The sequence below is a fragment of the Roseovarius mucosus genome (assembly GCF_002080415.1).
GTDB classification, from domain to species: Bacteria; Pseudomonadota; Alphaproteobacteria; order Rhodobacterales; family Rhodobacteraceae; genus Roseovarius; species Roseovarius mucosus_A.
The window spans coordinates 3039654-3151870 of record NZ_CP020474.1 but is presented as its reverse complement, the minus strand read 5'-3'; the positions used below and the strand labels follow the sequence as shown (position 1 = coordinate 3151870).

106 protein-coding genes, 1 tRNA gene, 6 pseudogenes and 1 other annotated feature (2 of these 114 cut by a window edge) are annotated in these 112217 nt (G+C 57.6%); of the genes and pseudogenes, 53 read left to right on the top strand and 60 right to left on the bottom strand.

Going from position 1 to position 112217, the window contains the following annotated elements:
* A protein-coding gene (gene rpsG / locus ROSMUCSMR3_RS14885; RefSeq protein WP_008281864.1) for a 30S ribosomal protein S7 crosses the window boundary here: on the bottom strand, positions 1-103 show its beginning. It extends 368 nt beyond the left edge of the window; the window shows 103 of its 471 coding nt (coding positions 1-103); its start codon is at positions 101-103; its stop codon lies beyond the left edge, outside the window.
* A 12-nt stretch (positions 104-115) separates the two neighbouring features.
* Positions 116-487: a 30S ribosomal protein S12 gene (gene rpsL, locus ROSMUCSMR3_RS14880; RefSeq protein ID WP_008281863.1), complete on the bottom strand. Its 372-nt coding sequence runs from the start codon at positions 485-487 to the stop codon at positions 116-118.
* 329 nt (positions 488-816) lie between these two features.
* Here rpsL and ROSMUCSMR3_RS14875 point away from each other — a divergent pair, with 329 nt between their 5' ends.
* Both ROSMUCSMR3_RS14875 and ROSMUCSMR3_RS14870 read left to right on the top strand, forming a co-directional pair.
* Positions 817-1635 (top strand): putative rhamnosyl transferase, encoded by an 819-nt coding sequence (locus ROSMUCSMR3_RS14875; protein ID WP_237183460.1) that lies wholly within the window; start codon positions 817-819, stop codon positions 1633-1635.
* 15 nt (positions 1636-1650) lie between these two features.
* A complete protein-coding gene (locus tag ROSMUCSMR3_RS14870) occupies positions 1651-2469 on the top strand; it encodes a glycosyltransferase (protein WP_081507822.1) in 819 nt (272 codons plus the stop codon).
* On the opposite strand, the gene ROSMUCSMR3_RS14865 is transcribed toward ROSMUCSMR3_RS14870, so the two are convergent.
* From ROSMUCSMR3_RS14865 to ROSMUCSMR3_RS14850, 4 genes are all read right to left on the bottom strand, one after another.
* Complete coding sequence (locus tag ROSMUCSMR3_RS14865) at positions 2408-3328, bottom strand: DMT family transporter (RefSeq protein ID WP_081507821.1); 921 nt, start codon at positions 3326-3328, stop codon at positions 2408-2410. The two genes, ROSMUCSMR3_RS14870 and ROSMUCSMR3_RS14865, sit on opposite strands and share 62 nt — an antisense overlap.
* Positions 3329-3395: 67 nt before the next feature.
* Positions 3396-4175: a 3'(2'),5'-bisphosphate nucleotidase CysQ gene (locus ROSMUCSMR3_RS14860; RefSeq protein WP_081507820.1), complete on the bottom strand. Its 780-nt coding sequence runs from the start codon at positions 4173-4175 to the stop codon at positions 3396-3398.
* On the bottom strand, positions 4162-5514 hold the full coding sequence (locus ROSMUCSMR3_RS14855) for a TldD/PmbA family protein (RefSeq protein ID WP_420541222.1): 1353 nt from the start codon (positions 5512-5514) through the stop codon (positions 4162-4164). Before ROSMUCSMR3_RS14855 ends, ROSMUCSMR3_RS14860 begins: the two co-directional genes overlap by 14 nt.
* A gap of 111 nt (positions 5515-5625) precedes the next feature.
* The gene (locus ROSMUCSMR3_RS14850) at positions 5626-7146 is read right to left on the bottom strand and encodes a DUF2125 domain-containing protein (RefSeq protein WP_081507818.1); all 1521 of its coding nucleotides are present in this window, start codon (positions 7144-7146) and stop codon (positions 5626-5628) included.
* A gap of 130 nt (positions 7147-7276) precedes the next feature.
* Here ROSMUCSMR3_RS14850 and ROSMUCSMR3_RS14845 point away from each other — a divergent pair, with 130 nt between their 5' ends.
* Together ROSMUCSMR3_RS14845 and ROSMUCSMR3_RS14840 are read left to right on the top strand one after the other, a co-directional pair.
* Positions 7277-8026, top strand: a complete 750-nt coding sequence (locus ROSMUCSMR3_RS14845; protein ID WP_081507817.1) for an SDR family oxidoreductase — start codon at positions 7277-7279, stop codon at positions 8024-8026.
* Positions 8023-8655, top strand: a complete 633-nt coding sequence (locus ROSMUCSMR3_RS14840; protein WP_237183459.1) for an enoyl-CoA hydratase/isomerase family protein — start codon at positions 8023-8025, stop codon at positions 8653-8655. Before ROSMUCSMR3_RS14845 ends, ROSMUCSMR3_RS14840 begins: the two co-directional genes overlap by 4 nt.
* Here ROSMUCSMR3_RS14840 and ROSMUCSMR3_RS14835 read toward each other — a convergent pair whose 3' ends face one another.
* The 4 genes from ROSMUCSMR3_RS14835 to rbfA are packed head-to-tail and all read right to left on the bottom strand — an operon-like array spanning position 8656 to position 11310.
* Positions 8656-9231, bottom strand: coding sequence for a DUF1643 domain-containing protein (locus tag ROSMUCSMR3_RS14835; protein WP_081507816.1), 576 nt, complete (start codon positions 9229-9231; stop codon positions 8656-8658).
* Positions 9228-10133, bottom strand: coding sequence for a tRNA pseudouridine(55) synthase TruB (gene truB / locus ROSMUCSMR3_RS14830; RefSeq protein ID WP_081507815.1), 906 nt, complete (start codon positions 10131-10133; stop codon positions 9228-9230). Before truB ends, ROSMUCSMR3_RS14835 begins: the two co-directional genes overlap by 4 nt.
* A gap of 36 nt (positions 10134-10169) precedes the next feature.
* Complete coding sequence (locus ROSMUCSMR3_RS14825) at positions 10170-10928, bottom strand: phosphodiester glycosidase family protein (RefSeq protein WP_081507814.1); 759 nt, start codon at positions 10926-10928, stop codon at positions 10170-10172.
* Positions 10915-11310 carry a 30S ribosome-binding factor RbfA gene (rbfA, locus tag ROSMUCSMR3_RS14820; RefSeq protein ID WP_037298203.1) on the bottom strand — a complete coding sequence of 132 codons (396 nt, stop codon included), beginning with the start codon at positions 11308-11310 and terminating at the stop codon, positions 10915-10917. Before rbfA ends, ROSMUCSMR3_RS14825 begins: the two co-directional genes overlap by 14 nt.
* 162 nt (positions 11311-11472) lie before the next feature.
* Here rbfA and dapB point away from each other — a divergent pair, with 162 nt between their 5' ends.
* Both dapB and ROSMUCSMR3_RS14810 read left to right on the top strand, forming a co-directional pair.
* Positions 11473-12291: a 4-hydroxy-tetrahydrodipicolinate reductase gene (gene dapB / locus ROSMUCSMR3_RS14815; RefSeq protein ID WP_081507813.1), complete on the top strand. Its 819-nt coding sequence runs from the start codon at positions 11473-11475 to the stop codon at positions 12289-12291.
* Between the two features lie 58 nt (positions 12292-12349).
* On the top strand, positions 12350-12703 hold the full coding sequence (locus ROSMUCSMR3_RS14810) for a dihydrodipicolinate reductase (protein WP_081507812.1): 354 nt from the start codon (positions 12350-12352) through the stop codon (positions 12701-12703).
* Between the two features lie 18 nt (positions 12704-12721).
* On the opposite strand, the gene ROSMUCSMR3_RS14805 is transcribed toward ROSMUCSMR3_RS14810, so the two are convergent.
* On the bottom strand, positions 12722-12913 hold the full coding sequence (locus ROSMUCSMR3_RS14805; RefSeq protein WP_008281846.1) for a DUF1674 domain-containing protein: 192 nt from the start codon (positions 12911-12913) through the stop codon (positions 12722-12724).
* A 69-nt stretch (positions 12914-12982) separates the two neighbouring features.
* Between ROSMUCSMR3_RS14805 and ROSMUCSMR3_RS14800 the strand changes: the two genes are divergently transcribed.
* The 7 genes from ROSMUCSMR3_RS14800 to ROSMUCSMR3_RS14770 all read left to right on the top strand — a co-directional run bounded on the left by ROSMUCSMR3_RS14800 (position 12983) and on the right by ROSMUCSMR3_RS14770 (position 21482).
* On the top strand, positions 12983-14251 hold the full coding sequence (locus ROSMUCSMR3_RS14800; protein WP_081507811.1) for an RsmB/NOP family class I SAM-dependent RNA methyltransferase: 1269 nt from the start codon (positions 12983-12985) through the stop codon (positions 14249-14251).
* Between the two features lie 95 nt (positions 14252-14346).
* Complete coding sequence (locus ROSMUCSMR3_RS14795; protein WP_081507810.1) at positions 14347-16101, top strand: heparinase II/III family protein; 1755 nt, start codon at positions 14347-14349, stop codon at positions 16099-16101.
* Between the two features lie 24 nt (positions 16102-16125).
* A complete protein-coding gene (purH, locus tag ROSMUCSMR3_RS14790) occupies positions 16126-17715 on the top strand; it encodes a bifunctional phosphoribosylaminoimidazolecarboxamide formyltransferase/IMP cyclohydrolase (protein WP_081507809.1) in 1590 nt (529 codons plus the stop codon).
* Positions 17716-17722: 7 nt separating this feature from the next.
* Entirely contained in the window at positions 17723-18193 is a 471-nt protein-coding gene (gene lspA, locus ROSMUCSMR3_RS14785; protein WP_008281842.1) for a signal peptidase II, read from the top strand.
* A 51-nt stretch (positions 18194-18244) separates the two neighbouring features.
* Positions 18245-18757, top strand: a complete 513-nt coding sequence (locus ROSMUCSMR3_RS14780; protein WP_008281841.1) for a DUF3035 domain-containing protein — start codon at positions 18245-18247, stop codon at positions 18755-18757.
* A gap of 74 nt (positions 18758-18831) precedes the next feature.
* Positions 18832-20172: a M16 family metallopeptidase gene (locus ROSMUCSMR3_RS14775; protein ID WP_081507808.1), complete on the top strand. Its 1341-nt coding sequence runs from the start codon at positions 18832-18834 to the stop codon at positions 20170-20172.
* Positions 20169-21482, top strand: a complete 1314-nt coding sequence (locus ROSMUCSMR3_RS14770) for a M16 family metallopeptidase (protein ID WP_081507807.1) — start codon at positions 20169-20171, stop codon at positions 21480-21482. Before ROSMUCSMR3_RS14775 ends, ROSMUCSMR3_RS14770 begins: the two co-directional genes overlap by 4 nt.
* Positions 21483-21486: 4 nt before the next feature.
* On the opposite strand, the gene ROSMUCSMR3_RS14765 is transcribed toward ROSMUCSMR3_RS14770, so the two are convergent.
* Genes ROSMUCSMR3_RS14765 through ROSMUCSMR3_RS14750 form a run of 4 tightly spaced genes read right to left on the bottom strand, consistent with a single transcriptional unit; the run spans position 21487 to position 24849 of the window.
* Positions 21487-22473, bottom strand: a complete 987-nt coding sequence (locus ROSMUCSMR3_RS14765) for a tetraacyldisaccharide 4'-kinase (RefSeq protein ID WP_081507806.1) — start codon at positions 22471-22473, stop codon at positions 21487-21489.
* A complete protein-coding gene (locus ROSMUCSMR3_RS14760) occupies positions 22470-23690 on the bottom strand; it encodes a 3-deoxy-D-manno-octulosonic acid transferase (RefSeq protein ID WP_081507805.1) in 1221 nt (406 codons plus the stop codon). Before ROSMUCSMR3_RS14760 ends, ROSMUCSMR3_RS14765 begins: the two co-directional genes overlap by 4 nt.
* Positions 23687-24406, bottom strand: coding sequence for a 2-dehydro-3-deoxygalactonokinase (locus ROSMUCSMR3_RS14755; RefSeq protein ID WP_081507804.1), 720 nt, complete (start codon positions 24404-24406; stop codon positions 23687-23689). The genes ROSMUCSMR3_RS14760 and ROSMUCSMR3_RS14755 overlap by 4 nt, the downstream gene beginning before the upstream one ends.
* Complete coding sequence (locus tag ROSMUCSMR3_RS14750; RefSeq protein ID WP_008281835.1) at positions 24403-24849, bottom strand: TIGR01244 family sulfur transferase; 447 nt, start codon at positions 24847-24849, stop codon at positions 24403-24405. Before ROSMUCSMR3_RS14750 ends, ROSMUCSMR3_RS14755 begins: the two co-directional genes overlap by 4 nt.
* A gap of 258 nt (positions 24850-25107) precedes the next feature.
* On the opposite strand from ROSMUCSMR3_RS14750, the gene ROSMUCSMR3_RS14745 reads away from it, so the two are divergent.
* From ROSMUCSMR3_RS14745 to ROSMUCSMR3_RS14735, 3 genes are all read left to right on the top strand, one after another.
* On the top strand, positions 25108-25542 hold the full coding sequence (locus ROSMUCSMR3_RS14745; RefSeq protein ID WP_008281834.1) for a universal stress protein: 435 nt from the start codon (positions 25108-25110) through the stop codon (positions 25540-25542).
* Between the two features lie 27 nt (positions 25543-25569).
* Positions 25570-27108, top strand: a complete 1539-nt coding sequence (locus tag ROSMUCSMR3_RS14740) for an alanine/glycine:cation symporter family protein (protein WP_008281833.1) — start codon at positions 25570-25572, stop codon at positions 27106-27108.
* Between the two features lie 124 nt (positions 27109-27232).
* Complete coding sequence (locus tag ROSMUCSMR3_RS14735; protein ID WP_081507803.1) at positions 27233-27517, top strand: conserved coiled coil protein; 285 nt, start codon at positions 27233-27235, stop codon at positions 27515-27517.
* A gap of 83 nt (positions 27518-27600) precedes the next feature.
* Here the strand turns inward: ROSMUCSMR3_RS14735 and ROSMUCSMR3_RS14730 are convergent, their stop codons facing one another.
* The 3 genes from ROSMUCSMR3_RS14730 to ROSMUCSMR3_RS14720 all read right to left on the bottom strand — a co-directional run bounded on the left by ROSMUCSMR3_RS14730 (position 27601) and on the right by ROSMUCSMR3_RS14720 (position 30211).
* On the bottom strand, positions 27601-28950 hold the full coding sequence (locus ROSMUCSMR3_RS14730) for an aminotransferase class III-fold pyridoxal phosphate-dependent enzyme (RefSeq protein WP_081507802.1): 1350 nt from the start codon (positions 28948-28950) through the stop codon (positions 27601-27603).
* Between the two features lie 115 nt (positions 28951-29065).
* Positions 29066-29674: a DsbA family protein gene (locus ROSMUCSMR3_RS14725; protein WP_081507801.1), complete on the bottom strand. Its 609-nt coding sequence runs from the start codon at positions 29672-29674 to the stop codon at positions 29066-29068.
* A gap of 27 nt (positions 29675-29701) precedes the next feature.
* Positions 29702-30211, bottom strand: coding sequence for a DUF721 domain-containing protein (locus ROSMUCSMR3_RS14720; protein ID WP_081507800.1), 510 nt, complete (start codon positions 30209-30211; stop codon positions 29702-29704).
* A gap of 82 nt (positions 30212-30293) precedes the next feature.
* On the opposite strand from ROSMUCSMR3_RS14720, the gene mutY reads away from it, so the two are divergent.
* Together mutY and ROSMUCSMR3_RS14710 are read left to right on the top strand one after the other, a co-directional pair.
* Positions 30294-31355: an A/G-specific adenine glycosylase gene (mutY, locus tag ROSMUCSMR3_RS14715; RefSeq protein WP_081507799.1), complete on the top strand. Its 1062-nt coding sequence runs from the start codon at positions 30294-30296 to the stop codon at positions 31353-31355.
* Positions 31356-31385: 30 nt separating this feature from the next.
* Positions 31386-32525: an alkane 1-monooxygenase gene (locus ROSMUCSMR3_RS14710; RefSeq protein WP_081507798.1), complete on the top strand. Its 1140-nt coding sequence runs from the start codon at positions 31386-31388 to the stop codon at positions 32523-32525.
* Between the two features lie 175 nt (positions 32526-32700).
* Here ROSMUCSMR3_RS14710 and ROSMUCSMR3_RS14705 read toward each other — a convergent pair whose 3' ends face one another.
* The 7 genes from ROSMUCSMR3_RS14705 to ROSMUCSMR3_RS14675 all read right to left on the bottom strand — a co-directional run bounded on the left by ROSMUCSMR3_RS14705 (position 32701) and on the right by ROSMUCSMR3_RS14675 (position 39538).
* Positions 32701-33741: a fatty acid desaturase gene (locus ROSMUCSMR3_RS14705; protein WP_008281825.1), complete on the bottom strand. Its 1041-nt coding sequence runs from the start codon at positions 33739-33741 to the stop codon at positions 32701-32703.
* 184 nt (positions 33742-33925) lie between these two features.
* Positions 33926-34777 carry a cytochrome c1 gene (locus ROSMUCSMR3_RS14700; RefSeq protein ID WP_008281824.1) on the bottom strand — a complete coding sequence of 284 codons (852 nt, stop codon included), beginning with the start codon at positions 34775-34777 and terminating at the stop codon, positions 33926-33928.
* A 10-nt stretch (positions 34778-34787) separates the two neighbouring features.
* The gene (gene petB, locus ROSMUCSMR3_RS14695; RefSeq protein WP_008281823.1) at positions 34788-36110 is read right to left on the bottom strand and encodes a cytochrome b; all 1323 of its coding nucleotides are present in this window, start codon (positions 36108-36110) and stop codon (positions 34788-34790) included.
* 12 nt (positions 36111-36122) lie between these two features.
* Positions 36123-36683, bottom strand: a complete 561-nt coding sequence (gene petA, locus ROSMUCSMR3_RS14690) for a ubiquinol-cytochrome c reductase iron-sulfur subunit (protein ID WP_008281822.1) — start codon at positions 36681-36683, stop codon at positions 36123-36125.
* Positions 36684-36905: 222 nt separating this feature from the next.
* Complete coding sequence (locus tag ROSMUCSMR3_RS14685) at positions 36906-37508, bottom strand: glutathione S-transferase (protein ID WP_008281821.1); 603 nt, start codon at positions 37506-37508, stop codon at positions 36906-36908.
* Between the two features lie 61 nt (positions 37509-37569).
* Positions 37570-38190: an FMN-binding negative transcriptional regulator gene (locus ROSMUCSMR3_RS14680; protein ID WP_081507797.1), complete on the bottom strand. Its 621-nt coding sequence runs from the start codon at positions 38188-38190 to the stop codon at positions 37570-37572.
* Positions 38191-38194: 4 nt separating this feature from the next.
* Positions 38195-39538, bottom strand: coding sequence for an amidase (locus ROSMUCSMR3_RS14675; RefSeq protein ID WP_081507796.1), 1344 nt, complete (start codon positions 39536-39538; stop codon positions 38195-38197).
* Between the two features lie 48 nt (positions 39539-39586).
* Here ROSMUCSMR3_RS14675 and ROSMUCSMR3_RS14670 point away from each other — a divergent pair, with 48 nt between their 5' ends.
* Positions 39587-40840 (top strand): FAD-dependent monooxygenase, encoded by a 1254-nt coding sequence (locus ROSMUCSMR3_RS14670; protein WP_081507795.1) that lies wholly within the window; start codon positions 39587-39589, stop codon positions 40838-40840.
* A gap of 67 nt (positions 40841-40907) precedes the next feature.
* Here ROSMUCSMR3_RS14670 and rsmD read toward each other — a convergent pair whose 3' ends face one another.
* Together rsmD and ROSMUCSMR3_RS14660 are read right to left on the bottom strand one after the other, a co-directional pair.
* A complete protein-coding gene (gene rsmD, locus ROSMUCSMR3_RS14665) occupies positions 40908-41465 on the bottom strand; it encodes a 16S rRNA (guanine(966)-N(2))-methyltransferase RsmD (protein WP_081507794.1) in 558 nt (185 codons plus the stop codon).
* Entirely contained in the window at positions 41462-42664 is a 1203-nt protein-coding gene (locus tag ROSMUCSMR3_RS14660) for an NAD(P)/FAD-dependent oxidoreductase (RefSeq protein ID WP_081507793.1), read from the bottom strand. The genes rsmD and ROSMUCSMR3_RS14660 overlap by 4 nt, the downstream gene beginning before the upstream one ends.
* A gap of 90 nt (positions 42665-42754) precedes the next feature.
* On the opposite strand from ROSMUCSMR3_RS14660, the gene ROSMUCSMR3_RS14655 reads away from it, so the two are divergent.
* The gene (locus tag ROSMUCSMR3_RS14655) at positions 42755-43243 is read left to right on the top strand and encodes a peroxiredoxin (RefSeq protein WP_037298091.1); all 489 of its coding nucleotides are present in this window, start codon (positions 42755-42757) and stop codon (positions 43241-43243) included.
* Positions 43244-43323: 80 nt separating this feature from the next.
* On the opposite strand, the gene ROSMUCSMR3_RS14650 is transcribed toward ROSMUCSMR3_RS14655, so the two are convergent.
* The 4 genes from ROSMUCSMR3_RS14650 to trpS form a co-directional block, all read right to left on the bottom strand.
* Entirely contained in the window at positions 43324-46221 is a 2898-nt protein-coding gene (locus ROSMUCSMR3_RS14650; protein WP_237183458.1) for an error-prone DNA polymerase, read from the bottom strand.
* Between the two features lie 49 nt (positions 46222-46270).
* Positions 46271-46756, bottom strand: coding sequence for a hypothetical protein (locus ROSMUCSMR3_RS14645; protein WP_081507792.1), 486 nt, complete (start codon positions 46754-46756; stop codon positions 46271-46273).
* Positions 46753-47235, bottom strand: coding sequence for an RNA pyrophosphohydrolase (locus ROSMUCSMR3_RS14640; RefSeq protein WP_081507791.1), 483 nt, complete (start codon positions 47233-47235; stop codon positions 46753-46755). Before ROSMUCSMR3_RS14640 ends, ROSMUCSMR3_RS14645 begins: the two co-directional genes overlap by 4 nt.
* A gap of 71 nt (positions 47236-47306) precedes the next feature.
* Positions 47307-48335, bottom strand: a complete 1029-nt coding sequence (trpS, locus tag ROSMUCSMR3_RS14635) for a tryptophan--tRNA ligase (protein ID WP_008281811.1) — start codon at positions 48333-48335, stop codon at positions 47307-47309.
* A 74-nt stretch (positions 48336-48409) separates the two neighbouring features.
* Between trpS and ROSMUCSMR3_RS14630 the strand changes: the two genes are divergently transcribed.
* The gene (locus ROSMUCSMR3_RS14630; protein WP_081507790.1) at positions 48410-49096 is read left to right on the top strand and encodes a rhomboid family intramembrane serine protease; all 687 of its coding nucleotides are present in this window, start codon (positions 48410-48412) and stop codon (positions 49094-49096) included.
* Positions 49097-49318: 222 nt separating this feature from the next.
* Here ROSMUCSMR3_RS14630 and murJ read toward each other — a convergent pair whose 3' ends face one another.
* Positions 49319-50857, bottom strand: coding sequence for a murein biosynthesis integral membrane protein MurJ (murJ, locus tag ROSMUCSMR3_RS14625; RefSeq protein ID WP_081507789.1), 1539 nt, complete (start codon positions 50855-50857; stop codon positions 49319-49321).
* 196 nt (positions 50858-51053) lie between these two features.
* Here murJ and ROSMUCSMR3_RS14620 point away from each other — a divergent pair, with 196 nt between their 5' ends.
* On the top strand, positions 51054-52403 hold the full coding sequence (locus ROSMUCSMR3_RS14620; RefSeq protein WP_081507788.1) for a glutamine synthetase family protein: 1350 nt from the start codon (positions 51054-51056) through the stop codon (positions 52401-52403).
* Positions 52404-52412: 9 nt separating this feature from the next.
* Here the strand turns inward: ROSMUCSMR3_RS14620 and ROSMUCSMR3_RS14615 are convergent, their stop codons facing one another.
* The 4 genes from ROSMUCSMR3_RS14615 to ROSMUCSMR3_RS14600 all read right to left on the bottom strand — a co-directional run bounded on the left by ROSMUCSMR3_RS14615 (position 52413) and on the right by ROSMUCSMR3_RS14600 (position 58878).
* The gene (locus ROSMUCSMR3_RS14615; RefSeq protein WP_081507787.1) at positions 52413-54704 is read right to left on the bottom strand and encodes an arginine/lysine/ornithine decarboxylase; all 2292 of its coding nucleotides are present in this window, start codon (positions 54702-54704) and stop codon (positions 52413-52415) included.
* Positions 54705-54879: 175 nt separating this feature from the next.
* Positions 54880-56835, bottom strand: coding sequence for an ABC transporter permease (locus tag ROSMUCSMR3_RS14610; protein WP_081507786.1), 1956 nt, complete (start codon positions 56833-56835; stop codon positions 54880-54882).
* Positions 56832-57863: a quaternary amine ABC transporter ATP-binding protein gene (locus tag ROSMUCSMR3_RS14605; protein ID WP_081507785.1), complete on the bottom strand. Its 1032-nt coding sequence runs from the start codon at positions 57861-57863 to the stop codon at positions 56832-56834. Before ROSMUCSMR3_RS14605 ends, ROSMUCSMR3_RS14610 begins: the two co-directional genes overlap by 4 nt.
* A 73-nt stretch (positions 57864-57936) precedes the next feature.
* A complete protein-coding gene (locus ROSMUCSMR3_RS14600) occupies positions 57937-58878 on the bottom strand; it encodes an ABC transporter substrate-binding protein (RefSeq protein WP_008281804.1) in 942 nt (313 codons plus the stop codon).
* Positions 58879-59037: 159 nt separating this feature from the next.
* On the opposite strand from ROSMUCSMR3_RS14600, the gene ROSMUCSMR3_RS14595 reads away from it, so the two are divergent.
* The gene (locus ROSMUCSMR3_RS14595) at positions 59038-59739 is read left to right on the top strand and encodes a winged helix-turn-helix domain-containing protein (RefSeq protein WP_008281803.1); all 702 of its coding nucleotides are present in this window, start codon (positions 59038-59040) and stop codon (positions 59737-59739) included.
* Here the strand turns inward: ROSMUCSMR3_RS14595 and ROSMUCSMR3_RS14590 are convergent.
* A complete protein-coding gene (locus tag ROSMUCSMR3_RS14590) occupies positions 59712-62627 on the bottom strand; it encodes an ATP-binding protein (RefSeq protein ID WP_081507784.1) in 2916 nt (971 codons plus the stop codon). The genes ROSMUCSMR3_RS14595 and ROSMUCSMR3_RS14590 overlap by 28 nt on opposite strands.
* A 78-nt stretch (positions 62628-62705) precedes the next feature.
* Here ROSMUCSMR3_RS14590 and torT point away from each other — a divergent pair, with 78 nt between their 5' ends.
* Both torT and ROSMUCSMR3_RS14580 read left to right on the top strand, forming a co-directional pair.
* Positions 62706-63752 (top strand): TMAO reductase system periplasmic protein TorT, encoded by a 1047-nt coding sequence (torT, locus tag ROSMUCSMR3_RS14585; protein ID WP_237183457.1) that lies wholly within the window; start codon positions 62706-62708, stop codon positions 63750-63752.
* A 159-nt stretch (positions 63753-63911) separates the two neighbouring features.
* Entirely contained in the window at positions 63912-65945 is a 2034-nt protein-coding gene (locus ROSMUCSMR3_RS14580) for an FkbM family methyltransferase (protein ID WP_081507782.1), read from the top strand.
* Positions 65946-65959: 14 nt separating this feature from the next.
* Here the strand turns inward: ROSMUCSMR3_RS14580 and ROSMUCSMR3_RS14575 are convergent, their stop codons facing one another.
* Entirely contained in the window at positions 65960-67357 is a 1398-nt protein-coding gene (locus ROSMUCSMR3_RS14575) for a helix-turn-helix domain-containing protein (protein ID WP_081507781.1), read from the bottom strand.
* A 148-nt stretch (positions 67358-67505) separates the two neighbouring features.
* Here ROSMUCSMR3_RS14575 and ROSMUCSMR3_RS14570 point away from each other — a divergent pair, with 148 nt between their 5' ends.
* Positions 67506-68741 carry a urate hydroxylase PuuD gene (locus ROSMUCSMR3_RS14570; protein WP_081507780.1) on the top strand — a complete coding sequence of 412 codons (1236 nt, stop codon included), beginning with the start codon at positions 67506-67508 and terminating at the stop codon, positions 68739-68741.
* On the opposite strand, the gene ROSMUCSMR3_RS14565 is transcribed toward ROSMUCSMR3_RS14570, so the two are convergent.
* Positions 68704-68994, bottom strand: coding sequence for a type II toxin-antitoxin system Phd/YefM family antitoxin (locus tag ROSMUCSMR3_RS14565; RefSeq protein ID WP_081507779.1), 291 nt, complete (start codon positions 68992-68994; stop codon positions 68704-68706). The genes ROSMUCSMR3_RS14570 and ROSMUCSMR3_RS14565 overlap by 38 nt on opposite strands.
* A 160-nt stretch (positions 68995-69154) precedes the next feature.
* Between ROSMUCSMR3_RS14565 and ROSMUCSMR3_RS14560 the strand changes: the two genes are divergently transcribed.
* The 6 genes from ROSMUCSMR3_RS14560 to ROSMUCSMR3_RS14530 all read left to right on the top strand — a co-directional run bounded on the left by ROSMUCSMR3_RS14560 (position 69155) and on the right by ROSMUCSMR3_RS14530 (position 72463).
* Positions 69155-70039: a carbon-nitrogen hydrolase family protein gene (locus ROSMUCSMR3_RS14560; RefSeq protein ID WP_081507778.1), complete on the top strand. Its 885-nt coding sequence runs from the start codon at positions 69155-69157 to the stop codon at positions 70037-70039.
* Positions 70040-70122: 83 nt separating this feature from the next.
* Positions 70123-70341 (top strand): translation initiation factor IF-1, encoded by a 219-nt coding sequence (infA, locus tag ROSMUCSMR3_RS14555; RefSeq protein ID WP_005978431.1) that lies wholly within the window; start codon positions 70123-70125, stop codon positions 70339-70341.
* A 190-nt stretch (positions 70342-70531) separates the two neighbouring features.
* The gene (locus ROSMUCSMR3_RS14545; protein WP_081507777.1) at positions 70532-71110 is read left to right on the top strand and encodes a Maf family protein; all 579 of its coding nucleotides are present in this window, start codon (positions 70532-70534) and stop codon (positions 71108-71110) included.
* Positions 71107-72132: a ribonuclease E/G gene (locus ROSMUCSMR3_RS14540; RefSeq protein ID WP_081507776.1), complete on the top strand. Its 1026-nt coding sequence runs from the start codon at positions 71107-71109 to the stop codon at positions 72130-72132. The genes ROSMUCSMR3_RS14545 and ROSMUCSMR3_RS14540 overlap by 4 nt, the downstream gene beginning before the upstream one ends.
* Positions 72129-72311, top strand: coding sequence for a DNA gyrase inhibitor YacG (locus ROSMUCSMR3_RS14535; protein WP_008281789.1), 183 nt, complete (start codon positions 72129-72131; stop codon positions 72309-72311). Before ROSMUCSMR3_RS14540 ends, ROSMUCSMR3_RS14535 begins: the two co-directional genes overlap by 4 nt.
* Positions 72312-72388: 77 nt before the next feature.
* Positions 72389-72463 (top strand) — tRNA-Phe (locus ROSMUCSMR3_RS14530).
* 217 nt (positions 72464-72680) lie between these two features.
* Here the strand turns inward: ROSMUCSMR3_RS14530 and ROSMUCSMR3_RS14525 are convergent.
* Positions 72681-73171 (bottom strand): annotated as a pseudogene (locus ROSMUCSMR3_RS14525) (transposase); the annotation flags it as partial.
* A 102-nt stretch (positions 73172-73273) separates the two neighbouring features.
* Here ROSMUCSMR3_RS14525 and ROSMUCSMR3_RS14520 point away from each other — a divergent pair.
* Positions 73274-74378: pseudogene (locus ROSMUCSMR3_RS14520) on the top strand (IS3 family transposase).
* Between the two features lie 131 nt (positions 74379-74509).
* Here the strand turns inward: ROSMUCSMR3_RS14520 and ROSMUCSMR3_RS21255 are convergent.
* Genes ROSMUCSMR3_RS21255 through ROSMUCSMR3_RS14510 form a run of 3 tightly spaced genes read right to left on the bottom strand, consistent with a single transcriptional unit; the run spans position 74510 to position 78808 of the window.
* Positions 74510-75427: a hypothetical protein gene (locus tag ROSMUCSMR3_RS21255; RefSeq protein WP_217521278.1), complete on the bottom strand. Its 918-nt coding sequence runs from the start codon at positions 75425-75427 to the stop codon at positions 74510-74512.
* 37 nt (positions 75428-75464) lie between these two features.
* Entirely contained in the window at positions 75465-76745 is a 1281-nt protein-coding gene (locus ROSMUCSMR3_RS14515; RefSeq protein WP_081507775.1) for a GIY-YIG nuclease family protein, read from the bottom strand.
* Between the two features lie 17 nt (positions 76746-76762).
* A complete protein-coding gene (locus tag ROSMUCSMR3_RS14510; protein ID WP_081507774.1) occupies positions 76763-78808 on the bottom strand; it encodes a DEAD/DEAH box helicase in 2046 nt (681 codons plus the stop codon).
* An 86-nt stretch (positions 78809-78894) separates the two neighbouring features.
* Here ROSMUCSMR3_RS14510 and ROSMUCSMR3_RS21250 point away from each other — a divergent pair, with 86 nt between their 5' ends.
* Positions 78895-79260 (top strand): hypothetical protein, encoded by a 366-nt coding sequence (locus ROSMUCSMR3_RS21250; protein ID WP_157667334.1) that lies wholly within the window; start codon positions 78895-78897, stop codon positions 79258-79260.
* On the opposite strand, the gene ROSMUCSMR3_RS14500 is transcribed toward ROSMUCSMR3_RS21250, so the two are convergent.
* Complete coding sequence (locus tag ROSMUCSMR3_RS14500) at positions 79240-81930, bottom strand: class I SAM-dependent DNA methyltransferase (RefSeq protein WP_157667333.1); 2691 nt, start codon at positions 81928-81930, stop codon at positions 79240-79242. The two genes, ROSMUCSMR3_RS21250 and ROSMUCSMR3_RS14500, sit on opposite strands and share 21 nt — an antisense overlap.
* A 334-nt stretch (positions 81931-82264) precedes the next feature.
* Here ROSMUCSMR3_RS14500 and ROSMUCSMR3_RS14495 point away from each other — a divergent pair, with 334 nt between their 5' ends.
* Together ROSMUCSMR3_RS14495 and ROSMUCSMR3_RS14490 are read left to right on the top strand one after the other, a co-directional pair.
* The gene (locus ROSMUCSMR3_RS14495) at positions 82265-82630 is read left to right on the top strand and encodes an H-NS family nucleoid-associated regulatory protein (protein ID WP_081507771.1); all 366 of its coding nucleotides are present in this window, start codon (positions 82265-82267) and stop codon (positions 82628-82630) included.
* 234 nt (positions 82631-82864) lie between these two features.
* Entirely contained in the window at positions 82865-83473 is a 609-nt protein-coding gene (locus ROSMUCSMR3_RS14490) for a metallophosphoesterase (RefSeq protein WP_081507770.1), read from the top strand.
* A 49-nt stretch (positions 83474-83522) separates the two neighbouring features.
* Here ROSMUCSMR3_RS14490 and ROSMUCSMR3_RS14485 read toward each other — a convergent pair whose 3' ends face one another.
* Positions 83523-83900 (bottom strand): hypothetical protein, encoded by a 378-nt coding sequence (locus ROSMUCSMR3_RS14485; RefSeq protein WP_157667332.1) that lies wholly within the window; start codon positions 83898-83900, stop codon positions 83523-83525.
* Positions 83901-84341: 441 nt separating this feature from the next.
* Positions 84342-85084: pseudogene (locus ROSMUCSMR3_RS14480) on the bottom strand (IS5 family transposase).
* A 281-nt stretch (positions 85085-85365) separates the two neighbouring features.
* On the opposite strand from ROSMUCSMR3_RS14480, the gene ROSMUCSMR3_RS14475 reads away from it, so the two are divergent.
* The 5 genes from ROSMUCSMR3_RS14475 (at position 85366) to ROSMUCSMR3_RS21030 (ending at position 87504) form a co-directional block, all read left to right on the top strand.
* Positions 85366-85776 (top strand): hypothetical protein, encoded by a 411-nt coding sequence (locus ROSMUCSMR3_RS14475; RefSeq protein ID WP_157667331.1) that lies wholly within the window; start codon positions 85366-85368, stop codon positions 85774-85776.
* 4 nt (positions 85777-85780) lie between these two features.
* The gene (locus tag ROSMUCSMR3_RS21245) at positions 85781-86233 is read left to right on the top strand and encodes a hypothetical protein (protein ID WP_157667330.1); all 453 of its coding nucleotides are present in this window, start codon (positions 85781-85783) and stop codon (positions 86231-86233) included.
* Between the two features lie 102 nt (positions 86234-86335).
* The gene (gene tnpA / locus ROSMUCSMR3_RS14465; RefSeq protein WP_237183456.1) at positions 86336-86761 is read left to right on the top strand and encodes an IS66-like element accessory protein TnpA; all 426 of its coding nucleotides are present in this window, start codon (positions 86336-86338) and stop codon (positions 86759-86761) included.
* Complete coding sequence (tnpB, locus tag ROSMUCSMR3_RS14460; RefSeq protein ID WP_157667329.1) at positions 86758-87111, top strand: IS66 family insertion sequence element accessory protein TnpB; 354 nt, start codon at positions 86758-86760, stop codon at positions 87109-87111. Before tnpA ends, tnpB begins: the two co-directional genes overlap by 4 nt.
* 54 nt (positions 87112-87165) lie before the next feature.
* Positions 87166-87504 (top strand): hypothetical protein, encoded by a 339-nt coding sequence (locus tag ROSMUCSMR3_RS21030; RefSeq protein WP_087148882.1) that lies wholly within the window; start codon positions 87166-87168, stop codon positions 87502-87504.
* Positions 87505-87593: 89 nt separating this feature from the next.
* Here the strand turns inward: ROSMUCSMR3_RS21030 and ROSMUCSMR3_RS21240 are convergent, their stop codons facing one another.
* The gene (locus ROSMUCSMR3_RS21240; RefSeq protein ID WP_157667328.1) at positions 87594-87740 is read right to left on the bottom strand and encodes a hypothetical protein; all 147 of its coding nucleotides are present in this window, start codon (positions 87738-87740) and stop codon (positions 87594-87596) included.
* Between the two features lie 135 nt (positions 87741-87875).
* On the opposite strand from ROSMUCSMR3_RS21240, the gene ROSMUCSMR3_RS14450 reads away from it, so the two are divergent.
* From ROSMUCSMR3_RS14450 to ROSMUCSMR3_RS14445, 3 genes are all read left to right on the top strand, one after another.
* Positions 87876-88397, top strand: coding sequence for a hypothetical protein (locus ROSMUCSMR3_RS14450; RefSeq protein ID WP_157667327.1), 522 nt, complete (start codon positions 87876-87878; stop codon positions 88395-88397).
* 213 nt (positions 88398-88610) lie between these two features.
* Positions 88611-89000 (top strand): hypothetical protein, encoded by a 390-nt coding sequence (locus tag ROSMUCSMR3_RS21235; RefSeq protein WP_157667326.1) that lies wholly within the window; start codon positions 88611-88613, stop codon positions 88998-89000.
* Between the two features lie 154 nt (positions 89001-89154).
* Positions 89155-89478, top strand: a complete 324-nt coding sequence (locus tag ROSMUCSMR3_RS14445; protein ID WP_081507763.1) for a helix-turn-helix domain-containing protein — start codon at positions 89155-89157, stop codon at positions 89476-89478.
* A 6-nt stretch (positions 89479-89484) separates the two neighbouring features.
* Here the strand turns inward: ROSMUCSMR3_RS14445 and ROSMUCSMR3_RS21920 are convergent, their stop codons facing one another.
* Positions 89485-89559, bottom strand: a complete 75-nt coding sequence (locus ROSMUCSMR3_RS21920; protein WP_420541235.1) for a hypothetical protein — start codon at positions 89557-89559, stop codon at positions 89485-89487.
* A 139-nt stretch (positions 89560-89698) separates the two neighbouring features.
* Positions 89699-90927, bottom strand: a protein-coding gene (locus tag ROSMUCSMR3_RS14440) for an IS3 family transposase (protein WP_087148881.1) whose coding sequence is annotated in 2 segments (ribosomal slippage) — positions 89699-90639 and positions 90639-90927 — 1230 coding nt in all. Because the reading frame shifts where the segments join, the coding sequence is not laid out codon by codon here.
* Positions 90530-90646 (bottom strand) — a sequence feature (AL1L pseudoknot). (Overlaps the previous gene by 117 nt.)
* A 239-nt stretch (positions 90928-91166) precedes the next feature.
* On the opposite strand from ROSMUCSMR3_RS14440, the gene ROSMUCSMR3_RS14435 reads away from it, so the two are divergent.
* Both ROSMUCSMR3_RS14435 and ROSMUCSMR3_RS14430 read left to right on the top strand, forming a co-directional pair.
* Positions 91167-91427, top strand: coding sequence for a hypothetical protein (locus tag ROSMUCSMR3_RS14435; protein WP_081507762.1), 261 nt, complete (start codon positions 91167-91169; stop codon positions 91425-91427).
* 27 nt (positions 91428-91454) lie between these two features.
* A complete protein-coding gene (locus ROSMUCSMR3_RS14430) occupies positions 91455-92024 on the top strand; it encodes a hypothetical protein (protein WP_157667324.1) in 570 nt (189 codons plus the stop codon).
* Positions 92025-92057: 33 nt separating this feature from the next.
* Here the strand turns inward: ROSMUCSMR3_RS14430 and ROSMUCSMR3_RS21225 are convergent, their stop codons facing one another.
* Both ROSMUCSMR3_RS21225 and ROSMUCSMR3_RS21220 read right to left on the bottom strand, forming a co-directional pair.
* A complete protein-coding gene (locus tag ROSMUCSMR3_RS21225; protein WP_157667323.1) occupies positions 92058-92372 on the bottom strand; it encodes a hypothetical protein in 315 nt (104 codons plus the stop codon).
* A gap of 66 nt (positions 92373-92438) precedes the next feature.
* On the bottom strand, positions 92439-93176 hold the full coding sequence (locus ROSMUCSMR3_RS21220; RefSeq protein ID WP_157667322.1) for a hypothetical protein: 738 nt from the start codon (positions 93174-93176) through the stop codon (positions 92439-92441).
* Positions 93177-93836: 660 nt separating this feature from the next.
* On the opposite strand from ROSMUCSMR3_RS21220, the gene ROSMUCSMR3_RS21215 reads away from it, so the two are divergent.
* The 3 genes from ROSMUCSMR3_RS21215 to ROSMUCSMR3_RS14420 all read left to right on the top strand — a co-directional run bounded on the left by ROSMUCSMR3_RS21215 (position 93837) and on the right by ROSMUCSMR3_RS14420 (position 97247).
* On the top strand, positions 93837-94163 hold the full coding sequence (locus ROSMUCSMR3_RS21215) for a tyrosine-type recombinase/integrase (protein WP_157667321.1): 327 nt from the start codon (positions 93837-93839) through the stop codon (positions 94161-94163).
* Between the two features lie 224 nt (positions 94164-94387).
* A complete protein-coding gene (locus tag ROSMUCSMR3_RS21210; RefSeq protein ID WP_157667320.1) occupies positions 94388-94597 on the top strand; it encodes a hypothetical protein in 210 nt (69 codons plus the stop codon).
* A gap of 1087 nt (positions 94598-95684) precedes the next feature.
* Entirely contained in the window at positions 95685-97247 is a 1563-nt protein-coding gene (locus tag ROSMUCSMR3_RS14420) for a hypothetical protein (protein ID WP_081507759.1), read from the top strand.
* Positions 97248-97536: 289 nt separating this feature from the next.
* Here ROSMUCSMR3_RS14420 and ROSMUCSMR3_RS14415 read toward each other — a convergent pair whose 3' ends face one another.
* Entirely contained in the window at positions 97537-97992 is a 456-nt protein-coding gene (locus ROSMUCSMR3_RS14415; RefSeq protein ID WP_237183455.1) for a type II toxin-antitoxin system YhaV family toxin, read from the bottom strand.
* On the bottom strand, positions 97989-98309 hold the full coding sequence (locus ROSMUCSMR3_RS14410; RefSeq protein ID WP_081507758.1) for a type II toxin-antitoxin system PrlF family antitoxin: 321 nt from the start codon (positions 98307-98309) through the stop codon (positions 97989-97991). The genes ROSMUCSMR3_RS14415 and ROSMUCSMR3_RS14410 overlap by 4 nt, the downstream gene beginning before the upstream one ends.
* A gap of 256 nt (positions 98310-98565) precedes the next feature.
* On the opposite strand from ROSMUCSMR3_RS14410, the pseudogene ROSMUCSMR3_RS21200 reads away from it, so the two are divergent.
* A pseudogene (locus ROSMUCSMR3_RS21200) lies at positions 98566-98694 on the top strand (ATP-binding protein); the annotation flags it as partial.
* 117 nt (positions 98695-98811) lie between these two features.
* On the opposite strand, the gene ROSMUCSMR3_RS21195 reads toward ROSMUCSMR3_RS21200, so the two are convergent.
* From ROSMUCSMR3_RS21195 to parA, 5 genes are all read right to left on the bottom strand, one after another.
* On the bottom strand, positions 98812-98955 hold the full coding sequence (locus ROSMUCSMR3_RS21195; RefSeq protein ID WP_157667319.1) for a hypothetical protein: 144 nt from the start codon (positions 98953-98955) through the stop codon (positions 98812-98814).
* 249 nt (positions 98956-99204) lie between these two features.
* A complete protein-coding gene (locus ROSMUCSMR3_RS14405; RefSeq protein ID WP_081507757.1) occupies positions 99205-100056 on the bottom strand; it encodes a MobA/MobL family protein in 852 nt (283 codons plus the stop codon).
* 326 nt (positions 100057-100382) lie between these two features.
* Positions 100383-100928 (bottom strand): hypothetical protein, encoded by a 546-nt coding sequence (locus ROSMUCSMR3_RS21190; protein ID WP_157667318.1) that lies wholly within the window; start codon positions 100926-100928, stop codon positions 100383-100385.
* A 522-nt stretch (positions 100929-101450) separates the two neighbouring features.
* Complete coding sequence (locus ROSMUCSMR3_RS14400; RefSeq protein WP_081507756.1) at positions 101451-103034, bottom strand: hypothetical protein; 1584 nt, start codon at positions 103032-103034, stop codon at positions 101451-101453.
* Between the two features lie 687 nt (positions 103035-103721).
* Positions 103722-104366 carry a ParA family partition ATPase gene (gene parA / locus ROSMUCSMR3_RS14395; protein ID WP_081507755.1) on the bottom strand — a complete coding sequence of 215 codons (645 nt, stop codon included), beginning with the start codon at positions 104364-104366 and terminating at the stop codon, positions 103722-103724.
* A 350-nt stretch (positions 104367-104716) separates the two neighbouring features.
* Here parA and ROSMUCSMR3_RS14390 point away from each other — a divergent pair, with 350 nt between their 5' ends.
* The 3 genes and pseudogenes from ROSMUCSMR3_RS14390 to ROSMUCSMR3_RS21915 all read left to right on the top strand — a co-directional run.
* On the top strand, positions 104717-105325 hold the full coding sequence (locus tag ROSMUCSMR3_RS14390; protein ID WP_081507754.1) for a metallophosphoesterase: 609 nt from the start codon (positions 104717-104719) through the stop codon (positions 105323-105325).
* Positions 105326-105498: 173 nt separating this feature from the next.
* A pseudogene (locus ROSMUCSMR3_RS14385) lies at positions 105499-105675 on the top strand (transposase); the annotation flags it as partial.
* Positions 105676-105691: 16 nt separating this feature from the next.
* Positions 105692-105764, top strand: a pseudogene (locus tag ROSMUCSMR3_RS21915) (IS66 family transposase); the annotation flags it as partial.
* A 320-nt stretch (positions 105765-106084) separates the two neighbouring features.
* Here ROSMUCSMR3_RS21915 and ROSMUCSMR3_RS14375 read toward each other — a convergent pair.
* Positions 106085-111214 (bottom strand): beta strand repeat-containing protein, encoded by a 5130-nt coding sequence (locus tag ROSMUCSMR3_RS14375; RefSeq protein ID WP_157667317.1) that lies wholly within the window; start codon positions 111212-111214, stop codon positions 106085-106087.
* A 519-nt stretch (positions 111215-111733) separates the two neighbouring features.
* Positions 111734-112217, bottom strand: the 3' end of a protein-coding gene (locus ROSMUCSMR3_RS14370) for a beta strand repeat-containing protein (RefSeq protein ID WP_081507752.1). The gene runs 4466 nt beyond the window's last position; only the last 484 of its 4950 coding nucleotides appear in the window; its start codon lies off the right edge, out of view — the gene reads right to left on this strand; the stop codon is at positions 111734-111736.

Below are 112217 nucleotides of genomic sequence, written 5' to 3'. Positions count from 1 at the left end.
TACCGTCGATCATCAGGTTGTTCATGAACTTGGTCAGAACCCGATCACCATACTTGGCATCAGGCAGGACTTCGCGTTTTTCTGCGGCGTGACGACGAGACATCTGTGATTCCTCTTACTTCGGACGCTTCGCGCCATATTTCGAACGGCGCTGCTTACGATCCTTGACGCCTTGCGTATCGAGAACGCCGCGCAGGATGTGGTAACGCACACCGGGAAGGTCTTTTACACGGCCGCCACGGATCAGAACCACAGAGTGCTCCTGAAGGTTGTGGCTCTCGCCGGGAATATAGCTGATGACCTCAAAGCCATTGGTCAGGCGCACCTTGGCAACCTTACGCATGGCCGAGTTCGGCTTCTTCGGCGTCGTCGTATAGACGCGCGTACAGACGCCACGCTTTTGCGGGCAGCCCTGAAGATGCTGTGACTTGGTGGTTCTGACTTTCGGCTGCCGCGGCTTGCGGATCAGCTGTTGGATCGTTGGCATTCCGGTTATTTCCCCGTCTCTCAACACATGTGTCTGCACAAGGACCAGCCCCATGCGGTTAATCAAAAGCGAATCACGCGTCCGCAATACGCAAAGACCGCAATCGCACCCTATCAATCGGGTCCGACGCGGTGGGTTTCCAGAGGATCGGGGCGCATTCGCCCGGATCTTGACCACTACAGTTCTGATACAGGCGACGGGGCGACCCCCTCAGCCATGGATGGGGCGCGTATAGGGGGAGTCGCGGGGGTTGTCAACAGGTCCGGACTTGCGTTCACAGCAGGCCAATGCCACAGTCGATAGCGGCAGTCTAAAGCATGCAGGGCAGGATGGAAAATGCAAATTCGCAGGTGATCGGCCTGTGCCGGTTTTCCTATCCAGCCCTTGGCGGATTTCAGGTCGAACATACTGAAACCGTCGAGCGTGAGGCCTATCTTTACGCCCCCGAACGGATGCAGGAACGCTTTCGCCTGTTTGAGCAATTCACCCTGCCGCCCCTGCGCGCACAGAGCGATCCGGAATTCACCCTAATGGTGGTCATCGGCCCCAATATGCCGCGCCAGGACCACGCCCGCCTGATGGACAATCTCAGCGGCCTGCCACAGGCGCGCGTCATCGTCCGTGCCCCGGGGCGCCACCGCGACGTGATGCGAGAGGTCATCAACGAGGCCCTTATCGACAGCGATTTGCCATCGCTGCAATTCCGCATGGATGATGACGATGCGGTTTCTGTGCATTTTGTCGAACGGCTGCGCAAACTGGCCACCAACGCACGTGGGCTTTTGCGCAGCAATCGCCACGTCGCGATTGATTTCGTCAATGGATTTGTCGCAACGCCCACGCCGGATGGGATTCTGGCCTCGGCCACGTTTCAGCATATGTGGACACCGGCCCTTGCCCTTTCGGTGCGCCCCGGTGTGCGTCATACGATCATGAACTATTCCCACGCCCGCCTCTGGCAGAATGTGCCCACGCTTTCTTGGCCAGAGGAACCGATGTTCGTGCGCGGGCACAACGGGTATAACGATTCGCGCCAGAAAGAAGAGGTCAGAATGCCCAAACTGTCGCTGTTGGATGCCGAGGGCGAAGCACTCTTTCGCGCACAATTTCATATTGATGCGGACAACGTCCGCGCCAGCTTTCGCTAGAGGTCAGGACAGGGCATGCGCGTGATCGGAATCTGCCGGTTTTCCTATCCCGCCTTGGGCGGCTTCAAACGGATGCATGACACTGTCAAAGAGCGCGAGGCCTATCTCTATGCCCCCGCCCGGATGGAGCTGCGCTTTCGCCATTTCGAATGCCTCACCTTGCCCTCGATTGCCGCCCAACAGAACCCCGATTTCACCTTCCTGGTGATGATCGGGCAGAACATGCCGAAACCCTACCTGGACCGGCTGCATGACCTGACCGCCCCGGTGCCGCAGATCAAAATCATCCAGAGCGAGCCGATGAAACATCGCCTTGCCATGCAACTGGCAATCAAGGAAGAACTGGGCGAGGATACAGACCTTTCCATGCAATTCCGCCTGGATGATGACGACGCGGTCGGCCTTAGCTTTGTGCGCAGCCTGCGCTGGTTCGAGAAACACACCCGCACCATGCGCAAGAGCTGGCGGCATTTGGCCATTGACTATAACCGGGGCTATTCCGTCACCCTCTCAGACCGCGGGATCATCGCCGAAGAGCTTCAGGCGCCCTTTTGGGCCTGTGGCCTTGCGGTATTGTTTCGCCCCGGTGATCCGCTGACCGTTATGAACTTCGGCCATCACAAGCTGCATTTTGACATGCCCACGCTGATCCAGCCCGGCCCGCATATGTATTTGCGGGCCAAACATAGCGACAACGACTCGCATGCTAAATACCAGACCGGCCCGATGCATCCGATCGACGCACGCGAAGCGGCGTTCTTCAAGTCTCAGTTCAACGTGGACGAGGACCAAGTGAAAGCTGTCTTTTCAAATCCGCCTTGGCCCGTCGGCTGATCTGCGCCTCGCGGTAGAGGGTAAAAAGACCACTCGCCACCACGATTCCGGCCCCGACCAAGGTCAAGGTCTGCGGCCAGTCTCCAAAGGCCAGCCAACCGAGGATCAGCGCCCAGATCAGGCTGGTATAGCGGAACGGGGCCACAAAACTGATCTCGCCCACGCGCATCACCATGATCGAAAACAGATAGCCGCCAATGATCATCACGGCGGCACCGCAAATCAAAAGCGCGGCCCGACCATCCAACGCCACCCAGTCTCCGGTCAGGCTTCCCAGACCGAAAAAGGCCATGATGAAGAACGAATTGAACAGCGTCACCAGCATAGAGGGCACATCACGCGATAACCGCCGCGTTGCCAGATCGCGCAGCGTGACAAAGGCCACCGCCGCCAATCCATAAACCGAATAGATGTTGAACCCTTCGGTTCCCGGCCGCACGATCAGCATGACGCCGATGAACCCCGCCATGATCGCGGCCATCCGCCGCCAACCCACCGGCTCGCGGAAAAAGAGCGCGGCAGCCAGCGTCAGCGTCAGTGGCAGGGCCTGCATGATCGCGCTGATATTGGCCAGCGGCATGTGATAAAGCGCTGTGACAAAGAAATAGGCCGATCCGATCTCGCCCACCATGCGCCAGAACACCGGCCCCCAGTCCTCGCGCGGCAAATGCCGCTTGAGCGCGCCCATCTTCCAGGCAATCAACGCGACCAGGATCGTCGTCACCAATCCGCGCAGGAACATCACCTGAAACAGCGGCACCTGCCCGGCCAACGCCTTGATCATGGCGTCGTTCAGCGTAAACGCCGCCATAGAACCCATCATCAAGAGGGCGCCGGTCAGATTGTCGGAGCGGGGCATGATGTGCCTGTTTTTTGATCCTGTCGCCTGCGCATTAGACGTGGATCGCCGCTGGGTGCAAGGGGCATCACCCCGCCAATGCGGCGTGCAAAGCTCCGTGCAGCACCGGGTTCGCGGCCAAAACACCATCCACCATCGGCACCGGATTGTTGAACCGCAGCGGTGCGGCGCGGCGGTCAGAGGTCATCGCGCCTGCCTCGCGCAAAATCAGATCGCCCGCCGCGATATCCCATTCCCAGGACGGGCGCAGCGTCATCATCGCATCATAGCGCCCCTCCGCCACAAGGCTGAGGCGATAGGCCAAAGACGGGCGAAAGGCGCGCGCCACCTCGGGCACGTGGCCATCACGCCAATGCTCGGGCGCATAATTCGGCTTGGAGGCCAAGATAGACGCCCCCACCAGATCGGCCCGACCCGTGGCCCGGATCGGCAGACCATTCAACGTGGCCCCCTCACCCGCAGCCGCGGCATAGAGTTTGTCGCGCATCGGCAGATAGATCGCGGCGGCCACCACCACACCGCCCTGCGCCACAGCGAGCGAATGCGCCCAATTGTGATTGCCTTCGATGAAACTGCGTGTGCCGTCGATGGGATCGACAATGAACACCCGATCCGCCGCCAATCGTGCGGTTGTATCCTCGCTCTCTTCCGACAACCAACCATAGCCCGGCCGTGCGCTGCGCAATTGCTCCGCCAGCATCGCATTGACTGCGAGATCCGCCGCCGTCACCGGGCCTGCCCCCCCGGCCTTGTCCTGCACCTCTAATGGCCCACCGACATAGGCGGTCGCAATCCGGCCCGCCTCACGCGCAGCCTCGATCAAGAGTGCGAGGTCATTCCCCGGCAAGCGTCAGGCCCTCGATCAACAGCGATGGCACAACCCGCCCCAAATGCGTGCGCGCGTCATTGGCCGGAATCAGGCGGCGCAACATCTCTGGCAGACTGCCCGCGATCGTGCATTCATTGACCGAATAGGCAATCTCGCCATTCTCCACCCAAAACCCCGCCGCCCCCCGCGAATAATCGCCGGTGTTGGGATTGATCGTCGAGCCGATCATCGACGTGACCAACAGGCCCGTTCCCATCTCGCGGATCAGATCATCGCGGCTCTGCGCGCCCTGCGTGAGCGCGATATTCCACGTCCCCGGCGAGGGCGCAGAGGATGTGCCGCGCGTGGCATTGGCGGTGCTCTGCATCCCCAGCTTGCGCGCATTGGCCAGATCAAGCGTCCAGCCCATCAGCATGCCGTCCTGCACAATCGCCCGCTTGGCGGTCGGCAACCCCTCGGCATCAAAGGGGCGCGACCCGCTCACGCGCGTACGGTGCGGGTCTTCCATCACCGAAAGCGCCTTGGGCAGCACCTGCTCGCCCAACCGCCCCCGCAGCCAAGACGACCCCCGCGCCACCGACGCGCCATTCGCCGCAGCCAAGAGATGCCCGATCAACGTGCCAGAAACACGCTCGTCAAACAGCACCGGATAGGCCCCGGTGCGCGGACGGCGCGCGCCCAGACGCTCCACCGCGCGCAGACCGGCCCTTTGCCCGATCTCCGCCGCATCCCGTAAATCGCTGGCGAAAATTCGGCTATCGCCATCATAATCGCGCTCCATACCGGTGCCTGTCCCCGCTATCGCCACGCAAGACAGGCCGGTATCGCTGCGGGCATAGCCACCCGAAAACCCGTTGCTTGCCGCAATATGCACCGCGCGGTGGCTGTAACCTGCCGTCGCGGATTGCACCTGCGTCACACCATCAACCGCCAAGGCCGCCGCCTCTGCCTCCTGTGCCATCCGTGCCAAGGCATCGGGCGCAGGCTCGGGTGCCGGATCACACAGCTCCAGCGCCGCCACATCCCAATCTTTCGCCAGCTGCCCCGCATCGGCCAGCCCGGCATAGGGATCAACCGGGGCTTCCCGTGCCATCGCCACCGCCCGTTCGGCCAAGGCCGCAATCGTCATGGCCCCGGTATCCGAGGCTGAAACCGTCGCCTGCCGGCCCCCGATCAAGACCCGCAAACCGATGTCCACGCCCTCGGCCCGCTCTGCCTGCTCCAGCGTGCCACCGCGCATGTCGATTGTGATCGACTGCCCGCGCAGGGCTATCGCATCCGCAGACTCTGCCCCCGCCTTCAGCGCCGCATCAATCAGCGCGTGGGTCAATTCATCGAGCGCTTTCGCCATGGACATCTCCTTGTTGCCGCCCTGAGGTAGACCGCCGCCCCCCCACGCGCAAGCCCGCGCCCAAGCAAAAGGGCCACGCGCCTGCGCCCGTGGCCCCTCTGTGCGATAATTTTCGCGTTATTTCAGACGCTGACCGTTGGCCAGAACCTGCCCGTCCTCGGTCACTTCGATGCGCGAGGTCAGCTCATCCTCGCCCGCCCCCGTGCGCGCAAACATGCCGGCCATCATCCGCACCATCATCGCCTGATCCTCGGCCACAAAACCCATGCCGATCAGCGTATCCAGCAGACCATTGCCCCCGACCAGACGCAGATCAATCGCGCCTTCCGGTGCGGGCACCCCGTCAAAGCTGGTCAAGTCCGACTGATCAAAGGTAAACGCCCCTGCCCCGGTCAGCTTGGCACCCGCAAGCTCCACCGTCAGGTCATTCAGAACAAGGCTTTCAACCTCGCCTGGCACCTCGTCGCTTTCCTCAAGCTTGGTCATCTGTTCCGGGTCCAGCAGATCGAAAAAGAGCCGGCCCTTACCCGACAGGTCGACATTGATCGTCGCGGGATCGCGCGGCAGCTGCGCAGCCGGATCGAACATCGCCCAAAGCGAGTCGGCCATGGTAAACCCGCCGAATTCCAGCCCCAAGGCGAAATCTTGCGTTTCGTCGCTCTTGGACACAGGCATCAATAGGTTGAACCCCATCCGCGCCATTTCGGCCGTCACCGGAAATGGCATCGCGCTGCCCTCCAAGGCCATGCGCACGTCGCGCCCCTCGCCGCCATAGAGCAAGCCGTCCGGCCCCATACCCACGCGCAGCTGACCGCCTTGCGAACTTTGCGTTCCCTCGACAACCCCGTCCTCACTGGTCAGCGTGTAGGCCGTGTTCCCCTCTTCATAGTCGATTAGGCTGTCCACCCGAAACCCGGCGCGCAAGGCCGCCGCCATGTCGGTGGTGTCAACGCCATCGACCATATCGCCATCCCCGGTCATGCTCAGCCGCGCCATCGTGCCTTGAATTTCGGCGCGCCCACCTTCCTCGGTGTCGGTGAAATCAATCTCATAGACCACCGGACCAGCCGTCAGCTCTTGTGTGACGGCGCGCATGCCACCATCAAGCGCGCTCTGATGCTGACCTTCCATATCGGTCATGCGAATTTCGGCCAAACCAATTTCAACTGTGTTCTCGCTCGTGACAATATCGTTCAGCGTCATCGCCACCTCTTGCGCCGCATAGTCATAGGTCATGGCGCTTGGGTCCCCCGTCACGACCATTTCCATGCCTTTTTGCGCAACCTGCATCGTGATCGCCACCTGCTCGCCGGTCTCGTCCTTGAGGTCCATCGCAATCGGCATGACCTCGGGCAGGATCACGGCCACCGATCCGTCGCCTTGCTCGACCAGTTGCATCTCTCCCATGCGCAGCTCGACCGTGCCGCCCTCTTCGGGGACGGCCAACCGCATCGCCAGATCGCGGATCGTCAGCGTGTCGCCCGCCTGCGCGGTCTGGGCCGTCACGGTATAGCCATTGCTTTCCAGATAGCTCTGCCAATCCTGCCAGACCTCGGCGGCGGTTAGATCAGCAAATCCAGCTGTCGCCGACAGGCAAAGAACAGAGGTAGAAGCGGCAAGCGTGCGCATATAGGACATCGAGAGCACCTTTTTGAAAATCGGAGTTACCGACAACTTCGGTTGTCCCGGCAACATGGTCAAGGGATGATCTGACTGGAACTTGGCCCACCCCGGCGTTAGGACGGGGGCACTGATGAAGGGGAATACTATGGATATGCAAGGCAAATGCGTTCTCATCACCGGCGCCAGCAAAGGGATCGGTGCCGCCGCTGCGCGGGTTTTTGCCGCTGCGGGCGCGCAGGTGGCACTGGTCGCGCGCAACGCCGAGGCGATTGCCGAACTGGCCGGCGAAATTGGCCCTTCGGCCATCGCCATCCCCTGCGATGTCAGCCGCTACTGGGAAATGGAGGCCGCCGTCGCCGCCTGCCACACGGCCTTTGGTCAGTTGGATGTGCTCATCAACAATGCAGGCGTGATCGAGCCGATCACCAGCCTGTCAGAGGCCGATCCAGAAGCATGGGCGCGCGCCATCGACATCAACCTCAAGGGCGTGTTCAACGGCATGCGCGCGGCCCTGCCCGGCATGATCACGCGCGGCTCGGGCAGCATCCTGACCGTCAGCTCAGGGGCAGCCCATAGCCCACTCGAGGGATGGAGCGCCTATTGCACCTCCAAGGCCGGGGCCGCGATGCTCACCCGCTGCGCGGATCTTGAGGCCGCATCCGCCGGTGTGCGCATCATGGGTCTCTCGCCCGGCACCGTCGCCACCGACATGCAGCGCGAGATCAAGGCCAGCGGCGTGAATCCCGTCAGTCAATTGGACTGGTCCATACATATCCCCGCCGACTGGCCCGCCCGTGCCCTTTTGTGGATGTGCAGCCCTGATGCCGCTGAGTTTGCAGGACAAGAGATTTCCTTGCGTGACGAGGCCATCCGCCGCCGGGTCGGGCTGATATGACCGCGGCCCCTCTGGTCACGCTCGAACGCGACGGCGGGCTTTGGATTGCCACCCTCAACCGCCCGGACAAGGCCAATGCCCTGACCGAAGCGATGCTGACCGATTTGGCCGAAATCGCCGAAGCCGCGCAAGCGGCCCGCGTATTCATCCTGACCGGCGCAGGCCGGGTGTTTTCCGCCGGGGCCGATCTTGAGGCCGTGCATAGCGGCCTTGCCACCAGCCCGGTTTGGGAACGCCTCTCAGGCGCTATCGCGGCCCTGCCCGGCCTCAGCATCGCCGCACTCAACGGTACGGTCGCAGGCGGGGCCATGGGCATGGCGCTCGCCTGTGACATCCGCATCGCCGCCGAAGGCGCGGGCGCATTCTATCCGGTGATGAAGCTTGGATTTCTGCCGCAACCCAGCGACCCGGCCCGCCTTGCCGCCCTGATCGGTCCGGCACGCGCCCGGATGATCCTTTTGGCCGGGGCGCGGCTCAGCACGGAAGAGGCGCTCGGCTGGGGCTTTTTCGACCGCGTGGTCCCGCGCGACGGCGTATTGGCAGCCGCGCAGGAATTGGCCGCACCAGCCCTCTCCGCCTCAGCCGCCCATGCAACCACCCTCAAGGCGATGTGTCGCGTGATGGTCTGATCACCCGACCACAGGCATAGGAAATGGCCTGAGCCGTGTATCCTTGCGCAGGTAAAGCGGATGTTTGGCCGATCCGTCCTTGTTCAACCCAAGACACATCAGCGGCTTGCCCGTCGCGGCAATCTCGCACACGGCCTGCCGCACAACCCCTTGATACCGCGCGTGAAGTTTCCCAAACGCCAGCACAACCACTTCGCATTGCTCCGCCATTGCCACCAGTGCCGGGATATTCGCGGCGCTGCACGCCTCATTGGGATCACGTGGCAGGTCTTTGGGCGAGGTCGCCCGCCAATCCAGCATGTTGCCCTTGAAATAAAACGAGTATCCCCAATCCTTGGCGAACATCACTTCTCGATGACAGGTCGGATCAGAGACCTCGGCGCTTGCGACTGACGGGTTCATCCCCACGAATAGCACCCGTCGCGGGGCCACCCCGTCAGCCGTCCAATCGCGGCTCAAAACCTGCCGATACCGCCCGCAGGCCGAGTATTCCGCCCCGCCGACCACCCCGTCAGGCAGGCGCAAGCGCACCTTGCCGCCCGGATCATGCAGATGATCGGGGGCAGCCCCACTCATTGATTAAACACCCGGCTAGGATGCAGTTCCCCCGCCTTGTAGCGCCCGACAGCCACAGCCTTGCCGTCAATCGCGGCCCAGCATTCGTCGCCATATTCAATGCCCTGCGCGATCACCATGCCGGGGTTGCCATTGCGCAGGCGCGCTGCGCCCTCGGGCGTGGCCGTAACCATGGGCACATCCGCGAGCCCCTCTTCAAGCGGGCGTACATGCGCCTCCAACTCCGGAGTGTGCGCAAGCTTGTCGATGTCCTCGATGCTCAACCCATTTTCGGCCTCGAACGGGCCCGACCAAACGCGCCGCAACCACGCCACATGGCCGAAACAACCCAGCTTCTCGCCCAGATCCCGTGCGACCGAGCGCACATAACCGCCCTTTCCACAGGTCATTTCCAACACCGCATGATCCGCATCAGGCCGGTCCACGAGCAGCAATTCCTCAACCCACAGAGGCCGCGCTGCCACTTCGAACTCTTCGCCCTCACGTGCCAGCTTATAGGCGCGTTGCCCGTCAATCTTGACGGCGGAATATTTCGGCGGCACCTGCATCACATCCCCGACAAAGCTACCAAGCAGCGCCTTGATGTCCTCATCCGTGGGACGGCGGTCGCTCTCGGCGATCACCTCGCCCTCGGTGTCATCGGTGTTGGTCGCCTGCCCCAATCGCACGCAAAACGTATAGGCCTTGAGCGCGTCGGTGATATAGGGCACCGTCTTGGTCGCCTCGCCAAGCGCTACGGCCAGAACCCCCGTCGCCTCAGGGTCGAGCGTGCCGGCGTGGCCCGCCTTTTGCGCCTGCAACGCCCATTTCACCTTGTTGACCACGGCGGTCGAGGTCATGCCAGCGGGCTTGTCCACCACCAGCCACCCCGAAATCTCGCGCCCTTTGCGTTTGCGTGCCATGCCCGGCCCTTTGCCTGTTGCCTAAGCCAGCAGCGCCTAATCCACCGCAGCATCCGCGTCAATCACCGCGCCCACCATCGGCCCCAGAGGAAAGCCGATGTCAGAGCGCCCCAACCCCGGCGCGAACAAACGCGATACCTTGCCATCGAAATAAAGCGCTTGGCGCACTCTCAGGTGATCGCGAAAAAATCGCCCGAATGTGTGAAAATTCACCGCCCGGTCAGAGATCACGAACCAGGCCCGCCGCCCGTCTTCCGACGTGCCTACCCCGTTGCGGATATAGCGGCTGTCGCTTTCCACCAGAAACCGCGGATGCAGCGCGCCATCAATCACCAGCATCGGACCCGATTGGCTGGCATCACGACAGTGCGGACGCTCGCGCGCAAACCGCAGGGTCTCGATCACATCGGCGCGGCCCTCACGGATGCAAAACACCCCATTGGGCAACAGCCCGAAATTGCCGGGGCCATCGCGGGTGACAAGGCCGCGCATCTCTTGGCCCGCCTCCACATACAGCCCCACCGGGCTGCGATCTGCATGATACATCCCTGCATTCATCGCAAAGACCAGCGTTTTGCCCTCGGCCTTCAGCTTGCCTTCAATTGCCCCAAAGCTGCCCAGCGGCGTGCCGGTCTCGGCGCTGTTTAGAAAAAGCCGAAGGTCATCGCGCACCATGTCCACTGCGCAAACGGTATAGCTTTCGCCCTCGAACCGTTCGGCACGGCACTCTGCGGCCTGCCCCGCGCCAGAGCCGAACACCGCCACAAGCAAAAGACCGAGCCTAGCCTTCCACATCCCGACGCACCGTATCTTGATCAAAGAGGCGTCGCGTCTCATCCATCTGGTCAAAGGTCTCGTCCAGGCGAAACCGCAGATCGGGCGCGTATTTCAGCCCCACCTTCTTGCCGATCATGCGCCGCAACTCGTTCTTGTTGCGCGCAAGGAGCGCGATCAGATCGTCTTGCCCCTCGCCCCCCAACGGCATCACATAGGCCGTCGCGATCTTCAGATCCGACGAGGTGCGCACCTCGCCCACCGTCACCGAAATACGGTTGAGGTCGGGATCGTGGATGTCGCCGCGCATCAGCACCTCGGAAAGCGTCCTGCGGATCAACTCGCCCACGCGAAGCTGCCGTTGCGAAGGGCCGGGCCCATCATGAAACTTGTTCTTTGCCATGCCCCGCATCTAATCGCTTGGACCAGCATTTCCAAGCATAGAAATCCGCCCAGCTTCTTCTTGGCTGAAATACTCCTGCCCAGACCGTGCCGTCACCCGCGCCCTTGCCGCTTCAAGCCCGGCGCGCTATGCAGGCCCGCAATCACCACCAAGGAGCCACCAATGACCGACCTGCCGGGCATCGTGATCACAGGGGCCTCGGGCCGTATGGGCCAGATGCTGATCCGCACGCTGGCTGAGAGCCCCCGCGCGCAGCTGATCGGCGCGTTGGAGCGACCCGGACACGATTGGATCGGGCAGGATGTGGGCCGCGCCATGGGCGGGGCCGAGATCGGTGTCACAGTGACCGATGACCCGCTCGAGGCAATCGCGCGCGCCCATGCGGTGATCGACTTTACCGCGCCTGCCGCCACGCTGGAATTCGCCATTCTGGCAGCTCAGGCGCGGGTCGTGCACGTGATCGGCACAACCGGGTTTGAGGCAGAGCACTTGACGAAGCTGGACGCCGCCGCGCGCCATGCGGTCATCATTCGCGCGGGCAACATGAGCCTTGGTGTCAACCTGCTTACCCAACTGACCAAGCGCGTGGCAGCGGCCTTGGACGAGGATTTCGATATCGAGATCGTCGAGGCGCATCACAATCAAAAGGTCGATGCACCCTCGGGCACGGCGCTCATGCTGGGCGAAGCGGCGGCAGAGGGGCGCGGGGTGGCGCTCGAGCGGGCCAGCGACCGCGCCCGCGACGGCATCACCGGCAAACGCACGCGCGGGCATATCGGATTTTCCGCCATTCGCGGCGGCGACATCGTGGGCGAGCATGACGTGATCTTTGCAGCGGCGGGCGAGCGGATCGTCCTGCGCCACATCGCCACCGATCGCGCGATATTTGCGCGTGGCGCGCTCAAGGCCGCACTCTGGGGGCTGGGGCGCAAACCGGGCAACTATGACATGATCGACGTTCTGGGCCTCGGCGATAACTGATCCGATCCCGGCACTCCTGCGTAGCCACCTTAGAAACCAACTTGTCTATGGTGTCCCGATGCGCGTTGTCCTTGCTGTTCTTTTGATCCTCGGCCTTGCCGCCCCTGCCATGGCAGAGGGCTTTGCCCCGGTGACAAAACGCGACCGCTTCGTTTCTCTGATCGAGGGCCGTGATCTAACGCGGTTCGGCATCACCTTGAACGTGACCTCAGATGGCCAGATCAAAGGCCGTGCCTTTGGTCGCGATGTGACCGGCGCATGGCGCTGGAACGGAGATTACTTCTGCCGTGATCTTTATTGGGGCAGCATGGATCTTGGCCCCAACTGTCAGGCCGTGCGGGTGCAGGGAAACACGCTGCGCTTCATCTCGGATCAGGGCGCTGGACAGTTTGCCGATCTCAGCCTGAGATAACGCCGCGCGCCAGCCCCCTCAAAAGTCGATGGCAAGGCCCTTCTTCTCCCAATCGCCGTAGCGCACGGGTTCCAAACCTTCACGCCGGCCGCCCAATTCGCGCGGCAGGTCCAGTGCTTCGGCCGCTTTGCGCCGCGCCTCGGCTTCGGCAAGCGCGCGCTGTGCTGCGGGGGGCAAATCACGGGACGGCGTCTGTGTATCATCGGTCATCGACGGGCTTTCCTTGGCAAGACCCCACTGATATATCGCACAGCCAACCCTTCGCCAAGGACATGGCCCATGAAAAAGCCCAAGCTCACCGCCCGCTCCGCCGCGGCGCATCTGCTCGACCGCGTGTTGGGCGAGGGGCGGCTTATGTCCGATCTCATCGCGGGCGGCGCGCTTGATCCACTTGCCCCCGCCGACCGCGCTCGCGCGCAACGGCTGGCCTCCGAAACATTGCGCGGGCTGGCGCGCGCCGACCGCCTCTTGTCGCGCCACCTGCGCAAGGGGCCGCCCCTGCCCGTGCAGAACGTGCTGCGTCTGGCAACCGTAGAGCTGGCACAGGGCGGCGAGTCGCATGGCGTGGTCAATGACGCTGTAGACATTATCGGCCAGAGCCCGCGTCATGCCAATCTCAAGGGGCTGGTCAACGCCGTGCTGCGCAAAGTGGCCGAAGAGGCCCCGCGCAGTTGGAACGACCTGCGCCAGCCCGGCCTGCCCGATTGGCTGCGTGGCCCATTGGTCGAGGCTTGGGGCAAGGGGGCCGTCACAGCGATGGAACGCGCACATTTCGCCGGGGCAGCGCTCGACATCACCGTGAAATCCGATCCGCAAGGCTGGGCAGACCGTCTGGGTGCCACGCTTTTGCCTACGGGTTCCCTGCGACGCAGCGATCCGGGGCAGGTCTCGGCCCTGCCCGGCTATGCCGAGGGCGCATGGTGGGTGCAGGACGCTGCCGCCGCTTTGCCGGTGCAGGTTCTGGCCCCGCAGCCCGGCGAAACAGTGCTGGATCTCTGCGCCGCACCGGGGGGCAAGACGCTGCAACTGGCCGCGGCAGGGGCCGAGGTGACAGCGCTGGACCTGTCAGAGCGCCGCATGGCACGTGTCGCCGAAAACCTTGCGCGCACCGGGCTTGAGGCCACCTGCCGTGTCGAGGATGCCCGCGCCCATCAGGGGGGACCCTATGACGCAATTCTGCTCGACGCGCCCTGTTCGGCGACAGGCACCATTCGGCGGCATCCCGACCTGCCCCATGCCAAGGACGGCTCAGACTTTGGCGCGCTCATCACCCTTCAGGCTGAGATGCTGGATCATGCGCTGACCCTCCTGAAACCCGGCGGGCGGCTTGTCTTTTGCACCTGTTCGCTTTTGCCAGACGAGGGCGAATGTCAGGTAGAGGAAGCGCTGGCGCGTCATCCCGGCCTCACAGTAGACCGCGCGGCCCTTGCGCAGCCGGGGATTGATCCCGCGTGGATCACCGAAGAAGGCGGGCTGCGTCTGCGGCCCGATTACTGGGCAGACTTGGGTGGAATGGATGGATTCTATATCGCCTGCCTCCGGTTTTAAGGCCAGAAAAGCCAACAAAGAAACGGTGACTTGATTCCCCCCCACCGCTATAGTGTGCTCATCAACGCCGCGAGAAGCGTCCAGAGGCACGGCATATGTCCACATCCGATCCCTTGCCAGAACGCTGGCCAGAGCGCTGGTCGCGCCTGCTGAACCGGCTGGCGGCACGCCGCGCCGCGCTCAGCCGCCCTGCCACCGCCTTTCTGTCGCAGCCGGAACCGCGCAGCATCGGCTATCTCGCGCGGGGCCGTCAGCTGTGCGCAGGAAATTTCGTCTTTGCGGGGCACCTCATAGAGGCCCCGGATACGCTCATCTGGAAACTTGACCCGCCCGACGCGGGTTTTGCCGCGCAACTGCACGGCTTTGGCTGGCTCGACGATCTGGCGGCGGCGGGCGATGCGGCGGCACGGGCGCGCGCGCAAGAATGGCTCTGGGCTTGGATCGACCTTTACGGCAACGGCACCGGACCGGGCTGGACCCCGGATCTGACTGGCCGCCGCCTGATTCGCTGGATCAGTCAGGCGCTTTTCGTGCTCAGCGGCCAGCCGTCACAGGCGTCTGGCCCCTTTTACCGCTCTTTGGCGCAGCAGACCGCCTTTCTTGCCCGCCGCTGGCAGGCCGCCCGCCCCGGTCTGCCTCGGTTCGAGGCGCTGACCGGGTTGATCTATGCCGGATTGTCGCTTGAGGGGATGCACCCGCATCTCGATCCGGCGCTGACGGCGCTGGCGCGAGAATGCGAGACGCAGATCGACGCGCAGGGCGGCGTGCCCACCCGCAACCCAGAAGAGCTGCTAGAGGTCTTTACCCTGCTCACATGGGCCGCCATGGCGCTCAGCGAATCCGGCAAGACCGCAGGCGAGGCGCATTGGCGCGCGATCGAGCGGATTGCCCCAACCCTGCGCAGCCTGCGCCATGCCGATGGCGGGCTGGCCCGATTTCACGGCGGCGGGCGCGGGCTGGAAGGGCGGCTTGACAGCGCGCTTGCCACCAGCGGGGTCAAGACCCGGCGCACGGACGGGTTCGCCATGGGCTTTGCGCGGCTTGGCGCGGGCCGCACCAGCGTGATCATCGACGCGGCCCCGCCACCCACCGGCGCGGCGTCCTCGGGGGCGCATGCCTCGACCCTTGCGTTGGAACTGACCTCGGGCCGACGCCCGCTGATCGTCAATTGCGGCTCAGGCCATAGTTTTGGGCCAGAATGGCGACGGGCAGGCCGGGCCACGCCCTCGCATTCGACGCTGGTGCTGGCCAATGGCTCCAGCGCGCGATTGAGCAATGACAAACGCCACCCCGACTGGCTGAGCGAAGCGCCGCGCCATGTGCCGGTCAACCTGACCAAGGCCCCCGACGGGCTGCGCTTTGAAGGGGCGCAGGACGGCTATCTGCGCGGTCATGGCCTTACCCATGTGCGCCAACTCGACCTTACCTTGGACGGGCGCGCGCTGGTGGGTGAGGATATGCTGCTCGCCATCGAAGAGACGGACAAACGCCGCTTTGACCGCGCCCTAGACGAGACCCGCATGAAGGGCATTGCCTATGATATCCGCTTTCATTTGCACCCGGATGTAGATGCCTCGGTCGATATGGGGGGGGCCGCCATCTCTCTGGCGCTGCGCAGCGGCGAAATTTGGGTGTTCCGCAGCGACGCGCGCGCCGCTTTGTCCTTGCAACCGAGTGTGTATCTTGAAAAAACGCGCCTCAAACCGCGTGCGACCAAACAGATCGTTTTATCCGGTCGCGCGATGGACTATGCGACCCATCTGAGATGGTCACTGGCCAAGGCGCAAGATACCCCGGTCGGCATCCGCGATGTCGAGGAGGAGGCGCTTGATCCCGTGGCCGATGAGTGAACCGACAAGGCAGGACCGCCCGATATGACCGATCACGCGCCCATCACCCGCGCCCTTCTTTCCGTTTCTGACAAGACCGGGCTTCTCGAGCTTGGCCAAGCGCTGGCCGCGCGCGGAGTCGAGCTCTTGTCCACCGGCGGCACCGCCAAGGCGCTGCGCGAGGCCGGTCTTGCGGTGCGTGACGTGGCCGAGGTTACGGGCTTTCCTGAAATGATGGACGGGCGCGTGAAAACCCTGCACCCGATGGTGCATGGCGGCCTTTTGGCGCTGCGCGACAATCCCGAGCATCAGGCGGCGATGCAGGCGCATGGCATTGGTGCGATCGACCTTTTGGTCGTCAACCTCTACCCGTTCGAGGAAACCGTCGCCCGCGGTGGCGACTATGAAGACTGCGTCGAGAATATCGACATCGGCGGCCCGGCGATGATCCGCGCCGCGTCCAAGAACCACGGCTTTGTCACCGTGGTCGTGGATGTGGCCGATTACGCGCCGCTTCTGGCAGAGCTGGACGCGCATAACGGCCAGACCACACGTGCCTTCCGTCAACGACTGGCGCAAATCGCCTATGCCCGCACCGCCGCCTATGACGCGGCGGTCAGCACATGGCTGGCCGGGGCCATCGAAGATGCCGCGCCGCGCCGCCGTGCCTTTGCTGGCACGCTGGCACAAACCCTGCGCTATGGCGAGAACCCGCATCAGGCAGCAGCCTTTTACACCGATGGCTCGGACCGGCCTGGCGTGGCCACCGCCCGGCAGGTGCAGGGCAAGGAACTGAGCTATAACAACATCAACGACACAGACGCGGCCTTTGAACTGGTGAGCGAATTCGCCCCGGCCGATGGCCCTGCCTGCGCCATTATCAAACACGCCAACCCCTGCGGCGTGGCGCGTGGCGCGACCCTGCTTGAGGCCTATAAACACGCCTTTGATTGCGATCGCACCTCGGCCTTTGGCGGCATCATCGCGCTCAATCAGCCGCTGGATGCCGTCACCGCAGAAGAGATTGCAGAAATTTTCACCGAGGTGGTGATTGCCCCCGGTGCCGACGCCGGTGCCATGAGTATTTTCGCCAAGAAGAAAAACCTGCGCCTCCTTTTGACAGACGGGCTGGCTGATCCCGCCACGGCGGGGCGGATGATCAAGCAGGTCTCCGGCGGCTATCTGGTACAGGACAAGGATACCGGCCATATCGCCGCAAGCGACCTCAAGGTCGTGACCAAACGCGCGCCCGAACCGCGCGAATTGGCGGATCTGCTCTTTGCGTGGAAAGTGGCGAAACACGTCAAATCCAACGCCATTGTCTACGTCAAGGATGGGGCCACCGTGGGCGTGGGCGCAGGCCAGATGAGCCGGGTCGATAGCTGCCGTATCGCTGCGCGCAAGGCGGTGGACATGGCCGAAACCCTTGGTCTGGCGGCCCCCCTGACCCAAGGCAGCGTCGTGGCCTCGGATGCGTTCTTTCCCTTTGCAGATGGCCTGATGACTGCCGCAGAGGCGGGTGCCACCGCGATCATTCAGCCCGGCGGCTCGATGCGCGACGACGAGGTGATTGCAGCGGCAGATGCGGCGGGGTTGGCGATGGTCTTCACCGGCATGCGCCATTTCCGGCACTGACGCGCCGATGCGGATTGTTTTCTGGACAGCATTCTGGATCTTCCTGCTGGATCAGGCCACGAAATATCTTGTGGTACATGCGATGGACCTGCGCAGTCTCGGGGCGATTGACCTGTGGCCGCCGTTTATCAACCTCCGCATGGCGTGGAACTACGGCATCAATTTCGGGATTCTCGCCGGTGATGATCCGGTCACACGCTGGGTGCTGATCGCGGTGGCGCTGGTCATCGCAGGCGCAGTGCTCTGGTGGGTGCATACCGAACCCTTGGGCCGCTGGCACCGCTTGGCGGCGGGGCTGCTGGTGGGCGGCGCTCTCGGTAATGTGATCGACCGGCTGATCTATGGCGCGGTGGCGGATTTCCTTAATATGTCTTGCTGCGGCTTTACCAATCCTTATGCGTTCAACGTGGCCGACATTGCGGTTTTCGTCGGGGCCTTTGGTATGGTTCTGCTGCCGTCTGGCAAAAAGCCCTCGTGACCTCGGGCTTTGAATGCGATAAGGCTCCCATGACCTTGCAGGAGAGTGGCGATGGCGATGCCGCGAAAAACAGTTCTGACCCTTCTTGTGGCCACTTTCGTGGCCGGGTGCGGCGGGCGCGACGACGTCACGCTCAGCAAGATTCGTCATACCGGAAACGGGCCTGACGAGTTTTCCATTATTCCCGGCAAGCCCTTGCAAACACCCGAGGATTTGGCCAGCCTGCCTGCCCCGAACCCCGGTGGTGCCAATCTGACGGATCAAAACCCGCTGGCCGATGGTTTGGCCGCCTTGGGGGGCAATTCGGCAGGTGGGGTCGCAGGCAATGGCGCGCTCGTCAATCACGCGAACCGCTACGGGGCCACCCCCGCCATCCGCCAGACCCTCGCCGCCGAGGACAAGGCCCTGCGTCAGGCGCATGGCCGCGTCGACGTGCTGCGCTTCCTGCCCGGCGACGATTATGTTCAGGCCTACCGCCGCGAATGGCTGGATGCCTACTCAGAGGAACAACGTCTGCGCAACCGCGGCGTTCTCACCCCGGCAAGCCCGCCCCCGCCAGAGTGAACACCCAACCGCTTGAAACGGCGCGGCCAAGGCGTATCTACTTGATCAAATGCGACTTAGACCGGAGACCGTAAATGCGACATTTCCTTGCCGGGCTGACGCTGGCCCTCTTACCGCTCGCGGCCCCAGTATCAGCCTCGACCACCGATCAGGTGACGCATTTCACGCTCGACAACGGGCTTGATGTGGTGGTGATCGAGGATCACCGCGCGCCAGTTGTCACGCAAATGCTGTGGTATCGCGCCGGGTCTGCCGACGAAACGCCGGGCGTCTCGGGCGTTGCACATTTTCTTGAACATTTGCTCTTCAAGGGCACCAAGACCATGGAACCAGGCGAATTTTCCGCCACCGTGGCGCGCAATGGCGGCTCGGACAATGCCTTTACCAGCTATGATTACACCGCCTATTTCCAGCGTATCGCCGCCGACCGGCTTGAGCTGGTCATGCGGATGGAATCGGACCGTATGACCAATCTGCAGCTCGACGAGGCCGATATCCTGACCGAGCGCGATGTGATCATCGAAGAACGCAATCAACGGGTCGAAAACAGCCCCGGCGCGCTGTTCCGTGAGCAAAAGAACGCGACGCAATATCTCAATCACCGTTACGGTGTGCCGATCATCGGCTGGCGGCACGAGATGGAGGCCCTCGATCTTGACGCGGCGCTAGAGTTCTATCGAACATTCTACGCCCCCAATAACGCCATCCTGATCATCGCGGGTGATGTCACGCCTGACGCGGTGCGCGCTCTGGCCGACACCTATTACGGCCCCATCCCTGCCAACCCTGCCCTGCCCGAGCGCGCCCGCCCGCAAGAGCCGCCGCAACTTGCCGAGCGGCGGATCACGTTGCGCGACGCGCGCGTGTCGCAACCCTATGTGACCCGCTCCTATCTCGCCCCCGAGCGTGACAGCGGCGCACAGGAAAAGGCCGCAGCGCTGACCCTGCTGGCCGATATTCTGGGTGGCGGTCAAACATCCCTTCTGGCCGAGAAACTGCAATTCCAGAACCAGACAGCGGTGCAGGTTGGCGCGTCTTATTCGGGCCTGTCGCTGGATGACACCACCTTTGACCTCTTTGTCGTGCCCGCCCCCGGTGTCACACTGGAACAGGCCGAGGCGGCGATGGACGAGGCGCTTCTGACATTCCTGGAAACAGGCGTGGATGCCGAACAGCTTGAGCGTATCAAGACGCAATTCCGCGCCTCGGAAACCTATGCCCGTGACGATGCCGGCGGCTTGGCCAATCGCTATGGTCAGGCGCTGACACAGGGGCTGACCGTGGCCGATGTGCAAGCGTGGCCCGCGATCCTTCAGGCCACAACCGAAGAAGACATCTTGCAGGCCGCACGCGACGTGCTGGATCGCACGCAATCTGTCACAGGCTGGCTTATGGCACCGGAGGTCACGCAATGATCCGTTTCGTTCTGAGTTTCGTTCTTTTGCTGGCTGCGCTGCCCGCGCGCGCTGAAATCGAGGTCAGGGAAATCACAACGCCCGGCGGGCTTGAGGCTTGGCTGGTCGAGGATCACTCGATCCCCTTCGTGGCGCTTGAATTGCGCTTTCGCGGCGGCGGCTCTCTTGATCCGGAGGGCAAGCGCGGCGTGACCAATCTTATGGTCGGCCTGCTTGAGGAAGGCGCCGCCGAGATGGACGCGCAGGGCTTTGCGCGCGCCTCTGAATCCCTCGCCGCAGATTTCCGCTATTCCGTCAATGACGACCGCGTCAGCGTCTCAGCCCGGTTTCTGACCGAAAACCGCGATCAAGCGGTCGATCTCCTGCGCTCAAGCCTCGTAGAGCCGCGCTTTGATCCCGACGCCATCGAGCGTGTGCGCGCCCAGATCCTGTCGATCATCAACGCGTCGCAAACCGATCCGCGCGATATCGTCGGACAAGCGTTTGACAGCCTCGTGTTCGGCGATCATCCCTATGGCTCATCGCTTGACGGCACCATCGAGAGTGTCACGGCCCTTACCCGCGACGATATTTTGGCCGCACATCAGGGCGCTCTGGCCCGTGACAGGCTTTATGTCTCTGCCGTGGGCGACATCACCGAGGCAGAGCTTGCCGCCCTTCTCGATAGCCTGCTTGGCGACCTGCCCGAAAGCGGCGCACCGCTGCCGGGCAATGTCGCGCCTAATCTGCCGGGCGGTGTGAAGGTCACTGATTTTGCGACACCGCAATCCATTGTGGCCTTTGCCCAACCTGGCATCGACCGCGACGATCCCGATTTCTTTGCCGCCTATATCCTCAACCACATCCTTGGCGGTGGCGGCTTTGAAAGTCGGTTGATGAGCGAGGTTCGTGAAAAGCGCGGCCTGACCTATGGCGTCTATTCCTATCTCGCGGACAAGGACGCGGCCCAACTCTGGATGGGGTCTGTCGCCTCTGCCAACGACCGCGTCGCCGAGGCGATCACTGTCATTCGTGACGAATGGGACCGTATCCACACAGAGGGTGTCACACCTGAAGAGCTGGAAAACGCCAAAACCTATCTGACCGGCGCCTACCCTTTGCAGTTCGAGGGGAATGGACCCATCGCCGACATCGCCGTCGGCATGCAGATGGAGGGGTTGCCGACCGATTACATCGTAACGCGCAATGACAAGGTGAATGCCGTCGCGCTCGACGATATCAACCGTGTCGCGCGCGAATTGCTCGATCCGGAAACGCTGACCTTTGTCGTGGTGGGTCAGCCTGTTGGATTGGACAGCACCCTCAACTGACGGATCATTTGTCCTGACGTAGCCCCGCCTGCGTCAGGGCCGCATCCAACGGCGCAAGGTCTGGCACCTGCAAGCGCATCGGCAGGCTGATCACCTTGCGCCGGAACGCCAGTGGTAACCGCACGGCATCCTCTTCTGTCGTCACCAGCTGGGCGCGGCGCAAAGACGCCTCTCGCTCCAACCGCGCCAATAGGCCCGGACCATAGGCTTCCTTGGTGGCCAACGCCTCAAAGCGCACAGGCTCTGCCCCAAGCCCCCGCAACATGGCAAAGAAAAGCGCCGGATCTTCGCCCCCCGCAAAGGCCAAGACCCGCGCGCCCGCCCAATCCATGCCCGTTTCCAGCGGTTGCAATTCGCCCGCCATCACCGGCGATGAAATCCGCGCGCCCCATAGCGCTGCAAACCGCGCCTGCGCGGCATGCGACCCCACCTTCAGCATCAGGTGAACCCGCGCCAACCCAGCCTCCAACGGCTCGGCAAGTGGCCCAGCCGGACGACACCGCCCATTGCCAAAGCCGCGCACGGCATCGACCACCCCAATGGACAGGTCCTTGATCAACGCGGGATCGCGCAGCCCGCCCATCATCACGAAACAATCGGCAGACCCCTCCGCCAAGGCCGCCCGCGCGCCCTCAGCCCAGTCGGGCGCAACCCAAGTCGGCGCAAAATCGGCCGCAAGCAGCGCAGCGCCCCCAACCTCCTCCGCACAATGGCGGCGCGGATCAATCCGAACCGGCCCCGCCGCCCCGCGCGCAAGGATCACGGGCGCAAACCCAAGCCTCTGCACCTGCCCGATCACCGCCAGCACCGCAGGCAAATTGCCCACGCTCCCCGCCGCCAACATATCGACCGAGATCACCGGCACCGGCGCACGCCAGCCAACCTGATCTGCCCCCGCGCGCCGCGCACGCCAGAGCGCCCAAGGGGTCAAAAGCCGCGCGCGCAAACCGGGCCGATCCGGTGGCGTGAACCAATAGGCGGGCAGGCTCATCGCGCGGCGTCCAGCCTGTCCAGCCGATCCAGCAGCATATCTTGAATACGGTCAGTCACAGCCGCCCCACGCGAGGCCACATCCCACGCCGCATGCGCCATCACCGCCGCCTGATCCGGCGCAATCAACCGCTGCACCGCCGCTGTCAGCGTCGGGCTGTCGCGCACAATCCGCGCCGCCCCCGCCTCGGCATAGCGCGAATAGCGATTGAGATAGCGGCCCACATTGGGGCCATAAAGGATTGCCGAGCCATGCGCGGCGGGCTCATTGGGATCGCGCCCATGTTGTCCAGACACCAGCGACGAGCCCATGAACGTCACCGGGGCCAGACGATACCACAGCCCCATCTCGCCCCGCGTATCGGCCAGAATCACCTGCGTTGTCTCGCTTGGGATCTCGCCCTCGGACCAGACCGCCACCCGCCAACCCTGCGCCTCCAGCGTGGCGCGCATCTCGGCGCAGTCCTGCAAATCGTCCGGCACAAGGATCAGCACGCTGCGATGCGCCAGACGGCTGACTTCACGGTGGGTTTCCAGCACGGTTGCCAATTCATCGCGGTGGATGCGCGAGGCCAACCAGATCGGGCGACTGCGCAAAAGGCCCGCCATCTCTTCGCGCTCGGCGGCATTAAACGGCAGCGTCATCGCCCCTTCTTGGAACGCGCCCGTGACGGTCACGATCCGTTCGGGTGCCCCAAAGCGGCGCACCAGCCGTGCCGCCGCTTCGGTCCGCGTCAGGATTTCCGTAAATAGCCCCAGCACCGCGCGCGGCATGTCGGGAAACCAACGCCAGCTTGCCCGGTCCAGATTTTCCTCGTCGGCATCAACCAGATAAAGCGGGGTCGCCATCCGCGAGGCACAGATCAGCAGCGCAGGCCGCAAATCGCCGCCCGTCCACACACAGATATCAGGCCGCCAATGGGCCAAAAATGCCTCAGCGGCGGGCAGGTTATCCTCGGGCACTGTCTGCCAGATGACCGATGCCGCCATGTCGGTCCGGGCCGGGGTCGTGCTTGATGTGGTCAACAAAAGATGCAAGCCGCGCCGCTGCGCCGCCAACCGCTCCGCAAGATGCACCAGCGTGTCCGCGCGCGCCGCATCGACCGCATGCGCCCAAATCAAGGGCCCGGGCGGGCGCACCTGATCCGGCACAGGGCCCGCGCGCCCGGCGCGGCGCGCATAGGCCAAATAGGCCGATAGGCTAAGCGACCGGCTCACGCCAGCACCCCGGCAAGCGCCGCCAAGGCCGATGCAATCAGACTTTCAGGCGCGACATGCTCGACCGGCGCCCCATGCTCTCGCAGCGCTCCGGCAAGGCCCTCTGCTTGTGATCCATCCGCAATCAGCACCACGCTTTGCCCTAGCCAATAGGGCCGCGCCGCAGCCAATTCCGCCGCCAACAGATGCCCGGTGATCGCGGCCGAATCCCCGCGCACCTCCGCCCCCCGCAGATGCGCCGCCAATCGTTCCGGACGGCTGAGCGTATCAGCCATGGCCTCAGCAGAGGGCAGCACCGCACCGCCCAAAAGACGCACCAGCCGGGGCGTCACAAAGCTCTGGCAACTCACCGCCTCGCCCGCGCTCAGATGCACCCAATGGCTCAGGTCGCGCCCGACCACCCAAGCCACCCCATCCCATTGCGCCCGCGCCTGCAAAAGACCGATCAGCAAAAGGCGCACCCAAGCGTCGATCACATCGGGCGGGGTGTCCTGAACCAGCGGGGCCAGACCCCGCCCACCTTGGGGCAATACCTGCGTGGGCAAGTGATCCCCCTGCCCCTCACCGATGCGAAACACCCGCTGCGGCATCGACAGGAGCTGCGCCCGCGCAGCTGCTTCATCCGGGGCTGCGGCCTGCTCGACGATCCGCGCGCCCTGCATCACAAAGGCGCGCGCGCACGCTCCGTCATGGCCGATGGCGGCCCAATCGGTCATTGTCGGCGTTCAAGCTGCGCCACAAGACCGGACATGTCATAGCCCGCCTTCGCGGTCGCGCGCAGGATCTCGTCCGCACCCAAGTCTTCGAACCGCGTGATGCTCCACAGCATCGTGCAGCGCGTGCCAGAGCGGCAATAGGCAAGGATCGGCTTGGGCATTTCCTCTAGCGCCACGCGAAACTCGTCCAGCGCAGCCTGCGTCATCTGCCCAGAATGGATGGGCACCCACCGCACCGCCAGCCCCGCCGCTTCTGCCGCCGCCGCAACGGCATCAAACGCAGGCTGCCCATAATCCTCGCCATCCGGTCGGTTGCACAGGATCGAGCGATATCCGGCATCGACGAGAGCGGCCACATCCGCCACCTCGATCTGCGGGGACACAGTGAAATCTTGGGTAATCAGGCGCAAGTCCATGAGGCTCTCCAGCAGGGTTTGGCCCATCTATGCGCAAATCCCCCGCCGGATTCAATGGGACAGACGTCACCGTGACAGAGCGGCGCGCGGCGATACGCCACGCACGCAACTCTGCATCAAAGCCGAAGATTCTTGCAGGACATCCCGAATTTTGCCGAAATTTACAGCGTTCGGCCTGCAAAACCGGGAAATCCGGGAAAACCGCAGACGTAACCTCTGGTAGAGTAACCTACCGGGCGCCGTCAGGATGCCCGGACAAGCAACAACAACGAGGGAGATCCTGTCATGTCTGGAAAGTTCGTCGTCGGCTACGACGGCAGCGTGTCATCGCGACGCGCCTTGGAATTCGCGGTAGACCGCGCACGCGCTCAGGGCGGCACCATCGTTCTGGCGCATGTGCTTGAATGGTCGCCCTATTCCTTCCTGACCGCAAGCGAATTGGAAGAGCGCCACAAACGCCGCCGCGAAGAAATGGAACGCGCCGAAAAGGCGATCACTTCCACCGTCGTGGCCGAATTGCAGGACAGCGGGATGCCGGTTGAGACCATGATCCGCTACGGCAATACCGCCGATCTGCTCTGCCGTATCGCCAAAGAGGTGAACGCCGTTCAAATCGTGATCGGGCGTGATGGCCAGTCGGCGATTGGCGCGCGGGTGTTCGGATCAGTCGCCGGTGCGCTCGTTCAGACAGCGCCGGTGCCCTGCACCATTGTTCCATAAAATATAGAAACAACAGGGATGATAAAAATGAAACGATACGCATTTCCTGCGGCGGCTGCGGTCGGGGCGGCATTGCTTGCCATGCCCGCCCATGCACAATCCGTTGATGAAAAGGTCAATCAGATCTTCGCAAGTTCAACCGGCTGGTTCGTCAATCTGATCTTTTCCAACTTTCCGGGCACCTCCTTTCCGTGGATCGTGGCTTGGTTGGTGATTGGTGCCACCGTGTTCACGCTCTATTTCGGCTTTATCCAGTTTCGCGCGATCGGCCATTCCATTGCATTGGTCAAAGGCGACTACTCCGACCCCAACGATGCCGGTGAGGTCAGCCATTTTCAGGCGCTCGCGACGGCCCTCTCGGGCACTGTCGGCCTTGGCAATATCGCAGGCGTCGCCGTTGCGGTCAGCATCGGTGGCCCCGGTGCCACCTTCTGGATGATCCTTGCGGGCCTCATGGGCATGGCGTCTAAGTTTACCGAATGCACCTTGGGCGTGAAATACCGCAACGAATACCCCGACGGGCGCGTTTCCGGCGGCCCGATGTATTACCTGACCAAGGGCTTTGCCGAACGCGGCGTGCCGGGTGGCAAAATCCTCGCCGTGCTCTTCTCGATCTTTTGTATCCTTGGCGCGCTTGGCGGCGGCAATATGTTTCAGGCCAATCAGGCGCATCAGCAGATTGCGGGCATCGTCGGCGCATATCCGGGCTGGATCACCGGCGTGATTTTTGCCGGTGTGGTCTTTGCGGTGATCGTGGGCGGCCTGAAATCCATCGCGCGGGTCACCGAAAAGGTCGTGCCGTTCATGGGTATCCTCTATGTCGGCACAGCGCTTATCATCATCGTGATGAACGCGGATCAGATCGGCTGGGCGTTTGGCCAGATTTTCGAAGGGGCCTTTACCGGGCTTGGCGTCGCGGGCGGCATGGTCGGCGCGCTCATTCAGGGCTTCAAACGCGCCGCCTTCTCGAACGAGGCTGGTGTTGGTTCGGCGGCCATCGCCCATTCGGCGGTGCGCACCAAGGAACCAATCACCGAAGGGTTCGTATCGCTGCTTGAGCCTTTCATCGACACCGTGGTGATCTGCACCATGACCGCTCTTGTGATCATCATCACCGGGCAGCTTGTTGCAGGACCGGATGGCAATTACCTGCTCAACGAAGCGGGCACCGCGATCCAAACCGTCGGCGGCACTTCGGGCGTGGGCCTCACCTCGGCGGCCTTTGGCAGTGCGATCAGTTGGTTTCCTTATGTTCTGGCAATCGCCGTCGTGCTCTTTGCCTTTTCCACCATGATCAGCTGGTCCTATTACGGCCTCAAGGCCTGGACCTATCTCTTTGGCGAAGGCGAGACCAAGGAACTGGTGTTCAAGGTGATCTTCTGCATCTTCGTGGTGATCGGTGCCGCCGCCAATCTTGGCCCGGTGATCGACTTCTCGGATGCGGCGATCTTTGCCATGGCAGTGGTCAATATCATCGGGCTCTACATCCTGATGCCCATCGTCAAACGCGAGTTGGACAGCTACCTCAGCCGGCTCAAATCAGGCGAAATCAAGAAGTTCGAGTAACTTTTCACCCGATTTGACAATCATGGGGGCCAGCGGACATCCGCTGGCCCCTTTGGATTCATAGAGATCATGCATAGGTAGACGTCAGAACGACACGACGATTTTCCCTCAAGGAGGACCCGTTATGGACAAAGAAACATACCAGAACAAGCTGCAAGCCCAACTCGATCAATGGAAAGCCGAAATCGACAAGCTGCAAGCCCAGTCGCGCGAGGCGTCTGCCGACATGCAGATCAAATATCAGGAGCAGATCAAAGAGCTGCGCGAGAAACGCGCCGACATGGCAGCCCAGTATGACAAGATTGAGGCCGCCAGCATCGAAGCGTGGAAAGATTTCAAGACCGGCGCAGACGAGGCTTGGGACAACATGTCCAAAGCCATGAAATCAGCATGGGGTCGGTTTGGCTAACTGTCTGCCCAGCCTTTTCAACTGCCGCCACGCAAGCGCCATAACAGGCGCTTGCGTGCTTTTTCAGAGGTAGAATGGCCTGCTCAGGCTGCCGCAAACCCGGCATCAAGCGCCGACAGGATCACGTTCACCTCAGCCTCGGAAATCACCAGAGGCGGCGACATCAGGATATTATGCGCCCCCAGACGCACCATCGCCCCCGCCTCATACGTCGCCTGATGCACCCGCTTCATGGTCGCGGCATCCATGGGCGTCTTTTTCGCGCGGTCGCTGACCAGCTCGATTCCCATCATCAAGCCATGACCGCCACGCACATCACCGATGATGTCGTATTTTTCGGCCAGCTTCTTGACCCCTTCATAAAGCTGCGTGCCGCGCACAGCGGCATTGCTCTTGGTATCCAGCCGCAGCGTTTCTGACAGGCAGGCCACCACCGCCGCCGCCCCCACGGGATGCGCCGAATAGGTGTAGCCGGTCCAGATGCTGCCCTCTGGCCCCGCCTTTTCAAACACCTCGGCGACCTTGTCGCCCAGAACCACGCCGCCCACAGGGAAATAGCCGCTGGTGATGCCCTTGGCGATGGTCATCATGTCGGGCTTGACGCCCCAATGCCGGGCTCCGGTCCAATCCCCCGTGCGCCCAAATCCGGTGATCACCTCGTCCGAGATCATCAGAATGCCGTAGCGGTCGCAGATATCGCGCATATGCTTCATAAAGGACGCATCCGGCACGATCACACCGCCAGCCCCTTGAATAGGCTCCATGATAAAGGCGGCAATCGTGCTGGGGTCCTGAAACTCGATCTCATCCACCATGGTGGCAGCAATCTTTTCCGCCAGTTTGGCCCCATCCATCTCATCGAACGGGTTGCGATAGGTATAGGGGCTGGGCAGATGAAAACAGCCCGGCAACAGCGGCTCATAGGTGATCCGGAACCGGTTGTTGCCATTGACCGACGCACCACCCCAATGGGTGCCGTGATAGCCCTTTTTCAGGCTCAGGAACTTGGTGCGCGTCGGCTCGCCCCGCAGGCGATGATATTGCCGCGCCATGCGCAGCGCCGTGTCCACGCTGTCCGACCCGCCCGAGGTGAAAAAGACGCGCGTCATCCCATCCTCGGCAAAGAACTCCTGCACCGCATAAGAGGCTTCGATGGCCGCAGGGTTGGTGCTGCCGGCAAAGGCAGAATAATAAGGCAATTGCCAAAGCTGATCGGAAATCGCCTGCTTCACCACATCGTTGGAATAGCCAAGGTTGACGCACCACAGGCCCCCCACCGCATCCACCGGATCATGCCCGTCGATATCGGTGATCCGCACACCTGCGGCACTTTTGATGATTTTCGGCGCATTGGCCTGCTGCTCACCGGGATGCCCCATCGGGTGCCACAGATGGCGCGCGTTCATCTCACGCAGGAAATTGTCGTCTTTCATGGGGTGCTCCGGCAGGTAGAGGGAATTTGATCAAATTCTGCCACTGCCGTGCGAAACTGTCCAGAGGGATAAACGGGCCGGGATACGCAATCCCGACCCAACCCCGCTTGGTGGATCACTCCGACAGCTTTTCCTCGATGATCGCCTTGAGATCGTCATAGGCCATGTTGGCATATTTCTGCTCGTTGATCACCAGCGTCGGCGTCGACTCGACGCCATGGGCCTCGGCGTTCTCTTGATACCACGCGACCAGCGCCTTGGCCTTTTCGGTGTCATTGAGACAGGCCTCAACCGCATCCGGCTCCAGCCCCGCAACCTTGCCGATCCGCCGCAGGTTGTCGGCAATCGCGGCAGGCTCGCCTTGGGTCCATTCCCCCTGCTGCTCATAAATCATGTCCGAGATGCCAAAGAATTTCTCGGGCCCGCCACAGCGCGCCACCATCGACGCCCATAGGCCGAACCGGTCAAAATAGACATCGCGATAGATGAAATGCACCTTGTCCGTGTCGATATACTCAGCCTTCAACTGCTTGAGCGGCCCCTTGTGAAAATTGGCACAATGCGGACAGGTAAAGGACGCGTATTCGATGATCGTCACCTTGGCATCCTCTGGCCCCATCGTCATTTCGACGATTTGCGATGTATCCGGGGCCGCCTCTTGCGCCACGGCGGGTCCGGTAAGCATGGCAAGGGCCAGCGCCCCGGTTGCGATCAAGTGTTTCATATCATTATCCTTGGTCTGATGGGTCAGTCAGTGTTGTGACTTTGTTAACACGTTGCGCGCCAGCCTTTCCAGCGCCGCCCGCAATCCATCGTCGGTCACAGGTGCGGCAAGGCTCGTGGCGGTTTGCAGCGTCTCGGGTGCCACGACGGGCGGGGCCGCCACTTTGGGCCGATGGGTGAACTCCACCTGCCCCTCTGCAAAGCCCACGGGCGCGGTCTGAGTGATGCGGATACGCGCGATGGCATTGTAGCCATAGACGGCATTGACCCGCTCGCGCAGCTTTTCCTTCTGCATCTCCAGCATCGGGGCCTGCGCGCCGGTCGTGAGCAACGTGAGCGTCGCCCCCATACCCTGCCGCGCATAGGACACTTCGACGGGCCGCGCGATGGCGGCGATGTCGTCGCCCACCACTTCGGCCCAATGCGTCAATAGCCGCGATTGCGCAAATCCACGGCTCTCGGAGGCGCGGCGTATGCTGGTCTGCAACAACGCCGAGGTGCGTTTGAACCCGTATGTCGCGGCCTTGCGGCTGGTCATGGTTGGCGCTCTCCTCACTGGCGCTAATCTATGGCATGTGACAGGGGATACCAGAGCCGATTGCGCGGCAAGGGGGTAAACTATGCGTTATTTCGCCGAGGCCGAAAGCCTGCTTGCGTGGTATGATACCCATGCCCGCGACCTGCCTTGGCGGATCAGCCCCGCAGCCCGCGCGGCTGGTGCCCATCCCGATCCCTACCGTATCTGGCTGAGCGAGGTGATGCTCCAACAGACCACCGTCGCGGCGGTCAAATCCTATTTCCTGCGCTTCACCACGCTTTGGCCCACCGTCGCCGATCTTGCCGCGGCCGAGGATGCGCAGGTCATGGGGGAATGGGCCGGACTGGGCTATTACGCCCGCGCCAGAAACCTTCTGAAATGCGCGCGCGTTGTGGTGCGCGATCATGGCGGGCGGTTTCCCGACACGCTTGACGGCCTGCGCGCCCTGCCCGGCATCGGGCCTTATACCGCCGCCGCCATTGCAGCGATTGCCCACGATCAACCGCATGTCGTGGTAGACGGCAATGTCGAACGGGTGATGGCCCGGCTCTATGATATCCATACCCCCCTCCCCACCGCCAAGCGCGCGTTGACCGAGGCGGCAGCGCGCCTTACCCCCCGCTTGCGGCCCGGCGATTATGCTCAGGCGGTGATGGATCTTGGCGCCACCATTTGCACGCCCAAATCCCCCGCCTGCGGTCTTTGCCCGTGGCGTGCGCCCTGTGCGGCCCGCGCCGCAGGCACCGCCCAACATCTCCCCCGCAAACTGCCCAAAACGCCCAAGCCGGTGCGCCATGGTCACGCCTATGTCGCCCGTCGCGCCGATGGCGCATGGCTCTTGGAACGCCGCCCCGATAGCGGCCTCTTGGGCGGCATGCTGGGCTGGCCCGGCAGCGACTGGGGCGAATCTCCGCTCCACACACCGCCCATCGCCGCCGACTGGCAACAGCTAGAGGCCGAAGCGCGCCACACTTTCACTCATTTCCACCTCCGCCTCACCGTCCACGTGGCCTTTGTGCCCGATGGCGTGCCCCCCGAACGTGGCATGTTCCTATCTGACGCAGCGTTTCGCCCCACAGAGCTGCCAACCCTCATGCGAAAGGTCTTTGACCTCGCGCGGGCTGCGCTAAACTATACCCCATAACGCAAGCGCGAAACTTCTCAGGACCGTTCCATGATACCCGCCGACAAGGTTGCCCAACTGCACCGCGCCCTGCCCTTCTGGATGTCGCTTATCTTGCTCCCTGTGGCCGTCTTGGGCGCATTGCAAGGCGGCTGGACCGTGCTTTTGTTGCCTCTGACCACATGGTATTTTTTCTCGATCCTCGACGCCTTTCTCGGGCTCTATACCGAGAATGCCGATCTTGAGACGCGCGACGATCAACTGACCTGGTATCGCGCGATCACCCTGATCTGGGCACCGTTCCAATTTGGCCTGCTCTATTGGTTGATCTGGTATGTCACAGGCCCGGGCGACGCGCATCTCAGCCCGCTGGAAACCATCCTTCTGTTCTTCGGGGTGGGGGTGATCACCGGTACTGTGGGCATCAACTATAGCCATGAACTCATGCACCAGAAAAACCGGAGCGAGCGATTTCTTGGCGATGTTCTGCTCGCCATGGTGCTTTATTCGCATTTCCGGTCAGAGCATCTTTTGGTGCACCACCGCTACGTCGGCACCCCCCGCGATCCCGTCACAGCCCGCTATAACGAGGGGTTTCACCGCTTTTTCCCGCGCGTGCTGCGGCAAAGCTGGCAGTCAGCCTTCAAGGCCGAGGCCGAGATGCTCGCCCGCCGCAACTTGCCTTGGCACGACCTCAAGAACCCGTTTTTCAAATACTGGGCACTCCAAGGCTTCATGGCCCTGCTTGCCGTTCTGATCGGCGGCTGGATTGGGCTTGGCCTGTTTTTCTGGCAAGCCTTTGTCGCGATTTGGCAGCTAGAGCTTGTAAACTACATCGAACATTACGGCCTCACCCGCAAACATCTCGGTGGCGGCAAATACGAGCATGTTCAACCGCGCCATAGCTGGAACGCGGCACACAAGGCGTCAAATTGGCTGTTGATCAACCTGCAACGCCATTCCGATCATCACTACAAACCCGATCGCCGCTTTCCGCTCTTGCAGAACTATACCGAGGCGGACGCGCCGCAATTGCCCTATGGCTATCCGGTGATGACCATGGCCGCCATGGTTCCGCCCATTTGGCGGCGGGTGATGAACCCCCGCGTGCGCCGCTGGCGCGAGATGTATTACCCCGAGATCACCAATTGGCGACCCTATAATCGCGCCAGCACCCCGATGCCGCGCTAGACGTACATCGGCCGGGGCCAAAGGCCGCGCGCGGCGTATCGACACTGAAGTAAGCGGTATCCAAAGGGTCAAACTGATGGAGTTTGACAAGGATCGTGCAGCCCTCTGAGAAAGAACTGCATGGATGCGCTTGGCGGCCCCTCCTGCACGTCAGAGAGGCAACGCACCGGTCAGGTCAAGCGCGCTCGATCACCGCCTGTGCCTCGGCAAAAGACAACAACCGGCGTCCCTGTTCATCCCAAAGGTGGAGCCGCGCATTGGCGAGGCTCTCGCGGATGGTCATCCGGTTGATTTCCGCCAATTGCGCGTGATCGCGCAACGCCTCAGGCAGCCGATAAAACGGGATACGGCTGTTGACGTGATGCACGTGGTGAATCCCAATATTGGCGCTCAGCCATTGCAGCCAGCCGGGCAACACGTAATGCGAACTGCCCTCAAGGGCGGCATCATGCAATTGCCAGTTTTCCTCGGCCTCCCAATGGGTGGTCTCGAATTGATGCTGCACGTAGAACAGCCACACCCCCGCCGTCGCCGCCAGAACGGTCGAGGGCAAAAAGATCAAGAGGATCGGCATCAGCCCACCGAACCAGCCCACCAAACCCAGCACCAGCAACAAAGCGGCATTGGTGGCCATTGCGCTAACCCAATAGCGCGCTTTGCCCATGAAACCGAGCGGCAGACGGTTTTCCAGCAAAAAGATATACCCCGGCCCCAGCCCGAACAGAACCAGCGGGTTGCGGTAAACCCGGTATTTCAGGCGCTGAAACGGCGTCAGCGCAGCATATTCCGCAACCGTCAGCGTGTCGATATCGCCAATCCCCCGCCGCCCCAGATTGCCCGAGGAACTGTGGTGGATCGAATGCGAATGCCGCCACACGTCATAGGGCGTAAGCGTCACAACCCCAAGCACCCGGCCAAGCCAGTCATTCATCGACCGGCTCTTGAAAAAGGCCCCGTGGCCGCAATCATGCTGGATCGCAAAGAGGCGCAAGAGGAACGGCGCGGCACAAAGCGCCAGCACGACACTCAGCACATAACTCAGCGACAAAGCCCACCAAGCCAGCCCCCAAAGTGCGAGGAACGGACCAACGGTCACGGCCAGTTCGAATGCAGCACGGGGCGAACTCGGCTCGCGGTATTTCGCAAGGAGTTGCGCCCATTCCCTGCCAGCACGTGTTTCGGGTGGCAGCGGGGCGGGGTGGGGTTGATCGAGCATGTGCCTGTTTTTTTTGGTACCGATTGCCAAACTCATAGAGGATTGACCAGCGTTTGCAAACGTTGCGTCACCCTACCCCCTGCGCTATTTGACCACGTTTGAGAAATTTATGACCCTACGTCACGCAAAAGCCCCGCAAGACGACCTTGCGGGGCTTTGCAGTTCATAAAATGGGTCGACTCACTCAGCTTGTCTTCTTGCCCTTGATCGGCGCCCAGATCCGCTTGTTGGTCAGATAGAGCAATACCGACAGGATCGTCAGAAAGATCACCCCGGTCAGGCCCGCATGCTTGCGCGCCATCATCTTGGGTTCTGCGGTCCACATCAGGAAGGCCGCAACATCCTCGGCCTGCTGTTCCAGCGTGGCAACGGTGCCGTCGTCATATTCGACATCGTCACCCCAGAGCGGCTGGCCCATGGCGATCCAGCTACCGGGCACCGTGTGATGGCCATCCTCATCCTTGCACTCGTCCGGATAGCCACCGGCGGTGAAGGCCGCGTTATACGTGCCGGTGAAATCCTCCGGCGCGCATTCCGGCGCTTCGTGATACCCGACCATCAGCGAGTAGATGTATTCCGCCCCGCCCATACCGTTGAAAAGCTGGCTCAGACCGGTGCCGTAGGGGCCATGAAACCCCGCACGCTTTTTGGCCATAAGGCTCAGGTCCGGCGCACTGGCAGAGGTGACAGCCGGAAAATGGTCGGTCGGGGTGGCGGGCCGGAAATCGTCAAGCTCCGGGTCGAACACCTCGAACTGCTCGGAATAGGCAAAAACCTGATCCTGAGGCAGCTGCGGCCCCCCCTCGTCCCCCAAGGTCCGAAGCGGCACATATTGCAGGCCGTGGCACGCCGCGCAGACCTGCGTATAGACCTTCAGACCGCGCTGAAGCTGGTTCTGGTCAAACTTGCCGAACGGACCTTCAAAGGAAAAGGCGACGTCCTCGATATGCCCCTCGCCCCCGGCGGCCAATGCGCCGCCAGTCGAGAGGGACAGGGCCACAAGGGCCGCAATGCCTGTTGTCTTGAACATTGTCATCCGTCCTTTCTTATTCGGCGGGCGTGTGGGCCTTGCCATAATGCGCATCGAAGTCTTCCTCGATGGTGGCAGGCTGGGCCTCGGGTTTCTCGATCACGCCCAAGAGCGGCAGGATCACCAGGAAATAGGCGAACCAATAGGCCGACGCGATCAACGAGATGGTCGAATAGGGCGGCTCGGCGGGCATTGCGCCAACCCAGGTCAACACGACAAAGTCGATCACCAAAAGCCAGAACCACCACTTGAACATCGGACGATAGCGGCCCGACCGCACCGAAGAGGTATCAAGCCACGGGGCCAAAGCCATGACCGCGATCGCACCGAACATCGCCAACACACCAAAGAACTTGGCGTCGATGATGCCACCGGTGATCCAGCTGGCGAACATCACCACCCAGACATCGCCGGTAAAGGCGCGCAGGATCGCGTAGAACGGCAGGAAGTACCATTCCGGCACGATATGCGCAGGCGTGACCAGAGGGTTCGCTTCGATGTAGTTGTCGGGGTGGCCAAGGTAGTTGGGCATAAAGCCGACAACCGCAAAGAACACCACCATGATCACGGCAAGCGCGAACAGGTCCTTGATCACGAAATAGGGCCAGAACGGCACAGTATCGCGAGCGGCCTCATCCTTGGACGTGCGGCGCACATCAACCCCGGTTGGGTTGTTGTTGCCGGTGGTGTGGAACGCCCAGATATGCAGCGCAACCAGTGCGGCAATAACGAACGGCAGCAGATAATGCAGCGAGAAGAAGCGGTTCAGCGTGGCATTGTCCACCGCCGGCCCACCCAAAAGCCAGGTTTGGATCGAGTCGCCGATGAACGGGATCGCACCAAAGAGACCGGTGATCACCGTGGCCCCCCAGAACGACATCTGGCCCCAAGGCAGCACGTAACCCATGAACGCCGTACCCATCATCATCAGATAGATGAGCATGCCGATGATCCATGTCACCTCACGCGGGGCCTTGTAGGACCCATAGTAGAGGCCGCGGAAAATATGCAGATAAACCGCAACAAAGAACAGCGACGCGCCGTTCATGTGCAGATAGCGGATGAAGTGGCCGCCATTCACGTTGCGCATGATATGCTCAACGCTGGCAAAGGCCAGATCGACATGCGGCGTGTAATGCATCACCAGAATGATGCCGGTAACGATTTGCAGCACCAGACAGAAGGTCAGAACGATCCCCCAAATCCACATCCAGTTCAGGTTCTTGGGCGTGGGGATCATGATGGTGTCATAGAGCAAGCCGACGATGGGCAGGCGCGAATGCAGCCATTTCTCGCCGCTCGTCTTGGGCTCGTAGTGATCGTGCGGAATTCCGGACATTTGCGCGTTTCCTTATCCCAGTTGGATCGTGGTTTCGTCGAGGAATGTGGCGACGGGAATCCACAGGTTCTCAGGCGCCGGACCTTTGCGGATACGGCCAGCCGTGTCGTAATGCGACCCGTGGCAAGGGCAGAACCAGCCGCCAAAATCGCCCGATCCGTCGCCAATCGGCACGCAACCCAGATGGGTGCACACGCCGATCATCACGAGCCATTCGCCCGCCTCATCCAGCGTGCGGTTCTGGTCCGACGCATCAAGCGCGAGGTCATTACGGTTCTGTGCATTCTGGTCCGGCAGTTCCGCCAGCTCAACGGCACGGGCAGCTTCAATCTCTTTTTCCGTGCGGCGACGGATGAAAACCGGCTTGCCCAAGAATTTGACGCTGATCTGCGTGCCGGGCTCAACGCCCGAAACATCGACGCGGATCGAGGACAGCGCCTGCACATCCGCCGAAGGGTTCATCTGGTTGATGAGCGGCCAGATGGCCGCACCTGCGGTCACGGCACCGACGCCTGCGGTCGCATAATAGAGGAAATCCCTCCGGGTGCCTTCGTGATCTTCTGCGTGGGACACGAGAATTACTCCCTATATATCAGAGCCGCAATCGGCCTCATACGATGTTAGGCCACGGGATTCCCATGGCCAGTCTGTGCGGCTATTTAGCGGGGCTTTGGGGGGCCGTCCAGCCTGCATTACCCCAAGATTTGGTCAGAGCGCGCATCTGTCGCGCTTGACCGGCTTCTATCGCGAAATCAGACAGCGCAATGGCCCCCCTCTCTCGCCTGTTGGCGGGGCTTATGCGGGGGCTGTTCGCATCATGCTGTCGCGCGCGGCCATCTTGGCATACCACGCCTCCAGCGCCGGATGCCCAACCCGCCAGCCGCGCGCATCATGGCGGAAATCAAGATATCCCAGCGCACAGCCCAGCGCGATATGGCTCATATCGAGCGGCCCCGCGAGATGGCTCATCCAGCGGCCCTCAACGGCCTCCAGCGCCCGTGCAACCTTGGCCCATTGCCCCTCGACCCAAGGGGCATAGCGGATCTCTTCGGGCCGGAACCGCGCCTCATAGGTCATCGCCAGCGCCGCCTCCATGATCCCTTCGGCAATCGCCTCCAGCGTCAGCACCTCCCAGAGCCGCGCCTCGGGATAAAACCGCCCATCAGCGCGCGCATCCAGATAGCGGGTGATCACCCGGCTGTCATGGATCGCCGGGCCGTCCAGCCGCACCAGCGCCGGTATCTTGCCCAGCGGATTGGCCGCCGCCGCCTGCGGATCGGTCTCAAGCGGTGTGGTGGTCACATCGACCACCTCAACCTGATCGTCCAACCCGGATTCCAGCAAGAGCACGCGGACCTTGCGCACAAAGGGGGACAATGGCGAGGAAATCAGTTTCATGGCGCGCTCCTTTAGATGTTCGCCGCGACCCTAGGCGCAGCCCCCAACGCTGTAAAGCCGCTCAGGCAGGCGGCGCGCGCATCCACTCCGCCAACAAGTCACTCTCTTGCCCCTGCCCCGCCGGCCCCAGATGATCGGCGGCGCGCAGGCGCACATCCTCGGGCTTGTTCTGCCCCAATTTCCACGTGCCTGCGATCTCGTCCACGCGCATTGCACAGGGCACGATCTGCCGCATCATCCGCTCCAGCACCTCGGGTGTCATCTTCTCGGCCCGCCATTCCGGCTTGGGCGCAAGCCGCGCCTCGAACTCCGCCGATTGCCGATCCAAAAGGTCGCGCATCCCCTCCTGCGGCTGCAACGTGACCTCGCCCACCAGATGCACAGCCACGTAATTCCACGTGGGCACCTGATCCTCGACCCCATACCAATCGGGCGAGACATAGGATTGCGGCCCCTCTATCGCCAACCGCGCGCGCAACGGCCCACTCAAAAGCCGCGCAATAGGGTTTGACCGCACCAGATGAAATTCGGCCCGCGTGCCATCGGCATTCAAAAGAAACGGAATATGGCTCATCAGCGGCCCCTCGGGGCTGCAAACGGCCAGAATGCCAAAGCCCCGCGCGCGGGCAAATTCCAGATTGCGCTCGTTCGGTGTCTGACGAAAAGCAGGATTGGGATGCATGGCCTTAGTCCTCGCGCCGGGGGCAGAGAATATCCTCAACGGCCTGCGCCACCCGCAACAGCCGCTCTTCGCCATAGGGCTGACCGCAGAGCATCAGCCCACAGCTGGGCACCCCTGTGGGCAGCGTCACGGCACACAGCCCCAAAAGATTGCCCACCCGCGTATTGCGCAGGGTCAGCAGATTTTCGGTCACGTAATAGTCAGGGTCCGTCAAAAGCCGCGCCTGATCCGGCGGAAGGTTGGGGGCCGAGGGCATGAGCACCGCATCATAGCCCGCAACCCGCGCGGTCCACGCCGCGCGCAGCGCCTCTAACTTGCGCCAGCCCGCCACATAATCCGCCGCACTTATATCTTTGCCACTGCGGAACCGCTCCAGAATCGGCGCAAACATCTTGTCCGGGGCCGCCTCGATCACCTCGCGCCACAAACCATAGGCCTCGCCCGTGAACAGCACCGGCGACAGCGGTAGCGCCTCGGCCACCTCTGGGGCTTCGATCTCGTCGATCACCGCGCCCGCATCGCGCAGCATTTCCAGCGCCAGCGCATGCGCACGCGCAGGCTCGGGGCGAATATCCTCCATCACGCCCGTGCGCAGCGCCGCAAACCGCAACCCCAAGAGCGAAGCCCCACGCAAATCGGCCGCTTTGCGCCCTTCCAGCGCCGCCAACATCAGTGCGCAATCCTCGACCGAGCGCGCCAGCGGTCCAACCGTGTCGAACCGCAGGCAGAGCGGCACCACCCCTTGCAAAGACACCCGCCCCGACGTGGTCTTGAGCCCGACCAGATCGTTCCACGCCGCAGGGATGCGCACCGACCCGCCAGTGTCCGACCCGATCCCGCACGGGGCCAGATCAAACGCCACGCTCGCCGCCGCCCCCGAGGATGATCCGCCGGGCACAGCGTCGGAATTGTTCACGCAAGGCGGCGTTGCCGTCACCGGGTTCAGCCCCAGTCCGGAAAACGCCAATTCGCTCATATGTGTCTTGCCAAGGCACACCAGCCCCGCCGCCGTGCCATTGCGCAACACCTCGGCATCTCGTTCCGGCACCCGGCCCTTCAACAGCGCCGATCCCGCCTCGGTCGCGACACCCGCGCTGTCAAAGAGGTCCTTCCAACTGACCGGCACCCCGTCCAGCAGGCCCAGACGTTGCCCCGCCTTGGCCCGTGCCGATGCCGCCGCCGCCTCCGCCCGCGCGCGGCTCTCTGTCACAGCGCTGTAGATGCGATCGCGCAGCGGATGGGCGGTGATCGCCGCCAGATAGGTCTCGCACAGCGCCTCGGGGTCAATCTCTCCGCGCGCAATGCCGCGCCCCAGATCGCCCGCCGTCATCCTGAGCCAGTTCTGCATCGCGTTCCCCTATCCGTTCAAAAACCATTGCTAGCGGCAGAGCGGCGCATGGACAATCCCGCGCGCACGCACATATTGGGCGGCATGACACATGACAGCGATCTTCTCATCGTCGGCGGTGGCCTGAATGGCCCCGCTCTTGCGCTTGCCGCAGCACAGGCCGGGCTTTCCAGCACCGTGATCGACGCCCTGCCCGAACCGACCCGCAAAAACGCGGCCTTTGACGGTCGGTCCTATGCTTTGGCGCTCGCCTCCGTGCGGCTCTTGCAAAACCTCGGGATATGGAACCGTGTGGCCGAGCATGCCCAACCGATGTTGGAAATCAAGGTCTCGGACGGGCGCGCGGGCGAAGGGCCATCGCCCTTCTTTCTGCATTTCGACCATGCCGAGATCGAAGAAGGCCCCATGGGCCATATGCTTGAAGACCGCTTTTTGCGCCGCGCCCTGATCGAGGCCATGGCAGAGCAACCGCTGATCACCCAAGTTTCCAACGACACGGTGACAGCCCAAGAAAGCGCCGCCACCGGGGTTACCGTCACGCTGGCCTCGGGCAAAACCCTGACCGGGCGGCTTTTGATCGGGGCCGATGGGCGTAGCTCAGGCACCGCCGCGCGCGCAGGTATCCGGCGCACCGGCTGGGGCTATGGTCAAACAGCACTTGTCGCCGCCATCGAACACGAATTACCGCATCACGGCATCGCGCATCAATTCTTCATGCCCCCCGGCCCGCTTGCCATCCTGCCGCTGCCGGGCAATGTCAGCTCGATTGTCTGGTCTGAAACAGACGCCACCGCCGCCCGGTTTGCCGCCCTGCCCGATGCAGATTTCATGGAGGTGCTGCGGCCCCGCTTCGGCGATTTTCTGGGCGCGATCAAGCTGCGCGGCGCGCGCTATACCTACCCGCTCAGCCTGACGGTGGCCAACAGCTTTGTCGCCGACCGGCTCGCTCTGATCGGCGACGCCGCCCACGGCATGCACCCGATTGCCGGTCAGGGGCTGAACGCAGGCCTGCGTGATGTGGCAGCCTTGGCGCAGGTAATGACCGAAGCCAACCGCCGGGGCGAGGATATCGCGGCACCCGATGTGCTTGCCCGGTATCAACAATGGCGGCGGTTTGATACAGCGACACTGGCCTTGGCCACCGACCTCACCAATCGGCTCTTCTCCAATGACAACCCGATCCTGCGCACCGCCCGCGACCTTGGCATGGGCGCGATCAGCCATATGCCACGCCTGCGCCGGGGCTTCATCCGCGAGGCCGCAGGGCTGACAGGGGATTTGCCCGAGTTGATGAAAGGGTAAGAGGGGCTGCAGATTTTGGCACTGAGGCGCGCGGGGCACATGGGGCAAAAACCGGCATAAACCTACCTTACCCGCGCTCCAGAAACCGGATCATCGTATCGCCATAGCGCCGCTCTTCGATCATCCGCATCCCTTCAGGCGGGGTGATTGCAGCACTTTCCTCCCAGACAATCAGCGCCCCGTCAGAAATCCATCCCCCCTCCAGCGCCGCTGCCAGCGCCTCCTCGCCCAGCCCCTTGCCATAGGGCGGATCGAGAAAGACCAGATCATGCGGCACCATGGGATTATTCCCCGGCTTGCGCGCATCCAGAGGGAATACGCGCGTCTCCTCCTCGGCCCGGCAGAGTGCAATGTTTTGCCGCAAGAGCGACTGCGCCTTGCGCCCGCTTTCGATGAAACTCACGGCCTCCGCCCCGCGCGACAGCGCCTCAAGCCCAAGCGCCCCGGTGCCCGCAAAAAGATCAAGCACCCGCGCGCCCGTCACGGGATCGCCATAGCCCCCGGCCAAGACGTTGAACAGCGCCTCGCGCACCCGGTCTGACGTGGGCCGCAAATGCGCCGCCACATCGCCCTTGCCGACACTGGCCAAAGCCCGCCCGCGATGCGCCCCGCCGATGATCCTCACCCCAGCAACACCTTGAGATCGGCCGCCGCATCCGCGACCACCGCCGGATCAGCAGTCTTGCCCGCATCAATCAACCGCTTGCCCACCATATAGGCGCGTGGATCGTTCATCGCGTCCACCGCCAGCAACTGATCCCCCCGGAAATACCAGAACGACACCGAAGCCGCCCCATCGCGCGTCACGATCCGGTCATAGCCGGTGCTCAGCCCCGCAATCTGCAACTTCACATCATATTGATCCGACCAGAACCACGGCTTGGGCACATAGGCCACAGCGGCCCCCAGGATATTGCCCGCCACACAATCGGCCATGTCGATGGCATTGGGCACGCTCTCGAGCCGCAAACGCCCCTCGCCATGGGGAAAAGACGCGCAATCGCCAACGGCCCAGATTGTGGGATCAGACGTGCGCCCTTGGGCATCTACCGCGATGCCATTGTCAATCGCCAGCCCCGCCGCCTCGGCCAGCGCGGTATCGGGCACGATCCCCACGCCGACAATCACCATATCCACGGCCACCTCGGTCCCATCGGTCAGGCGCGCACCGTTTACCTGCCCGTCACCCAGCAAACGCTCCAATCCCACACCCTCGCGGATATCCACCCCGTGCCGCCCATGCAGCGCGCGGAAATAATCCGAAGTCTCTTTGGCCGCCACCCGTTGCAAGATACGCGGGGCCATCTCGACCAATACCACCTGCATCCCGCGCGAGGCCGCGACCGCCGCCGCCTCAAGCCCGATATAGCCGCCGCCCACAATGAGCACGCGCGCACCCGGCACGAAACCCGGTGCCATCGCATCCACATCCGCCAGCGTGCGCACCACATGCACGCCCCCCAATTCCCCCCCAATCGCCGCAGGCAGGTGGCGGGGGCGCGATCCCGTGGCCAGCACCAGATGCGCATAGCCCAGCCGCTCGGTGCCGATGACAACCTCTTGCGCCGCGCGGTCAATCGCCGTGACGCGCGCATTCAAGCGCAGATCAATACCCGCTTCGGCATAATAGCTTTCGGGCCGCAGATAGAGCCGCTCCAGCGCCATATCGCCCAGCAGGTATTTCTTGGACAGGGGCGGGCGCTGATAGGGCGGCACCGGCTCTTCGCCAATCAGCGTGATGGGGCCATCATAGCCCTCACTGCGCAGCTTTGCCACCAGCGAGGCCCCCGCCTGCCCCGCTCCGATCACCACGACACCCGTCATCTTGCTTTCCCCTTCTTTGGCATGGTCACTTGCCTATCACCGGCCTATACCTACATCCATCCCGAAACCCTCGACAGACAAGGAACGACCATGACCCTTTCTTCCGGCGACAAACTGCCCGATGCAACCCTTCTGAAACTGGGCGAAAAGGGCCCCGAAGCGGTCGATCTCAAGAGCCTGACCGCGGGCCGCAAGGTGGTGATCTTTGCTGTGCCCGGTGCCTATACGCCCACCTGTTCCGCGGCGCATGTCCCCAGCTTCATCCGCACCAAGGCGCAGTTCGACGCGGCAGGCGTGGATGAAATCATCTGCGTCTCGGTCAATGATCCCTTCGTGATGAAGGCCTGGGGCGAGGCCACCGGCGCCACAGAGGCCGGTATCACCATGCTCGCCGATGCCGAAAGCGCCTTCACCAAGGCCATCGGCCTTGATTTCGACGCGCCGCCCGCTGGCCTCTTGGCGCGCTCCAAGCGCTATGCAATGGCGGTCGAGGATGGCACCGTCACGGTGCTGCATGTCGAGGAAAGCCCCGGCACCTGCGAAGTGACCGCCGGCGAATCGCTGCTCGCGGCGATGTAAAGCGGGCCAAGGGTGCGAGGGGCCAGCCCCTCGCGCTCCCCGGAGTATTTGGGCCATAAAGAAACAGCCACGCCCAAACCCTACAGTCCCGGTGGCGTCAGGATGTGACGCAAGAGCGCCAGCGGATGCGCCCGCAGGCTGAGGCGCAGGGCGGTATAATCCTCGACCACCTCCTCGCCCAGCGTCATGGCGGGCAGATGCGCCGCAGGCTCGACAATCCCCTCTCCATCAATATCGCGCGCGAATAATGGCAAGGGCCGCTCTGCCCCAATCGCCCGCGCCTGCCAGAGTGCGTCGCGCCGCGAAAGCCCAAGCGCGGCAAAGACATCCGCCTCGGCCAGACGTGTCAGCGCCGCCGGGGCCACCCCCGCCCGCCGCCAGACATCCTCGGGGCCGACATAGCCATTGCCCCGCGCCGCCGCGATCCAGTCTGCCTCGTCCTGCGCCACGCCCTTGATCTGGCGAAACCCCAGACGCAGCGCCAACCGTCCCCGGCTGTCCGGCTCGATGGTATTGTCCCAATACGAGGCGTTGATACAGACCGGGCGCAGCGTCACGCCATGTTCGCGCACATCCCGCACGATCTGGGCGGGCGCATAAAACCCCATCGGCTGCGAATTCAGCAGCGCACAGGCAAAGATCGCCGGGTGATGGCATTTGAGCCAGGCGCTCGCATAGACCAGATGCGCGAAACTGGCGGCATGGCTTTCGGGAAACCCATAGCTGCCAAAGCCCTCGATCTGGGAAAAACAACGTTCGGCGAAATCGCTGTCATAGCCATTGGCCTGCATGCCACGCAGAAACCGCGCGCGAAATTCACTGACATTGCCGTGCTTCTTGAAAGTGGCGAGCGACCGGCGCAAACGGTCCGCCTCTTCGGGGGTGAACCCCGCGCCGATGATGGCGATCTGCATCGCCTGTTCCTGAAACAGCGGCACGCCCAGCGTCTTGCCCAGCACCCGGCCCAGATCATCCGAGGGAAAGCTGACCGCCTCTTCGCCATTGCGACGGCGGATGAACGGATGCACCATATCACCCTGAATGGGGCCGGGCCGGATGATCGCCACCTGAATCACCAGATCGTAAAAGGTGCGCGGGCGCATGCGCGGCAGGAAATTCATCTGCGCCCGGCTTTCGACCTGAAAGACCCCCAGACTGTCGGCGCGGCTCAGCATCTCGTAGACTTGGGCGTCCTCGGGCGGCAGGGTTGCAAGACTATAGGCCTGCCCGCGATGCTGCCCCAAAAGGTCAAAGGCCTTGCGGATACAGGTCAGCATCCCCAGCGCCAGCACATCGACCTTGAGAATACCCAGCGCGTCGATGTCATCCTTGTCCCAGCAAATGACCGTGCGCCCCTCCATGCTGGCATTCTCGATGGGCACCAATTCATCCAGCCGCCCCTCGGTGATGACAAAGCCGCCGACATGCTGGCTCAGGTGCCGGGGAAAGCCGATGATCTCGCGGATCAGCGCCAGCGTTCGCGCCAGACGCGGATCGCGCGGATCAAGCCCGATCTCGGCCAGGCGCGCCGGCTCCAGCGCGCCCTCACCGCCATGCCCCCAGATCTGCGAGGTCATCGCGCCCAGCAAATCCTCTGACAGGCCCATGGCGCGGCCCACCTCGCGGATGGCGCGTTTGGTGCGGTAATGGATCACCGTGGCGCAAAGGCCCGCGCGATGCCGCCCGTAACGCTCATAGATCCACTGGATCACCTCCTCGCGGCGCTCATGCTCGAAATCCACGTCGATATCGGGCGGCTCGTCGCGCGCCTCAGAGACAAAGCGCTCGAACACCATCGTGCCGATCTCGGGGCTGACAGAGGTCACGCCAAGGCAATAGCAGACCACCGAATTGGCCGCCGATCCGCGCCCCTGGCACAGGATGCCGCGTGAGCGGGCAAAAGCAACCACGTCATGCACGGTCAGGAAATAAGGCTCGTAGCGCAGCTTGGCGATCAGGGCCAATTCATGCTCCATCATGCCACGCACCCGCGCGGGTGCACCGCCCGGATAGCGCCACTCAAGCCCCGCCTCCGCCAACCGCCGCAGCCGCTGCGCGGGGGTCTCATTCTCGGCAACCTCGCTGGGATATTCATAGCGCAATTCATCCAGCGAAAAATCCAGCCGCGCCGCCAGTGCCGCGGCGCGGCTGACCGCCCCCTCATGCCCCGCAAAAAGGCGGCGCATCTCCTCCTCTGAACGCAGGCGCTGTTCGGCATTGCGCAGCGCATGACGGCCCAGCCGGTCCACCGTCACCCCCAGGCGGATCGCGCTCAGCACATCGGCCAGACGGCGGCGATAGCCGCGATGCAGGATCGGTGCCGCCGCCGCCACCGTCGGCAGGCCCAGCCGCGCCGCCAGCCCCGCCAACCGCTCGAACCGCGCCGGATCGCGCCCGTCATAGCGCGGGCTGAGCAAGAGCGCGACAGAGCCCCCCCAGCGCGCCGCCAATTGCAGCAGCTGCGCCTGCCACGCGCGCCCCGGTGCCGGGTGCACCAACAGATGCAGCCCCGCCGCCCCCGCCAGCACATCCGCCAACCCCAGATCGCACGCGCCCTTTATCGCCCGCTGCCGCCCAAGGCTGATGAGGCGACAAAGGCTGGCCCAGCCGCCACGATCCACCGGCAGGGCGGTGATCTCGATCCCCTCGCGCAGCACCAGCCGCGCCGCAGGAATGAGGCGCGGGCAATTGGCCCAATCGGGCGGTGCTGCAGGCTGCGGCGCAGGTGGCCCGATGGGCCCCTGCCGTGCCTCCAGTGCCTGCCGCGCGGCGACCTCGCGCGCAATCTCGCGCGCTGCGGCATGGGCGCGCACGATGCCCGCAACCGAATTCACATCGGCAATCGCCACACCCGAAAGGCCCAGCGCCGCGGCATGGCGGATATACTCCTCAGGATGCGACGCCCCGGTGAGAAAGGTGAAATTCGACGTGGCAGAAAGCTCGGCAAAGGGCATGGCGGCACTGATTCCCAGACCCATGCAGTATGTTCACTTTTTGTTCCAATTTCCAGCCCTGCTATGGCCGCCCTCAGCGGCGCTCAGCTGTGCAAGCGCCCCCTTGCAGACAGCGCAGCGCCTTGTCCAGCATCGCGGGCGTCGGCTCTGCATGGCCCATGCCGCCGCAAGGGTCCACCGCCAGCACATAACCGCCGTCCCGCCGCTCCAGAAATCCCAGATACTGGGTTCCCGGCACCGCCGAGGCGCACCACGGGCCAAAACATTGCACATCAAGCGTGATGGCGCGATCAAACGCCTGATCGAACCCACCCTTTGTCAGCGCCTGCCCCGTCAACCGCGCCGGAATAAGCGTATGCGCGGGCTTTTGTTGCGGGATCATATCCGTGCTGGGCAGACGCGCCGGATCAAAGGACAGCCGCCCATGCACCACGATATAGGTCTCCGCCGCCTCTGCCGCGCGCCGATAGGTCTCGGCCACATCCTGTGGAAAGCAACTCAGCGCAACCGCCGGTCCCGCCAACACCAAGCCCAGCGCAAGAACCGCCGCCCGGATCACAGCAACGCCCCGAATTCGTCCAGCACACGGGAATAAACCGCGCGCTTGAAGGGCACGATATTGGCCTCCAGATCACTGGGCGGCAACCAGCGCCATTCGGAAAACTCCGGGTGATCGGTGGCGATATTCACATCTGTATCTTGGCCCAGAAACCGCATCAGCACCCATTTCTGTTCTTGCCCCCGATACCGCCCCTTCCAGATGCGCGGCACCATCTCCTGCGGCAAATCATAAGTCAGCCAGCCGGTTGTTTCCGCCTCAACGCGCACCTTGTCCGCTGTAACGCCGGTTTCTTCCCACAACTCGCGCAGGGCGGCTTCGGTCACGCTCTCGCCTTTGTCGATCCCGCCCTGCGGCATCTGCCAGGCGGGAACCTCATTGTCGATCCGCTGGCCCACAAACACCTGCCCCGCCGCATTGACCAGCATCACCCCCACGCACTGGCGATAGGGCAGTTTCGCAATCTCTTCGGGCGTCATCGTCGGGCCTCTCAGCTTGGGTCGCGGGCAGAGTGCGGCGTGCAGCCGTAGGCGTCAAGAGGCCAGCCCCCTCACACCTCGCGCGTGCCGACCATGCCCATGATCTCATAGGTCTGGCGCAGGATCGGCGCGGCAATCGTGCGCGCCCGCGCCGCACCATCCGCCAAAATCCGGTCAATCTCGGACAGATCCTGCATCAGCCGCGCCATTTCCGTGGAAATCGGCGCGATGCGGTCAACGGCCAGATCCGCCAGCATCGGCTTGAACTCGGAAAAGGGCTTGCCGCCCGCCTCGGCCATCACCTGATCCACCGTCATATCAGCCAGCGCTGCATAGATATTCACCAGATTGCGCGCCTCTGGCCGCCCCTCCAGCCCCGCCGCCTCAGAGGGCAGCGGCTCGGGGTCGGTCTTGGCCTTGCGGATTTTCTTGGCGATGGTGTCGGCGTCATCCGTCAGATTGATGCGGCTCATATCCGACGGATCAGATTTCGACATCTTGTTCGATCCGTCGCGCAGGGACATCACCCGCGTCGCCGCCCCTTCGATCACCGGCTCGGGGATCGGAAAGAACTCAACGCCGTAATCATGGTTGAACTTGATCGCAATGTCGCGCGTCAATTCCAGATGCTGCTTTTGATCCTCGCCCACCGGCACATGCGTGGCGTGATAGGTCAGGATATCGGCGGCCATCAGCGCCGGATAGGCAAACAGACCAAGCGAGGCGTTCTGCGCATTCTTGCCAGCCTTGTCCTTGAACTGCGTCATGCGCTGCATCCACCCCATGCGCGCCACACAGTTAAAGACCCACGCCATTTGCGTATGCTCGGCCACCTGAGACTGATTGAAGAGAATGGACTTGGCCGGATCAAGACCAGAGGCAATGAACCCCGCCGCCAATTCCCGCGTTGCACGGGCCAGATCAGCCGGGTTTTGCCAAACCGTGATCGCATGCAGGTCTACCATGCAATAGAGCGTCTGGATGCCCTTGTTCTGCGCCTCGGCAAACCGCTTCAATGCACCCAGGTAATTGCCCAGATGCAGGTTGCCCGAGGGCTGGATTCCCGAAAACACGCGGGGGGTAAAGGCCGCCTCGGTCATGACGCAACTCCGTGGTGGATTTCTCTGCCCGCCTCGCTTACCCATGCGCCACAGCCCCGTCAAGGAGAGGTGCCATGCCCGACCAAGGACCACCCGCCCCCGTCAACCCCCTGCCGCCCTTCCTGATCGCCCTCTTTTTGGTGATCATGGGGGTCGAAGCCGCCTTTACCTTGGGCGCGCGCGGGCTTGTGGGCGGCCCAGATGCCGTGGGCTGGCGCGCGGCGGCGATTCAGGATTACGGCTTCAATGGCGAAATCCTTGGCTGGATGCTGGAACACAATGCCTATCCGGCGGAACATCTGCGCCGCTTGCTCAGCTATGCCTTCATCCATGGCAGCTTTACCCACGCGCTTTTCGCGGGCGTGCTGCTTCTGGCGATGGGTAAATTCGTCTCGGACGTGTTCCGTCACTGGGCGGTTCTGGTTCTCTTCGCGGTCAGCACAGTGGTGGGGGCCGTGATCTTTGGCCTTGTGGCACCGGGGCGGCCCTGGCTCATCGGGGCCTTTCCCGGCGTTTACGGCCTGATCGGCGGCTTTACCTATATCATGTGGCTCAGGCTGGGGCAGATGGGCACCAATCAGGTCCGGGCCTTCACCCTCATCGGCGTGCTGATGGGGCTGCAACTGGTGTTTGGCCTGTTGTTCGGCGGCAATGCCACTTGGATCGCCGATGTCAGTGGCTTTGCCAGCGGATTTCTGGCGTCCTTCGTGCTCAGCCCCGGCGGCTGGTCCCGCCTGCGGGCCAAGCTGCGTCACGACTGAGGCGGCATTGCCCGCGCGGAATCAAGGCGCGAAGCGCTGCCGCGTGGATCGCTGGGCCGGGGACTAGCGAAACAACAGGCGTGGCTGCCACTTTATGCCTGCCAAGTCCGTATAATCTCTCAGCGAACCGCGCCTTCTCAAAATCGCTAGGCCGCGGGACGGCCCAGCGATCCGCGCGGCGGTGCCTACGGCACCTTGATTCCGCGCGTGAAGACGACCCCCTTACCGCCTTAACCTGCCCCGGATTTCCTGTATCCGAAACGCCCCCAGCCCTTGCCCAAAGAGCGCATAGGCCAGCGTGCCCACCGCGATCAGCACCAACAGCGCCAGCCACCGCCAGCCCCCCATGCCGAAAAGCGGCCCAAGCACCACGCCCGCACCCCAGAGCACCGCCCCCATCAGCACCGAGGCCAGACAGATTCGCCACAACCGACGCCGGAATTGCGCATCAAACCGCGCCACCTCGCCAAACTGCCGCGCCCCGGCGGCCAGTTGCACCACCATGATCCATGCCGCGATTGTCGTGGCAATCGCCGCCGCAATCCAGCCGATAAGCATCGCCAGCCCCACCGCCAAAACCCCATTCACCGCCATCGCCCAAACCGCATAGCGGAACGGGCTGCGCGTATCCTCGCGCGCGAAAAACAGCGGTTGCAGGATCTTTTGCAACACAAACGCCGGCAGGCCCAACCCGTAAATCGCCACCGCCAAGGCAGTCGCGGCACTGTCATCCGCGCCAAACGCCCCGCGCTCGAACAGCACCGACACCAGTTGAATGGGGATCACGATCAACGCCACGGCACAGGGAATGGTCAGCGCCAAGGCAATTTCGCCCGCCCGCGACAGCGCCATGCGCGCGCCCACATCATCCTGCGCCTTCAGCCGCCGCGAGAGATCAGGAAGCAGCACAATGCCCACCGCAATCCCCACAACCCCCAAGGGCAATTGATAGAGCCGGTCCGCAGAATAAAGCCAGCTCACCGCCTTTTCGGTGTTCGAGGCCACCAATTGCCCGACCACAAGGTTGATCTGCACCACCCCGCCCGCCAAAGCCGCCGGAATGGCAATCCGCACCAGTTGCGCCATCTCTGGCGTCCAGCGGGGCCGCACCAAGGGCAGGCTCAGCCCCGCCCGTCGCGTCGCATGCCACACCAGCGCCAATTGCGCGACCCCAGCCACCGGAATGGTCCAGACCAGCGCCTGCGCCACCGCCCCGCCCGTCAAGGCAGCAAAACTCATCGTGCCGATCAACAAGACATTCAGCAATACCGGCGCGGCGGCCGCCGCCGCAAAATGCCCCGCCGCATTGAGCATCCCCGAAAACAACGCCGCCAATGAGATGAAAAAGATATAGGGAAACACGATCCGCCCAAACTCGACCGTCAGGTCGAACCGCGCATCGCCCACGAATCCCTCTGCCGTGGCCCAGACCAGCGCGGGCATGAACACCATGCACAGCCCCGTCAGCCCCAAAAGCACAAGGCTAAGCCCCGAACAGGCCAGCGCCGCAAAGCCCAAAGGGTTATCGCCTGCCTCCAACCGCTTGGAAAACATCGGCACAAAGGCCGCGTTGAACGCGCCTTCGGCAAAGAACCGGCGAAACATATTGGGCAGGCGAAACGCTGCAACAAAGGCATCCATTACAGCGCCGGGGCCGATATAGCTCGCGATCAGCACATCGCGGACGAACCCCAAAAGCCTGCTCAGCAGGGTCCAACCGCCAACGGTGAGAATGCCAGAAAGCAGGCGGACAGGTTTCATGCGGGGCCTTTCGCCGGGATCAGAGACGAGGATTAGACCATCACCACGCCGGGGGGAAGGGGGCGCAAACGGCGCAAACCGCCCGCATTTTCCGGCGCACACGCATATTTCGCTACCCAGTCCCGCGACGACACGACAAGGTAAGGCCAGAGGACATCGGCGCACTCCCGTCCATGCCGACAGAAAGAGACGTGAAATGACCACGACCAATATCCGCCAATGGCTTCAGGAACGGCCCGAAATCGAATCCGTCTTTGCCTGCGTCTGCGATCTCAACGGCGCGATGCGCGGCAAACGCCTGCCGATTGAAAAGGCCAAGTCGATCATGGACGACGGGCTGCGCCTGCCGCTCTCGGTGCTCAGCGTGGATATCTGGGGCGAGGATATCGAGAATAACGAACTGGTGTTCGAAACCGGCGACTCAGACGGTATCTGCGAACATACCGGGCGGCCCATCGTCATGGTGAACTGGACAAGCCGCCCCTCGGCGCTGGTGATGTTCTGGATGCACACCGAGGATGGCAGCCCCTTTCCCGGCGACCCGCGCCATGCGCTCTCCAATATCGTGCAGCGCTACAAGGCACGCGGTCTGACCCCCGTGGTGGCCACCGAACTCGAATTCTACCTCTGCGACCCGCGCGAGGCGCAGCCGCGCCCGCCCTGCTCGCCCGTGACCGGCAAACGGCTCGATTCCGACGGCGCGCTCTCCCTCGATGAGCTGGAACATTTCGACGAATTCCTCAACGACGTCTACGACGCCTGCCACGAACAGGGCATCCCCGCCGATGCCGCCATCTCCGAAAACGGCGCGGGCCAGTTTGAAATCAACATGGTTCATGTCGCCGATCCCCTACAGGCCGCCGATGATGCCGTTCTCTTCAAACGCCTCGTGCGCGGCATCGCGCGCAAACATGGCATGGCCGCTACCTTCATGGCGAAACCCTATGGCGACCGCTCGGGCAGCGGCTTTCACGTGCATTTCAGCCTTGTCGATGAAAACGGCGTCAACCTGTTTGACAATGGCGGTAATACCGGCACACCGCTCCTTCTCAATGCCGTGGGCGGGCTGCTGGAAACGATGCATGAAAACACGCTCACCTTCGCGCCGCACCAAAATTCCTATCGCCGCCTTCTGCCCGGCACCCATGCGCCCACTGGCATCTCTTGGGGCTATGAAAACCGCACGGCGGCGATCCGCATCCCCGGCGGCAACCACAAGGCGCGGCGCATCGAGCACCGCGTCGCGGGCGCCGATGCCAACCCGTACCTCGTGCTGGGCAGCATTCTGGGCGGCGCGCTCATCGGCATCGAACAGGGAATAGCACCCTGCCCGCCCATCGACGGCGACGCCTATAGCCAGAAACTCGACCACCTGCCACTCGACTGGGCCACCGCCATTCAGGCCTTTCGCCGGGGGCGGCATGTGCAGGACATCTTTTCCAGACGCCTGCAAACCATGCTGGTGGAATGCAAGATGCAGGAACTCAAACGCTTCACGCGCTACGTGACCGATTTCGAGTATGACGCCTATCTCGAAAGCGTGTGACGCCCGGCCTCAGCCGGCCACGCAATCCGCGAAATAGCGCGTCACGCCATCCTCGCCCACTTCCTGCACCAACCCGTGAATATCGGTCTCGAAACCGGGGCATTCGCGACCAAACTCGCGGTTGAACCGCAGGTATTGCACGATGGTCTTGTTGAACACCTCGCCGGGGATCAAAAGCGGAATACCCGGCGGATAGGGCGTCACAAGGCTGGTCGTCACCCGGCCTTCCAGATCGTCAATCGCCACCCGCTCGGTGGTGCGCCGCGCGATATGGGCAAAGGCCTCGCTCGGCGTCATCGCCGGGGTCAGATCGCTCAGATACATTTCCGTCGACAGGATCGCCACATCGTATTTCGCATAGAGCGTATGCACATGCTGGCACAGATCCCGCAGCCCCATGCCTTCATAGCGCGGCTGCTTGGCGCAAAACTCCGGCATCGCCCGCCACATCGGCTGGTTCTTGTCGTAATCGTCCTTGAACTGTTGCAGCGCGGTCAAGAGCGTGTTCCACCGGCCCTTGGTGATGCCAATGGTGAACATGATGAAGAAACTGTAAAGCCCGGTCTTCTCGACCACCACACCATGCTCGGCCAGATATTTGGTGACAATCGAGGCCGGAATCCCCGTCTGCTCGAACCGCCCATCCAGATTGAGACCGGGCGTGATGATCGTGGCCTTGATCGGATCAAGCATGTTGAACCCCGGCGCCATCTCGCCGAAATCATGCCAAGACTCCTCCCCATCCGAGGCTTGTACGCCATGCGCATCGGTGCGTTTGAGCACCCAGTCACGCATCTCACCGATCCCCTCCTCGTCCAGAACATCCGGCCCCCAGACTTGGAACCACCAGTCGTCATCGCCGAACTCGGCATCGACCTTCTGCATCGCCCGCCGGAAATCGAGCGATTCCGCGATGCTCTCCTCGACCAGCGCTGTGCCTGCAGGCGGCTCCATCATCGCCGCTGCCACATCGCAACTCGCAATAATGCTGTATTGCGGGCTGGTGCTGGTATGCATCAGATACGCCTCATTAAAGAGGTGGCGATCCAGCTTGGTGGTCTGACTGTCCTGCACCAACACATGGCTGGCCTGACTGATCCCCGCCAGCAGCTTGTGGATCGACTGCGTCACATAAGTCACCGAATGCAGCGGCCGTTCCCGCGACCGGCCCATCGCGTGAAAACTGCTATAGAACGGGTGGAAACTGGCATGCGGCAACCACGCCTCATCGAAATGCAGGTTTTCCACATAGCCATCAAGCAGATCCTTGATCACCTCGGTATTGTAGAGCACCCCGTCATAGGTGGATTGCGTCAAGGTCAGGATGCGCGGCTTGACCGTATCGGGATCAACCCCCTTCAACAGCGGATTGGCGCGGATCTTGGCCTTGATCGCGTCAATCTCGAACTCGCCGCGCGGAATCGGCCCGATGATGCCAAAGTTATTGCGCGTGGGCCGCAGGAACACCGGAATCGCCCCAGTCATGATGATGCTATGCAGGATCGACTTGTGGCAATTGCGGTCCACCACCACCACGTCACCGGGGGCGACCGTGTGATGCCAGACCATCTTGTTGCTGGTGCTGGTGCCATTGGTCACGAAAAAACAATGGTCGGCGTTGAAAATCCGTGCCGCGTTGCGCTCTGACGCGCCAATCGCGCCGTCATGATCCAAGAGCTGCCCCAGCTCCTCGACCGAATTGCACACATTGGCGCGCAGCATGTTCTCGCCGTAAAACTGATGATACATCTGGCCAATCGGGCTTTTGAGAAAGGCCACCCCCCCCGAATGCCCCGGACAATGCCAAGAATACGACCCGTCCTCGGCATAATCCAGCAACGCCTTGAAAAACGGCGGCTGAATGCCCTCCAGATAGATTTTCGCCTCGCGGATGATATGGCGCGCCACGAATTCGGGCGTATCCTCGAACGCATGAATAAATCCGTGCAATTCGCGCAGGATGTCATTGGGCAAATGGCGACTCGTCTTGGTCTCGCCGTAAACATAGATCGGCACATCGGCATTCTTTCGCCGCACCTCCTGCACGAAATTGCGCAGATTGGTGATCACCGGATCAATATCGGGACCGGGGCTGAATTCCTCATCGTCAATCGACAGAACAAAGGCACTGGCGCGCGATTGCTGCTGCGCGAATTGCGACAAATCCCCATAGCTCGTGACGCCCAGAACCTCGAACCCCTCGTCCTCCATAGCCTTGGCCATGGCCCGAATACCAAGCCCGGAAGAGTTTTCGGACCGGAAATCTTCGTCGATGATGACAATGGGAAAGTGGAATTTCATCAACTTCTCCTTTCAGGAGACCAGCAGGGGGGCGATCACGCCAAACGTCGCGAGAGGACCCCCCCAAACTCTGAGGGAATCCTACTCCGCGCAGCTTGTTTCTGCTGTGCGCCCCAAGGTCAAGCCCCGCTGCGACCCGAAGGCCGCTTTGCGCGCGCTCATGCCGCCTGCCGGATCAAAGACCCATTGTGCGGCGCCGTCCCTCGGCCATCTTGTTGATCAGATGATCCGCCGCCAAGCCTATAAAGGCCACGGCAAACCCCAGCACAAGGCCTTTGCCCACATCGGTGGAACTCAGTGCGCGCTGCATTTCCTGCCCCAGATCCTGCGTGCCGATAAAGGCCGCGATGATCACCATGAAGAGCGAAAACATCAGCGATTGATTGATCCCCACCATGATCGTGGGCAGCGCCAAGGGCAGGCGCACATGCCACAGACTCTGGCCGCGCGTGGCCCCTGACATATCCGCCGCCTCGATCACCGCCTCAGGCACACCGCGCAGCCCCTCGATGGTATAGCGGATCAGCGGCACGGCAGCGAACAGCACCACCGCCCCCACCACCGCCACATCATTGACGCCAAAAAGCATGATCACCGGAATAAGATAGATGAAACTCGGAAAGGTCTGAAGACTGTCACACAGCAGCAAGACCCGCTTGGCCCGCGCCTCGTGCCGCGCGGCCCAAATGCCCAAAGGAAAGCCGAAACTCGTCGCCACCGCCACAGCCACCAGCACCGTGTAGACCGTGATCATCGCCCGGTCCCACCAGCCGGTGATCGCGATATAGCCGATAAAGCCAACGCAGATCAGCGCCGAACGCCAACCACCCACCGCCAGCCCTGCCGCCGCGACCAGGGCAAGCACCGCCGTATAGGGCAACCACAAAAGCGCATCGCGCACCGGGATCAGAACCCATGTGATCAGGAACCACCGCAACCATTGCGTCACCGGATCAAGCGTCACGATCACCCAAGACATCATCGCATCCAGCGGGTCCGCCACCGAAAGCGATTGCCCCCGCCCGACCTCGGCAAAGAACGGCACCACCGCCGACAGCGCAAACCCCGCCACCATCAATACGGCCCAAACGCTCATCACCCGGTGCCGTGCGGTCCAGCTCAGCCCCGGCTCATGATGCACCGGCTGCCGCTCGGCCCAGGCCTTGGAACACCGATCCAGCGCCACGGCCAACAGAACGATCGTGATGCCGATTTCAATCGAGCGCCCGATCTTGAGCGCCTGCAACAGTTGCAACAGCTTCTGCCCCAGCCCCGGCATGCCGATGAAACTGGCCAGAACCACCATCGCCAGACACTGCATGATCACCTGATTGACGCCCACCAAAATCTCGGTGCGTGCAGTCGGGATACGCACCCGCGTCATCAATTGCCAGCTTGTGCTGCCGCACATCTTGCCGCTCTCGATCACCTCGGGCGGCACCTTGCGCAGGCCCAGCAGGGTCATGCGGATCATCGGCGGCACCGAGAAAATGATCGTAACAATCGCCCCCGCCTTGGGACCCACCCCGATAAAGACCACAACCGGAATCATATAGGCGAAATGCGGCAGCGATTGCGCAATGTTGAGAACCGGATTCATCACCGCCTCTACCCAGCGCCAGCGCCACGTCGCCACCCCCATCATAAGCCCCAAGAGAACCGACACCGGGGCCGCAACCACGATCACCGACAGGGTTTCCATCGCCCATTGCCATTGCCCCATCAGCGCAATCCAGACAAACGTGCCCCCCGCCAAAAGCGCCAATCGCAAGCCGCCCAGCCAATAGCCCAGACATCCCGCACTCAGCGCCACCACGATCCATGGCAGCGGGCCGATACGCGGCCAGCGGTTCTTGCCATAGAGAATATTCGCCGTCACATCGAGCAGCCACTCGATCCCATCGGCAAAGGCACGGGTCACATGGATAAGGCCCAGATCATCGCGCAGCCATGTGAAAACCGCGTTGATCCAATCCGCCAGCGGCAGGATCATCCCCTCGACCGGGCGCATCAGCCCCTCGGGCAAATAGGGCCGCGCAAGAATTAGGCACAGCGCAAGGCCCAGAACCACCCAAGCCGGATTGAGGCGCGGTTTGGCGGTGGTCGCCAGCGGCAGGGCGCTCTCGCTCATGCCTGCCCTCCCAGCAGCACATCCAGCGCCTCCTTGCGGCTCAGCACGCCGGTAATCCGCCCCGCCTCATCCGCCACGGGCAAGCTCTCGCGCGGATCGTCGATCAACTGCCGCGCCAGCGCGCGGATCGTGCTCTTGCCCGCCACCGGCAGCCCCTCGGGCATCACGCCGTTGATGGGCCGCGCCAAGCCGGACGCATGCACCACCCGCGCTTTCTCAATCTCTTCGGTGAATTTGCGCACATAATCGGTGGCCGGATTCAGAACGATCTGATCGGGCGTGTCGCATTGCTCGACCGCGCCGTCCTTCATGATCGCAATCCGGTCCGCTAACCGCAGCGCCTCGTCGAAATCATGGGTGATAAAGACAATTGTCTTACCCAGCATCCCCTGCAAACGCAGGAATTCATCCTGCATTTCGCGCCGGATCAGCGGATCAAGCGCCGAGAACGGCTCGTCCAGAAACCAGATGTCGGGCTCGATGGCGAGAGAACGGGCAATCCCAACCCGCTGCTGCTGACCACCTGACAATTCGCGCGGAAAGTAATCCTCGCGCCCGCCAAGCCCCACCAGCTCGATCACCTCCAGCGCCCGCTTGCGCCGCGTGGCCCGATTCTGTCCGCGCATTTCCAGCGGAAAGGCCACATTCTCCAGCACCGTGCGATGCGGCAGCAGGCCAAAGCTCTGGAATACCATGCCCATCTTGTTGCGCCGCAATTCGATCAACTGCGTCTCGCTCAGCGCACCAATGTCCTGCCCCTCGACAGACACCGTGCCGCCGGTAATCTCGATCAACCGCGACAGGCACCGCACCAGCGTGGATTTGCCAGACCCCGAAAGGCCCATGATCACCAGCATCTCGCCCCGCGCAATATCAAGCGACACATCACGCACCGCCGAGATATAGCCCGCCTGCCGAATAACCTCGAACCCCGGATCGCCCTTAAGGCCGCCCAGATACGCCTCGGGCGCAGGGCCAAATAGTTTCCAGACATTGCGGCATGAAATCACGGGTTCAGAAACCGGCACGCGACACCCCCTTGTTTGTTATGGAAAACCCCACCCATGGCGCACCACGGGCGGGGCAGATTTTAAGATCGGATCAGTTGATCCAGACCTTCCAGACATCGCCATTCTCTTCCAGCCAATGCGTCGCAGCCTCTTCTGGCTCCATCTCGTCGATGTCCACCAGCTTGGCCATTTCCGCGATCTGCGGGTTGGTAAAGCTGATCTTGGTCAGCATTTCATAGGCGTCCGGCCATTTCTCTTTCATCCCATCCCAAGCGGCTTTTTTCATGTAGCCATTGGCGGGATTGCCGCAATCATAGGTCTTGTCAGGGTTCGGCCCAACCGCCGGGTCCTTGTCGCACCCTTCCACCCAAGTCGGGAACTCGACGAATTCGCCCGGCCAAACGGCTTCGGCAAAATTCGGCGTCCAGTTAAAGACCACGATGGGCTTTTTGGTCTTTTCAGCGGCCCCGATTTCCGCCCAGAGGGCTGCGGCAGAACCGGCATTGACCACTTTGAAATTCATGCCCAGCCCATCAACCCGCTCTTGGTCATGCTTGAGCCAGTCCACCGGCCCCCCAAGGAACCGCCCGGCGTCCCCGGTCTCCGGCGTCGCAAAAAGAGCAGCGCACTCATTCAGCGCCTGCCAGTCAGGCAGACCCGGACAGGCCTCTTTGGTCCACATCGGATACCACCAATCCTCGCGCGTTACCGCATTGTGATCGCCCGCATCATGCAACCCGCCCTTTTCCAGCGCGGCACGGAATGAGGCACCAAATGCCCCCTCCCAAACCTCCATCTCCAGCGCCACATCGCCCAGACGCACCGATTCATAGACCGACTGACTATCCGTCGATACATATTCCACATTGTTGCCCATGGATTCGAAAATCTGGCCAACCACATTGCTCATCACGATCTGGCTCGACCAGTTGTGAATGGGGATGACGATCGGATCTTCGGAATCCGCCAAGGCGCCAGTCGCCGCTAGGGCGAGCACGGCGGCCCCGCCGATCAGTCGTAAACGCTGTGTCATTCTTGAAACTCCCTGTGTTGATGTATCCCGCCCGTTTTCCGGGCTTTGGTAAGGGAAGCTTAGGGATCGGATATGAACACGTCAGAGGGGCGGCATGAACGAACTGGACTTAATTGTGAAAAAATATTAACAGGAGGAAACCTTGCAAAGGGCTCCAACGTGCCAAGAGCCGCCCATATCGTCATCATCGAGGATGAGCCCGTTACCCGCACCACGCTGGCGGAGTATCTGATGTCGCATGGCTATACCGTCACCGCCTTTGACAGCGCTGAACGGGCCGAAACAATGCTGGGCAGCGACCGCGCCGACCTTTTGCTTGTCGACATCACGCTCGATGGCAAGGACGGGCTGCAGATCACCCGCGAACAACGTGCGCGCTCGGATATCGGCATTATCCTCACCACCAGCCTCAGCGATGACGTGGACCGTATCGTTGGGCTGGAACTGGGGGCCGATGATTATGTTTGCAAACCGTTCAATCGCCGCGAATTGTTGGCCCGGATCAAGAACCTCTTGCGCCGAACCGAGGCCCAGCGCCGCCTCTCACGCCAAAACCTGCGCTTTCACGGCTTCAGCTTTGCCTTTGCCACCCGGCAACTGACCGGCCCGGATGGGCAACCCATCCGCCTCACCCGCGCCGAATACGAGGTGCTGGCCGAACTCTTGCGCCACCCCGGTGCCGTGCTCAGCCGCGACCGGCTGATGACCGTGATCACCCACCGCCAAGAGCATCCCGATACCCGCACCGTCGATGTCATCATCCGCCGCCTGCGCACCAAGCTGGAAGAAGACCCCGGCGCGCCGCGCCTCATCACCACCGCCCATGGCGAAGGTTATGTATTCACCGCCACCTTGGACTGATCCGCCAACCCATCTGCCGCGCGCAAAAGCGTGGCACGCGCCGCCGCAATCTCTGCAGGCACAGCGGCCATAGCGCCCCGCATCGCCCCCGCGTCACCCGCGCGCGCCGCCTCTTCCAAGGCCCGCAATCCAGCGCTCAGCCCCGGCAAGCTGAAATTGCCCGCCGCCCCCTTCATCCGGTGCGCCACTTTGGCCACGCCCGCCGCATCCTCTGCGTCCACCGCCGCCGCCAAGGCCCGCGCCTCTTCCCCGACCCCATCCAGATAGAGCCGGATCGCTGCAGCCGTCTGCTCTGGCCCCAGATCGGCCAGCATGGCACCCAGCCCGTCGCGCGCGCCGCCCATAGGCAAAGAGACCGAGCGCGGCGAGAGAAACACACCCCGGCGCTGCCCGCCCGTCACCTGCGCAATCGCGGCGGCCAGCCTCTCGGGCGAAACCGGCTTGGCCACGAAACAATCCATCCCCGCGTCCAGTTGCTGTGCCACCTCTTCCTCCTGCACATGGGCAGAGATGCCGATCACCGGCAGGTCTTGGCCCTCCGGCAACCCGCGCAACCGCCGCGTCGCGTCAGTGCCCGACAGGCCCGGCAGGTTCACATCCATCAAGACCAAGTCGAACCGCTCCCGCTTCAGCAGGTCCAGCGCGTCCTCACCACTGTCCACACAGACCGCCGTATGCCCCATCCGCTCCAGATAACTGCGCGCAACCATCTGGTTGACGCTGTGATCCTCGACAATCAGCGCATGCAGACTGCGCCCCGCCCGCTCAGGGGTCCACTCGGGCACGCTCTCAGCCAAAAGCGCCGGATCGGCCAATTCGAAATCTGCCATGAAGGTAAAAACCGATCCCACATGCGGCGTGCTTTCCACGCTCAGCGCGCCGCCCATCACCTCCGCGAATTTGCGACAGATCGCCAAGCCCAGCCCGGTGCCGCCATAGCGCCGCGCCGTCAAACCGTCTTCCTGCTCGAATGCCTCGAAAATACGCTGCCGCGCCTGCGCTGAAATCCCCTTGCCGGTATCGCTGACCTCCAGAATCAACGTCACCCGCCCGGCCCCCGCAGCCCGCACCCGCAGCCGCAAAACCACCTCCCCCTCTTCGGTGAACTTGACCGCGTTCGAGACAAGATTGAACAGGATCTGCCGCAGCTTGGCCATATCACCCATCACGGCAGCGGGCGCATCCTCAGGCAGATCAAGCCAGAGCACGATCCCCTTCTCCCGCGCGCCGGGGTCCAACAGGGTTACGATCACCTGCATCACTTCGGCCACTGAAAACACCACCCGCTCCAGATGCGCGCCGCTCAACTCGGTCTTGGAATAGCTCAGAATGTCGTTGAGGATCGTCAGCAGGCTCTCACCCGAGGCCCGCGCCGCGCGCAATTGCTCCAACTGCGCGTCTGGCAAGCCCTCAGCCGAAAGCGTGCGCAACATGCCCAGAACCCCGTTCATCGGCGTGCGGATCTCATGGCTCATCATCGCAAGGAATTCCGATTTCGCCCGATCCGCCGCCTCCGCCTTTTGCCGCGCCACGGCATGCGCCTCGACCTCACCGCGCAGGGCTTCGGTCTTTTCCGCCACCAACTCCTGCAAGGCATTGCGATGCCGCGCCAACTCCTCTTCGTTGCGCCGCCGCGCCTCCTCCAAGGTGCGGTTGGCGATGGCCTGACGCCGGAACACCTCGACCGCGCGCTCCATGCCCGCAATCTCATCATTGCCACGCGGGGCCACGCGCATATCAAGCTGCCCCGCCGCCAGTCGCGTCATCATATCCGACAGGTTGTCCAACCGCCGCGAGATATTGCCGCGCACGTAAAACCACAGCACGGCCAAGGACAGCAACAGCGCCAGCCCCGCCGCTCCGGCGCTGCGCAACCGCGTGGCCCGGATCACCTCAAGCGAGGCCGCACCGGCGCGCTGCGCCTCCGCCTGCACCCGGCTCGCCAGATCCGTCACCGCCACATGCAGCCCGTCCGCCGACACGCGCAGCGCCGCCTGCGCGCTCTCGATCCGGCCATCCAGTTCCAGAATGCCCTCGGTCAGCCCCAAAAGCCCCCCCGGCCCCGCCGGATCACTCAGCGACAGGATCGTACCCAACAAGGTTTGCGCCTGCGCCGCCCGCCCCGGATCGCGGATCGCCGCGACACGCCGCGCGACAATCTCTGTCCGCTCGCCCAACGTGGCCCGGATCGGCACCAAACCCGCGGCATCGCTCAGCCCGGCAATCCGGTTGAAGAGCAGCCCAATCTCCGCCGTGCGCGACCGCAACTCGAACATCAACCCCAACTCGAACAGATCAACCTCGATCAGCTTGTCCAGCGTCGCCAGATGCTGCGCACTGCCGGTGTCATCGTCATAGAGGTTGGAAATCACCGCCGCCGTGCTCATCTCGGCATTGGCCACCAAAGTATCAGCCATATTGAGCAACGCCGACGTCGCCCCAAGCGCACGGTCCAGCCCCTCGCGCCGCGCCTGCACCAGCGACAGACGTTGCTTGACCAAGCGGTCAAGCTCGGCAATCCCCGCCTCCATCGCCACAACGGCACGGGTCAACTCGCCCCCGCTGCCGCCACCATGCTCCGCCTGAAACCGGCTCAGATGATCCGAGAGCGCCGCCACCCGCGCGCCCAAATAGGCCGCCCGGTCGCGCCGCGCCGCCTCATCATCCACCGCCGCCAACTCCGGCGCCACCGTGATGATGGCCGAACTTTCCTCGGTAAACCGCCGCATATCCGACAGCACCGGGATCGAGCGGTCATAGAGCTGCTGTTGCGCCTGCGTGACATCGCGCAGCTCGAACCAGCCAAAGAAACCCGCCAGCGCGGGCAGGCCGGCAATCACGAGAAAGGCCGCCAACAGGCGCGCGCCCAATCCGGTTCTGCTCTTCATCCGGCTCTTCCCGCTCCGCTTTTGTTGCAGTCCTGCCGCGACAGTCTATAGTAATTTCCGCAGAGGAGTGAGTGTTTCATGCAAAGAATAATCGCCTGTATGCTCGCCCTCTTGGCACCTCTGCCCCTCGCCGCAGACCCATGGGCGCTGCAAACCCATACGGTGCCCTTCGACTATACCAGCCCCGCGCGTCCGCTCACCTATACGCCACTCGATCGTGCCGCATCCCCTTGGACGCTTTGCATCTCTTATCCGCATCTCAAGGACGCTTATTGGCTCTCGGTCAATTTCGGCATGGTCGAAGAGGCCCAGCGCCTTGGCGTGGGCTTTCGTCTGGTCGAGGCGGGCGGCTATCCCAATCTTGACCGTCAGATCGAACAGATCACCAATTGCGTGGCCCAAGGCGCGGATGCGCTGGTGGTCGGCACCGTGTCTTTCGAGGGGCTGACCCCCACCGTTCAGGCGCTCTCCGAACAGGTGCCGGTCATCGCCACGGTCAATGACATCGCCGATCCCGGCATCGCGGCCAAGGCGGCGGTCTCTTGGTATGACATGGGTGCCATCACCGGGCGCTTCATCGCCGAGCGCCACCCCAAGGGCAGCGCCCCGGTGCGGCTGGCGTGGTTTCCCGGTCCCCAAGGGGCCGGTTGGGTCAGCTTTGTCGAGGCGGGCTTTCGCGACGCCATCGCCGAGAGCGCGGCAGAGATCGTGCTCACCAAATACGGCGACACGGGCCGCGAGATCCAAGTGACGCTGGTCGAGGAAACGCTCGATAGCGGGGTTGCCATCGACTACATCGTCGGCAGCGCCCCCACCGCCGAAGTGGCCGTGTCGATCCTGCGCGCGCGCGGGCTCGAAGGGCAGATCAACATCGTCTCGGATTACATGAGCCACGCGGTGTTTCGCGGCATTCGTCGCGGCCGCATCCTCGCCGCGCCCACCGATTTCCCGATCATGCAGGGCAAACTCGCCATCGAAATGGCCGTGCGCGCCATCGAGGGCACGCTTGAGACCCGCCATGCCGGCCCCCGGATCATGCTCGTAACCCCCGATATGGTCGGCAATACCGACCTTGCCGAAACCCTCGCGCCCGCCAGCTTTATCCCCGTGTTCGAACTGGACTAGCGCACCGCTTGCGGTCATCATGGCACCAAGGCCGGATATAGGGGCCGCAGACGGGATCAAAGGGGCAATACGGGGCCGAAAACCCCGTCCAAAGACCACCTTCCTCCGCTGAGCCCCCGCCGTCCTCGTTAATGGGTATTCTTGGGCAAGAGGCAGAGCATGGCAAAAAGCGCAACGATCACAACTGCCCCGACGCCGGTCGCGGCGGCTCCGGTGCCGGTGCTCAATCTGCCGATGTCGCGCGGCAATCCCTACCAACCCCTGCTTTATGCCGCCCCCGACGCCGGTTTCCGCCCCGAACCCTTGGCCAAGACCGAAATCACCGATCTGCCCCGGTTGTTGGCAGAGGGGCATCGCCTCTTGCATCTGCATTGGGATGACCTGATCTTTGGTCGTTCCCGCGACAGCGCCGCCAATGCCAACGAGGCCGAGCGCGATCTGGCCGCCCTTGCAGCCTTCAAGGCTGGCGGCGGGCGTATCCTCTGGACGGTTCACAACCGAACCCCGCATCGCGACATGGACCCAGAGACCTTTCGTGCCGCCCGCGCCCGCGTCGTGACCCTCGCCGATCTGGTGCATGTCCACACGCCCGACGCGGCGCTGCATATGCAACGCGACTGGGGGGTTGATCCCGCGCGCCTGCGCATCCTGCCGCACCCAAGCTATCTTGGGCATTACGAACCTGCCGAAACCAGCCTCGGTCGCGATCTGCCCGATTGCGCCGCGCGCGCCTTTCTCTTCTTCGGGGCTTTTCGCGCCAACAAGGGGCTGGATACGCTGGTCGATACCGCCCGCACGCTCATCCGGCGCGACGTGCCTTTTCACCTGCATCTTTGTGGCCGCGCCGCGCGCAGCCATCAAAAGCTCTTTCGCGCGCTGCAAGACACCGATTGCGTCACCCTCACCGACGAGGCCGTGCCAGATGAGGATGTGGCTGGCATCTTTGCCCGCGCGCAGGTATTTGTCGCGCCCTTTGGCAACCTCTTTACCTCCGGCTCGGTGATGCTCGCGCAGGGCTTTGGCCTGCCTGTGATCGGCCCCGATACCGAGGCTCTGCGCGCCCATGTGGCCCCGGAAAACCACGATCTTCTCTATGATCCGGGCGCGCCACGCGGCCTCTTGCGGATGATGACACGGCTGGTGGAGATGCCCGATGACGAATTGCGCAGGCGTCGCGCCGCGGCCCTGGCCCTCGCCCAAGACCGCGCGCCCGCGCGCATCGCCGCCCAGATGATGCAGGTTCTCGCCGACCTGCGCGATGGCACCGGTGCCAGCCTGCAAGCGGTGCAGCCGACGCCCATCGCCGCCGCCCATCCCGCTACACCTGCCCCCTCTGCCCAGGCGCGCGCGCAGCAGCGCCTGGCCGATCTGACGCGCACTTTGGGCCTCACGGACCCTCTGCGCATCCTCGATATCGGGGCCAACCCGATGAACCATGACGCCCCCTACAAAGAGCTTCTGGCCGCAGGTCACGCCCATGTCACCGGGTTTGAACCCCAGCCCGAGGCGCTGGCCGCCCTCAACGCCCGCAAATCCCCGCAAGAGACCTATTTTCCCGACGTGGTCGGCGATGGGGCGGCGCATCGGCTCAACCTCTATCGTGGCTCCGGCCTCGCCTCCCTGCTCGAAATTCGCCAGCCCACACTCGACCATCTACTCGGCCTGCGCCGCGCCGCGCGCCCCACCGGCCATGTCGATCTGCCCAGCCGCAAACTCGACGAGATCGAGGGCATCGGCCGGGTTGATTTCCTCAAGATCGACGTGCAGGGGGCCGAAGCGATGATCTTCACGCACGCCCAAACCGCGCTCTCGCAAACGCTGGCCGTGCAAAGCGAGGTCAACTTTTTCCCCCTCTACGACAACCAGCCCTCCTTCGGCGAGATCGACCGCCTTCTTCAGGCGCATGGGCTGGTGCCGCATTCCTTCCTGCATATCGAGAAACGGCTCCTGCGCTCCCGCTGGTTGGGCCGGATCGAAGGTACCACGCCGCAACAGATGCTCGACGGCGATATCCTCTACCTGCGCGACCTCTCTCGCCCCGACACGCTCGACAGCACCGACTTGCGCAAAATCGCGCTGCTCTGTGATACCTGCTACGGCTTTACCGACATCACCCTGCGCTGCCTCGAGATTTTGGTTGAACGCGGCGAGATCAAGCCGCGCGTGGCCGAACGCTTCATCGACAGCCTCTGACCGCGCGGCCCGGGTTACCCAACCCGATAGGGCAACACGCCGCGCTCGTCCGGTGTCACCTGCAAGCGTCGCTCCAGCGGCGGCACCGATCGCTGATGGCACTCCGCCCGCTCGCAGATCCGGCAGGAAATGCCAATCGGCTCGAACGCCCGCGCGCGGCTCACATCCAGATCGTCGGCATACACCAACTCGCCCGCATGTTTCACCTCGCAGCCCAGCGCAATCGCAAACCGCCGCACCGGCGCGCCAAAGCTGCCACCGGGTTTCGAGACATCGCGCGCAAGACTGATATAGCGCACGCCATCCGGCGTCTCGGCCAATTGCCGCAGGAACCGCCCCGGCGTCTCGAACGCCCGATGCACGTTCCAGAGCGGACAGGCCCCGCCGAACCGCGCGAATTGCAACCGTGTCGCCGAATGCCGCTTGGTGATCGTGCCGGCCTGATCGACCCGCACAAAGAAAAACGGAATCCCCTTGGCCCCCGGCCGCTGCAAGGTCGAAAGACGATGACACACCTGTTCGATCGAGGCACCAAACCGATGCGCCAGAACCTCCAGATCGTGACGCACCTCCTGTGCGGCGGTCAGAAACCGGCCATAGGGCATCATCGCCGCCCCGGCAAAATAATTGGCCAATCCAATCTTGGCGATGGACCGTGCCGCGTCTGACTGGAACCGCGCGAAATCCAGCGTCGCCTCCAGCAATTGATCCTGCATCACCAATGCCAGTTGCAACAAAAGCTGAAACCGTCGGCTCTCGGGGGCGGCCCGCGACGAGAGCGTCAGCACCCCGGCGGCGCGGTCGTAATGCCGCAACTGTGCGGTATCCGCCTCGACCACCGAAATGCCCAACGCCGCCAACCGCGCGCAGGCCAGATCCGAAATCGCCTGCCCGCCGCCCGCTTCCGCAAAGCGCTCGGCGGCATGGTCCACGGCATCTATGTAATTGTCGCAATAATGAAAAAAGTCGCGCACCTCGTCCCAAGGGCTCGACTGGTTGCGCGCATCCTCGCGCCCCAAGGCCTCGTCGAGGCTCGCCAATCGCTCGTGGGTCTGGCGATAGGCGCTGTGCAACTCCAGAAACGCCCGCGCCAGCGCCGGGGCATTCGACGCCGTCAGCCGCAGATCGGCCAGGGGCGGCGGATCGTCGCCAAACACCGGATCGGCCAGCGCCTCGCGCATGTCGCTCACCATCCGCTCGGCATCGCCCGTGCTCAACTCTGTCACGTCGAAGCCGAATTCCTGCGCCAAGGCCAGAACCACCGTCGTGCTCACAGGGCGGTTGTTGTTCTCCATCTGGTTGAGATAGGGCAGCGACACCCCCAGCTTGCCCGCGAAATCCTTTTGCGTCAGGCCCAGCCGCTGCCGCGTCTCGCGCAGCTTGGCCCCGGCATAGAGTTTCTGGATCGCCATGGCGCGCACCCTTTGCAACTTCGCATAGGGGCCAGACTACATTTGCAAAGACACGCCGGCAATCCCCCGCCACGCGCAGCCCCATAGACAGCACCGTCACAACCGCTAATCTACCCCATACGCACACCGCTAAAAGGACTGCGCGCCGATGCCAGACCCCGCGATCCTTCTCGAATGGGCCGGATTTGCCGCCCGCTGGCTGCATGTCATCACCGCCATGGCCTGGATCGGCACGTCTTTTTACTTTATCGCGCTTGATCTCGGCCTGCGCCGCGCGCCCGATTTGCCCATGGGCGCGCAGGGCGAAGACTGGCAGGTGCATGGCGGCGGCTTCTACCACATCCGCAAATATCTCGTGGCGCCGCCGCAGATGCCGGATCACCTGACTTGGTTCAAATGGGAAAGCTACGCCACCTGGCTCTCGGGTGCGGCCCTGCTCATGCTGGTCTACTGGGCCTCTGCCGATCTCTACCTGCTCAGCGCCGAAAGCCCGCTCACCCAATCGCAGGGCATCGCTCTCTCGGCGGGCTCGCTGGCCCTTGGCTGGCTCATCTATGACCGGCTTTGCAAATCCGGGCTGGCCGCGCAGCCGACCCGCATGATGCTCGTGCTCTTCGCGCTTCTGACCGCGATGGGCTGGGCCTATACACAGGTGTTCACCGGTCGCGCGATGATGCTGCATTTGGGGGCCTTCACCGCCACCATCATGACCGCCAATGTCTTCCTCATCATCATGCCCAATCAGCGCATCGTGGTGGCCGATCTGCGCGCCGGGCGCACACCCGAGGCACGCTATGGCCAGATCGCCAAACTGCGCTCGACCCATAACAATTACCTCACCTTGCCTGTCATCTTCCTGATGCTGTCCAACCATTACCCGCTTGCCTTCGCCACGCCCTACAACTGGCTCATCGCCTCTCTTGTTTTCCTGATGGGCGTCACCATCCGGCATTTCTTCAATAGCCTGCACGCCGGGCGTGGCCGCCCTTGGTGGGCATGGGGCGTCACCGCGCTGATCTTCGCCGCCATTGTCTGGCTCTCAGCTTTGGGCGGCCCGAACACGGCAGACACCACCCCAGAGACCACGCGCCTCAGCCCTGCCCAGACCCGCCTGAGCGAGGCCCCCGGCTTTGACACGGTGCAAGAGATCGTGGCCCTGCGCTGCGCCATGTGTCATGCCACCGAACCACTCTGGCCCGGCATGATCCACGCCCCCAAAGGCGTGATCCTCGAAACACCCGCCGACCTCGCCCGTCAGGCCCGCGCCCTCTACCTCCAGGCCGGGCTCAGCCATGCCATGCCACCCGCCAACCTCACCGCGATGGCACCCTCGGAACGCGCCACGCTCATCGCTTGGTATCGGGCGGGCCGTACCGCGCCCTAGCTTCCAGCCGTGCCGAATCAAGCCCTGCCTTCAACAGGCCAATGTCCCGCAATCGCGCCTGTGCCCGAATCGCATGATGCTCCATCCGCGCCTGATCCGCCTGCTCCAGCGCCTGTAGATCGCTGACCGAGACAAGGCCCGCCACCGCCACCCCGTTGCGCAGCACCATCACCCGCTGACCACCCGCCGCCAGATGATCCACCACCCGGCGCAGACGGGTTCGCACCCGATGGATCGGCATCTCATCATACATCGCCCGCCTCTTGCCTTGCCTGACCTGACCAACTTGGCAGGCAGAGGTTAAGAAAACGTTGCCCGCAGCGCGCGACCCAAGCAAAACCAATCGAGACCTTACAAAATCACCTCCAAAACCTTACAAAGCTTACAAAATACCCCAGCCCGGAGCGCGCCCCATGAAAATCGCCACCGCCGCCTATCCGCTCGACCCGCTCACCTCTTGGGCCGACTACCATCGCAAGCTTACCGATTGGGTGGCCGAGGCGGCCGCACAGGGTGCCGAACTCGCGGTCTTTCCCGAATATGGCGCGATGGAATTGGCCATGCTCGCGGGCACCGAGGCCGCGGGCGATTTAGAGCGCTCACTGCATGCCGTTTCTGGCGTGATGCCAGAGGCTTACGATCTGCATGCCGAGCTTGCGACGCAGTATAATCTGCATATTCTGGGGGCTTCAGCCCCGGTCTTTGACCCAGATCTTGGCCCCCGCCCGGTTAACCGCGCCATGCTTTTTACCCCCACCGGGGCGCGCGCCGCGCAGGACAAACAGATCATGACCCGGTTCGAGCGCGAGGAATGGCACGTCGCCCCCGGCGGCCCCCTGCGCCTCTTTGACACAAGCCTCGGCAAAATCGGCATCCTGATCTGCTACGACAGCGAATTTCCCTTGCTGGGCAAGGCTTTGGCCGATGCCGACCTGATCCTTGTGCCCTCTTGCACCGAGGCTCTGACCGGCTATTCCCGCGTCCGGATCGGTGCCATGGCCCGCGCCCTCGAAATGCAATGCGTCACCGTCATGGCCTCGACCGTGGGCACGGCGGATTGGTCCCCGGCGGTCGATACCAATTGTGGTATGGGTGGCGTCTTTGGCCCCCCAGATACAGGGTTCCCACCCACCGGCGTCCTCGCCGAGGGCACGCTCAACCGCCCCGGCTGGACCTATGCCGAGGTCGATCTGGACCGTATCACCCATGTTCGCGCCGACGGCGTTGTGCTCAACCGCCGCCATTGGGAAGACCAACTGGGGCGCGACGTCACGGTCACATCTGAACCTCTACGGTGATTACACCCTTGAAAACCGCGCAAAACCGGCGCATTTACTAGCGCGTTCCGCAAAACGGCGGGGCGCCATATCAAGGAGAGACCATGGCCAAGGAAGACACGCTCGAATTTCCCGGTGTCGTCAAGGAACTCCTGCCCAACGCGACATTCAGGGTCGAGCTTGAAAACGGCCATGAGATCATCGCACATACGGCAGGCAAAATGCGCAAGAACCGCATCCGCGTTCTTGCGGGCGACAAAGTTCAGGTGGAAATGACCCCCTATGATCTGACCAAGGGTCGGATCAATTATCGCTTCAAGTAAACTTGGCCTGCAGCGCCGAGTATGGTCAGGCATATCGTGCGGCCTCCAAGGAGGCGGTCGCGTATCTGCATGAATTGACTGAGGAAATGAACGATCCGCAGGCAAAGGCAGTGCTTAACACCGCTGCGTTTTCCTTGGGCGCGACCTTGCGCGCACACGCCACCGCGCTGCAAGACAAGGCAGATCTGGAATGAGACTCATCCTCGGTTCTGGCAGCCCGCGCCGGCGCGATCTGTTGGCACAACTCGGGGTGGTGGCGGATAAAATCCAGCCCCCCGAGATTGACGAAACCCCGGCCAAGGCTGAATTGCCCCGCCCCTATTGCGCCCGCATGGCGCGGCAAAAGGCGTGGGCGGTTGTGGCCGAGGACGATGATATCGTGCTCTGCGCCGATACCACCGTGGCGCTTGGCCGCCGCATCCTTGGAAAACCGCAAGATATTGGTGAAGCAGCACAATTCCTGCTCGCTCTGTCCGGGCGGCGGCACCGGGTGATCACGGCCGTCGCTGTCCGGCGCGGATCGCGGATATGGGAGCGGGACGTTGTAACCACCGTGCAGATGAAACGCCTCTCGGATGAGGAGCTGAACGCCTACCTTGCCACAAATGATTGGCAGGGCAAGGCAGGCGGCTACGCCATACAAGGCCCCGCAGGCGCGCTAATCCCTTGGATTCAAGGATCTTTTACTGCCGTCGTCGGCCTGCCCCTGGCTGAAACCGCGGGCCTCTTGCGCGCCGCTGGCTACCCGCTCTGGAAGGACACCCAATGACCCTGCGGACCATCGCGCTCGACCACATAAACGACGCCGAGGCCGCAGCCCTGCTGGTGGGTGGGCGGCTTGAGGACTTGCTGATCGACTCGGATCAACCGCGCCCCGGCACCATCTATCGCGCCATCGCCGATCGCCCCGTCAAAGGGCAAGGCGGCATGTTCCTGCGCACGCCCGACGGTTCCGCTTTCCTTCGCCAGATCAAAGGCTTGACGCCCGGTCAGCCGCTACTCGTACAGGTCACTGGACACGCCGAACCGGGCAAGGCCCTGCCAGTCACGACTCGACTCTTGTTCAAGAGCCGCTACGCCATCGTCACCCCCGACGCGCCCGGTCTCAATGTATCGCGGTCCATCAAGGACGAGGCCCTGCGCGATTCCCTCTTGGAAATCGCCCATGCCGAAATGGGCGACAGCCCCATGGGCCTCATCCTGCGCTCCTCATGCGAAAGCGCCGAAGCCGCTGATATCACAGAGGATATTAACGCCATGCGCGATCTGGCCGAGGCGGTTCTCGCCGATGCCACCGGCCCCGAGCCAGAGACCCTGACCGAAGGCGACGGCCCCCATACCCTCGCCTGGCGTGACTGGGTAGAGCCTGCTGATGTGGTGACTGATCCGGGCTCTTTCGCGGAAAACGGCGTGCTTGATCAACTCGACGCCCTGCGCGAGGCCTTGGTCCCCCTGCCCGGCGGCGCATCCTTTTACATCGAGCCCACGCGCGCCCTTGTAGCTGTGGATGTCAACACCGGCGGCGACGCCAGTCTTGCAGCGGGGCTCAAAGCCAATATCGCCATGGCCCGCGACCTACCGCGCCAATTGCGCCTGCGCGGCCTTGGCGGGCAGATCACCCTCGATCTTGCCCCCATGCCCAAAAAGGACCGCAGAACGTTCGAAGCCTCCCTGCGCGCCGCGCTACGCCAGGACACGACCGAAACCACTCTCGCGGGTTGGACGCCCTTGGGGCACTTTGAATTGCAACGCAAACGCGACCGACAGCCGCTTACGGACCTGCTCAAATGAGCTGCCCGATTTGCCAGCGCAAGACCGATGCCCGCTACCGCCCCTTTTGCTCGCGCCGCTGCGCCGACGTGGATCTGGGCAAATGGTTCGCGGGTGATTACGCCGTGCCCTCCTCCGATCCGGCCGACATCGAAGAGGCCCTCGACGCGCTGGAACAAGAGCAGCAAAAACCCCATTGATTTTTGCTGATACCCTCTAGACACCCCGCCCGCGCTCGCCTAGAACGCATCCACCCGAAGGCGCAGCCTTCTCCCATGCCCGGGTAGCTCAGGGGTAGAGCAGTGGATTGAAAATCCTCGTGTCGGTGGTTCGATTCCGCCCCCGGGCACCATTATTAAGCATTTTATCCCGATCAAGTTATTGAAAATACTAAATATTTTGTGGAATTGAGGCGGGTTGTTAAGTAAGGTTGTATCACATTTTGTATCACATGTTTCGATTCGTATGTTTATGGTCAGCGGCAACAGGACATACTATGTCGGCCTGAATACCTGAAAGCGCATCTCGATGTTGTGGTCGGCAAGGTCGAAAGCGAGACCACCAAACTTCATGATCATCCCTTTGCGTTCCAGCATCACCCCGATCCGCCGGTAGCCGAACCGGCGGCGCTTGGCCGCGACCGCTTTCATCTCCTTGCGTATTTCAGGATTATCCGGCAGGCGTTCACGCCGGACCGTCTTTGGATCGACACCGACAAGTCGGCAGGCCCGGCGTTGCGAGATGTCGTGATCCCGCATCGCCCTGAGAGCAGCCTCTCGCCGCTCAATCGGCGTCGTCAGTTCTTTCCCAGCAGATCCTTCAGAACAGCATTGTCCAGCATCGTGTCAGCCAGCAGGCGTTTAAGCCGGGCGTTCTAGTCTTCCATTGCCCTCAGCTTCGCGACCTCGGACACCTCCATGCCGCCATACTTCGATTTGTACTTATAAAAGGTGCCCTGGCTGAGGCGGTGCTTGCGGCACACCTCGGCCGTCGGCATCCCGGCTTCCTGCTCTTTGAGCATCCCGATGATTTGGACTTCACTGAAACGGCTCTTTCGCATTCGTTTGCTCCTTCGAAAGGTTGATCTGATCCCCGCAAACTGGACCGTTTGAAGGTGGAGTTTTCCGCTACGATTTCCCGGCTGGGAGAGGAGCGGAATCACATGAAGGCATCGAAGTTTTCGGACGCGCAGAAGGCGTTCATCATCAAGCAGGGCGAGGAAGGCACACCTGTTGCCGAGATCTGCCGCAAGGCTGGCATCAGCCAGGCGACCTACTTCAATTGGAAGAAGAAGTATGCGGGTTTGCTGCCGTCCGAGATGAAGCGGCTCAAGCAGCTCGAAGACGAGAACAGTCGGTTGAAGAAGATCGTGGCCGACCTGACCTTGGATCGAGAGATGCTGCAGGATGTCATCCGGCGAAAGATCTGAAGCCTGGTCGTTTGCGCGAACTGGTTCGCGGGATGTGCAGCGATTGGGCGGTCTCGATCCGAACGGCCTGTGGGGCCATCGGCTTTGACCGTTCGACGTTTCACTCCAAATCCCGCCGCGTCGATCAGGCTGCTGTGGAGAAGCGGATCAAGGAGATTTGCGAGACACGCGTGCGTTATGGTTATCGCCGGGTTCATGTGCTCCTGGACCGCGAGGGCTGGGGCATCAACATCAAGAAAGTCTATCGCATTTACAGGGAGTTGGGCATGCAACTCAGGAACAAGACGCCGAAGCGGCGGGTGAAAGCCAAGCTGCGTGATGACCGAACCAAAGCCGTTTGTCCAAACGATGTCTGGGCCATGGATTTTGTCCATGACCAGCTCGCAACGGGCAAGAAGCCTCGGATTCTGACCGTGGTGGACACGTTCTCGCGCTACGTTCCGGTGCTCGACGCTCGGTTCAGCTACCGGGGTGAAGACGTTGTCGCCACGCTGGACCGTGTATGTCGAAGATCGGGCTACCCCAAGACGATCCGGGTCGATCAGGGTAGTGAGAGTTCATCTTCCGCGACATGGACCTGTGGGCCTATCAGCGTGGCGTCACGCTCGACTTCTCACGGCCAGGAAAGCCGACGGACTACGCCTTCATCGAAGCCTTCAATGGCAAGTTCAGGGCGGAGTGTCTGAACGCGCACTGGTTCTTGACGCTTGCAGATGCTGCCGAAAAGTTGGAGGCTTGGCGTCGATACTACAACGAGGAACGGCCACACAGTGCGATCGGCAACAAAGCCCCGATCATGCTTACGAAATCAGGGAGCATCACCAGCCTGTCGCCCTGAGCGAAGCCGGAAAACTCTGCCTTCGGGCGGTCCAAGGTTGGGGTTCGGATCAACATTGAGCAAACTCTACATCAGAACGAGGGAATTTTTGGGGGGCAGGTCAGCGTCAAGAAGTCGGATTAAGAGAGCTTCTAGTAGTCAGAAAAGCTGCCATCTGGGCGCATGTTCAGGCCGTCGCCCACATAAACAGAGTTGGTGCCATCGCCACCAAGGACATCGTACAAATCAACATCTTGGGTTGATTCAATAACGGAACTACGTCTTCTCTCAATATATGCTCGCCCACGCTCTACTGCGTATCTAGTAGATTCTTTAAAGAGAGGAAGAATGCTGGCTTTTCCGACTGTGCCACAGTTCTTGCATTTCATTCTCCTCTCAAGCGAAAATATATCGTCTGTTGGTCGGTTTCGAGTGAGAATATGCGCTTCCGTTTCCGAGTTATGTCCGCAACTCCAGCATACAATTTCCGCTTTAAGACCGGCTGGTCGCCAGACGTTTGGATTGGCAACACGCTGTTTTGCTTGTTTAAACGGGACTATAAAGTCGCGGATATCCCTTTTGAATTGTGATATGCTTCGGGAAGAATGCAGCTCGACGCATACTATATCTTCATCATGCCAGACATCTCTTAATGTCAGGTCATCGTGTCTGATATTACAGCTGCCATCATCACGCTCGCGCGAGCGTTCTTCGTCACTAGCAAAATCGAAATATTTCACTCCGCCCGCAAAAATAAATTTTAATTCCCATACAAACTGCTCATAGGGATTTTTACCAATACTTATACCCAGACGTCTTGAAAATGGAACTGGTGCATCACGCGGGTCTTTGTTCCCCTCTTCATACCAGCTACCCATATGAAACACACATCTGTTCTCAGAATATTTTATTTCTCCAAGGTAGCTCTGCCAGCCGTGCATTGATCTCCAGATTCCCGCAATATCTCGGTATCTTACACCTTCACAAATAAAGCTGTCGTATGTAAATTCACATTTTTTCTCTTGTATTTCTCTATGAAAGGGACGGCGCTTCACTTTTGGACTCCGCATGATGTCTTGGATTTTGATTGAGGCCGGTTGTCCATAGTCAGTCTTTCTCGTTCATCATGCGTATTTTAGCTTGTTTGGGGTCGTAGTAGCTCTCACCAAGGCTACCATCTATAAGCCTGTTCACGGCCTCCTTGATCGTCTGGGGTAACACAAAAAACCATTCCGTGGAACGCACCGGCTTTCCAAATCTGTCTTCAATCGTGATATCAGCCCGCGCTCGATCAAAGTATGTTTGCAAAAGCTTTTCAATTTTGGATGCTTTAACGTTATATACTTTGAATTCAGCCACGACTTTCACGCCTGCCAGTAAGTAGGTTGGATCGTTCTCAGCATTGGCAATACGCGTTTTCACGGATCCCCTGGTGACGCCTATTTTATGGATATAGTTCCTTATTGGCTCAATGCGTCTATGTGTGCTCAAGGATTGCAACACATAGACTGTCCCGGTTCCGATATCTTCTTCATTCGCATTGTTTGAGAAAAGCCCACGCGTTCTGGGATCAGTAATCCTGCGGCCTTGTTCGTCTTTATAAAGCTCTGTTGCCAAGGACCGCTTCAGGTTATCTCCTTCGGTGCCATTTGAGAAAATAACCTTCATACGAGCATTCTTTTTGCCGTTTCTCTCGAATTCTTCACCAACATCTGCAATATAGGCCATAATGCCATTCAGGATAAAAAACTGACCCTTTTCAATTTCGCTTTCTTTTCGGAATGGGATAGCTTCACGAATTCCACTTTTAATCTGGAGATTGACCTCTTCAAAAAGTGGCTCGTATTCATGGAAATTTAGGCATTGAACACGCTGAGCAACATAATCGACAGCATCTGGCTTTTCTGATGAATGCTTCACATGTTTAAGGTTAAATATGTCCCCTTGTGTATCTGTGATCCTGGATAGGAAATCATCGATATCACCCGGAGCCACCTCAACCAGATCATCATCATCTGGAATAATGATATCTTCGACGGATAAATGATGGGGAGCTGTCTCGGTTTCAGGTATAAAGGTTTCGCTGGGGTCGTTCACAATATCTTGCCACTCACCCCCTAAGATATTGTTGACATCTATTGCCCTGAGTTTCTCGTTATTTCCGTATTGACGCCTCAGACGTGAAAGCTTTGTGGCCAGGCTTTTTTCATGGAAGCTGTCAGCTACGAGTGATGGCTCTCTATTATTTTCCGCAAAGAAAGCATTGATCTCAGCAAAGGTCTCAAAGATTTTTTCATCTATTCCAGCTGGACGCCCCGTATTTTTAGGCTTCACATCAGGAAGTTTTGCCAAAAAGGCATCGATTTGATCAGAACGGTCGATAGCCATAGATCTAAATGCTTTCTTTATTTCTCGGCTGCTCGTTTGCGCTTCATTTCCAGGAAGAAGTCGTAGACCTGTCCAAGATATCTTTCTGAAGGGTTCTCAGAAAGAGAGGAGGGGGGACGGCTATTCAACTCGATAAACTTTTCGAGTTTTGGAATCATCCGCGCGGCTTCTACCTCTGTAATCCTGATAGTTTTTGTAGTGATGGCGGAATTGATCTGTGCCAGGGTCGTTGTATTCAGATCCTTTGACAGGATTTCATATGCGGATCTGAATGGGTTGATCTGATCGATCAGGTCGATATCGAGTTCTTGTACGTTGATGAATTTACGCACAAGCTTCATAAGGCCAAGGTTCTTTCCTTGGGAGACTGGCTCGTCGTCTTCATCAGTTTGGTGTGCTGGCTTCAGGAGATCCTGGTTCTGGGACTCCCCGATAATATTCATCTGGGCAACCACATGCTGGCGTAATTCCTCAACTTCGGTCTCGTTGAGATGTTCGAATTTCTCTTCAATGACTTTTGGGATCAGATGAACATTGACTCGCTCGGCGGCGATGTCGGGATCAGCTGTGGCTTGTGAAGAAATCTCCGGATCCTGACAGATTGCACCGATCAGCTCATTAATATCGTTATTGATGATCGCTTTCACATTCTCTGAAGTCGGTTCCTTATAACCCTTGATGGCAACAGTGATTTCTCCGGTTGTCTCATCATAGGTCATGTCTTCTGACGCATCATCTTCGTCTTCAACACGCTTGGTGCGGAATTTGAACTTCGGGGCCAAGACCTGCTGCATAAGAAGGGATGCAGATATGGCTTTCAGAAGATCGTTCACAGCAGAGGTCACGGTGCTCTGTGTGGCGTCAGGTTCGGGAACAAGGTTGGTAAACTGAGCATGCTTTTTGCTGGGAGCATCACGTGTTGCACGACCGATGATCTGGATGATTTCAGTGAGGGAGCCTCTGTAACCCACTGTGAGAGCATGCTCACACCAGATCCAATCAAAACCTTCCTTCGCAAGATTTAGTGCGATGATGACGTCTACTTTATCCCGGTTTGTCGTATCTCTCAGTCCCGCTTGAGTGCGAAGTCTAAGCTCCGGGGCATCTTCAACCAGATCTGCAACCTTAAGAATTCGGTTCAGATCCTTATTGAATATCCGGTGGAATCCAGTCTCCTCTTCAACACCTTGGTATTCCCCAAGAAAAGAGAGGATTTCATGCACTTCCCTGTATTTATCCTTTGAGGATGCAGAATTCATGATGTGGGGGATATGGATGATCGTCTTCAAGGAGGGATCGAGGACTTCTCCAATACTTTTTGTATAGCGACCGGAATAGAAATGATATCCGATACCTAATGATTTCAGGTATTTATATCCATTCAACTGTTCATAATAGGTATAGGAAACCGAGGTGAACCTGGCTTCATCTTCAGGATCAAGAACCATGACGGCATCACCCCTGAAATAGGAACCTGTCATAGCCACAATATGCGCTGACCCACGTTTGATAAGGTCTCTGACTACTTCCCCAAGACGATTGTTTTCACCTGAAGAGGCATGATGGAACTCATCCACAGCGATGAGACAGTTATCAAAGATATCGAGAGAGAATTTCTTGAATGCTGCGCGCAATGTGGAATGTGTGCAAACAATTATGGGTTCCTGATTTCTCTCATCGAGAAAGCTTTTCAGGGTGTTTACCTTGCCTTCCAGGACAGCGCCTTCTTCAAGTGTTCCGACATCGAGACAGAGGTTCCATTGATTGGGCACGATCCAATCTGAAAAGAAGCCATGCTCTTTCAGCATTGTGGTCTTAAAGGAGCTGCCGATAGACTTTTCCGGCACGGCTACGATCACCTTACGGATTCCCTGGTTATGAAGCTTATCCAGTCCAAGAAACATCAGAGCACGAGACTTACCTGAAGCAGGGGGTGCTTTTACAAGAATATATTGCTCATCTCGCTTTGCAAAAACACGAGCCTGCATGGGACGCATACCCATAGTGTTGAACTGCTGGCTGTTGCCCGTCTGGCCATAGGTAACATGGATCGCATCTTTCATTTTCTTCCTTCTCCTACTTCCCCTAGACCGAGACCATGCTGCCTGTTACTTGAAAATACGAAACACCCAACGATAGGCTCGTACAGATGGAACATCTAGAAAAAATCCAAGACACCCTTGTTGTCCCGGCTAGACCACAAGGTTTTCAAGATGTATTTCTGGGGCAAAGGAAATGGACCAATATACGTTTGCACAAAGATAAAGTGCAAAACATAGTATATTTGGCGGCCTATGTGACAAAGCCTGTATCTGCCATTACGCACTATGCTGAAGTGGAGCGAATTGAGAACTCTGAGAAAGAGGGTCGCTATACAATCTACTTTAAAGGGTCCCCCGTGGAAATAAAGCACATCGGCATTCCAAAAATGTTTGGAATAGGGCTTCAGGGCCCGCGCTATACGACAATAGAAAAACTCTTGGCCGCGCATGATTTAAACTCTGTTTTTAAATAGAGATTCATATTCTGATAGCAAAAAATCTAATCGTTCCGTGTCGTTATATAAATAATGACCTGATAGAATTTCTTCTATAACTCGATCATTTTCTATATGAGCTTCGTAAAGTTTAGGGAAGTCAACACTCATTCGATTCGGATCATAAAGTGTATTTATTTGATGCTCAAAATATGCATCTCTCGCTAAGAGTATGTTTTTTCCAAGCTCTTCGATAGCCTTATATTGTTGTTCTGTAGGTTTTTGGATTGGGAAGGTATGCCATCCTAACGTGTTTGAGTATCGTATATCTGTCTTGAATCTTCCACAGACGGAGCTGATCCATACGAAATGAAGCTTTGAGGAAGCAATGGCAAAAGTTCCAAAGTCTGCCCCGTTTATTGCAAGAGAAGGAGCAATAACAACATCATCAGCCTCTAAGAAGCCAACAGTAAACCATTTACGTTTATCTGTCGTAAGGTTTGGAATTATAAGTTTTCTCTGATCTGTGTGTCGCACCTCCGAAAATCTATAAGAAACACTTGCAAGTTTCTGTGTGGCCTCTCGCTTGCTATCTAATCTATTTTTCCTTGTTTCATATATGCGATTTTCTAGATAAGGAATTTTCATCGCCTCATCTAAGTCCTTGTGGTTAATCCAAATTCCATAGCGAACAATACCTTTAATAAACTCCTGCCCACCATATATCCTCTTAATGAACTTGAGCGCGTTCGGATATTCAGATACGATTGTGTTTGCCTCATCGGGCGATAGTAATAATCCACCTCCATCATTAGCCATACTGCCGTAATCCATTTCAGGAAGAAAGCTTAGAGGTTTCTTCCTTGGCGTAATATAAGTGATTGTTCCGGATGTTAAGTAAGGAGTTATATTGTCAACATATTTTAATGTATTGTCCGAATAAATAGTCGGTCGATAACCGTGAGACCCGTTCCCAATTCCAATGATGACACAAACCACTCCAGCATTCTTGAGCGCGCTATTCTTCCATTTAAAGGATGTGTGAGCGAAGATAATTTTTATATTTAGTTTATTGAGTGCAGACCAAAGAAGCGATACCTGCTCCCCTTGTGAAATTGAATTAGTAGAAACAAGGGCTGCAAATACATTATTATGCTTGTGCATATATGTTGAAGACTTCAGGAACCAACCAGCTACGTAATCTAGGTTTGCATATTTGCTGGTGTAGGCTGAAAACACCTTCTCCATATCTTCCTGTTGCTCTTCGTTCCTTTTTTGCCTCCCCAGATAAGGTGGATTGCCAACAATATAGGTTTCGACTTCTGAATCGTCTGAATGAGGACAGACGTCTTCCCAAGAGATACGCAATGCGTTTCCCTGTTGAATTGTGTTTGTGTCCTTGAGGGGCAGGGAGGGTGCAAACTTACCAAATTCGTCTTCATAACGCTTGTTCATCTGGTATTCAGCAATCCAGAGTGAGAGCTTTGCTGTCTCTGCTGCGAAGTCGATGTACTCGATGCCGAAAAAGTTTTTCAGATCGACATGGGACCACAGACCAGCTGAGAAGTCAGAGATCTCTGCAAGACGCCTGATAACCTGGATTTCAATATTTCTAAGCTCACGATAAGCAATCACAAGGAAGTTGCCAGATCCACATGCCGGATCGAAGACACGGATCTTCATCAAGCGTTGCAAGATAGCCTGAAGGCCTTTTTTGGAGTTCCAGTTTGCGTTTACTTGGTCTTGAAGGTCGTTCAGGAAGAGGGGTTTCAACAGCTTGAGAATGTTTGAAACCGAAGTGTAATGCATACCCAGCTCGCCGCGCTGGTCTTGATGCACGATAGCCTGGATCATCGAGCCGAAGATGTCAGGATTGATCTCTTTCCAATCAAGGACACCAGCATCCAGCAGATAGCGTACAGACCCCCTTAGAAAGCGCGGAACCTGTGGGTTTCCACGAAAGAGCCCACCGTTTACGTGAGGAAACTTCTGGGTGTAGCCTGGAAGACCGGATCGAACTTCAGCTCCAGCATCATGAGCCATAGCAGTAAAGATGGCTTCAATAACAGGTTTTGCCTGTTCACTGTCATTTTCGCAATAAAGACGGACGGTACTTGAAAAGATGTCTTTCGGAATAATCCCGGTGTCTTCTGCGAACAAACAGAAAATAATCTGGGTAATGAAATGGTTGAGAGTATGACGCATCTCATCTGTTTTCCAGTCCGGATTGTCCTGGAGGATGCTGTCGTAAAACTTGGTCAGGCGTTTCGTTGCCTGAATATCAATAGGGTTTTCTTCAATCTCTTTTTCAAAGAAGATCCCTGCCAGAGATAAGAAGGAGGCAAAATGAATATCGATCTCGTCAAAATTACAATTAACAGTGTTGCCCGTATTGAGATCATGAGCACTGAACTCTTCCCCATCTGTCGAGATGACAAACCGGACTTTATACTTACTGGTGGCCTGAGAATTTCTGAGCTCAGTGATAACAGAGGGAACCATGCCTTTGTCGGCCAGCTTGTAATGCAGGTTTCTCCGCCAGAGCACTCCACCAGAGATATCTGAAAGGTTCTGGTGATCACCCTTTAACTGCTGAATAAGGGATTTTGGCGCGTCATAGGCCTTCAAAAAGTCAATAATGAAGGTCTTTGGGTTAAATCCTTTAGATACAAGTGACTTAACACTCTCTTCAATCTCAAACGCGTTCATCTGCAAAATCCTGCTGTTCGTGTACACGTAACAGAACAACATCTCAGATTGTAACCACAAGTGCTTTCTCGCTTGTGGTGCCTAAACGCTTAAGCAGACAGCCTCATGATGGGCTCGTCATCGTCATTAACAGGCTCATAAACGGAATCTTCTTCAGATCTTCATTCTTTATCATTGATTTCATGTAGGATTCCTTTTTGTTCTTCTTAAATCTGATTTAGTAAATTTTATGCAAGAAAGATGCATAGTTTAGGCTTCAGGCATAAACTTCTTGTAGTAATAATTTTAAGAATATATAAATTTTGAAAGTGGGATATAATCATGGAGAATCGCGTTGGGTATTGAAAACATAAGCCTTGAAGGTCTCGAAATCGCAGAGCTTCAAGAGCTGCGGGATATGGTGACAGATCGTATCGACGAGATCAAAAAAGAGAACAAGAAGCGGCTGATGGAAATCATGGAAGCCGAGGCTGCGAAGCTTGGTATTCCTATAAGTGAGATCTTGTCATCGGGGTCCAAATCAAAAGAGCCGCGCAAGACTGTCAAAGCAAAGTATCGTAATGAGCACGGTAAAGAGTGGTCCGGCAGGGGTCCCAATGCGCCCGCATGGGTTCTGGAACATCTCGGTGTCGAAAAGATTGATCGTCAAGATCCAGAACAGGCAAAGAAGCTGGAAGAACTTCTGGTGGATAAAGACTGAAAAATCAGTCTGTAAAAGATGGCAATTTGTACGAGCAAGTTGCCATTAATTTCCAGACTGGAAATCCGCGATATTCTGATATACGAGTATCGCCATGGCAGATCTGAAGACAACAATAACCACCAGATAATCGCCCAAAGTTTCCTTGGGCGACTGGTGTTCGTCTGCTTGTGCCTTTATCCCAAATAGCCAACGTTCACTTGTCGCTCGCCTTAATTTTAAGGAGAAATCTACATGCGACGAAACGAGTTAAATAAGAAAAAATGGTACTGTTCAGATCCGCACTTTGGTCATGATAATATTGTGAAATTCTGCAATCGACCTTTCAAAAATGCAGATGAAGCCGACGAAATCATCTTGAGGAATCTTAACGAAAGGGTCGGCCCAGGAGACCAACTATGGCTGCTTGGTGATTTTGCACTCGGTCACAAAAAGCTAGATAAAAAATGGTTGCAGGAGATGTTTGATAGGCTTCCAGGAGCTGAACAGCATCTGATTATCGGCAACCACGATGATGAGATCGTTCAATCTCTGCCTTGGAGCAGTGTTGCTTATATGGCCGAAGTTAGGGATGGATCACAAAGAAATTACAACACGCTTTTTCATTATCCAATGCTGACATGGAATCATGCGAGAAGAGGGGCTTACTGCCTCTTCGGTCATGTTCATGACAACTTTTTGGGAACACGAAATTGCGTAAACGTCGGGCTTGATGTCTGGGACTTCTATCCTGTTTCTTTTGATGAGATTGAACACCGCTCAAAGACGCTCCCGATGAATAAACACTGGCACGAAGTCGAACCAGGAACCACAATTTTTGGTGAGCAGATTGATTATTACTGATTTCTGAAGACAAAAGATTAAAGGGACCGATCTGGTCCCTTCTGCTTTCTCAAACAATCATTTCAATTCTGTTTGCTTTACATCCGGCTTTGATACGTTTCTCTTCGATATAGAATTGAAGAGTTCTCACAGCTATCCAGAAATCGCTGTCTGTGAGATAAGGACGAATGTTTACAGTTTTTGTCTTGGATTTCGATTTGACCTCGATCTCGACACCAAAGCTCAGGAAATATTCGTGAACTGAAAATCTCATATTGGCAAACATACGATCATCGCAATAATTTCTATTCAACGACATAATAGCTCGTCGGATCACAAGAAATACAAAATCAGTAGACGTGATCGTAGCTCCATTTGATGCCTTGATGAATTTATAGAGTTCTTGATCGATCTGCTCGATGGACGAGATTTCCTTCAGGCCGTTCAAGGAGACGAAAATATCTTTAACGTTAACCATTTTTCACAGTCTCTCGGATCTAAGGCTGGAAAGCGCACATTCCCATGTCACCTGATGCAAATCTGAGGCAGCACCAGCCAAAGCCGCCTGATCGTTCTCTATGACGCCTGGAGTGAGTAGAAACAATATCTGCACTTCCAGGCGTCAGCTGGCATATCTGCAATCCCTTTTCCGGGGTTCCAAGTCTTCTCTTCCTTTTGAAAGATTGCTGAAAAAGTCATTCTGGAAGAGTTTTCTGAAAGCTTTGGTATTTGTGATCCCCAGCTCGCTTGCCATTCGAGAAGTCTTGTATTTGTACTTCGGACGTCCTCAAAAAGTAATGGTAGACAATCACATTCATTTTCAGCACCAAGGCGGCTGGATTGAAGTTGTTGCCTATTTTGTAATGCTTGTCCTAGGGCTTGTTGACGGTCAGCGTAGACGGATGACTGTCGCGGCGATGGCGATGAAGGCGGAGAAACTGCTGTCTGTCTTGCAGCAGCGCGTGGCGATACCCCTGAATTCTTTGAGCTTTCCGAAGAAATTCTCGATCAAGTGCCGCCATTTGTAGGTGTCGCGGTCGAAGTCTGCCGGAAAGCGGCGGTTGGATTTGGGGGGAATGATCGGTTCGATCCCGGCTCCCACCAGCTCTTCGCGGACCCAGTTGGCGTCGAACGCGCGATCGGCGAGGAACTGGCCGCAAGACAGCCCTTCGAGCAGCGCCGCCGTGCCGCGCAAATCGTGGGCCTGCCCCGGCAGCAGGCGGAAGTCGACCAGGTTGCCGAGCGCATCGGTCAGGGCCATGATCTTGGTCGTTATACCGCCGCGAGAACGCCCGATGGCCTGGCCCTGAGTCCCCCTTTTGCGCCCTGTCCGTGGCGGTGGACCTTGACGATAGAACCGTCGATCATCGCGTATTCGAAGTCCGCGTCCTCGGCCAAGGCACTGAACATACGATAGAATGCGTCGGCCTTTACCCAGCGACGAAACCGCTTGAACACAGAGTTCCACTTGCCGAACTCGCTCGGCAAGTCACGCCACGGACAGCCCGTGCGGACAATCCACAACACCGCTTCGACGAACAGCCGAGGATCGGGGCCGGTGCGCCCGGGATCACATTCCCGGCCAAGACAGTGCGGGGCGATGATCGCCCATTGCGTGTCGGTCAATGTCATTCGGATCAAGGTCACCTCCCATTTGGTAACCTTGAATCATTCAATCCCTGATTTGGGAATCCTTAAACGTCAACAGACCCTAGTTTCTATTGTCACAATTTTCATTGTAAAATCTGTTAGAACAAGAAAACAGAAGATTATGCCTGAAGCATAAAGAAACCCTGAAAATGGTAGGTATGATTACCCATTTTGTAGTTTTGGGTAACGAAACCTACCATTTTTACAAGAGCCTCTTGTAAGAATTGACTAGCAGTCAACCAAAACATATGTTGATGGCGAGGATGGACGAGATGGTCAAAGGCAGCAAAACACACTTTATGGGGTTGACTGGAAACCCGATGGGCACGCGCCGCAAGGTGAAACGTGGCTCTAAAGTTGTGGAAACTTACAAAAAACGTATTAAATTCAATGTTGTGACATCCTTAAGGGTTTCAGGACAAGACATTAAAGCTGCTGCTTACAAAAGGAAGTTTCCTCTCTATCGGGATCCAGAGCTCGATGTGAGAACAGCTACCGCCGTTGCCTCGATCTATGAAGCGATGGCCGCAACCGTGCTACCGTCATCACCTCAGATTACCCAAGCAAAGAGCCCCTATGCAGGCCTGACCGCTTTGGAAAGCGATGATATGTGGTTTGGCCATCCCAAGGATATGTCAGACGAAGATCTCGCATTTTTTGGCTTGGAGAAGTAATCCTTTGCCAAAACGAGAACGGGCTAACAAAGATCCTGCTGATCCAAACAGACAGCGTGGTCAAGAGCTGGTTCCTGTTCCTCAAGGTTCCGTTTACGGCTTCAATTTTCCCTTCGGCGGGACAGCACAGCATCCTCACCCAGGCATCGCAATCAAATCTGCTATTGGTATGCGCGAGGGTATCGAGAAAGTCGGTGTCATAGCTCTGGCGATCACGCATAGTGAGCAGGATGTCACCTGGAAAGACAAGAAAGCTGTATTGATACCTGATGATGAAAAGGTAGCCATGGGTCTTGATGGGGCTCAGCAGTGGGTTTGCTTGTTCGAGCAGGTGTTAGCTTACTTTCCCGATGATATCAAAACCATCAAATCGGCCAAAAGTTCCTATTTAGGACAGGCTTCTGAAGAGTTCACAAGATCAATTCTTGAGGCGTGGAATGACTTTCGGAAAAGCTGAATCGATCTTCTTTCAACAGTAAGCGGTGCGCTAGCCCCGTGGTTTCGGCTTGATGTGACTTCGGGCATTCCGTCGTGCAACTGAGTTTGCGGGAGGCTGGCCGTGGAGCGCCAAAACGAGCACCGGATGGAGGTGCGGGGGCCGAGGGGAGTGTCGCGGATCGAGGTCCTTGATGGCCCCACCGGGCGTCGGCGTTGGCCGGATGATCTCAAGGCGCGGATTGTGGCCGAGAGTTTTCAGCCCGGCGCGCGGGTCTGCGATGTTGCGGCGAAGTATGGGTTGATTGCCCGGCACCTTTCCGGATGGCGCGGTCTTGCGCGCAAGGGGGAGCTGGTGGTGCCAATGGATGCGGTCCCAGCCTTTGAGCCGCTGGTGATCGAGCCATCGGTTGATGCCGCTGCCGCTACTGCGTCGGCCGACGCGGACGTGATCAAGGTCGAGATCTGTGGGGCCGTTCTGCATGTGACGCCGGATTGCAGCCCAGACCGCGCGGCAGCCTTGGTGGCGGCGCTGAGGAAGGTGCTGTGATCTTTCCGGATCAGGCCGTAAGGATAGTAATCACGACCAAGCCGGTAGACTTCCGCAAAGGGCACGACGGGCTGGCAGCCATGGCACATTCCGAGCTGGGCTTTGCGCCGAAGGCGGGGGTGATGGTGGTGTTCAGGTCCAAGCGTGGCGACAGAGTCAAGGTTCTGTTCTGGGACGGCAGTGGCATCGTGATGATCTACAAGCGGCTGGAGCAGGGCGGCTTCGCCTGGCCAAAGGTGGGTGACGGCGTCATGCGGCTGTCGCGGGTGCAGTTCGAGGCGCTGTTTGCAGGGCTTGACTGGCGCCGCATCCATACGCCCAGACCGACCCCGCCCACCGCGACAGAATGACTCGGATCGCCTTGTAAATATGGGCAGTCGTGGGGGCATGCGGTATAAATCGCCATGTCTGCGCCCGCCGATCTCCCCTTTGATCTGGACAGCCTTCCGCCTGCCGTGCGTGAGGCCTTCGCGGCCATGCAGGCCAGGGTCGCCGGGCTGGAGGCGCAGACCGAGCGCCAAGATTACCTGATCGCCGAGCTGCGTCATGCGCTTTATGGCAAGCGGTCCGAGCATCTTCCCCCCGATGCGCGTCAGCTGGCGTTTGAGGATCTGGAAACAGCGGTCGCCGAGGCCGAGGCCGTGCGGGATGCGCTGGTCGAACGCAATGCTGATGGTAAACCAAGACGCCCGACCGTGCATTCCTACAGTATGATGCATCGGACCCAGAGAACCGCTTGGTGACTGCAGAACTGGAAGCCCGTTGGAACCGGATGCTTCAACGGGTCCAGGAGATCGAGCAGAAGCTTTATCAGGCTTTCATCCAATCCCTTTTATGCGGCTTTCCCTTTGATATGCTTAAGAGAAGGATCAATCTTGAGCTTATTTGTCAGCTTTTCAAATGCAGAAATTAAAGTCTGCTGATCAACAGCAGAGCCCGTTATCTTTTTGGCTTCCAAAGCCAAGATATCTGAGTTCATTTAAACTTGTGGGAGGGAGATTCTAGCTTTCCTGAGGAGAGCATCACGAGCTTGCATATACCTGTTTTTCCAGCAATCTAGAGACATCTAAGCTCTTGGTAGAGTGCTCTTCTATGACAAAACAAGGAAACTGAGATGAAATCTTTGATTGCAGTAACAATGCTTGCTGCCTTTGTTACCCCGGCTAATGCGCAATCTACGAGTTCTGCGCCTGATTTACCAAACCCGAACATAGTTGTCGCATCAGCATGCAGTGGTATGGCCTTCGCAAACACGATGAACAATTTGGACGTCGGAGTGCTAACTGAAGAGCGCGCAAAGGCAACCGCACGATTTCTGGAGCTGGCAACCCTGTTAATCTCACTGAGAGAAGAAAACTTAGATCATATGTCTGCTCATAGTCAAAAATATACCGAAGCGTTTGATAACAGTTACAGAATAACATTTAATAATTTGTTAAACGATAATTTTGGTTGGGTAGACCAGGAAGAACTTGATGTATGTTATTCACGCATGTTTGAAGCCGTCACAAATCCTCCTGAAGACATTATCAAAGGTTACGGTATTTCAGGAATGTTCGAGCTGGTAGGGATGACAAATAAGGATGCGGATTCAAAATTCGATTACATATTGGGAATAATGAAGGCCTCACAGTAAGATCACGGGTTAACCATTAAACAGAAGGCTCCTTTTCGGGGCCTTTTGCAAAGAAGAAGGAAACAACACACAGCTTGACCCCAGCATGAACCAATATCCATAATCAGAGGTGGCTCACTTCTCGGTGAAAAAACCGGCTCACTCTTCCTGCTATGTTGATCGCCGCAATCCCGAAGAGTAGAAGTATTTGGTAACCAAACCCATGTCCACAAAATGAAACAAATTCATCCAGATATCCTAAACCTTGATCCTGTAGATCCACCAGCTGGCGTTGAAAAGATGCCATCTGGTGAAATCCTAGATCTTGAAGAGATAACAAAAGCTGCTGGTATGAAGTGGATCATTACCGGAACATTTGGAGTGACCTACTTAATCATTCCCGGCTCTCGTGATCTTGTTGAAAGAGGAGAAGGTTACCGCATTTTTGGAATATCAGAAGAAAACCTGCCGCAGGATAGTAAAGGCCGCTCAAGAGAGATCATCAGAAGGCTTGCCTATGGATTTCATGACTACGCCGCACGAGAAGTCGCTGCCAGATACCATAGAGATCTGAAAAGAGAGCTTGATGCTGATTGGACCAGAAAACCAAAGCTTAATCATTGAAAATATAAAATCTTTTACGTCTGATAATGTAAGCTATCGGACCCAATGTATTTTATTATATATTTCTAAGGTATTTAATTTATTTAGTTAAAATTTTTTGCATTGTAAAAAATGTAAATAACTATATATTAAATTAAAGAAAGAAATCATTATTATGGAAAAACAAAAACCAAAATTAGGTGCTCCGGCATGCTGGAAAAAACTTCAATATGAGAAGACTCAAGGGCGCTATGAAAAGCTCCATGATGCGAGTGAACAGGTTATTCTAGATATCAAGAAAAAGATTGCTTCTGAAATTCGTGATCATGTTATCAAGAAAAGAATTAATCAGACAGATATCGCACGGGAAACCGGTTTGCCACAAGCTGATGTCAACCGCATTATCAATGGTCGTGTTGAAGTTCGCAGCTTGAAATTCGTGATTGCTCTTGCCGCATATCTTGGGGTTGATACTGGCTTCAACATGAAGACATCCTGATTATTCTTAATCCAATGTTTCCTTGAGTTTCTTAACTGCCTGCAATTCGATTTTGCGGGCAGTTTCTCTTGAAAATCCCATGATATTTGCAATCCCATCATGTGAATACCCAAAGATCCTGTGATAGAGAACGTCGATCTCCAGCTTTGTCAGCTCTGCCTTCGTTGGAAATACCTTATCTTGAACCGCGCCGGGTTTGTCGGAGGCTGATTTCGGTGAGTTACGCGGCCACGGGTTCGGTTTCCAGAGCTGCGTAGAAGTTTGTTTCGGCTTCTGCGGGCGGGATGTTCCCGATAGGCTCGAGCAGGCGGCGGTAGTTGAACCAGTCGACCCATTCGAGTGTTGCGTATTCGACGGCCTCGAAACTGCGCCACGGGCCGCGACGGTGGATGACCTCAGCTTTGAACAGGCCGTTGATCGTTTCGGCGAGGGCGTTGTCATAGCTGTCGCCGACGCTGCCCACAGAAGGTTCGATACCCGCCTCTGCCAATCTTTCGGTGTATTTTATGGACAGGTATTGGCTGCCTCTGTCGCTGTGATGCACCAGTCCCATGCCTTTGACCGGGCGACGTTCGTGGACCGCCTGTTCCAATGCATCAAGGACGAAACTGGCGTGAGGAGAAGTGCTGACGCGCCAGCCTACGATCCTCCGAGCATAGGCATCGATCACGAAAGCCACATATGCGAACCCCTTCCAGGTTGCGACGTAGGTGAAATCACTGACCCACAGCATGTTCGGTGCGGGCACCTGGAACTGGCGGTTCACTTTGTCCAACGGACAGGGCTGCTTCTTGTCAGGGATCGTCGTTCTGTGTGGCTTGCCTCGAATAATGCCTTGAATATCCATGTCCTTCATCAACCTCGCGACCGTGCAGCGAGCGACATCGAAGCCTTCGCGGCGCAGTGGGTGCCAGACCTTGCGCACGCCGTAGACGCTCCAGTTCTCCTCGAAGACACGCCGGATCTCTGGCCGCAGCGCATCATCCCGGCGCGCGCGATCCGACCGCCGGGTTGGATCGGCCCGCTTGGCCAGATGATCATAATAGGTGGACGGGGCGATCGGCAGCACGTTGCAGATCGGCTCGACCCCGTGCGCATCACGATGCGCGTCGATGAAACCCACCATCACTTCGACCGGCGGTCGAGCTCCGCCAGCGCAAAATAAGCTGACGCCTTGCGAAGTATCTCATTCGCCTGGCGCAGCTCGCGGTTCTCGCGTTCCAACGCCTTCATGCGCTCGGCCATCTCGCTGGAGACGCCCGCACGCTTGCCGACATTGACCTCGGCCTTCTTGACCCAGTCGTTCAGGGTCTGGGGTGCGCAGCCGATCTTCGCCGCAATCGACATAATCGCCTGCCAACGCGAACCGAGCTGCCCCTCATTGTCGAAGACCAGTCGCACCGCGCGTTCACGCACTTCAGGGGAAAACTTGTTCGTTGTTTTGCTCATGATGCTCAATCCTACTCAGGAGTTGGAGCCTCCGGCAAACCCGGCGCGGTTCATCTCCAACTTCCAGATACAACGAGCTGTCTCCCATTTTATCTGTTGTTTTCTCTGTAACATTCATTTTGTAACTCCATTGTTTTCATCTAATAAGTTAACAGATTACAAAATCCCACAACGCTAACTTAATTTTGGAAAATCTGGGAAAGGAGTCATTTAATTTTTATAGATAAAGGATTATCAAAATGTCAGAAAACACAATTTCAAATAAAGACAGCATTCCTGAATTCGGCAGGCAAACATTAGAAAATCAGGTCAACCCAACAGATCTGGTTCCACCCTCTCCTTCTATTTTGGATACAATGCTCAACCTTGCAGGAACGGCTCCGGCAATCCTGTTTGGTTTGGGTATGGTCATCTTTCTTTTCTCAGCTTTAACAGGACGCCCGAATTGGGGGATCCTGGTTGCCATGCTTGCTGCTGGCTATGTGCTGACCCAGTTTTAATAGGTATCTGATATGTCATTAATGGGAATGAATACGAATTTGAACAACGGTGAGAAGACAGCTCCTGAGATCAATACAAGCAATACTACATCTACAAAAGGGCCATCTATTGAGCCAAGAAAGCTGGCAGGTATTGGTCTGATTGCAGTAATGATCCTTGGGATTGTCTACTTATTAGGATCAGAATCTGATGAAGATATCACAGCTAAAGAAGCGCCTTCTCAAGCCATACAGGATACGAGTGTTATCACTGATAAATCCTTGATCGATGAACGACGTGAAAAAGGTATCGATATCGACCAAAGACTGGAGAAGGCCAAAGCTGAACAGGGCATGCGAGACGCTGCTGGAGGGGCTGCTGAATGGATGCGTGTTGCGCTCGATGATGTAGCCCGCTCAACGGCATCTCTGAAGATCCTGGGGGCTCCTGTCACACAAGCAGAGGTAACACTCTACGAGGTTCCTGTGCTGGCTGAAGAGACACAACAAGAAGCCGAAAAATCACCTGGTATTGTCGATGGCCTGAAATCCAAAGCAAAAGGCGCATTAACAAATATCATTACAGATGCCGTAAAAAGTGGTTTGTCTGGTAACTGAAGATCAAATACCAAGAAAACAGTAGAGGTGAGCTTAAGTCAGCTCACCTTTTTTAATGCGATAGAAAGTCGTGATCGGAATATTCCAGGCTTCAGAAATCTCCGAATAATGATAGTAATCACCCATAAGACGATCAACAATGAAGCATGTCGGATAACTGTGCTTTCGTTTCTCTGTAACATGAGCTGTCAGAGAAGAAAAAAGAGATAAGACTTCTTCGGTAATTTCTACATCATTTACCAAGAACTTTTCGTATCCAAAGAAGTCTTTTAGAACAGAAATATTTCTCAGCAATGCTGGAAGGGTTTCCCCTAAATCTTGTGTGTGTGTAACTGTAAATGTTTTCATTTGTTTGAATCCTGTGTTGCCTGCAAGCCAATGAAAAGCTGACTTGCAGGCGATTAATTGGTAAATTTATTTGTTTGCATGATATTCGTCTAGTTCTTCTCTGATGAGATCAAGCAGCTCATCCCAATCAATATCTAAATCTATATCCATGTTTCTGTTACTTAGTGAATCACCATTCACCCAGATCGGGTCTACTTTATTCCAATCCAAGTCGTCATATGTAACTTCTTCTTCTTCTTCTTCTTCTTCTTCTTCGTCTTCATCCTCGTAATTTTTTCCATTTGAAAGGGCTTGAAGTCTTAATTCGATATCATCAAACTCATAGACAACTTCCGCACATGTTCCATCTACATCATTAGACGAATAATGAATTTCTATTCTAAAGTCTGCTTCATCATCATTAATTGCCTTAAAGATTTTTTCTATATCATTGATTCTTTTTTGTTCTAAAATTTCATTAATCTCCTCATTCTTTTCAAGAACATAGCGCATGTTTTCTTGAATAGATAAAGTTATAGATTGAACGCTCGAAAGAGGATTATCAGATCGCACCCTTATAAGTTCACCATTAACAAAAAGTCTTCTTTCAACATTATAAGAATCATCAAAGACCATGTAATATCGTAGTTCAAATACGTATTTATCATTACAATCTTCATACTCGAAGACAACTCGCGGGGTATTAAACTTCTTTAATTTTTCAACAGAACCTGAAGTGTCAATAATAATTTCAGGTTGCGTATATCCATTCATGATTGCGTCATACATAATTTTTGATTTTACATTAATTTCTGGTTTATCCATTTTAAGCATCCTCTTCTATTCTTGCTTTCTATATATTATATAGTATACTTTTATCTAAAATACTAGCTTTTGGTAAAATTTATTCATAGAATTTACATAAATCTTAATGTTTTTTAAAGATTTCGGAAAGCCATACACCCTCCCCCTCCCTCAAGATCATAAGAAAGCAAAAAGGCCCCAAAAAGGAGCCTTCTTTTCTTAAATAATGTAGACTGATCACTTAATCGAATGGTGGAAATCTGGGTCTTCGATCTTTACCAGATTGCGTTCTTAAGCGGGCTTCATCTGGAGCTTTCGAAAGAAACGTCAGATCAAAATTGTATGCACAAACGATCTTTCCAGAAACCGTGATCTTTTGGGGGTTCTCTATAATCAGCTTACCTAGATAATCAAAGCCGAAGCCGCCCTTTAGAACGATCCCTGTTTTCTTCTGTGATCGGGCGGGTTTGGTCAATGGTGAGGACGGTCCAACGAGCAGGTCCATACTGCCGTCCGTGGTCGGCGCGCCGCCACAAGATGCGGACTGTGGAGGTCGGGAAGTTCCAAAGCTGTACCTCGGCCTTAGTCGAGCCATGGGTAAATCCGAGCTTATCCCGTCTGATCTGATACCCGCAAACTATTACCGTTCCAACAGGTCGCATCATAAAGCCTGTGCAAGCCTTGAAAAACTGTATCAAAGAAGCTGGCATCGAAACAGGCTACATCTTCAGACCAGTGTTAAAAGGTGGCAAAAGATGCCGCAATTCAGCTCTGACTGGGGAAGCTATTTCTCGCATCATAAAAAACAGAGCTTGTGATGCAGGTCTCGATCCAAAGTTGCTTTCCGGACATTCTGTAAGATCTGGTTTCGTGACCACTGCTGGATTGCATAACGCTCCCATCAATTCGATCATGGAGCAAACAAGACATAAAGACGTCAACACTGTACGTAGTTATTTTGCTGATCATGAGAAATTCAAGAACGATGCCGGAACAGGATTTCTTTAAAGAAAGCTATCCATGAATGTTCTACACATCTAGATTTTTTGTGTAGAACATTTAAGCCAGCTTCCTAACGAAAAATCTTTACAAAATTAAGCTTTATCTTTGGTTCTTTGAGTAAAACAATTACTTGAAAAGGTTTTAACCATATTTCTTTACATATCTCCTATGGATATTCGCAAGTTTTTATGCTATATATTTTGTAATATACATTCAAAAGGAAATTCTGAATGCTTAAAGAAATTGTGGCTAACAGTGTAGATCAATCGAATCAAAATACATCTGTTTCAAAAGAGCAGAATCCCGCGCCAGCACCAGGACCAGGACCAGGACCATATATTACAACGTTTTATTGCTTTCTTAAAAGGAAGACCGTCGTTGAAGAAACACTGCAAGAAACTGATAAGCTTATTAAGCAGTTATCTACAATCAAACGCTAACTTGAAAAAGACTATCCTTACATACACGTAGACAGTGAAGAGCTAGATATTTTCGAGCTGGAAAAGCTATATCAACTCTATGAGAGCTTCGAAGAAGAAAGCCTTGATGAAATAATATACGCTATAAGAAATTATAAAAGTAAATCTGATTCAATTAAAAGAGATTTCCAAAGAGAAGGCAAAACTTCAGAATATGATTTAATCCGTGAGCTTCATCATACAGTAGACATGCGAAAAAAATACTTTGTGTTGAATAAACGTATGAGTCTTATTGTAAGAGATTTGCTGAATGTCATGATGCAGAATAAACCGGATCCGAACAGGAAATCTGTTCTTGCTGCTCCGCAAGCATCACGCAAACCAAAGGTTAAGAAAAAACTGAGACGTAATCTGTGAGCCTTTAAGGAAAACAACTTTTAGTTGATTTCTTTAAAGAAGACCGTTTACTCAATATGAAAAAGAAAAACTCCTTTTCGGGGCTTTTTCAATAGGGTTACCTATGGTCTTGTGGGGGATGAATGGAGTGGCTGATTTTAAAGCCCGTGGAGATCAGTTTTCATGTTTGACATGGTAATGTACAAGTTTTACCTAAAACCTCATCATGTGGTCGTTTTAACAGGTATTCGAAGCTATAAGAGTTACTGTTAGGATCTGATTTTGGAAAGCTGACTGATCTGCTCCAATGAAGCAAACAGATATGCCCTCCCTCACCAAGATCCGCGCGAAAGCGCGTAACAAAGGAAACCTATACCATATTGATCAGCTGTCGCATCGAGAAGGAAGTAAACCGAAGCGATGGATGACAGCTCTATGACCAGATGTAACCTGATCACTCAAAGACCAAAAGCAACCCGTCTTCTTATATCTATAGTATATTGATTATTAGAGAGGCTGTAACCTATTGTTTTAATTAATAAGAAAACGATATTTTACTTTTATCCCCCCCCCTTATGGGTTTTAATCTCAGTTTTGCTTACCTTTTTCTTGCTTAATCTTGATTATAAACTTGATTGTATCTTTTGATTATAATATATGCTTGCAATCCCAAGACCTTCTTTATTTCAGAAGGCATTTTAACGAGTAATTTATGACGCTATCTTTAGAACTCTATTATGAACCAGAAGCTTCCGATTTAGAAGAAGAATTGGGTCTTGAAGAAGGCATTCCCCTTTCTCCCTATCATTCGCAATATGTTGATTATTCAATAGAAAATGAGTTTTTCAACAAATATAAAGCAACTCCTGAATATGAGCATGATGGAGATATCTCTGAAAAAGAGGATGAACAGGAATATATTTCTGAATTTGAAAGCGAGGAAAACTTAAAAGATTTCGATAAAGAATTCCTTAAAATCTGTGCTGAAGAAACAGATGAAGAAATTTCATATCAGATTGAGCAAGCGAAGCTGAGAAGGCTTTTAGGAGAGCATGAGAAATTACAAAAGATTTATGGTCGTTATAAGTCTGGTGCTTCAAAAGACAAGCTGCCTTCTTACCATGCCTTGGTTTGCAGAAACCAAGAAAATAAGCTTTTTTTACAGTCGCCTGAGCAATGGATTACATCGGGTATGTCTTCCAGTTTTCGCGTTGAGTATCCGCTTGCAGCCAGTCTTCTTGATATGTCAGCAAAGGGTATAAGACTGCAATCTTTAAAGATGATGCATTTGATCTATGCGACCGCTTATCATTCAAGAACACAAGAGATCAAGATATCCAAAAATGCGATTAAACAGTTTTTTAATACGAAACTTCACAAACTTAAGCCTGTTTTTGTTCCAGATCTCCTTGAAAAAGACGTGGTGATCGCGGCCACCGGTGTAAAGAACGGCAGCAAACCTCAGACTGTTAGAATTCTTGAATCCTATTCAGAAGATTACAATTATTTGACATTCAAGCTTTCGAAGCCTGTTTTCGAGCAGATGATGAACCCAGGTTTCTATGCATTTACAGATCTCTTGAACGTATCGCGTATGACATCTGTGCTGTCCCTTGGTCTGCTTCCCTATATCATGTTGAAAGAGCGCTCCTCGAGCACGGCATTTACGATGACTAAAAATCGAGCTGCTGTTCTCATGCAAGCCTGTAATGTCGGTGAGAAAATCTTTAATTCAAAGATAAATGAGTGCTTTAATAAAGCACTAAAGGCGCTTTCTGAGTGCGATTATTTCGAAGCGAAAGCTGATATTAATGGTTTTTCAAAGAAATCTGATAGTCTGAGAGTTCTGATAAGACCTCTTCAGAGTTTCTATACCTACAAACGCATTGCCAAAGAAACCATCAAGAACGCCAGCTTTCAGCCTGTCAGCAGTGAATATCACGTTCCAGGACGCAAGATGCGCGGTATATTGATCGATGCAGGCTTAAAAAGCCAAGCCGACAGTCTAGACATCATAGATAACTTGAACAAGAATTTGATAGATTTCATCTACAAAAACAAGATTTCTTCTGGAGAACAGCTTTCCGATCTTTTCGGTATTTTTGCTGACAACATCATTATGAATAGAAGACCTCCAATTATGGGCGACGGCTACTTGAAGCCTGCCCAAGAATATTTTGACAACTTGTTATCAATAGAAAACGAAAAGAAAGCAGGAACCGCTATTGATCCTATGGAAATCATTTATCCCAGGTATACACAAAGAAATCTTTAAATAACTTAGTTTAAATAGTTAATTTTATAATTTATTCAGAATCTATATAATTCATAAGAGAACGGAGAGCTTTACTCACCCTTTGTTTGCTTGGGATCGTGAGGAGGGTTGGATTAATTTCCAGCCCTCTTCTAGTTTTAGATTTCTACTTTTAATTAAAGTATTATATTATTTTATCTTGCAATATGATTTAATTTAAATTATATATTATATGTACCCTCACACACATATTTTCTTCTTGCTGTAGAAAATGCCAGGTTGTCGTTCCTGGTCTTTTCGCTTTTTGATTTCAGAGATTTCTGCAAGCCTTGATCAGATCCTCGATGTCATCTGGCGGATTTCCGGAATCCAGCATCTTTTTAAAGACAACGTACGGATCATTCTTGTCACCGTCTTTTCTCATACCATTCTGATCGTTGACCCAAGCATATGCTATTATTTTAGCTTTCTCTGAATACCTGAAATAGAGACGGAACCTGTTTCCGCCGAACTTTGCTCTCCGCCAGTGTTTGTATCCAGATCCCAACGTCTTCCCCTGTCTGAACTCAGGAGATGCAGGATTTTCAGGGATCTTTTCATAGACGAGTTTTGAGATCTGATTAAAAAGTTTTACGTAAGCGTTCCCAGGATTTTCTGGCAGCGCTTTCTGAGCATTTGCTTCAAGTTTTGTAAGCTTCTCAATGAAAAACGGGTGAAACAATAGTGTCCACCCGTTTATAACTGTTGGTTCTGTCTTTTCACTCAAAACTCGATGTCACCTTCAATTTCATCTTCGAGATCGACATCTTGCTTTGCAGCTTCCCGCATGCGTGCTTCGAGATATTTCGGCATGTGAAAGAGAGCTGCATTCTTTGCGATGTCCTTATCGATCAGCTTCAGGAACTCGTCCAGAACTGGATCATCGTTCCGGTCTCGCGGTTCTGCAACACGAATCCGAAGCTCTCCTTTATGCATTTCGCAAGCAACATTTGTGCCTGTCCTGATGCCAAGTGCGCTACGAAAGCGTTTAGGTAGCGTGAATTGCCCTTTCGAGCTCACGCGTCCGAACTGAAGGTCTGCCATGTTTCTCTTCCCGAGCCACGAGTGTTTTTACACTTCTGTTCCCTCAAAAGTAAGGACGATTTCTTACTTTGTCAATACGCGGCCTCTCCTCACGCTCCCAAGACCTATCAAGATCTGGCCGACGTCTAAGACAGATACTCAGAATGCTTTCAAGATTTCTGATAAGATATCCATTAGAGCTACCCTGCCCTGGCGCACGCATTCCGGCATCTATGATGTTTGAGAGCGTTGGCGGATTCTTCCAATATGTCTGCCAGCTCGTCTCGATCGCCCCACCCACCGCTGCCACATTCTGGAGACCGGAAATGACAGCTATCGATTCAAGGCCAGTTCCGAGACGGCGAAAAAGAAACGAAAGGAGACATCTGCATTGACGCCAACATGACGCGCAGAACATAACAACCGGGTGGGTCAGATCTCGGTGACAATGCCGGGGCAATTCTCACTGGCAAGCAACAGCTTAGGCGTATTGAGGTTCTGGGCGCTCATCCGGAGTATGGTCTCATTGGACGATGAAATCAGAGGAGCGCAGCCGCACCCCGCCGTGCGGTGCCCGAAGGCCATTGATCCAAGCAGCGCCAGACAGATGTACGGCCAGATCAGCCTCAATATACGCTTCCTGCGGCAGCATCAGGGCGGTCGCCACAGTGAACGTCTTGGAGACCTTGCGGGTGTTTTGGCTTTGGCGTCATAAGAAACGACAAAGCCCGCGCGAGGTGCACGGGCTGGGACGGACACGATGCATGCGCGGCATTTTTCGAACGCGGCCAGTGAACGTCACCCGTTGACGCCCTCATGGCACGGAAACTGTCAGTTTACTCATCTGCCCTGCGAAATCGCGCTCAATGCCGATATCAGAGCGTCCGCGTCCAGGGTTACCCATGAAGCCAGGAACTCAAAGCAAGGGCCCCTTCAGGTGACCCCTTTCTGGGACTGATGGCATCTCGTCGAGATCACCCACAGCCTCGCACAATCCGTCCAATCCATTCTTTTTCTGAGACTGGGACAAGAGAAACATTCCTGCCGCCAGAGAAAACTTTGGCATATACGAGGAAGGAGTTGCCCCTTCTTCAATGTGTTTTTTTAAACCCTGCGTTTCACGCTTAATTTCTTGAATGATATGATCGCTAGCAATCGGAGCCAAATCATCACCAGCTTCATTCTTTTCATGATCGACGAATGCTTTTATGCCGTTCTTAAAGAAAAAGAAATTCATTGCTTCTGCAGTTATCTTTCTGATCATTGAAGCGCAACCTTTTCTTAGAAACTTCCTCTCAAAGTATCGATCCCCTTTTATCAAGAAACCTTCCTTGCCCATTCGACGGGCTGATACAAGTGCGTGAATACTTATGTTATCGTTATTCCCGGAACTCACTTTCGTTCTATGAATCCCGTACTCTACTGCAAAACCGTGATCAACGTACGGAAATAAAATTTCTTGTGCGAACTTTCTCCACAGACCCAGAGGGACCTTGTCTGGAATTGATATTTCGATTGTACGTCCGAGCAGTGAATCCGAACCGCCCTCCATTTTCTCAGCTTCCAGCCAAAGTATTGCAGGATCGCGAAATCTACTCTTAACGCTCTCGGGCAGCATTACTTCATGTAGTATGCACTCGTCTCGTTTTGAACTGTAATCATGGGTTCCACATTCAGATTTAACGCACCTCTGAAAAGCTGATCGTCCAGTTGCAGATCCACCGCTTGATCTAGTAATCATTCCAATATTAAATGTGAGAAATCCCATATATATTTTCCTTAACGTCAGATTCTACCTTTAGATTTTAAAAACAGACGCCTGCGTGGCATAATTTCATCCTTGCGCCTGCGAGCAAGCATGTTAATTCAAACTCACCATGCTCAGTGACGTACATTGTGATGGAGATACAACTGTCAATATAAAAAATGTAAATAATTACGCCCTTCTGGAAAATATTTTTAAATTAATCTAAAGATATATAAAAAATGATCTGTCAATAAATTTAACAGCAAAAAGAAACAACATTCCCAGCATTACATTAAAATGCCACAACGTCATTTTATAAAAAAAGTTTGGAATTTTAAGGGGCTCCATCAGTAATTTGATGACTCTAGCCGCACACCCCTTGCAACAAATTCTGAAACATTCAATTTGACTCTCGGATCATAAGTAATGTCGTCTGCATGTGATCTCATGTAAATTGCTTGAAAGATCATAGCGCTGTGCTCAGCCAAAATCTGTGTTTTATCTGATACGGAGACATATACTTGAGCACCCGAAAGCTCAGAAATAAGCTTTGACGCCCTCTTTTTAAGTTCATTCACATTATCAAATTCTTCATACTTAAAAATATCCGATAGCCGCATCGAAAATATCTCGTCTTCAGAATTTTTCCAGATAGCACTGGAAAACCGGCTCAGACATTCCTCAACCTCACTGCTACAAATTAAACTCGCATTTACCAATATTTTCTCCTCGCCAATACTAACCACTCCCCTCACACTTTTCTTATTTGATGATAAAGCATATACAACAAAGGCTTCAAGCACAGCTTCCGACAGCTCACCGTAGAAACTTTCACTTTCGTGGCAAAATGGAGTCGTGATCAGAAATGGAAGAGATGATTTCATCGTCAGCATTACAAAAACTCCGCAAACTTTCCTTCATGATGTTTTCATCTTTCAAAACTGATCGCAATCTCAAACTGAATGCGCAATAACCCACAATCACATCTTCATTCTGCACAAAAACTCTTAATCATTGTCATCGAAATGTACCCTACAAGTAATTGTTTTGTACCTTTCAAGTACTGCCAACCCCGATCGAAAGGGTAACGTTGAGCTTGACGTCATCAAACCGAATTTAACTGAGAGAAATCTCGAGGTTCCCCCCTGTATCACTCCAACTGTTAAAGTTTTTAACTTTTTGGTAACTATTATAGAGCATATAGTATTTGTCATCTGCCGTATGGGCAGTTTAAGAAAAACTATCTCATTGACAGCTTGTAAAAAAGCAAGAAGGTTACCCGCCGAATGGGCGGCTTATAAAAGTAAGTGAGCCCTCTAGTAAGAGGGCTCACTTTAACCTTTTAGTGCTTATTATTATCTAAGTTCCATCTCGACAGCCCCGGGAGCCCAATACGGAGGATGTTTGGGCGTCATCTAGATCTTCTGAGGGTTATGATCCACGCGAATTCTGGCCCGTGCATAAGCTTGATAGTTGTCACGTACGACTTGCGATGTCCGGATGCTGATATGAGCGAACTTCTTAGTGACTGACGATGAAGAATGCCCGTAATGTGCTTGGGTCTTTTGAGACCTTTGCCCCAAAGCTCGTGCGAACAGCTCTGGATTGTCAGCAAACGCTTTCAGATCAGATGCGAATTGATGTCGCCATGCATAAGGGGTAACGACGTCATGTAACCGAGGGTAGAGCTTCCCCGCATGATACGAGACCCAAGCCCCTATATTATGCGCCTGCTTATTGATGAACTCTTCGGGCAGCTCCCGTTCCTCATCTAGCGCAAGAAGTGCTTTATCAATACCGCTAGGATGAACTGTAATCACGTGCGAGAGGCAACCACTGATCAACTCATTAATGGAAGCCTTCTCGGCATCCAGAAGAGACGGGTCTTGACTGAGATCATGATCAATTGCCCCTCCAGTTTCGAGAATATGGTTAGCTAGAAAGGCCGCTTCGGGGGCATCTGACACTACTCGAATGATCCGCCATTCGTGACCACGCTCTTGATTTGATCTGTGCGCTGGATGTCCATAGATCTCTTTCTTAAAAAGCTTTTCAGCTGCACTCATCTTTTCAAAGATCGCAATCTCTTCATCGTCTGCGAGAACTGTACATTTTGAGCCATGAACTCTGAAGACGAGACAGTAAACTGGCTTCGCCGTTGCCCCGAGAGCCCCACAATCCTCTAGATAGATCCGAATTCCTTTGGCCAGTTCAGATGGGCGACAACCTGTTAACGTGAGGATTGCCGTCTGTCTTTTCTTATCGCCCCGACCCCGCTCAGGCGTGTTTTCGAGAGAGTGGAAAAAGTGCTCTCGCCAGTCCCTCCCATCACCACGAAGCTTGTCTAAGCGGTTTAGTCGGGCAATCAATTGACGCTTACTGAAGCGCCCCCTTCGTATCGCAGCAGACTGGGCACACTTTGGAGTCCATTCAGTTTCCGGCTGAAATCCTTCAGCGATATCGAAAACTGTCAGGCCGCAGTTCCTTATCTGCAGTTCCTGAAGGTTCGGCTCTCTTGGTCCTTTCCGCGCAAGAATGTGCTCAGTTCGCTCCTTCAATAGCGGTGGGAATGCGGTCAGATAAGCCGCTGCTGAAATGACTTCTTCAAATGCATGAGGCGTTTGCCGAAGATATACGGCCTTTCGCTTCAAGTCGCTCTTGGCCAATTGCTCGACTTGCACTTCAACTGAGCCGTCGCCATTGAAAGCGCGATATATCAAGCCAAGTCGCCACTCAGTTTCCTCGGCCAATGCTTGTTTGCTCTCGCGTAAATCATGAACAAAGGTGTCATCCCAGAATTGCACTATGACCGCCTCTCCATTTTTAAGAAGCAGGTCTATTGCATGGGCTTGAAGGGCAGCTTTGTACTTGTAGAAAGTGGTTTTCTTTCGGCTAGCAAAATCGAAGTGCATGAAGCCATAAAACGGGTTGGCTTGGTTTTGGCTTTCGCTGGAAGGCATTCTGCGCAACGTATTCAGTGCACTTTTGTATTGCCACATCGTCCCGTGCCGTGATCGGCAAGCAGCAGGAGATACGATTTCTGCGAGACGCGCGGTTTGATACGCTCGCAGAATTACGTCTGGTTGAATGTGAATTCTTCCACGATACGAAGTCGGCATCCAGACTGACCTTAACGTTTTGAATAACGTTTCAAAGGCAGGGTTTCGTCTGATTTGGGTTGACTTTGAAACGTCGAAATCTCGAGCAAGTTTTTGTGATTTTTTCATTATTCCACCAACATTCAGTATACACTCATTATATTTTATCAGAAAAAATTTTCCTATTAATACATGTGCAACTCGCTTTAAAAATCAACTGTTGTGGAAAATTTTAAATCACCAAAGCCAGCATAAAGAAAGTATTCCAGTCTACTTACAAAATCCATCCACCCAAGAAGTTCTGTATTTGATATAGAAATCATTTACTAGGTCACGTTTTTTCAAGCTCTGAGATACGCTCTTCAATAGCCCGTATTATTTCATTTCGCATACTTGTATCAGCTGCTGCACATGCAGTTTTAAAGCGCTTATGTAGTCTCTTGGGCATATCAATCGTGAACCGGGCACAAGGCTCATGCAAAACAAGCTTATTAGCAGTATCATGCCCCAAGCCGCGCTTCTCAAAATCTTCGATAGATTTGTGGACCGGGGGCTTTGGCGCTCTCGAGAAAGATTTTCTTGGCATGATTACGATTCGATTGGAAAATTTGTTTCAATTAGATTCAGGATTTCGTTTGTAAGTTGCTGGATTTCAACGGCCGCCAAACCACGAGGCTCATATTCGTGGATAGATTTCCCGAGGGTCAAGCATTCCGCAAACGCAACCCTCTGATGAACGTGCGAAGTCAAAACTGGCGGTCCATAGCCCTCTGACATGCCATAAATTTGGCGGCCGATAATTGTTCTTGAGATTTTTCTTGAAATAACGAACGCGGCTCGAATATCTTTATACTCAGATACTTCTTGTACCTGCCTAATAGTCATCTCAGAGGCCCAAATACTTAAGCCAGAAGGCTCAATTGGGATCAGAACAAGGTCAGCAGCAGCGATGCATGATCGACTGATTTCCTCTGCGTGTGGAGGTCCATCAATTATCGTAAAATCATACTTCAGCGCCATTTGCTTTGCATCTTTTGCGAAGTTTGGTCTCGCCATAGAAACAACTTGAAAAGCCGTTTCTTCTCTGAGCGATACCCAAGCACTACTGCTTGCTTGTCTGTCTGCGTCAATCAGGAGAACCGAATATCCTAATCTAGCAAGAGTGGATGCTACATTGATTGAAAGCGATGTTTTCCCCGAGCCGCCTTTTTGATTAATGAAACATATAATCATTCTTCTATCTTCCCATACCTTGCTTATAAATAGGAAGAGACCATTAAAATGGGTTTAAGTTTTCATGTGTTCATGGGTTTTGAGTACTGCTGAGGTACATGCCATAGGTTCGACAGGATCTGGCGCGAGTTAAGCTGCTCTTTGCATCTGCTGAGGTAACTCAGGTTCTGGGCTGGAAATCCGCGCAGTTCTGATGTAAATGCATCGCCATGGCAAATATGAAGACGATATCAACTACCAGATAAACGCCCCAGGCAACTGCGGGCGACTGCTGTTCGTCTGCTTGTGCCACATTGCCAATTAGCCGCCGGTCACGCTGTCGCTCGCCTTGTTTTCAAAGATAAATTGACATGCGAAGAAACGAATTACACAAGCGAAAATGGTACTGTGCAGATCCTCACTTTGGTCATGATGCCATTGTGAAATTCTGCAATCGACCTTTCAAAAATGCGAACGAAGCCGATGAAGTGATCCTGCGGAACATGCATGAGCGGGTGGGCCCTGAAGACCAATTGTGGCTGCTCGGGGATTTCGCCCTTGGCCACAAAAAGCTGGACAAAAACTGGCTGCGGGAGATGTTCAACCGGTTGCCTGGTGCTGAACAGCACCTGATTGTCGGCAATCATGATGATGAAATCATCAGGTCGCTGCCGTGGGCAAGTGTTTCACATATGGCCGAAGTGAGGGATGGAGAACATAGGCATTACAATACGCTCTTTCACTATCCTATGCTTACCTGGAACAATTCTCGTCGAGGGGCTTACTGCCTCTTCGGGCATGTTCATGACAACTTTCTAGGAACGCGAAACTGCGTCAACGTTGGACTAGATGTGTGGGATTTCTATCCCGTTTCTTTCGATGAGATCGAACAGCGCTCAAAGACGCTCCACGTGAACAAATACTGGCACGAGGTCGAGCCCGGGACGACCATTTTTGGCGAACAGATTGATTATTACTGAACGTGTGTGAGGGCAGAAATCATGGTAAGAAGTCTGATGTCCTGAAAATGGAAGAGCTGCTCGACGAACGAACCAAAGGTTGGTCTGTATGGGACTTGCATGGGCTGCTCGGATCACAGGCAAGCCGGAGTCTCGCTCACGCTGGATAAAAGTTAGGGGCAACTTCACAGATCATGGGTATCCTGCGGCAGATGGAGAACGGTGCGCCTGTTTCCGAGCCGTGCCGCGAACACGGCATGAGCAGCGCCACGGTCTAAAAGTGGCGCGCCAAGTATGGCGGCATGGACGCCAGCCTGCGCAGCGAGATGAAGACGATCGCCGAGGAGAACCGGAGGCTGAAGCGCATGTATCCCGGGCAGCATGGCGGGGCCGAACCTGCTGGCGCATATCATGGTGTCCAAATTTGACGATCACCTGCCTTTGTATCGGCAGCATGAGATATTTGCCCGAATGGGGACTGACATTCCTGAGACGACGCTTGTCGGTTAGTGAGGCCGCGCCATGAAGACCCTGTAGCCGCTGTTAGTGCGGATTGAGGCGGATATTATGGGCGCCAACCTGCTGCATGCGGATGATACGCCCATCCGGGTGTTGGATCCCTCTTTGTGCGACAAGGTTCGACAGCCCCCGAGGTGTAATCAGGCAATGCTCAGCCAAATGGGCCCGTACCGCATTGATGGTCTGTGTTTGGAACATTTGAGGGTCACCAGCAAGCTGAGGCGGAGGGGGCGACACACAGGTCGCCCCTTCCTGGCAGTATCAGTCGCGCAGGAGGCGGCTTGTGGCGATGTTGCCGCTGGCCGATGCGCTGAACGTGTTGCCGCCGAGGCGTGCCGAGCTTGCGTCGAGCGCACCATTGGCGCTGGAGACGTTACCGCCAACGACACTCGACGTGACCGCCCCGGACGCAACCTGACGAGACGTCAGCGCTGTGCTCACGTCAGTCGAAGGCGAGCGACCCGAGATCGAGATGGTGTTGGCCACCCGGTTCGAGACCGCATCCGCGACCAGACGGTTGCCCGACAGATCAACCGAAGAGCTGTTGAGCGCGGCAGTCTGGACACCAAGGCTGCTCTGGGTAAGATCACCTACAGTGCCAAAGCTCGCCCGCGCCGTCACAGCGTCAGTGTTGACCTGGTTCGATGCTGCAGCAAAGGTCCCGGTTGCGTTCAAGGCACCCGGAGTCCCGGTCCCGACTGTTGCGCCAGCTGTTCCTGCGAACAGTGCATTCATCGCCGTTCCCGCGCTGGCATTCAGCACGTTGGTGGCGTCGTTACCTGCGGCCCGGGCAATTCCGGTATTGTCACGCATCGAGATCGAAGAACCGGTTACACCCTGAAAGCGAACAGAACCGAGGGCCCCTCGCAGTGAAACATCACTGGTCACGGCACTGTCAGAGTTCTGCTGGTTGGCAATCGCCCCGCCAGCCGTCAGCACAGTCGCGGCATTCAACGCGAGCGTATTGTTGGCCCGGTTGGATGTCGCCGTAGAGTCCAGGGTATTGCCGGTCAACGTTGCGCTGCTCCCCGTCAAGTTGTCCCTAGGTGCAGTTCCGGCAGTTCCAAACAGATCCGCTACCAGACTGGCCGATGACGTCACTACGCCACCTGTACGCGTCTGGAAATTCCCCAGCAGGTTGTCAGACGTGCCGCTCACGGTTCCGGTTGCAACAGTTCCTGTACCATCGTTTCCAGCAATGCTGGCGCTCGACAGGGCCGTGTTGTCTTGGCCGGTGACCGTTGTGCCAGTCGCCGTCAGACGGTTGGTCACATCGTTGCCAAACGCGGTCGAGAAGCCGAGGTTGCCATCAACGTTCAACGCGCTGTTGACGACATCTGGCACGGTGCTCCGAGTGTCAAGGTCGAGTCTAAAGATCAGACGCGCAGTGGAGGTCACATCAGATGTTGCGCCACCGCTTTGCTCCGAGGTCAGAACCGACAGACCCGTTACATCCGTATCCGCCGCGAGAGACAGCAGGTTGTTACCCACATTCCCCGTGACATTCGACTGCGCGATGTTCTGGCTTGCAGAGACACTGCTGCCATAAATCGTATTCGCCATCTGGGTATCAGTGATCACGGTCGCCATGCCTGCGACATCGCCGACAAGACCCTGGAAGGCCGTGAGGATGTTGTCACCGGCAAGGACGCGGTTGGTTCCAACCACATCACCGAGCGCTGCGAAGGATGCGTTTTCGCCAGCGACGCTGACGCCATCGACTTCAGTGGCGGCAATGCTCAGAGTATTGGTCTGATTGTTGCCCATTGCCCGTGCAAAGCCGATATTGCCATCCGTCGCCAGAGTGCTGTCAACAGCGGAACCGGTAGGACCATCTTCCAGAACCAGCGTTGCTGTCACATCCACAATTGCGGAAACGTTGCCGATCTGAACCTGCGTTCCGGAAAGTGCAGAAGCACCCGCCGCGCTTGTATCGGCCAGAATGCTCAGCACGTTGGCGGCATCGTTGCCCATGCCAAAGGAGCGGGCGAAGTTGTCACTGATGCTCAGACTGCTGTCCGTGGTCGTCAGTCCACCGGTGTCTGCGGTTCCGGTGATCTGCGACGCGCTGGTCACAGCGGTGACACTTGTCTGAACGCTGGACAGCGAGTTGTCAGCAAAGGCTCGTGCGCCCACCTGAGGCGCTAGCATCACACCGACAGCGGCCAAATTCGCCGCCTCACCCGAGATCGCGTTGCCAGCCAACGAGACCGTGTTGGTTGCCCGGTTGGATGTGGCCGTGTCAAACGACTGGTTGCCATCGATAGAGACCGTCGAATTGATCACATCGCCATTACCGTCTGTTTGCACAAAGTTGAACGTCGCGGTTGAAGACGAGCCAATGGTGATCGGCGTGGCGGGTGCCGTGCCCGATGTCTGGACGGATGCAAGACCAGTGGTCGTTTCGGTGATCGCCGCGGTGCCCGCCAAGGCGACACGGTTGGTTGCAAGGTTCGACATCGCATCCGACTGCAGAACGTTGCCGTCCAGCGTGGCACTGCTGTTGATCAGATCGGCATTACTGCCTGTTGCAACGTTAATGCCAATCAAACCATCCACCACGCCGGTAGAAGAAATATTGCCCGTCTGTGACTGTACGTTCAGCGCGGCAAATTCGGCTCTGACATCGGCAGAGTCTGCCGCTGCAAAAAAAAGATTGTTGTTGCCAGCCAAAGTTGAACTCGCACGATCGATGGTGGTGGCCGTGACCGACACGGTATTTGCGTTCTGGTTGCCCATCGCCGACGAAACGGTCACGTTGTTGTCCACGCCAACGGTCGAGTCAGAGACTGCGCCTGTCAGATTGATCCCTGTGGCGGGAGCAGTGCCCACATCAAAGGTCGAGGCTGCCGTCACGTCTGCACTGCTGTCCTGGACGCTGGTCAGCGCTGCATTCGAGGTGGTTTCGGTTCCGGCATTCAACGTGATGGACGACGCGCCGATGTTGGAGGCCCCAGAGGCGGTTGTGATGTTGTCCGAGATTGACGCGGACGAGTCTGCCAGGCTGGCAACGGTTGCACCGGCCCCACCTGCCCTGATGCCCGCGTTGGCGATCGTCATCGCGTCTACGGTCGTCCCGGAATTCGACTGGACATTCGTCAGGCTGCTTGTTGCGTCTGTTCTGGTGAAAGTGCCTGCTGTCGAATCCACAAGTGCGCGGCCGCGGAATATATCAGCCCCGATGATCGCGGTATCCGCGGTCACGTCCAACATGTTGGTGACACGGTTGGCCGTGGTGGTTGACCGGTTCTGGTTTGCACCGATTGCCAGCGAAGACGCATTAATCGAGGTTGTGTCCGCGGTGGCAAAATCATCCTGGCGCAGAAACAGGGTCGTGGTCGACGCGGCGGATGTCGCCGAATCGATGCTTTGCAACGACACGAGGGACGAAACAGCCGAGCTGTTGTCAGCGAATACTGGCCCAACAGTATCGACCGCACCGATCACGTTGGCGTCCAGATCAATCCTGTTGGTCAACGTGTTGCCGCTGGTGGTGGCCTGCTGCACGTTGCTCGACAAGGAAATTGTGCTGGCGTCGATGGCACCCGCGTCGTTGGAAGCGATCCCCGTTTCACCGATTGTGACACCAAAGGACGAGACGGCCGTTGAGGCAACGTCAGAACCGACGATGGTCTGGTTGGCGGACACGCCGAAATCTGCAGCGACCGTTGTGGTAAACAGGTCGAGATTCACTATCCCCGTGCCGCGATCCCTCGTGTTGTTGGACAGCAGAGCGGTATCGGCATCTGCTTTCAAAAGCGTCTGGCCGGTGTTGCCACTGGCCTCTGCCACGGACAGGTTGCCATCGACAAGGATCGACGAGGCTGTCACATCCCCTTCAGCCGTCACGGACAGCGCGAATGCGCCTGTGTCACCCAGAAGCGCGTCCACACCCGTGCCACGGAGCGTTTGATCGCTGGCCAGACCGGCGGTCGCCGTGATGCTGGTTGCGCTCAGGTCAATTGCAGTGCCACCGGTGTTGGCGGATGCCAAGGCAAAAGCGGTGTTGTCCGTGACCGAGATGGTTGACCCGGACAATGCACCACCGAGGGCTGCAGAGTCGGCCGCCGTTACAGACAGGCTGTTGCCATCGCTCGATGCCGAGATTGTGCCTGCATTTGTGCCGGTGCTTTCGATCGCCTGCTGCGAGCCGGCAACAAAGCCGAAACCAGGGTTCGCTACAGCACCGCCATCAAACGTGACAGTCAAATCCAAATTGTTCCCAATCCTTCCTCCAACAACGGTGGACGACGAAATGGTGTTGGCGTCCACGCGCAGGAACGTGCCATCGGCAACAGTGGCACCTGCCCCGGCGCCGCTGAGCGTTGCGACGTTACCATTGGCCTGTGCCCCGATAGTGTTTGACGACACGGTCAGGCTGGAACCGGTGGCATTGTCCAACGCAACAGACAACGTCGAGGTATCGGCTGTCGAAACCAGACCAACATCTGTTGTCCCATCGCCCAACTGCTGCTGTGTCAGCACGGCAGCCGTGCTGTCGAACGTGGTATCCACAGTCAGGTCCGTGCCGGTGCTGGCGCGGTTGCCGGTCAGGGACGCGCGGAGATCGTTGCCATCAACAGACAACGCAGAGCCGGTCGCGTCGAGATCCCCAAGAGAGACCGAGATATCGGACCCCGTGATTGTGGCAGTGGATACCAGACCAAGGCCTGCAACGGCTTGCGTGCTGGCAACAACGCTGCCGCCACCTTCGACCGACAGCAATTCCTGGGCCGTCAGATCGCCACCGGTCAACGTGATCGGGGAGTTGATGAACCCGGCGTTAGCCTGCGCGAGATCGCCAGCCAGATCAGCAGAGATATCGTCCGAGAAGACGGATGTCGCGTTGTTCACGGTCGTGGTTGCAGAAAGCGTGTTGTCGCTGGCCGCGAGAGAGGTCGCTGTCGCATCACCTGTCCCATCGATGGTCAGGCTGGAGCCTGTGATCGCCGTGGAAACGGTACCGTCTGCAAACTGGCCGCTCAGTATCGCCAGGGTACCGGCAAACCCATCACCGCTCGAGCCGAGCTGATCGGCATCAAGGGTGAACACGTTGCCTGTTGCCGTTGCGGTCAGGGCGTTGTCTTCAATGCCGACAGCACTTGAGCCGGAGCCCGCAATGCTGGAGTTCAGCACGCCACCTGTGATGGTAGCCGTGATGACTCCGGGTTGGCGCGTTTCCTGCGTATTGACGGACACCGTCTCAAAGCCGGTAACGTTGGCCGCAGTGAAGACGGCACCACCTGCCGGGTTCGCAGTCCGGTCGACCGTGATATCCACGGCCTGCGCCAATGCGGGGGCGTAGGACACAAGGACGGCAATGCTGACCCCACCCAAAAGGCGCGCCATGAGGCTCACACTTTGGAAGGGTCGGTTTCTATAAGCTGTCATTAATACTCTCCTGTTGGCTGACACCTTTTTTGGGTATCTGCCTTCTGGCAGCGGTCCCTGCACGGCACATCGCATGAGCCCAACCTCTTTTGGTTGTGTCCGGGACACACATCACCGGGACACAACGAATTCCTGTTCGCCTCATGACCTCACGCGGTCAGTGGGCGGATTGACACCAGCTGGTGCTGCGACAACTGGATCCACACGCTCTGGGATTGAGATTCGGCACTCTGAATGCAGGAACCCGCACTTGACCCCAGCATTAAGAGAAATCCATAGTCAGAGGTGGCTTAGTTCTCGGTGAAAAAACCGGCTCTGAGTGAAAAGCAACATACTTAACTCCGGTTAAACTGCGCGTGTGATCGGGCATTATTTGGCATTTCGCCATTTTTATTACGTTCTTTTGCACCGGAAGCCGGGAAAAATTGGCGGGTGGCTTGTCGATCCATTGTGAGTCTGGATCACCACCCGCCAGCTGAGATGAAAGAGGCGCCACACAGGCGCCCCTTCCTGGCAGTATCAGTCGCGCACGAGGCGGCTTGTGGCGATGTTGCCGCTAGCCGATGCGCTGAACGTGTTGCCGTCGAGGCGTGTCGAGCTTGCATCGAGCGCACCATTGGCACTTGCGACGTTGAACGTATCAACCCGCGACGTGACCGCGCCGGACGCAACCTGACGAGACGTCAGAGCCGTGCTCACGTCTGTCGAAGGCGAGCGGCCCGAGACCGAGATCGTGTTGGACACACGGTTCGACACTGCATCCGCCACCAGACGGTTACCCGACAGATCAACTGAAGAGCTGTTAAGCGCGGCCGTTTGGACACCAAGGCTGCTCTGGGTCAGATCACCTACGGCGCCAAAGCTCGCCCGCGCCGTCACAGCACCAGTGTTAACCTGGTTCGAGGCTGTCGCAAACGTACCCGAAGCGTTGAGCACACCGCCAGCACCGACAGTCGAGCTGCCTGTTCCAGCCACACCCGTGATCACAGTGCCTGCGCTCGCA

Excerpts from the sequence above, each read along its gene's own strand:
- lspA (WP_008281842.1), top strand. The coding sequence starts at position 17,723 with ATGCGGATTGTTTTCTGGACAGCATTCTGGATCTTCCTGCTGGATCAG.
- petB (WP_008281823.1), bottom strand. The coding sequence starts at position 36,110 with ATGTCCGGAATTCCGCACGATCACTACGAGCCCAAGACGAGCGGCGAG.
- ROSMUCSMR3_RS14610 (WP_081507786.1), bottom strand. The coding sequence starts at position 56,835 with ATGAGCGAGAGCGCCCTGCCGCTGGCGACCACCGCCAAACCGCGCCTC.
- ROSMUCSMR3_RS14770 (WP_081507807.1), top strand. The coding sequence starts at position 20,169 with ATGATCCGTTTCGTTCTGAGTTTCGTTCTTTTGCTGGCTGCGCTGCCC.
- ROSMUCSMR3_RS14855 (WP_420541222.1), bottom strand. The coding sequence starts at position 5,514 with ATGTCCATGGCGAAAGCGCTCGATGAATTGACCCACGCGCTGATTGAT.
- ROSMUCSMR3_RS14705 (WP_008281825.1), bottom strand. The coding sequence starts at position 33,741 with ATGCTCGATCAACCCCACCCCGCCCCGCTGCCACCCGAAACACGTGCT.
- ROSMUCSMR3_RS14615 (WP_081507787.1), bottom strand. The coding sequence starts at position 54,704 with ATGAAATTCCACTTTCCCATTGTCATCATCGACGAAGATTTCCGGTCC.
- ROSMUCSMR3_RS14410 (WP_081507758.1), bottom strand. The coding sequence starts at position 98,309 with ATGGCAGACCTTCAGTTCGGACGCGTGAGCTCGAAAGGGCAATTCACG.
- ROSMUCSMR3_RS14545 (WP_081507777.1), top strand. The coding sequence starts at position 70,532 with ATGAGACTCATCCTCGGTTCTGGCAGCCCGCGCCGGCGCGATCTGTTG.
- ROSMUCSMR3_RS14445 (WP_081507763.1), top strand. The coding sequence starts at position 89,155 with ATGGAAAAACAAAAACCAAAATTAGGTGCTCCGGCATGCTGGAAAAAA.
- ROSMUCSMR3_RS14735 (WP_081507803.1), top strand. The coding sequence starts at position 27,233 with ATGGACAAAGAAACATACCAGAACAAGCTGCAAGCCCAACTCGATCAA.
- ROSMUCSMR3_RS14565 (WP_081507779.1), bottom strand. The coding sequence starts at position 68,994 with ATGTATGATGAGATGCCGATCCATCGGGTGCGAACCCGTCTGCGCCGG.
- ROSMUCSMR3_RS14420 (WP_081507759.1), top strand. The coding sequence starts at position 95,685 with ATGACGCTATCTTTAGAACTCTATTATGAACCAGAAGCTTCCGATTTA.
- ROSMUCSMR3_RS14700 (WP_008281824.1), bottom strand. The coding sequence starts at position 34,777 with ATGACAATGTTCAAGACAACAGGCATTGCGGCCCTTGTGGCCCTGTCC.
- ROSMUCSMR3_RS14805 (WP_008281846.1), bottom strand. The coding sequence starts at position 12,913 with ATGACCGATGATACACAGACGCCGTCCCGTGATTTGCCCCCCGCAGCA.
- ROSMUCSMR3_RS14780 (WP_008281841.1), top strand. The coding sequence starts at position 18,245 with ATGGCGATGCCGCGAAAAACAGTTCTGACCCTTCTTGTGGCCACTTTC.
- murJ (WP_081507789.1), bottom strand. The coding sequence starts at position 50,857 with ATGAAACCTGTCCGCCTGCTTTCTGGCATTCTCACCGTTGGCGGTTGG.
- ROSMUCSMR3_RS14600 (WP_008281804.1), bottom strand. The coding sequence starts at position 58,878 with ATGACACAGCGTTTACGACTGATCGGCGGGGCCGCCGTGCTCGCCCTA.
- ROSMUCSMR3_RS14840 (WP_237183459.1), top strand. The coding sequence starts at position 8,023 with ATGACCGCGGCCCCTCTGGTCACGCTCGAACGCGACGGCGGGCTTTGG.
- ROSMUCSMR3_RS21250 (WP_157667334.1), top strand. The coding sequence starts at position 78,895 with ATGGAACATCTAGAAAAAATCCAAGACACCCTTGTTGTCCCGGCTAGA.
- ROSMUCSMR3_RS14795 (WP_081507810.1), top strand. The coding sequence starts at position 14,347 with ATGTCCACATCCGATCCCTTGCCAGAACGCTGGCCAGAGCGCTGGTCG.
- purH (WP_081507809.1), top strand. The coding sequence starts at position 16,126 with ATGACCGATCACGCGCCCATCACCCGCGCCCTTCTTTCCGTTTCTGAC.
- ROSMUCSMR3_RS14725 (WP_081507801.1), bottom strand. The coding sequence starts at position 29,674 with ATGAAACACTTGATCGCAACCGGGGCGCTGGCCCTTGCCATGCTTACC.
- ROSMUCSMR3_RS14660 (WP_081507793.1), bottom strand. The coding sequence starts at position 42,664 with ATGACGGGTGTCGTGGTGATCGGAGCGGGGCAGGCGGGGGCCTCGCTG.
- ROSMUCSMR3_RS21210 (WP_157667320.1), top strand. The coding sequence starts at position 94,388 with ATGCTTAAAGAAATTGTGGCTAACAGTGTAGATCAATCGAATCAAAAT.
- ROSMUCSMR3_RS14500 (WP_157667333.1), bottom strand. The coding sequence starts at position 81,930 with ATGAACGCGTTTGAGATTGAAGAGAGTGTTAAGTCACTTGTATCTAAA.
- ROSMUCSMR3_RS21190 (WP_157667318.1), bottom strand. The coding sequence starts at position 100,928 with ATGCTGACGATGAAATCATCTCTTCCATTTCTGATCACGACTCCATTT.
- ROSMUCSMR3_RS14580 (WP_081507782.1), top strand. The coding sequence starts at position 63,912 with ATGGCAAAAAGCGCAACGATCACAACTGCCCCGACGCCGGTCGCGGCG.
- ROSMUCSMR3_RS14475 (WP_157667331.1), top strand. The coding sequence starts at position 85,366 with ATGGACGAGATGGTCAAAGGCAGCAAAACACACTTTATGGGGTTGACT.
- ROSMUCSMR3_RS21220 (WP_157667322.1), bottom strand. The coding sequence starts at position 93,176 with ATGGATAAACCAGAAATTAATGTAAAATCAAAAATTATGTATGACGCA.
- ROSMUCSMR3_RS14810 (WP_081507812.1), top strand. The coding sequence starts at position 12,350 with ATGCGCGTTGTCCTTGCTGTTCTTTTGATCCTCGGCCTTGCCGCCCCT.
- ROSMUCSMR3_RS14405 (WP_081507757.1), bottom strand. The coding sequence starts at position 100,056 with ATGGGATTTCTCACATTTAATATTGGAATGATTACTAGATCAAGCGGT.
- ROSMUCSMR3_RS14825 (WP_081507814.1), bottom strand. The coding sequence starts at position 10,928 with ATGTGGAAGGCTAGGCTCGGTCTTTTGCTTGTGGCGGTGTTCGGCTCT.
- ROSMUCSMR3_RS14835 (WP_081507816.1), bottom strand. The coding sequence starts at position 9,231 with ATGAGTGGGGCTGCCCCCGATCATCTGCATGATCCGGGCGGCAAGGTG.
- ROSMUCSMR3_RS14720 (WP_081507800.1), bottom strand. The coding sequence starts at position 30,211 with ATGACCAGCCGCAAGGCCGCGACATACGGGTTCAAACGCACCTCGGCG.
- ROSMUCSMR3_RS21225 (WP_157667323.1), bottom strand. The coding sequence starts at position 92,372 with ATGAAAACATTTACAGTTACACACACACAAGATTTAGGGGAAACCCTT.
- ROSMUCSMR3_RS14375 (WP_157667317.1), bottom strand. The coding sequence starts at position 111,214 with ATGACAGCTTATAGAAACCGACCCTTCCAAAGTGTGAGCCTCATGGCG.
- ROSMUCSMR3_RS14535 (WP_008281789.1), top strand. The coding sequence starts at position 72,129 with ATGAGCTGCCCGATTTGCCAGCGCAAGACCGATGCCCGCTACCGCCCC.
- ROSMUCSMR3_RS14490 (WP_081507770.1), top strand. The coding sequence starts at position 82,865 with ATGCGACGAAACGAGTTAAATAAGAAAAAATGGTACTGTTCAGATCCG.
- ROSMUCSMR3_RS14670 (WP_081507795.1), top strand. The coding sequence starts at position 39,587 with ATGGACAATCCCGCGCGCACGCACATATTGGGCGGCATGACACATGAC.
- trpS (WP_008281811.1), bottom strand. The coding sequence starts at position 48,335 with ATGACCGAGGCGGCCTTTACCCCCCGCGTGTTTTCGGGAATCCAGCCC.
- dapB (WP_081507813.1), top strand. The coding sequence starts at position 11,473 with ATGACCGACCTGCCGGGCATCGTGATCACAGGGGCCTCGGGCCGTATG.
- ROSMUCSMR3_RS14765 (WP_081507806.1), bottom strand. The coding sequence starts at position 22,473 with ATGAGCCTGCCCGCCTATTGGTTCACGCCACCGGATCGGCCCGGTTTG.
- ROSMUCSMR3_RS14575 (WP_081507781.1), bottom strand. The coding sequence starts at position 67,357 with ATGGCGATCCAGAAACTCTATGCCGGGGCCAAGCTGCGCGAGACGCGG.
- truB (WP_081507815.1), bottom strand. The coding sequence starts at position 10,133 with ATGGCACGCAAACGCAAAGGGCGCGAGATTTCGGGGTGGCTGGTGGTG.
- torT (WP_237183457.1), top strand. The coding sequence starts at position 62,706 with ATGCAAAGAATAATCGCCTGTATGCTCGCCCTCTTGGCACCTCTGCCC.
- ROSMUCSMR3_RS14640 (WP_081507791.1), bottom strand. The coding sequence starts at position 47,235 with ATGACGCCCGAAGAGATTGCGAAACTGCCCTATCGCCAGTGCGTGGGG.
- ROSMUCSMR3_RS14750 (WP_008281835.1), bottom strand. The coding sequence starts at position 24,849 with ATGGGCCAAACCCTGCTGGAGAGCCTCATGGACTTGCGCCTGATTACC.
- ROSMUCSMR3_RS14430 (WP_157667324.1), top strand. The coding sequence starts at position 91,455 with ATGAATACGAATTTGAACAACGGTGAGAAGACAGCTCCTGAGATCAAT.
- ROSMUCSMR3_RS14685 (WP_008281821.1), bottom strand. The coding sequence starts at position 37,508 with ATGAAACTGATTTCCTCGCCATTGTCCCCCTTTGTGCGCAAGGTCCGC.
- ROSMUCSMR3_RS21030 (WP_087148882.1), top strand. The coding sequence starts at position 87,166 with ATGTCTGCGCCCGCCGATCTCCCCTTTGATCTGGACAGCCTTCCGCCT.
- infA (WP_005978431.1), top strand. The coding sequence starts at position 70,123 with ATGGCCAAGGAAGACACGCTCGAATTTCCCGGTGTCGTCAAGGAACTC.
- ROSMUCSMR3_RS14450 (WP_157667327.1), top strand. The coding sequence starts at position 87,876 with ATGAAATCTTTGATTGCAGTAACAATGCTTGCTGCCTTTGTTACCCCG.
- ROSMUCSMR3_RS14845 (WP_081507817.1), top strand. The coding sequence starts at position 7,277 with ATGGATATGCAAGGCAAATGCGTTCTCATCACCGGCGCCAGCAAAGGG.
- ROSMUCSMR3_RS14510 (WP_081507774.1), bottom strand. The coding sequence starts at position 78,808 with ATGAAAGATGCGATCCATGTTACCTATGGCCAGACGGGCAACAGCCAG.
- ROSMUCSMR3_RS14400 (WP_081507756.1), bottom strand. The coding sequence starts at position 103,034 with ATGTGGCAATACAAAAGTGCACTGAATACGTTGCGCAGAATGCCTTCC.
- ROSMUCSMR3_RS14390 (WP_081507754.1), top strand. The coding sequence starts at position 104,717 with ATGCGAAGAAACGAATTACACAAGCGAAAATGGTACTGTGCAGATCCT.
- ROSMUCSMR3_RS14515 (WP_081507775.1), bottom strand. The coding sequence starts at position 76,745 with ATGGCTATCGACCGTTCTGATCAAATCGATGCCTTTTTGGCAAAACTT.
- ROSMUCSMR3_RS14745 (WP_008281834.1), top strand. The coding sequence starts at position 25,108 with ATGTCTGGAAAGTTCGTCGTCGGCTACGACGGCAGCGTGTCATCGCGA.
- ROSMUCSMR3_RS14710 (WP_081507798.1), top strand. The coding sequence starts at position 31,386 with ATGATACCCGCCGACAAGGTTGCCCAACTGCACCGCGCCCTGCCCTTC.
- ROSMUCSMR3_RS14435 (WP_081507762.1), top strand. The coding sequence starts at position 91,167 with ATGTCAGAAAACACAATTTCAAATAAAGACAGCATTCCTGAATTCGGC.
- ROSMUCSMR3_RS14755 (WP_081507804.1), bottom strand. The coding sequence starts at position 24,406 with ATGACCGATTGGGCCGCCATCGGCCATGACGGAGCGTGCGCGCGCGCC.
- ROSMUCSMR3_RS14740 (WP_008281833.1), top strand. The coding sequence starts at position 25,570 with ATGAAACGATACGCATTTCCTGCGGCGGCTGCGGTCGGGGCGGCATTG.
- mutY (WP_081507799.1), top strand. The coding sequence starts at position 30,294 with ATGCGTTATTTCGCCGAGGCCGAAAGCCTGCTTGCGTGGTATGATACC.
- ROSMUCSMR3_RS14800 (WP_081507811.1), top strand. The coding sequence starts at position 12,983 with ATGAAAAAGCCCAAGCTCACCGCCCGCTCCGCCGCGGCGCATCTGCTC.
- ROSMUCSMR3_RS14620 (WP_081507788.1), top strand. The coding sequence starts at position 51,054 with ATGACCACGACCAATATCCGCCAATGGCTTCAGGAACGGCCCGAAATC.
- ROSMUCSMR3_RS14650 (WP_237183458.1), bottom strand. The coding sequence starts at position 46,221 with ATGGGTCTGGGAATCAGTGCCGCCATGCCCTTTGCCGAGCTTTCTGCC.
- ROSMUCSMR3_RS14675 (WP_081507796.1), bottom strand. The coding sequence starts at position 39,538 with ATGCAGAACTGGCTCAGGATGACGGCGGGCGATCTGGGGCGCGGCATT.
- ROSMUCSMR3_RS14570 (WP_081507780.1), top strand. The coding sequence starts at position 67,506 with ATGCCAGACCCCGCGATCCTTCTCGAATGGGCCGGATTTGCCGCCCGC.
- ROSMUCSMR3_RS14540 (WP_081507776.1), top strand. The coding sequence starts at position 71,107 with ATGACCCTGCGGACCATCGCGCTCGACCACATAAACGACGCCGAGGCC.
- ROSMUCSMR3_RS21255 (WP_217521278.1), bottom strand. The coding sequence starts at position 75,427 with ATGCGGAGTCCAAAAGTGAAGCGCCGTCCCTTTCATAGAGAAATACAA.
- ROSMUCSMR3_RS14730 (WP_081507802.1), bottom strand. The coding sequence starts at position 28,950 with ATGAAAGACGACAATTTCCTGCGTGAGATGAACGCGCGCCATCTGTGG.
- ROSMUCSMR3_RS14560 (WP_081507778.1), top strand. The coding sequence starts at position 69,155 with ATGAAAATCGCCACCGCCGCCTATCCGCTCGACCCGCTCACCTCTTGG.
- rpsL (WP_008281863.1), bottom strand. The coding sequence starts at position 487 with ATGCCAACGATCCAACAGCTGATCCGCAAGCCGCGGCAGCCGAAAGTC.
- ROSMUCSMR3_RS14590 (WP_081507784.1), bottom strand. The coding sequence starts at position 62,627 with ATGAAGAGCAGAACCGGATTGGGCGCGCGCCTGTTGGCGGCCTTTCTC.
- ROSMUCSMR3_RS21235 (WP_157667326.1), top strand. The coding sequence starts at position 88,611 with ATGAAACAAATTCATCCAGATATCCTAAACCTTGATCCTGTAGATCCA.
- ROSMUCSMR3_RS14875 (WP_237183460.1), top strand. The coding sequence starts at position 817 with ATGGAAAATGCAAATTCGCAGGTGATCGGCCTGTGCCGGTTTTCCTAT.
- rbfA (WP_037298203.1), bottom strand. The coding sequence starts at position 11,310 with ATGGCAAAGAACAAGTTTCATGATGGGCCCGGCCCTTCGCAACGGCAG.
- ROSMUCSMR3_RS14680 (WP_081507797.1), bottom strand. The coding sequence starts at position 38,190 with ATGCATCCCAATCCTGCTTTTCGTCAGACACCGAACGAGCGCAATCTG.
- ROSMUCSMR3_RS14630 (WP_081507790.1), top strand. The coding sequence starts at position 48,410 with ATGCCCGACCAAGGACCACCCGCCCCCGTCAACCCCCTGCCGCCCTTC.
- ROSMUCSMR3_RS14655 (WP_037298091.1), top strand. The coding sequence starts at position 42,755 with ATGACCCTTTCTTCCGGCGACAAACTGCCCGATGCAACCCTTCTGAAA.
- ROSMUCSMR3_RS21240 (WP_157667328.1), bottom strand. The coding sequence starts at position 87,740 with ATGAACTCAGATATCTTGGCTTTGGAAGCCAAAAAGATAACGGGCTCT.
- ROSMUCSMR3_RS14865 (WP_081507821.1), bottom strand. The coding sequence starts at position 3,328 with ATGCCCCGCTCCGACAATCTGACCGGCGCCCTCTTGATGATGGGTTCT.
- ROSMUCSMR3_RS14775 (WP_081507808.1), top strand. The coding sequence starts at position 18,832 with ATGCGACATTTCCTTGCCGGGCTGACGCTGGCCCTCTTACCGCTCGCG.
- ROSMUCSMR3_RS14870 (WP_081507822.1), top strand. The coding sequence starts at position 1,651 with ATGCGCGTGATCGGAATCTGCCGGTTTTCCTATCCCGCCTTGGGCGGC.
- ROSMUCSMR3_RS14850 (WP_081507818.1), bottom strand. The coding sequence starts at position 7,146 with ATGTCCTATATGCGCACGCTTGCCGCTTCTACCTCTGTTCTTTGCCTG.
- parA (WP_081507755.1), bottom strand. The coding sequence starts at position 104,366 with ATGATTATATGTTTCATTAATCAAAAAGGCGGCTCGGGGAAAACATCG.